Below are 115343 nucleotides of genomic sequence, written 5' to 3'. Positions count from 1 at the left end.
AAATTGCGTCGTTCCTCGCAAGGACAGAAGTGACCCCAATACCTTAAAATAATATTAAATTAACTCGTTGGGTGAAATTATTAAATTTTTAGAAATAGTAAAATTGAAACGCATAGAATCATAGAAAAAAGAGTTGGATAGCCCAGTTCTTGGGTTCACATAGCTATGATTTACTAAAATCAAGCGAAGCGTCTTAATAAAATTAATAAAAAACTATGATTCTATGTGTTTAAAAAAATTAAATTGAATTACACCCAACGGGTTAAATTATCATCGCCTTTTTCAATTCCCGATATAAAAAAAGTAATTTGGCTTTAGATTTATTACTTTTGACTACTTTTTACTTACAATTATGGACAAGATCAAAATACTTTGGGTCGATGACGAAATCGACTACTTGAAACCGCATATTTTATTTCTGGAAAAGAAAAATTACAGTGTCACCACCTGCAACAACGGTCGTGATGCGATTGATATATTTGAAAATGACAATTTTGATATTGTATTTCTGGACGAAAATATGCCCGGTATGAGCGGCTTGGAAACCCTAGCGGAAATGAAAGAAAAGAAATCTTCGATTCCGATGATTATGATTACCAAGAGCGAAGAAGAGTATATTATGGAGGAAGCCATTGGCTCCAAAATAGCCGATTATTTGATAAAACCCGTCAATCCGAACCAGATTTTGTTGAGTTTGAAGAAAAATTTGGATCATTCCCGATTGATTTCGCAAAAAACGACTTTGGATTATCAGAAAGAATTTCGCAAAATTTCGATGGAAATGGCGATGGTCAATTCCCACGAGGATTGGATAGAATTGTACAAGAAATTGTTGTTTTGGGAACTCGAACTCGAAAACATCGACGATCAAGCGATGATTGAAATTCTGGAATCGCAAAAAGCGGAGGCCAATTCACAATTCGGAAAATTCATCGAGCGCAATTACGAAGATTGGTTTGCTGCGCCTTCTCAGAAAGGATCAAGCAAAACTGCTGTCGATAAACCGACATTTTCGCATAATTTATTCCGGGAATTGGTGGTTCCTGAAATTGTCAAAAAAGACAAGCCCATTTTGTTTGTAGTGATTGACAATTTGCGTTACGACCAATGGAAGGTATTCGAAAACGTGGTTAGCAATCATTACAAATTAGAAAAAGAAGTGCCGTATTACGCTATTTTGCCCACGGCCACTCAGTATGCAAGAAATGCCATTTTCTCTGGTTTGACGCCACTCGAAATGGAAAAACAGTTTCCGCAATACTGGAAAAACGATCCCGAAGAAGGCGGTAAAAACTTGTACGAAGCCGAATTTTTGTCGGCGCAACTCAAACGTTTGGGATTGAATATTGTGCAAGATTATTTTAAAATCACCAATCTTGCAGGCGGAAAAAAACTCGTTGAAGGTTTCAAATCATTAAAAAACAATGACTTAGTTACCGTAGTGTACAATTTTGTAGATATGCTTTCACACGCCAAAACCGAGATGGACGTGGTCAAAGAACTCGCATCAGATGATAAGGCGTATCGGTCATTGACTTTGAGCTGGTTCAAGAATTCGCCTCTTTTAGAAATCATTCAGCAAGCCCAAAAATTGGGTTTCAAATTGATTTTGACCACCGACCACGGAACAATAAACGTGAAAAATCCATCAAAAGTGATTGGAGACAAGAATACGAGCTTGAATCTTCGCTACAAAACAGGTCGTAGTTTGTCCTACGAAAACAAGGATGTATATGCCGTGAAAGAACCTAAAAATATAGGATTACCTACTATAAATATGAGTAGTTCTTATATTTTTGCCAAAAATGATTTGTTTTTGGCTTATGTCAACAATTACAATCATTATGTGAGTTATTATAAAAATACTTATCAACACGGAGGAATTTCGTTGGAAGAAATGATTATTCCGTTTTTGATTTTCAACCCGAAATAATTCAGATCGCAGAAGGCAGATTGCAGAAGGCAGGTTGAAGAAGGCAGAATGCAGGTTGCTGATAGCAGATTTGATTTAAAATAAACTTTGAATAGAATGAATATTATTTTTTCATTAGACGAAATTAATGAAGTTGCGCAGCAAATTATAGCACAAAATCCGAATAAAGTGATCCTTTTTCACGGGGAAATGGGTGTTGGAAAAACCACTTTGATTAAATGTTTAGCTAAGAATCTCGGTGTGGATGGCGCGACAAGCAGTCCGACTTTTTCTTTAGTTAACGAATACCAAACTACTACAAATCAATTGGTTTACCATTTTGATTTTTACCGATTGAAAATTGAGACAGAAGCTTTAGATATGGGTGCTGACGAATATTTTTATTCGGGTCATTGGTGTTTTATCGAATGGGCTGAAAAAATTCCAAATCTTATTCCAGAATCACATTCGGTGATTAGAATCCAATTGTTGCCTGATGGAAAACGTTCTTTGAATTTGTTATAAATTCACACGGTATTGCTTCTAAAAAGTTTTAACCACGAATTTCACAAATTTGCACTAATTTTGAAAGAATGAAAAAAAAATCACACTAATTTCCTCTGTGTTTTTTTACTAAATTTGTTTAATTTAAGTATGATAAAATTCGTGTTTATTCGTGAAATTTGTGGCTTCTTTTTTTTGTTTTTTAAAAGAGAACGCCCTAATAAATTTATTAGGATAATTTTATTTCATTTTTTTTCTGTAAATTGTACCTCTAATTTATTCAAATAATGTCGACATCCCCATTTACAAAGCAGCAATTATTACCTCAAGAAGAAAAATTAGAAATAGCTAGGCATAAAAGCGAGCTCTTCATCGGAATTCCTAAGGAAACAAGCTATCAGGAACGTCGCATTTGCCTAACTCCTGATGCGGTAAATTCCTTGACGTATCAGGGACATCGGGTAATGATTGAAGCGGGTGCCGGAGAAAGTTCGAGTTATTCAGACAAAGAATATGCCCATGCTGGTGCAGAAATCACCAAAGATACCAAGAAAGTATTCGGTTGTCCAATGCTTTTGAAAGTCGAACCACCCAGTTTGGCAGAAATAGAAATGATCAACCCCAAAACGATCATCATTTCGGCCATTCAACTCAAAACCAGAAAGAAGACTTATTTCGAAGCATTAGCCAAGAAGAAAATCACCGCTTTCGCCTTGGAATACATCAAAGATGAAGATGGCTCCTACCCTGCCGTAAAATCCTTGAGTGAAATTGCCGGAACCGCTTCGGTTTTGATTGCTGCTGAATTGATGATTACCAATGAATTTGGCAAAGGATTGCTGTTTGGCAATATTACTGGGGTTCCTCCTACCGATGTAGTCATTTTAGGCGCCGGAACTGTGGGAGAATTTGCTGCAAAAACCGCTATTGGATTGGGAGCCAATGTCAAAGTGTTTGACAACTCCATTCGAAAACTACGTCGTTTGCAAAATAATTTGAACCAAAGAATATTTACGTCCACCATTCAACCCAAATCTTTATTGAAAGCCTTAAGAAGATGTGATGTGGCTATTGGTGCAATGCGAGGCAAAGAACGTTGCCCCGTTATAGTAACCGAAACTATGGTCGAACATATGAAAAAAGGCGCTGTGATTGTCGATGTAAGTATCGATACAGGAGGTTGTTTCGAAACTTCGGAAGTTACTTCGCACGAAAAACCGACTTTTATCAAAAATGATGTTTTGCATTATTGTGTGCCTAATATTCCTTCGCGATATTCTAAAACCGCATCCCTTTCTATTAGCAATATTATCACTCCTTACTTATTGCAAATTGCCGAAGATGGCGGAATTGAAAGCGCCATCCGATGCAATCATGGTCTGAAAAATGGCGTCTATCTCTACCACGGAATCCTGACCAACAATGCCATTAGCGAATGGTTTGACCTTCCTTATAGCGATATTAATTTAATCGTGTTTTAACTAAACTTTCTTTTATCTTTGCCGAAAATTTAATTTATGAAGTTTGCTCATCGTTTTGCTTACTATTTGCTAGGATTGATAATGGGATCCTTTGTGGTTGCAGCTATTTACAGCGGAAAAGATACGCGTTGCAATTATTTCCCCAATGCCCGAGTTTTGAATGATTTGAGAACCAAACCATTTTATTATTCTAATGCCGCTTCACAGGTACTTGCTGAGCAATGGATTGACACTATTGATATCAAAAACACCTTAAAATATGGCGATGTCGATTTTGATCAAAGCAATATTAAAGTAGGAACCGGAAAGCGATATGTAATTGAAGGACAAACCGTTCAAAAGCAAAAAATCAGACTTCAAGTGATTAATTATCCTGAAAAAGCTGTGTTGGATAAGATTGTAAAACAATAATATTTCCTTTTTAGTAAAGATATTGTTTTCTAACTACTATTTTTTATAATAATCTTAGTGTATTATTTATTTTCTAAAATTTGTCCTACAATATTTCCTCGGATTTATCCGGTGCAACTATGTCAGATGCTGTCGTGCTACTATTTTCTAATTTAGCCTCCTTACGCGAATCAAAGGACTGAACATACACCTCTTGTTGTGGAAATGGTATTTCGATACCATTCGTTTTGAATGCAACATCGATAGCTATAATCAAATCATTGCGAACATCATTGCCAAAATTAAAATGTGGCACCCAGTATTTGATCGTAAAATCAATAGCACTATCATTGAATTTAGTTACCCACACCATCGGAGTTGGGTTTTTTAAAACTAATTCGTGTTGATTTAGAACCTCTATTAATATTGATTTTACTTGGTTCAAGTCGGTTCCATATGCCACTCCAAGATCAATTTCATAGCGGCGACGGTTGCTACCCATGGTCCAGTTCACCAGATGTTGACTCAACAGATCACCATTAGGAATTATGACATCGGCTCCATCCCAGGTAGTAATAACGCTGCTACGAATACCTATAGATTTCATTTTACCCATATTTCCTCCAACCTCTACAATATCATCTAAATTTATAGGTTTTTCGAAGGCTATAATCAATCCACTGACCAGATTGTTGATCACGTTTTGCAAACCAAAACCGATACCCACACTCAAGGCGCTTATCATCAAAGCAATTTTATCCATCGGAATTCCAAATGATATGAAGGCGATTAAAACTCCTAAAGTTATTATCGCAATTCGTATTAATAAAAGCCAACTTCCCAAACCTGATTTTGGTGAACCACTACCTATCGTTTTACTTTCTGTTGTCAAAAAAGAAACAATTCGAGCGCTCAATCCCGACATAAATAAAATAAAGAAAAACAAGAAAATACTGTTAAAAGAAAAACTGAATTCGCCAAACTGTTGTTTTTCATAAAAGGCATCCGCAATAGGCTGCATAAAATTTTGAAAGCTATACGTATTTCTACTAAGGAGGACGTACCAACCCAAGCCAAATAATAGATAAATAAACGCAGAGACCTTGAACTCTTTTAATCCCTCCTGCGCATTTAGGATTTCTTCCTCAGATTGTGTAAGGTCTTTTGATAGATTTAAAACATCTAAGCTTAAGCCAAAAGCCCACATCAGTTGATAGGCAATAAATATTGTAAAATAACCATTGGTCATCAGTATCTTACCAAGATTATATGAATCTTTGAATATGCAAATTATAGCGATAAATTCCAAAACGATAAACACAACAATAGCTACAGCAAAACTTTTTTCCTTAATTTCTTTTCCTTCCTTTTTCCGGTTTTTGAGAATAAAAAATCCCAGTACTAGTCCGATAATACTCATCAAAAGTATGAATCGAGATTCACCAGGAGAATACAACAAAAATAAGTTGTCTTGAAAAGAGATGTTGTTCAAAATAAAGAAAGCTATCCAAACATAAAACCAATATTTAACAACAGATTTACGCAGAATAATTGTCAACGCAATGCCACTAATCATCCAAATAAAAGCGTTAAAAACGAAGGGGGGCGTTGGCAAGAAAAATTGAAAAATGGAAATCATTATCAGCAATGATGAGGCAATTGGATAATTTAAAACATGCCCTGGATATTTTAAATCCTCGTACATATTGGCTTTTTTGTATTTACTCCTGATCACTCTTAAGTAAATTACTAGTCCAATTATGAAAATGAACATTACAGTCAAAATCTGTGTTTGATTGGCTATATAAAATACAAACAACAAATAACCTTTAACGAATGAATGCTTGAAATTTTGACCAAGAGAAGAATAACCGTCTTTCGATTGTATTACATCCGACGCTATTGTACTCGTTTTGTCATTTAATGTTTTTCTAGCATTTTTTAAAAAAGCAATATCCGACTCTAAGTCGTATTTAAAAATATTTCCCTTAATTTCAAGTTTTTGAATGCTGTCAATCGCATTTTTAAGATTTGTATTGGCGAGGGCTAAATCTTTTGTAGTCAATGTCATGCGCTGGTAATAGTTCTTTTTAGCTGATTCTTGAACCGGAATTTTATAAAACAGCTCATCAATAGCCATAGAATCTATTTTGCGTTGAATGGAACTAAGAGATTTATTATTTGCAGATATTTTCTCTAGCTGTGATTTTGTTCGTTTTAATAATTCATTCAATAATACTGAGGTCGTGGTCAGATCCCTAACCGTTTGCATCTTGCTTTTATTTTTTATAATTCCAGTGACAGATTGTTCTTTCCATTTGACAAGCAAAGCCAATTCCGAAGTAAATCCCTTATAATCGATACCTTCTTTAAGGATGGTATTAGCCTTTTGAATTTGCTCATTAAGAGCGTTAAACTTACTATTCTGTGCACTCATCAACACATTAAAATCGTAATTCAACTTGTTCTCTTTTAAACTTTCCGAATTTAATAACTGCATCAAGCTATCGAGTTTTTTGCCTGTTGCTGGGTTAGGTTTTTGAACTATTGCATCATTAGTTTGCGAAAAAACTGCAATGGTGCCTAAAAAAAACAGGAAAAAATTAAGTTTTACTATAGATTTTATCATAGTCTCATAGAATTATTTAGTAAAAACAATTGTTTTTCGAAGATATAAAATTTAAATGTAAAACGCTACTTTTAAAAAAGTTGCAATCTGTTCCAATTCTAAGTAAAGTAATTATAGAAGATGAAATATTTCTGCATACCAATCCTAATGCTTGGTATTTTATAATAATTTGGATTTTTTATTTGTTTTTGCAGCACAATTTAATTAACGAAGAATATCGACACATAAAAAACATCCCAGGCAAACCGAATCAATGTGCCTACAACTACTACCAAAAAGAAGATTCGGATAAATTTATTGCCTCTGTTGATGTCAAACAACCTCCGCAGGTAGTACGTAAAGCCAAAATCACCAAAACGCAGCAAAGTGTTCAATTCATATTCACTTTTTTTTACAATTGAAAAGCAGTAACAGAGGTTTAATCTATAAATAGACCAAACAGCAACATTAGTTAGTAATATTAAGGCAACGGGAGTTGAATCACTCCGCCGCCGCGCATAATAAAATCAGTGAACCTTGTTGTCAAAGATTTAAAAAACGAAAAAAATATCTAATCGCTTTGGTTGCTGGTACTCAAATTAGATTCACCTACCTAAGCTATTAAAAAAATACCTAAAAAAAAATAATTAACACCCCTTTAAAAACGAAATGCGATCACGACAATAGTACTTTGATCCTATAGTCTATCTCTGCTCCAATCCTTTTAGTTTAGCTCGCCATTCGTGCAAACTGTTTATCATTAATAATAGTCTAAGAATTAACCCAAAGACCATCGAAATTACCATAATAATTAATGAAGTAGATTGATACGAAATTAATCCAAAGCCAATAAAGAAAAATAGCATACTAAATGAAACTACTACAACTGCTACTTTTTTATGAGTAAATCCAGCAGTTAACAACAAATGATGCAAATGCGATTTATCTGCCATAAATGGAGAGTTTCCACGCTTAATTCTACTCAAATACACTCGTAAAGAATCCAATACCGGAATAGAAAAAAAGGAAACTAGCAGTAAAAATCCGTAAGCATACTCGTTTTGCGCGCTTCCTTGTTCATCCATCAATTTTATGCCTAAGGTCACTAAGATAAAACCCAAAAATAGAGATCCTGCATCGCCCATAAATATCTTTTTTTGGGACAAATTAAACCTTAAAAATCCAATTATGGCACCCATAAAAATCACACTAATTTTGCCTAAAAAATAATCATTAAAATAGATTGAAGCCAACAAAAACATCGTAAATCCCAACAAGGATAATCCCCCAACTAAACCATCTACACCATCCATTAGATTAAAGGCGTTGACCACACCCGTGATTACTAGGATAGTCAATACATATTGTGCCCAAATAGCGATTTCATAAATGCCAAATAATCCAAAAAGAGAAGAAATTCGGATTCCAGAAGAAGCTATAATGAGAGACAACAGCAATTGAATGGCCAACTTATATTTGGCGCTAACATCGTGCTTATCGTCTATAACACCAACGATAAGTAAAACCAATCCTGATGTTATTATGGGTAAATATTCTATTAAAAAAGAGAGTCTATCGCCTGAAATTAGCAACAGCAGCATTACCGAAAAAGTTATCGAAATTCCACCAACTAGCGGCACAGGAGTGCTATGCAGTTTTCGATAATTTGGTTTGTCTACGAGTTTTACTTTCACCGCAATAATTTTTACTATCGGAATAAAAATAAGGGTTAATATCAATGCTAAAGCGCCAAAGGCAAAAAATTCTAAAGTTGTTTTCATATACTTGAAATTTTATTAATTATAACGAAATCAGTACTATCTGTTTTCGTGAAATAAGTTATTGTGTTGTAAATGGGATAACTGAAATTCTTCTAAAAATGAAGTGCTAAGACTTTTTGTTTCGGCAAAGACGCTGCTTTTATTTGCTGCCGAAAGGGCTTCTTTTATCAAAAATTCATACTGTTGGGAAATTGTACTCCAAGTATATCTTCGTAATGCAATAGCTTTCATTTCATTACGTAGATTACCTAAAGTATCTTCTGAAATCGTATTCAATATGTCAATTAATTCTTCGGATGTTGAGAAATAAATCGCCTTATTTTCGGTTGTAGTCCTATTATACGAAACTTTAAAAGCAATGATTGGAAGCCCTAAATACATGGCCTCTACCAAAGAAGGATTGGTTCCACCTGCGGAGTGTCCGTGAATGTTTAAAGACGCATTTCCTCTAATTAAATCTATTTCTCTTTGATTGTAAATGGGGTCAAGGAGGCACAAATTAGTTGCGTTGGCATACTGCTCTTTTAGTTCTTTTCCGTAGACACTATTATTCCAATTTCCCACTAAAACTAATGGCATTCTTGATGTTTTTTCAAAGGCATTCAAAACTAAATGTATATTATTTTCTGGTTCAATTCTGCACACTTTTACAGCATATTCTTGCTTCAAAAATGGATATTTTATAAAATCATTGGCTTCTGGCTTCACTTCCAAGGTGTGATCGGCCCCGTATTCAATCACTCTACTCAAAGTTTCATACCGAAGCGCCGTATAATCCTGAATAGATTCATTGTCGGAGATATCGATATGCGAATATTTGACCGCTAATTTTTCGGCCCACCATAAATAGAGTTTTGCAAGAAGTGGCCATTTGTCTCTTTTCCATTCGATACCGTCAATGGAGATAATAATTTTTTTATTCGTAAAAAACTTTACAAAAGGCAAAATCCAAGCACCTGCAACTCCTAAAACCAACAAGACATCATTTTTCCATAAAGCGTGAAGAATTGAAAGTGTATCATAAGGAATGCTTTGAACGCCGTTTGCATCCAGAGGAAGGTATTTTAACGAAGCCCCTTTGTAGGTTGCAATACGTTCTTCTTTTGTGTATTTATTTTTTGAGCAATAGACCGTGAAATCATATTTCTCGGCTAAATGAGTGAGTAAATGATCTGCCAATGTTTCAAATCCTCCGTATCTTGCTGGTAAACCTACTGTACCAATGATAGCTATTTTCTTCTTTTCCATTTTATTTGTTTATTTTTTATTGACTATGCCAAAAACAATGCTAAAAAGTCAATGTATTGTAAGTCAGTATTTTAATTTTAACTATTTGTTGGTAAATCTCCAAAATTTGGAATATTTTCAATTTTTGGAAAGAATTCTAAAAGATTCCTTTTCGAAATAATCCTCGCTAAAGAATTTACTTTTTTCGTATGCGTATGTACTCATTTGATTGTAAATGGTTTGATTCTGAAGCATTAATTGTAATTTTTCTGAAATAAGATTTATGTTTTTGCTGTCCATTAAAAAACCATTTTTCCTTTCTTCGACCAGTTCTACAACGCCACCTACTGGCGGAACAATCGTAGGTAAACCATAAGCCATCGCTTCAAGGACGGTCAATCCAAAAGTTTCGACCCAGAGGTTGGTATCTGATAAATTCAAAACAACACTCGCTTCCTGATAAAACGGATGCGTGTTGGTTTGGGTTGGATATAATATTAAATTTGTTGGTACAGTTTCATCTTTGAAATAGTTTTCAATTTCAGTTTGAGTAGCATTTGTCACCAGTTTGAAAGTGAACTCTGGATTCATTTGAGCTAATTTCAAAAATTCGTTTACCCCTTTATAAGCTTTCAAAGAACAAATCATCAGAACGATTTTTTCTTTTTTTTCCTTATTCAAATGCATACTAGCTCGTTCTACAAAACTTTCTTCGAGAACATTGTAAAGTACATTTTTTTTAAGGTTTAAAGGTTCTCGCTCCGCTAGAAAATTCGAAACATAAACAACTTCTGTCGCTGTCCATTTTACTACCCCAAAAAGAAAATGTTTCAATATTTTAGGCTTAATCGAAGTCTCGTGAATGTGGTAAATCACTTTGCATCCTTTTAATTTCGCGATAATTCCAGCCCCAAAAGGCAAAACAGTGTTGACATATACGACATCGGCTTTTTCTAAAATAAATAACAATTGAATTGCTAAAATAAACTGGCTTGCAAATAAAAACAGTAATCTCAAAAACTTGTTTTCTACAAAGCGATACCGATAAAAATGATAGTGAACTTTAGGAATATCAGACAAGAAACCTTCTCTTCCGCCGCAAGTATATAAATGGGTTTCTATATTATTTTTTGTCCATCCCTTAAGTAATTGCATCAAAACTTTCGGGCTACCGCTATAATCGTTCAATAAATGTATGGCTATAACTCTCATAATTACAGTTGGTTATAAATATTTTGTAAATGTTCACCGCGGCTATTCCAAGTAAACTTTTCTTCGTATTGCTGCCGGGCTCCAAGGCTCAATTGCTGCAAAAAATTGCTGTCAGCATATAGTTTTAGGAGCGCCTCACCCAATTGATTAATCGTGTATTTATAATCTGATTTGGGGATTTTAATACCACAATTGGAATTAATGTATTGTCCGGGACCTTCATTATCTAAACAAACTACTGGCAAACCAAAAGACAAGGCTTCGGCGACCACCATTCCTGCACCTTCGTGTGATGGAAATAAGAATACCGTGGATTTTTCGTAGATTTTCATCAAATCTTTACGGTCAATCCATTCTATAATTTCTACATACGATTCCACCTCATTATCATAAATTATTTGGTCATAGTATTCTTTTTCAGGACCGGAGCCTACTAGCGTAAGTTTGCAGTTTTTCCTTTGTGAACTGGGTACTGTTTTAATAAATTTTATAAAAGAAAGTAGTGTCAAATCAAATCCTTTTAGTGGAACAAAACGACCAACACTGATAACATTATAAATTATATTTTCAGTTTTGGGATTAACTGCAAAATCTTCAGTAGCAACAGATGGTAAAACAGAAAATGAGGTTTCTTTTAGTTTTAATTTTGAGGGAACTCCCGAATTCATGCACCAAATATGTGCTGCATTTTTTGCTGTATTTTTCAAGGAAAAGGAACAGTTCCAAAAATAATTTTTCACCATCCAAGTAGCCCGATCTTTAATCCAATATTTAGAAGAATACGGTTTAAGATACTGTTTTGGAATCAGCGGATGATGGCCTACAGGACCCCAAACCATTGGTTTATTTAACTTCCATAAAAAACTAGGAGTCCAATCGTTATGAAAATTCACGTTGTGAGTAATATCAAAATTCAAGTTTTGCTTTCGAACAAAATTCACGATTCCTCTTTGCCACATATAATAATACAACATCGCTCCCCGCCCGCCTTTTTTCCAAAAACGAATCCAATACGGCAAATCAAAATACAAAAACATAATGTTGTCATAAACTGAATCTGGATTTTCGAACATATATTTTTCGATGGCCGTTTTGTTATTTTCTCTGGTTACGGCAAAAACTTTGTTGAACCGTGCAATTTGATATACAAAATTCCAACCCATTGCATCTTCTGAACCTTTATAAGGGTTCACAGCATAACAAGTTGCTAAAATAGTTTTGTTAGTCATTGTTTCTATTTTTTAAAAGTTTAGCGGGAACACCCCCAATAATACTGTTCTCGGGAAATGATTTTGTAACCACGCTTCCTGCTGCGATGATGCATCCATTGCCAATTGTTACACCATCTAGGATAGTAACTTTGCTTCCAATCCAGCAATTTTTGCCAATGATGATTCCTTTTCTGGTGACACCTTGATGCCTGATGGCGATTTCAAAATTTTCATAGTTATGATTTTCAGGATGACAACTCAAATATTGGCCTGCGATGCATTCATCTCCAATTTCTAACCCTCCAGCTCCACCCAAATAAGCGAATTCGCCAATACCTACATTGTTTCCAATCACGATTTTATTACCAATATTGTTGATTGAGGTGGATACGATCACTCTGCTAAAGGCACCAATACTCACATTATTACCGAACTGAATTCCATTTTTGCTCAAAGCGGAAACATATACTTGATTGCCTAATCGGAGAAATTTTCCCCAATTGATTTTAGAAATATTAAAAAACGTAACACCTTTACCCAATATCATTCCTTTTGGTTTTCTAAAACAAAAAACAACCTTACATCCTCGAATCAAACCACAGATTTGAATAAAAACAAACTGAAATAAAGCAGCCAAATTCAGAGAGTCATCTAATTCAAAATGTGGATTTCGTAGTTGGATAATTTTTACAATTAGCTTCTTCATTATTTTAAAAGTAAAATGGTTTTCAAAACTTTATTTAGGGTTACTTCAAGTTGAATATTATTGATGGACTGATACACAGAAGAATTACTTTTGGATTGAAGCGACGCAAATAGACGATGATAATCCACTGTTAATTTTTCGATGGTGGCTTTGCTTAGTTCTTTTTTTCTTTTTAAAATGATGTTGGCATCGGCAAAAAGGAAGAAATTAAATTCAGGTTTCAAAAGGAATGTATAGAAAAAAGAAGTCAGTTTTTTAGGCAAAACAATGTTGCTTCTCTTGCTATCATTAATAAAATCAAAATAATAACGATCATAAATTACCACTTTTCCTCTCAAGATGTATTTGAAATACACCACAAATTGCCCAAATAAATAATCAAAGTAATAATACGTAAAGCGAATAAACGAGGACAAAGAACTTTTGTTTTTTCCTTGTCTAGGCAAACCTTCAATTACATCCTGATGTGCTTTTTCTTTGCCTTTGGACCACACACTCAATATGGGTAAAATAGAAGGTCTGTGCCGTAGCACCACCACGGGTTTCCGGAGTTGTTTTTCGATTTTTAAAGCGATATTCTCAATTACGGTCGATTTTCCCGCACCATCAACTCCGCTGAAAGTGATAATAAATCCTCTGTTGAAAATGCTATTTCTCATAATGTCTTTGTAATAATTTATAGTGTTTTTAAGGACTGAAATCCCTTTGTTTTTCGGGTTCTGATTTATGAAATTGAGTACGCTTTCCTTTTTATTTGTAGTGTTTCCAAAATGATTTTGAAGGATTAAATCCAAGGATTCTTGCGAGTTTTGAATGGCTAATTCATAAATCAAGTACTTACTAGGAATTGCGGAATTGTTTAGCGTATAAAACAGTGCGATAAATCGGGCAGTATTGATGGAAGAGGCATTTTTTACACCATATTTGTTTACAATATTGGAAGCAATGATCTGCTTTGCATCCAGAATTTCAAGGTTTTTAACCTTTAATTGCCAGATCAAATCCAATGATAATGAAGTTCCATCATTAAGAAATACTTGAATAGCATTCATAAATGATTTTTTGTTTTCCTTAATTTTAGAAACTAAGGCATGATTTTTTAGATAAGAAACCAGCAACTGGTTTGTTTTTTTATCGACAACCAAATCAATATCCGAATTAATGCTTAATTTTTCTGGAAATCCATGGTTGAATTTTAATGCGGCGTACTCTTGATTTTGCAACAAATCGAACAGATCCATTATAACCAATTCTCTCGCAGATTTCTCTTCCAACATAAATTCGTTCAAGGCTTCGTTCCAAACTTTCAAAAGCCAATCTACTTGTATGTGCCATTGCGGCTGCTCTGAATATAGTTTTAGATAATGAATGCAATTGGTAATTACATACCATTTTAGATAATTCTTTAATTCATTTAAATCATTGTTAAAGAGTTGTTCCAGGAAGTCGCCTTCAGATTCCACAATAATATCCTTGTAAATGGTTTTCCAAGATTTATGATGTACCAAAACGCCTTGTTGGATGATAAAATGGAAATAGTCGAATCCCTTTGGCTTTTCAAAACTCGCCAATTCCCAGTCGTACAAAGCGATTTTTCCATTTCTTATGTACATATTCCATTGGGTAAAATCGCCTTGTGACAGTGTAACATCCACTTTTTCATTTTCAGAAATATTCTCAATCAGGGTATTGATTTTTCGAAGCATATTAGAAGGAATTCGGCTATCATCAATGCTATTAAATTCATTTTTCAAATTTTTGAATAAGCTCCATTGGCCAAGTTTTACTGTTTTCGATTCAATTGAACGCATAGCAAGTAAGGCATTCAAATGACTTGAAGTGCTGGATTTGGATCTTGTTCCATTCTCTGAAACATCCGATAATTGAATAATTTCAGACGAAATTTTGAAAGATTTCGGACTAATAAATCCATCATAAAAACCGTTTATTCTTGCTAAGATCGCGTGTTCCCGGTTGATTAATTCTACCGCACTTGGAGTTGTTGCAATTTTGTAAAAAGAGAAATTTGTGTAAAGGATGGCTTTATTATTTGGACCAATGGTTCCTGTGAATAATGCCCAATCCGTATTGGAATCTAAAATAGTATGGTCATTTTTTGTGGCGTAAACTGATTTTTTACTGAAGACGATTTTTTGTAATCTGAAAATGAAGACCATTTTTATTGCTGTTGCAAACCACCAAGCTCTAGAACTTCCAATGTTATAGAATTTTAGAAACAAAGGAGTGTCACAATTGGCATTCCAAATCCATCTTGGCGAACCATCGGGATTTTTTATAAAAAGCATATCCAAAACAATATCTGTTGTATTATTTCGTGTTGAAGAAACCGAGTAGCCTAGTTTGGCGAATATATTTTCCATTGTAAAAGGTTTTATTTTCGTAACCTATTTACAGAATCGTGCCAAACTTTAAATTATACTGATTATCAAGTAGTTACATTTTTATTTGATTGAAATTATTTCCAAATTTTGGAATAATACTAAATTTTGGAACGGTTTTATACCAAGAGTTCTGGTCTTCTTTTCCTTAAATGTAGTTTTTGTACCGATGTTAAATGGGCATTATTCTTAAATGAAACCGAGAAAATAATCATTTGATAGAACAAAATTCCATAATTGCTTTCCCCAAAAATACCAAATTCAGTAAACGAGTTAATCAAAACTGGTATGAGGATTCCGATCAACATTAAGCGGGTTTCCTTGTTTTCTGAGAAAAAGGCGTGGAAAGTAAAAAACATTTGAAAAATAGCGGTACACAATCCGATAAAGCCCAAATTCATAAGCACTTGCATAAACGTATTGTGAGTCATTTTACCAGGATAGGTATGCACACTTTGAAAAAATTCTTTGTAATCTATTCGCATATATCCAAAACCTAGTAAGGGTTCTCGTGGCAATCCTTCGGTGATCAGGGCTTGCCAAAAAGGCAATCTTCCGGTCAAAGTCAATATTTCTTCCATTCGCTCTTTATCGCCACCTTTGAGAATGATTTGGTTTATAGCAAACGGAATGACCAACAAAACGCCACCGATAATAGCCATTTTCAAACCTTGTTTTTTGGTTTGGTTAATATGGAAAAAGATAATTATCAAAACACCAATCAAGGAAGATCGGGAACCCGTCATAAACAAGGCGTAAAAAATAACCAAGATTTTGATTACGGTCCAAATTTTGTTTTGCTTTCTGTATAAATCAAAAATTAGGCAAGCTACGCCCACTCCTGCAAGCATTCCGAGTTCATTGGGGTTCATCATCACGCCTCCCAAGCGGGCTTCTTCTCCCCCATTTGTCAGCCGGAAAAAAGTGTCGGGATCAATCCACATTCCAACGACAAATACCAATTGCAGCACAAAAACCGAATTGCCCAATAAATGATACAATCGGATGTGGTGACCTTCAAAAAAACTATCTAAAACTTTGATGCTTTTGATAAAAAAATAGGCAAAAACTAAACTTTGAAATGTCATAAACCATTGCAAAATACTGAATCCTGGATTCGTGCTCCAGGTAAATGAGATGAATCCCAAACCCATATAAGCCAAGTAAAACAAAGGCGAAAATATGTTTTTATAGCTCATGGTATTGGCGGCGCCATACCGAATAATTTTGAAATAAATACCAATCGAAGAAAGCATCAAGCCCAATCTGCCCACTACTTTGATGGCTCGTGTGATGTTGATATTTTCACTCCAAGTAAAAAAACAGGCCACCATCAATAGTAAAATAATAAACAGATAATTGTCTATTTTTTTTAAAAAAGCATCGTGATTAGTCGTCGTTGAATTCATTAGATAGTGTATAAATCGGTGTTAAACTGTGCAATCAATTTTTTCCAATTGTAATTTTGTTCTACCATTTGGATTGCATTTTCTTGCATTTTTTTGAATGCCGCTGGATTTTCCCAAATCGAATACATTTTTTGCATCGCGTCATCAAGTTGGGAACTACTCTGAGAATAAATCGTAATACCGGCCTTGCTATTGACTATTTGCGTACCAATATTAGTAGCATCGGTAACAATACAAGGTTTTCCGAAGCTAGCTGCTTCAATAACCGATAATGGTAGTCCTTCGTTTCTTGAGGGATGAACAAAGACATCTATTTTTTGAAGTATTTCTTCTTTTTCGGCAGCATATTTACTTCCCAAAAGTATAATGTTTTTCTCTAGTGATTTTGATTTAATTTGTTGTTCTAAAATGACTTTTTCCTTGCTGTCCCCTACGATCCAGAGCCGCGCTTCGGGTTGGATTTTTTTGAAACTTGCAAATGCTTTTAGCAATGTGTCAAGACCTTTGGTATAAATATCCAATCGCCCAATAAAGCCAAAAACGATACTTGGATTAGCCGTATTTTCGATGGTTATTGTTTTATCATTTTCATATCCATAAGGCAATAAAATTGCTTTTTTGTTATCGAAAATCTTCTTTAATCCATTCACTTCACTTTTGCCAATGCAATGAATTTTTGAAGTTCTACTGAGTAATTTTTTCTCAAAAAGCGAGAAATAGAATTTCTTAATCCAAGAGCTACGCTGCATTGCAATGGTGTTGTAAGCACCGTGAGGCGTTAAAACAAAACTAATTTGGTGTTGATGCATCAATTTTGACAAGGAATAAAAAACGGGAATCCAACCACCGTGTAGGTGAAAAACAGCTTTGTCTTTTTTATCGATAATAGCTAATTTTAGTTCTTCAGAAATAGCAAAAGGATTGCGCTGTTTCAAAAACAATTGGGTTTCAAAATTGCGTTCCCCATAATTATCTTCTTGATCGTTAGTTATGCCCCAAACGGCGGCTTTTTTGCCAAAATGAACCTGTTTCGTAACCAATTGAAAGACTACTTTATTTACGCCATTCATTCTTTCAGGATTGGCTTTTCCGAGAACTATATGAATTATTTCCATAATAAAAATTGATTTTTTTTAAGTTGACTTTGCCAATACAAAATCATGATTATTTGATTGATAATAAGTCCCGAAACTGCTCCGTAAAGGCCGGAATATTTCAACAGGAAGTGAAAAGAAAGGATAGAAAACGCAAATGAAAGTAGGTATCCAATAAAGAAAATTTTGTTTAGCACCATTACTCTTACCGCTATTCTTACAGGATAACTTAGAAATATAAAGAAGTACAAAATTGAAATTATCTTGACAACATAAGCGTAGTTTTGGTATTGCTCCCCTCCAGCCAGCACAATAATTTCTGTGGAAAAAAGGAACAAAATCGAAAGGAAAATTCCGAAAAAGGTTGCTCCATACACCGTTATTTCCATCAAATACTTTTTAGCCTTGGTAGCATTTTCATTAAATAGTAGCGCCACTTTTGGTAAAAAATAATTCTCTACAGTAGCCAAACAGATATTGATTACTCCAAAAAAAGATTGCACCAAACGAAGGGCTCCTAATGCCTCAATTCCCAAGTATATTCCGGAAACTAAAACAAAGAAATTGTTGGAGGACCATTGTAATACCGCAGTACTGATCAACCATTTTCCCTGAAGAATATGGCTTTGAGCAAAGCCTTTCCACGAAACTGGTTTTTGGTAATTTTTGACAATAAAAAACAAACCCGGAAGTGATGAGATTATATTTGAAATCCCAATGATCCATAATGTGTTTGTCAATGAGATATCATTTTTTATAAAATAAAAGAATAGTACAACTAACAGCAAAAACATAATATCAATGATGATTACCATAAGAATTTGACCAATTCCCAAGAGCAATTTTCTAAAAAAATCTTGCACAAGGTAACCCACTGTAAAATACAAGAATGCGTTGGTTAGTTGATTATAATCTATAGAAATGGGTATAAAAAATGCAATTAATTTGACCAATAGAATCAAAACAAACATCAGAGCCATTTGTCCTAAGAATAAAAACATGTAGTACTCTTTTTTTTGCAAAACTTTCCCAATCGAGACCTGAAAAGGTTGAATGATTAAAGCATTAGTAATACTCATACCTAAGTACGTAAAGAGAACAATACTAGAAAATATTCCAAAGCTTTTGATGTCTAGTTTTTGGGCCAAAAAAAGAGTTAGCAAAAAATTTGTTCCACTAAATAGCGCTTGGTCAAAAAAGACCAAAACAGAGGGTGAAAACAGTATTTTTTTAATAGAATTCATCATCTAACAACTTGATTTTTTAGTGTATTTATTCCATATTTTTTTGATTTCGACCAATACATTAGGGTTGTAACCTGCTCTATTGAGCACAAACCAAACATTAGGTAATTTAAATTCATCTTTCAACAATTCCATTTTGATTATTGTTTTTTCGGCCGTTTTTCGACTATCTAAAACAATTAAATTTTGGGTTGCCAAACTCATAAAAAGCAAAGCCAATTTGTCCTCTTTGATGGATTGATTGTGTAGGACACACAATTCATAATTCTCCATTTTCTGCTGAATTTCATTTTGAAATACAGATTGGGTATAACTCAAGTATTTTGGATTAGAAAAGTTAAGATAATCCTGAGCATCAAATCCGCCCTCTAATTGTCCTGTGGCATCAATAACCAAAACTTTTCTGCCTTGATTTATGAACCCTTCGACCAAATTTTTAGAATGAAATAAATGATCTTTGGCTTGGTCATAGGAACTAATTACTAGAATGCTTTGCTCTTGTAACATACCTTTCAATTCCATTTGAATCGCTTCTTTTAGAAAATTTTCTTTTATATTTTCATTTTGTTTGATAAACGGTGTCGATAAAGCTATAGGAATGGTGCTATTTTTCTCGATGGTAAACTCATCATTTACTTTTGCTTTACCAAAATGCACCAAATAAATAATAAGAATAGACCCGAACATTCCCAAAATGGCAGCCACAACAATTATTATGGAACGAATGGGTGAAACTGGTGTTTGTGACACATCGGCTGGGGTGATTATTTTATGAAAAGCAATTTTAGCTGATCGGGCTATTTCTGCGTCAATTCTTTTAGAGTTCAAAAAGTTATAATTCGTTTCATAGAGGCTAAATTCTCTGTTAAGAATCGTTAATTCTTTTTCTTTTTCGGGTAAACCTACAAATGCTTTTTCAGATTCTGCAATATCATTCGAAAGCCCATTGTATTTTATTTGCAAATTCTTTTCGGTGTTTTTAATACTTTCTACTTGGTAGTCGATTAAGTCTTTGAGCTTGGCATCGATGATTTTTACTTTTTCGTCTTCGGGTGTATAGGTAAGCAGCAAATCTTTTTTATCGGCTTGTAATTTCTTCATATTTTTAACCATTTCAGTCGAAAGCAAATCGGTAAATGCTTCGAAATTTGGAGCCAAATCCAAATAGTTTTTTTTACCCGAAGCGATGTATTTATTCAACTCTTTGATGGCTTCAAGATTCATTTTTATGTTGGTTTGCTCAATTTTGAGCTGAGAAATCTTGCGCAGATCGGTTTCGGTTTCTTGTCGGATGTTGACAATATTTTTCTTATCTCTAAAATTTTGAATATTATTTTCAGAGGCCGACAATTTTTTATTGGAAGAGTTTATCTCTTCTTTTAAAAAATCAACAGTGGTGTTTGCTGCTTTAAATTTGCTTTCGATATAATCCTTTATGTACATCTCGGCCAATTTGTTTACAAAAAGGGCTGCTTTTTCGGGTACATTACTTTTTAAATTGATTCGAATAACAGGAACATCTTTATCGACCGGAACAATATCAAGATCTTTATTGATTTTGCCTAGTAATTTTTGAGTACTTAGGAACTCAATTTCATAACTATCAATAATTTTAGCATCATTTTTGGATTGAATATAGGGTTCGTTTAAACTGACCAAAAGTGTTCCTCCTTCTATTTTTAAAGGTTTTCCGAATATGGCTTGAATTCCTTTTTTAGCATCTGGATAAAAAAATTGGTATTCCTTTTTCGAAATCACATTCAAACCATAGCGTTTGTCTAATGCTTTTTCGGTTTGAAAAGTGCCTTCAATAGTAATGGGAGAATTTCCGAATAATTCAACTGTACGAATATCCCCTTTTCTATAAATTTCTTTGTCGAAAGGCAATTCGGCAATGGTTTTTTCCATCAATTTGGAGGATTTTAAAACCTCTATTTCAGTCGCTATTTTATTGGCGGTTGCAAAAACATCTAGATCTTTGAACAGATTAGCGCTAGGAACACCTTCTTCGGTATCGGCCAATTTTAGTTTTGCTGTGCTTTCATACATTGGAGTCACATAACTCAGATATTTTTTTGCTGACAAAACCGCCAAAACCATTACTAGAATAATGATTGGAAATCCTCTAAAAAGGGGTTTGAGTATTCTAAGATTATCATTCATATCGTTACTTATTTAGAATAATCCAATTACAATCGAAGCAGCAGTAATAGCTGTTGTAAAAGGAATTATTACTGAAATTCTTTTATCAAATTCTTTGTTCTTTTTTGACGGTACAATTACTACATCGCCCGGATGAAGGATAACATTGGTGTTCAAAATATCAGCATCTGTAGTCAAGTCTAGATTGGTAACCCTAACATTTTCACCTTCTTGTCTTAAGATTTTAACGCATTTGAGATTGGCATAGGAATCAATACCACCCGCTTTGCTTATGATTTGCAAAAGAGTTACATTGTCAGTATCTACTTTAATAGCATTTGGCGACTTTACTTCTCCGAGAACAGTAATTTCTTTATTGAGTACTTTAATATCAAGAATTGGATTTACCAACCATTTTTTTAGATCCATTTTAATTTCCTCTTTTAGTTCAGGAACCGTCTTATTTAAGACATTTTTTGTACCTATTTTAGGAACTTCTATATTCCCATAAGCATCTACCATCAGCCATTTTCCATAGACCTCATTGGAATTGTAAATACCATAAGTCGAGCCTACACTCAAATTGTCTTCACCCCAAACTGAGATGGAAATTTTATCATCTTTTCTGATTTTATATTGATAACTGGCATCATACATAAAAGTAGATTGATCATTGGTTGCTGTTTTGCTCTCGTATATATTTTGTGTTTTGCACGAAGCAAAAAGAATCGAAATGAGCAGTAATTTCAAAATTATTTTCATTGTAGTATATTTTAGGGGCTATATAAAAATTAAAAAAAGAACAGCAAACGCTGGATAAAGTTGGGATTCGATTTTCTTAATTCTTGTTTAACCAAGATAATTTTATCAATGATAAGTACCATTTTATCACTTACTTTATTGTCTTTGACGATATAGTCGAAAGCACCGTATTTCAATGCATCAACTGCGGTTTTTATCGTTTCTTGACCGGAAACCATCACTACATAAATATTCGGATTATATCGTTTTATTTTTTTTAAAACTTCAAATCCAGTGATGTCTTCCATATTGTGATCTAAGAAAATGATGTCAGGATTCTGGTTTAGATTGCTTAAACAATCTGTTCCGTTACTGAAATAGGTAATGTCGTTGTACCCCATGTTTTTTAAATCATGTTGATACATGCTAGCGCAAAAAGTGTCGTCGTCAACGATAAAAAATTTGAACTGATTTTGATTTTCCATAATTAATATATTTTATAAAAATGGATATGCCAAAGTCAAGCCAAAAATTTAAAGTATTTATTATCAAGCAATTAAAAAAAATAGGATTGTATATTTTTCCAAAATTTGGAAAGTATTTCCAAAACAAAAAAATTCAATATTAAAATTTCTCGTCTTTAAGTTGAAGAACAGCCTTTTCCAATACCTCTTTGGTCCTACTAAAGAGAGCTGCAATTTGTTTTTTATTCTTTGCTTCTTTAGCTATTTTTTCAAGAAGTTTCATTTCTGAACTAATGGATAAAATACCCAAGCTCTCGACGCTAGGTTTAATTTTATGAATCAAACGGCTTACTTCGTGAAAATCATCTTGACTCATTGCTATTGTCGCCTTATCCACAGCACTTGTAGTTTGTTCTATAAAAATCGAAATCATTTTGGCTATGAACTCTTTGTTTCCCCTGCTCATGGTATGGAGTGAAGTTAAATTATAAAGTTTATCCGTTGAAAAAACTTCTGGTATTACTGCTTTTGGAATAGCTGCTTTCTTATTGATGGTATGTTTTGCAATGGTTTCAATTAAAATGTCTTCATCAAATGGTTTAGTCACGTAGTCATCCATGCCTGCCATTTTACATTTATCAATTTCGGTTTTGAATGCATTGGCAGTGAGTGCAACTATGGGGGTGGTGCGTTTGAGTTCTTTTCGAATAATTTCGGTGGCTTCAATACCTCCCATTTCGGGCATTTGAATATCCATTAGAATAATATCAAATTCTCTTTCTTTCAAAATGGCTATGGCTTCAAGCCCATTTTCGGCCTCTGTTACATTACAGTTAAAATATTGTAAAGAATTTTGCGCAACCATTCGGTTTAAATAATTGTCTTCGACCAATAGAATTGAAATATTATCTAATCGAGTTTGAGGTTTATCGCTATCTCGTTCTTCAACATTTAGGATGTCACCTTTGGGATATTTGAGGTAAATACGAATTGTTGTGCCGCTGTTTTTTTCGCTTTCAATTTCAATTTTCCCTCCCATTAAATTAACTAATTCCTTAGTGATCGACAATCCTAAGCCTGTTCCCCCATATTTTCGAGTGATGGCTTTATCTTCTTGAGAAAATTTATTGAAAACATTATCGATAAAGCTACTTTCCATTCCAATTCCGGTATCGGATATTGAAATTTTTATTTTTTGCGAAAGTGTTTTATCCTCAACCAGATCACAATGAATAGCAATACTTCCTTTACTGGTGAACTTAATTGAATTTCCTACAAGGTTAAATAAAATTTGTTGGAGTCTCAAAGCATCGCCAATTAATACCTTTTCTATTTTTTTTGATATTGAAATACTGAGATCAAGCCCTTTTTGCAACAACATGGGGTGCATTACCGTTGCAACATTGGTAATGGATTTTTCAAAAATAAAATTTTCGGATTCTAACGACATTTCTCCAGCTTCGATTTTTGAAATGTCCAAAATATTATTTATAATGGCCAATAAATGTTTCGATGCAATGGAGCTGTTATTGATGTATTTTTTTTGAATTTCGCTTAGTTCTTGTTTTTCTAACTCCCTTAAAAAACCAATAATTGCATTGAGAGGTGTTCGTATTTCGTGGCTCATATTGGCCAAAAATATTTCTTTAGCTTTGGATGACTCTAATGCCTTTGTTTTTTCTTTTTCAAGATCAATCTCCAATTGTTTTTGTTCGGTTATATCTAAATGAATTCCTATAGAACCGATCACATTTCCTTTATTATCATAGTTGGGCGCCCCGCTGATGGCCCACCATTTTAATTCTCCTCTTTTGTTTTTGATTGGGAGCTGATAAATATCTGAGGTGCCTTGTTTTCGGAGTTCTTTTTTATTTTTGATGGTGTCAAAATTATCACCAAAAACAAATAATTCGGATGGATTTTTACCGATAAGTTCGTTAATTTCGTAGCCCGAAATGGTTGCAAAGCTTTGATTTACATATTTAATAACTTCATTATTATCGACTTCAAGCAGGCCAAGGTTCATGTGTGCGATTACATTTTGGTATTTTTCTTCTTGAATTTTGCGAATATTTTCAGCTTCCATTTTTTCGGAAACATCTTGAATAAAGGCGCAGAAAAACACTTGATCGCTTTCATTAATGGGGATAATCGACATTTCGATTGGAAATTCTACACTATTTCTATTCAGTGCAGTAAGATTTAAAGGTTTGTTTAAAACAGGCCCATCTCCAGTTTCGAGATAATGTTTCATTCCTTTTCTATGCGCCTCGATGTGTTGGTGAGGAATTATGGTTTCGGACAAGTCTTTTCCTAAAACTTCTTCTGTTTTATATCCGAAAATAATTTCCGCCTGACGGTTCCAGAAAGTAATTATTCCGTTTATATCAATGGTAATTATGGCGTTAAGTGAAGCATTCATAATCAATTTGCTTCTGTTTTCACTTTGAAAAAGTTGGTTTTCGGCTTCTTTTCGCTTGGAAATATCTTGGAGAAACGCGCAGAAAAAGGTTTCATCATTTTGGGTTACTGGCGTTATTGTTATTTCTGCAAGGAATTCGTCGCCAGATTTTTTCACACCAAAAAGTTCAACTTGCTTATTCAAAAACTCATTGTCGCCTTCGCTTAAATATTGGTAAATAGAATTGTTCCAGAGTTCTTTGTTCCGTTCAGGAATCATAAATTCAGTAAATATTTTACCCAATACTTCCTCTTCCTTCCATCCAAAAACAATTTCGGCTTGATCGTTCCAAAAGGTAATTTCTCCTTTGAAATCGACTGTAATTATTGCATTTAGTGCCGAATTCATTATGATTTGGGTACGTTCTTCACTTTGCTCCAACAGCTTTTGATTTTGAATCCTTTGGGTAACATCGGTGTATTTCCACAGATGGCCTCTATACTCTTCATTTATAAATATAGGAACATAATCTCTGGCCAAAAATCTATTGTCTATCGTTTCGAGAAGTTCGTCGGTAACAGCTTTTTTTTGATTTAAAATTTGATTAATTCTTGGGCTAAACGATGCTGCATCTTTGAATAATTCTTTGGATTGTTCTGCTGAATTGGTGCAGTCAATCCCTATCATTTTCTCGGGAGGCACGGGAATAGAAAAAACATCGCAGAATAGCTGGTTGGTAAACAATATTTTTCGATGCTCGTCCTCTACTAAAACTCCCGATTGTAGGTTGGCTAATAATGTTTTTAATAATTCAACTGTTTGCAAAAGATTCTTTTCAGCCTGTTTTCTTTTAGAAATATCTTGAATAAAGGCACAAAAGAAGATTTCTCCATTTTGTTTTATAGGTATTATAGAAGCTTCTCCATAGAATTCATTTCCTGCTTTGTTAATTAAAATTAATTCTAGTTGTTTATTAAGATAAAAATCCCCTTTGTCTTTTTGATATTGGTCTATGATAGTGTTCCACATCGCTCGGTATTGCGAGGGAATTAATAAATCGACCATTTTTTTTCCTATTACTTCCTCTTTTTTCCAGCCGAATATTGCTTCGGCTTGTCGATTCCAAAATGTTATTTTTTTAGAAATATCAATGGTAACAATTGAATTCAAAGAAGAATTCATTATCAATCGATTGTGTTCTTCGCTTTGTTTGAGTAATTCTAGAGTTTGAATTTTTGTAGTGACATCAGTGTATTTCCAAAGATGACCTTTGTATTCATTGTCAATAAATATGGGTATATAATCGCGTTCTACAAAATGATGGTCTGCTGTTTCTAACAGTTCGCCTAAAATAAGTTTTCGGTCTTTTAGGGTTTTATTGGTCTTGTCAATAAAATGTTGTGGGCTTTTAAATATTAATTTAGACTCGTGTATTAAATCCGAGCAATCTATCCCGACCAATTCCTCGGGTGGGAGTTTTATATTGCGCATATCACAATACATTTGATTTGCAAAAATCATTTTGCGATTTTCGTCTTCTGCCATGATTCCCGATTGAAAATTAGACAGTAGTGTTTTTAGCAATTCATTGTTTTGATGGAGATGCTCCTCGGTTTGCTTTCTTTTGTTAATTTGCGCACGAAGATATTCTGAGACAAACAACAAATCGTCGTTGTGGTCGTACTTTATATCATAGTCTAAATCCTCCTTATTGATACTATTATATAAATTATTGGCCGCTAATTGTTTAAGTTCAATTTCTTTTATTAATTGGTTATTAATTTCGTGATATTCTTTTTCACTTTCTTTAAAAGTGTGATCCATTATCCCTTTGTCTCTTTCAAAAGCTAAATATGAATCATTAACCGACTGAATAAAAGCTTGAAAAGATGGGTTTTCAAGACAGTCAGCAGTTAAATACTTTTTTAATTGTTTTTGCAAAAGCTTATGAAAATCCATAATTAAATAATTTCATTAATGCCGGTTATGGTCATTGTTTGGTTTTGAAGTTCACAATTTGCCAATGGGTTTAAGGGAGAAATTTCGCCATAGGAATAAAAACCTGACAGCATTGTGCCAGTTCCAAATATTTCGGATATAGCTTCGATTTCCTCTTCGATCCTGTTGGGCATAATTAATTTTCTACCCACACAGCTGATCAAAATAGCCAATTTGGGTTTGCTTTTCTCCATTTCCAAACAGGAATTGGCTGCATCACTTGCAGCGTCTATTAATCGGTCAATATTGGCTTTCATAAACCTGATTTTACTTCCCTTGGGAATATCGCCAGCAAAAGTTATGGATTGATTTTCATTGTCAATAGATAGTATGGTTCGAACGATGGGTCTATTATCGTCATCTAACTTTACCGACAGCGGAAAAAGCAGTGCCGAACTAGGCAATTCATCGGCAAATTTACCTAAATACGTTTTGTATAAAGCCAGAGCATTTTTATTATCTATTTCAAATAGTATATTACTTTCTGCTTTGGTAACAGTTCTTTCTAATCCAAAAGATTCCCAACCACCAAAAGAGCCGTGCGAAACCAACAGATTTTCTCCGTAAAAACCTATTGCAATGATTTTGCCCGTTTGAGGTACTTGATTTACTCCTACAAAGGTTTTTTCGAAATTTGCTCCATCACCGGCTAGTCCTCCAGTGATAAGTACATTTTGACTTTTGGAAAAATTCATGCCTTTGACCAGTTCGCTGCCATTCACTTGGCCACCGTCTGAAAGAACGAAAACTAATTTTAAGTCTTTTTGAGGCAAATTATTAATCAAAATTTTGCCTGCTTCATAACTTGAATCGAAATCATCAATACTTATTTCCGAAGTTTTTATTTTGGTGGATTGGAACTGGATTGCTACCAATGAAATAGTATCGTCTATCACTTCGGTCTCATAAATCTCGCCAGCCGAGGAGCACAAAGCGATTTCGGCATTGGGAAATCTATTTTTTATATCTTGAAAGGATTTTTCTTGGGAAACCAAAGTACTCGAACCAAAGCCAAGGACCAACTGAACTTCATTAAAATTTATACTTTCTTCGTTCTTTTCCATAATGAACGAATTATCTTTATATAAGGTAGACGCTATTTTCATCAGATTTATTTGAGTTTCTCAGAAGACTGAATTAAATTATAAATGGTCGATTTGCCAATATCCAGTTTTTTAGCTGTTTTTAACACATCATTTCTATTTTTCTTTAGATAATGCAAAATGATTTCAGCCGTGTATTCTTTTAGTGTTTTTTCTTCAGATAGGAAAAAATCGGTGCTATTGATACTGTTAAAAGTCAAGTCATCTGACAAAATTTCACCATTCTCGCACATCACGCAAGCTAAATCAATTACCGATTTCAATTCGCGAATGTTTCCAGGGAAATGGTACTTTAACAATTTATCTTTAGCTTCTTTTGACAAAATAATGGATTTCATTTTATTGTCTTTTACAAATAGATCAATAAAATATTTAGCCAGTAATAAAGTGTCATTTCCTCGTTCTCGTAATGGAGGCAACTCTATGGGCAAACCAATAATTCTATAGTATAAATCTTCTCTGAAAGATCCTTTTTTTACTTCTTGAGCTAAATCTTTGTGGGTGGCTATTATCAAACGAGCATCAAATTTTATCTTGGTGTTTCCACCCAAGCGAACCACCTCACGTTCTTGCAAGACTCGTAGTAATTTGCTTTGAAGATTCAAATCCAATTCAGCAATTTCATCTAGGAATATAGTCCCTCCGTTGGCTTGTTCAAATTTTCCTATGCTTCGAGTGTTGGCACCAGTAAAGGCGCCTATTTCGTGTCCGAAAAAATCACTTTCCATCAAATCTTTTGGAATTGCCGCCATATTGATGGCTATAAAGGGTTTGTTTTTTCTTTCAGAATTATAATGAATAGCTTTGGCCACGACTTCTTTACCTGTTCCAGTTTCGCCGGTAATTGAAACATTGATATTGGTTTTGATGGATTTGTTTATTTTGTTGAAAACATTTTTTATGGCGTCACTTTGGCCAATAATTGTTTTTTCGAAACTAAACTTTTGTTCTAGTTGCTCCTTTAAATCTTCGACTTCACTAACAAGATCAAGATTCTCTCTAATTTTATTTATAGAATTCCAAAGAATGTCCTTGGTGTGTTCGTTTTTGATGATATAATCGGCAGCACCCGATTTCAAAAAATTGACCGCGACTTCAATTTCTTCTTGGCCGCTAATGATGATAATTGGGATTTTATCATTAGTTTCTTGAATCCTTTTCAACAATTTGTCCCCAGTTATATCAGGTAATCCAAAATCTAAACAGATAATATCGGGTTTTTGATACAAATTGCTAATGCACTCTTTTCCGGTTTTGAAAAGATGAATGTCAAAATCGGGATTAAGTTTCAAGTGATATTTTAAAGCTTCTCCGAAAAAGGGATCGTCTTCAATCAAAAAAATTTTCAAAGATTTCATAGGCAAATTTTATTAATTTGGGGGACATTAGAATACTAAATTACAAAAAAAATGTTAAGTACATATTTTTATTTCAAAGGAGGAATTTTAAAAACTGAGAAAATGGAATCAAAAAAAGCGCTATTCTCGATACAAGAATAGCGCAATTCACTTCAGTATATGGAAAACTAAAACCGATCTCGAATAATTATTTTTTTAGTATAGCTTTTATTTTCACTATCGGTGATTTTTAGCAAATAAAACCCACGCAAATCAATGGGTAAATCTATTCTGATTTCCTCTTGATTATCGAATTCTTGGCTTATAACCGTAATTCCCTGCAAAGAAATTATTTCAGCCTTAGTAATCAATTTGTTAGTAAATTCATCTCCCATTTTATGTGTTAAACTAATAGTAACCACGTCATTTACCGGGTTAGGGAACGTTTTTACTGCGACCATTTCGAGCTCTTGCGCTTTAGATTGGATTGTATTTACGACCAAATTTGTGGCTATCGGCAAATAGGTGTCAAACTGAATCGAAGCAGAGTTCACAATTTTTGTTTCTGCACTGATTCCTAGTACAGGAGCAACAGAAAAACTCACGTAACCTTGACTATCTTGTGCGTTTTCTTCCGATGGTGGCAAAAACATGTCGTCCCAAACAAATTTTAAAGTTCGTCCTTCGATTTCTGTTTTTACATTTTCGTGACTTGACGAAATGATTTTAAAGGTATTGATATCTAGTTCACCCGGCAGTAGGTCGGTTATAACCACTTTTTGAGCTGGAAAATTTCCCATATTTTCAAATCGAATAGTATATGTCAATGGTTGAGTTGGCAAAATATAACCTTCTGTTCCATATCCTTTTGGCGAAACCAAAATATCATTTGGGTCTATGGCTCCATATACCAAATAATTCTGTTCTACGGTATTGTCTGCAAGTGTACAATCTTGGTCTGTGGCAAGAATTTCTCCTTTAAAAGTAAAGGTATCCCCTATTTGTACCGAAGTATCATTGCCGTGTGAAAACGAAATCACCACATTTTCGAATGCGTTTAAAGCATTTATTGACCAAGTAAATTTGTTGAATTTCTTTCCGTTATCTTCAAAAGATTGCTGTTGCACAAAAGGAATCGAAGGATTTGAAATCGTTATTTGTGCTGGAACAACAAAATTAACTGTAAAATTGTTGACCATATTGCGTGTTTGATTCGTAGCAACAATCTTAAATTGGCCATTATTATACCCTTTTCTGATGGCGGTTCCGCCCATATCTAATTTCAAATCAGTTTCGTTGCAAGCTGGAATTGCAGGAATTTCAACAACATCTGAGGTTTTATAATTCGTTACATCCAATTTCAGTGGCGAATTACTAGCCATTAATCCATTTTCAGCCAAAACTTCCAATTGCAAACTGTTTTCTGAAGTATAAAAACTAAAATTGCCCTCTGCATTTGAAAATACTTTCGTGTTTGTTGGCGATACTTTTACAGCAGCTCTCGTTATAACCGATTCTTCTGCTTGTTTAACACCGTCATTATTGGCATCAAAGTACACCAAACCTGTTACTTTAATTTGTTGTGGTTCTTTAATTTCCAAAATCTGATTTATAGCTACATCCTTCAGAACTTGAACAATACCACTTGGCCATTTTACTTCTAAAGAATCTATTAAAGCTGCATTTTCCATCCCAAAATGTTGGGTAAAACTGCTTTGCCCTCCAAAACCACTTTGACTGTTTACTTCTCTAAATTGAAGTTTGTCTTTGGTGAAAGCCGTAATTTTAGCTCCAATTGCTGAACCGTTACTAACGGTCGCTTTCAAATTAATTTCCAACCATTTGTTGGCATTTCCGTTATTGGTAAAAATATGATTTTTTTGATTGGAATGGGTGGCGACAGCCAAATCTAAATCGCCATCGTGGTCAAAATCACTCCAAGCATGACCAAAAGACAATCCGAAATTGTAAGTGACCATTTCGTCTCTGTTTTCGGTAAAATTGCCCTGCCCATCGTTAAAATAAAGGAATTTTCTAATTCTGTCATTGGTCACAAAAAGATCTAAATCACCATCATTATCCATATCGGCAAAACTACAACCGTGTGAACTTCCGCCTTGATTTACAATCGAATTAGTAACTTTTTCAAAGTTTCCGTTGCCTAAATTTTTGTATAAAAAGTTTCGAGTAGAATTTGAATTAGTCACAAACAAATCTAAATCGCCATCATTGTCAATATCTCCCCAGCAACTTCCTACCGATTTTCCTCCTTCGGAATTGATCACATTATTCTCTTTGGAGAAAGTTCCATTTCCATCATTATGAAATAAAGAATTATTTTTCCCAATACCATTTGGCACAAATAAATCCATAAATCCGTCTTGGTCATAATCGGCCCAAGTTGGTCCTAATGAAGAATTTGCTTCTAATGGAATTGCAGTTGCCATTTCTTTAGAAAAACCATTTGATCCATTTTTGTGTAATTCATTGTATTTTGTCGGGAAATAATTACACATAAACAAATCAACTTTATTATCATTGTCATAGTCGGCAAATGCGCCGCCATGATAATAAGAAACCTCTTGAGTAAATGATTTCGATTTATCTAAAACTAAAGTACCTGCATCATTCCTATAAAAGCTATTTGGTGTTCTAGTATTGTTTAATACCAGTAAATCGGCATCACCGTCATTATCAACATCTGCCCAGGTGTTGCTCATAGAAATTCCAGCTTCGGGCAAAACTTGACCCGCAGTAAATCCACCTTTTTTATTGTTCATAAAGATAGAATTTGGTACCGTTAGTCCCATATCGGTTACAAACAAATCATCCCAACCGTCGGAGTTGATGTCAATCCAACTGATAGTCCAAGAATTGGTTGTATTAGGATTAAAAACTGCATCTTCAAAATGCGAGAAGATTAAATTTGAGGTATCTTTCGTATTGACTGAAACCGAATTGGCAATGGTCGATTGTTGAATTTCACCATTTATTTTTCCGGTTATAACAGTTTCGATGGTAGAGTTTAGTGTTTGTCCTATTATTTCTCCGTCGTTGGCACCGACTGTTGCAACAACGGTAGTTTCTACCCGATATTCTGAATTGGGCCGAAGCGTTGGCAAATCACCAAATACTACTTTGGTTTTATCTCCAAGTTCCTGAATTTGGCCTTGCGTCACTTTTTGGTCAGTATTTGTAATTTTTGATTCGACAACTTTCAATCCATCTTGAACGATTACCTCTATTGATGGTTCCATTACTTCAGAACTGGTTTTAATCGTAGAAGTAACTGTTGCATTTTCTAAAGGAATCAGCGAGTCATCATTAATTGTGCTCGTTTGTGTAAAGGAATGTCCGAGTGAACTTCCAGAATAACACATCCAATTGTCATTAAAATTACTGTTCATTACCGAAATATCGGTATCGCTAGTAACTATTAAATAGGGTTTGTCTGGACCAGCACCAGTTCCTGTTCCATTATAAATTGCCTTCCATTCCGCTAAACTAATAATACAATCTACATACCGTTCCGGCTGAATTATATACGTTTTATTGAACTTTAAGCCACCCGTATTAGCATCTTTAACATTTACAGTTGCTCCATTTTTTGAAAACAAATAGAGATGTGAAAATTGTCCGCCAAATTTTAAATTAGTCAAAGGATTAACCACATTAGTTTCATTTCCTGGTGGCGGAATATAGGTTAAAAAGCTTTTTCCTGCCGAAGTTCCATTTTCAGACGAAACCATTGTTGCCATATCCGAAGTTCCTGGGGCACCGGTTTCAAACCAATTCCCTTCAAAAACTGAAACTCTTTTGCCTGTACTACAACTGATTCTAAAAACAGTAGCAAAAGAAATATTTCCTTCATTCTTGCCTACCCAATCCCCAGCTTTTAATTTATTCAAGTTAAAGTTTTTAACCAAAATCCAATTTCCGTTTAGATATCTTTCTAACTTCACTGCATTGGCATCATCCCAACTCACAATTCTAATTTCTTGTTCGCCACCCGATTGATACGGTACACCAAAATACATTAGATCACCCGCTGAACTTCCGTTCGAAGTGGGGACATATCCACCACCATCTCTTTCGTTACCAAATAATGCCCCGTACTGAACTGTTATGGGTTTATTGGATGTAATGACATAGGTTTCTCCCGAAATCATAACATTCCTCCCCTCTGTTGAGCTGTAAAGTAAATCTTGACCAATATTAAGTGTTTTGTTAAAAATCAATATTGGATTTTCAGCATTTACATCTGTAAAACCGGTGTTCGTTTTAGCTTGAGTAGATATTTTATGAAATTGTACTACTGTATTATCTTGATAAGCAAACACATTAATATCACGATTTGAAGATGTAATCATAGGAGCATAAACGATAAATTTTTGTCCAATAGAACTTTTATCAACGCTGGGAACCCAATCGTGTTGCCAATCACTGTTCGTGCTTTGGGAGGCATAAACCAGTTTGTTAGATTTCACAATAAAATAATCTCCATCCCATTTTAGGATACCTCCGGAGGCATATCGCGCATCATCATTTGTACCATTGTCTTTAATGTAAAGAATATAGCTTTGACCGGCTTTCAAAGTACCTGTCTTGCTGTCGTCCGTATCTCCGTCGGCTCCATCATCAATAATTTCAAATTGAGTGTCATCATAAATGGCGGTCACGATCAAGCAAACATCTCTTTTGACAGCATCATTATTTGGCGATACGTAAATTTGAAAATACGTTGAGGGTTCGCCTGTGGCGTGGGCGTTTTTTACTCCTAAGATTAAAAGTAAGAAAACAAATAGTTTTTTTTTCATAAGTTTTGATTTTAATTTTACGAAAAACTCAAAACCAATTCACGTGCCAATGGATTAAAATATTTAAAATCAAAGATTTACAAATATTTAAATCATAAAATTTTTCCAAAAAATGGAAAATAGTCTAGTTTTTGGGTGGCTAGATATAAAATAAAAACTGAAATTGCTAAATGAAGTACCCTATTTAAATTTAAAAAAAACATCCCAGGCAAACCGAATCAATGTGCCGACAACTACTACCAAAAAGAAGATTCGGATGAATTTATTTCCTCTGTTTATGGCAAGTTTGGCACCCAACCAACCTCCGCAGGCATTACTGAAAGCCATAGGAATGGCGACTGCCCAAATGATTTTTCCCTTTAGCACAAACAAACAAATCGAACCAAAATTAGTTGCCAGATTCACCATTTTAGCATTGGCGGAAGCCTGCAAAAAATCGAATCCCATCAAGGCAATAAAGGCTACCACCAAAAAACTTCCGGTTCCGGGACCAATAAATCCATCATAAAAACCCACCACAAAACTGATCAATACTGCATAAAGAATTTGTGTTCTGGCAGAATGTGATTTTACGCTATGTTGACCGAAATTCTTTTGTGCATAGGTATACACCACCAAAAGTGATAGCACAACCAACAGTAAAGGTTTCATAAAATCATTGCTCACATAAGTAAGCAGAGTCGATCCCAAAAAAGCCGAAGGAAAAGCCAAAATCATCATAGTAGCAAGCAATTTCCAATTCATTTCCACTTTTTTGAGGTATTGATAGGCAGCAAAAGAAGTTCCGCTGAAGGCGGGAATTTTCAAGGTTCCTATAATGGACGAAACAGCGACATTGGGCAACAATATTAAAGCAACGGGAGTTTGAATCAATCCGCCACCTCCTACTATGGCATCAATGAAACCTGCGGTAAAAGATGCTAAACAAAGAAAAATAATGATATAGGTTTCCATTCCAAAAATTTTTTCAAATGTACTATTTAAGTTTATTGGTTTATTCGTTAATTTGTCATCGACAATTAAAAATTACTATTTTTTCAAATTTCAAATGGACAACACGCAAATTATCACATTAGTTAGTTATTCTCTACCCACCTTAATTATGGCTTTTGTAGCCTATAGTTTTTATGAACTTTACACCAAAAACGAAAGTGCCAAACGCCTCTATTTGTTGAAAAAAGAAACAAAACCCGAAAGTTTATCGATAAGATTGCAAGCCTACGAGCGAATGACCTTGTTTTTGGAACGCATCAATCCATCGCAATTATTGGTTCGGATTAGCCCGATTTCGGAAGATAAAACGGATTATCAAAATTTTGTAATCGCCCAAATCGAACAAGAATACGAACACAATTTGACCCAACAAATTTATGTGTCAGAAGAATGTTGGTCGACCATCACGAATGCCAAAAACGCCACTATTCAAATGATTCTTTTGGCGGCAAAAAACGAAAAAATTGCTGATGCCAATCAGTTGCGAGAATTGATTTTGAAAGATTTATTAGCAAAATCATCGCCGAGCGGCACAGCACTTTCTTTTCTAAAAAACGAAGTAGGACAGCTTTGGTAATAGACGAAAACCTTTTTTATTAATTTTTTTCAAAAGCAAGTCTAAATTATTTAATTTCTGGAAGCACGAAGTTGTCCAAAGCACTTTTTTCTTTCATTAATGCTTCTATTTCGTCAGACTTTCGTGGAGCTTCGGCTGATAAGTTGATGGGGCCTTTTTTGGTAACCAAAATATCATCTTCAATTCGTACTGCAATTCCCCACCATTTTTTATCACAATTGCTTCCCTTTGGAATATAAATGCCAGGTTCCACTGTGAGCACCATATTTTCTTCAAAATTTTCATATTTTCCAGGATCATGAACATCTAATCCGATGTGGTGTGAAGTACCGTGAGGAAAATACAGCCTTGAATCTGATGGATTACTTATGATTCCCAATTTCATTAACCCTTCTGTAATTATTTTCCGCCCTACTTGGTCGGGAACTTCAAAACTATTGCCAATAATAACGGCCTTAATTCCGGCTTCCTGAGCTTGATACACCAAATCATAGATTAATTTTTGCTCTGTCGAAAAGGTACCATTTGCGGGAATAGTTCGAGTTACATCAGCCGTATATCCGTGATATTCGGCACCCAAATCCATTAAAACTAAATCATTTTCAACTTTAGTTTTAGAATTTTCGATATAATGCAAAACACAGCCATTGTTTCCCGCACCAACAATAGAGGGGTATCCCTCGTACTCACTTCCGTATTTTTTATAAACATATTCGTGTATTCCTTGAATTTCAAATTCAGACATACCTACGTGCATCGCTTTCATAATTTCTCGTTGCCCCATAGCCGAAATACGAACTGCTTTAGTTAGCAATGCTAGTTCTTCTTTAGCTTTAATTTCCCTTAAACTTGCCATATAATCATCAAGAGTGGTGGCATCTAATTTGGCTTTTTTTACATTTATTTGTTTTACACCATCTATTTCTTTTTGCAAATTCGTTTCACTTTTTTCCATTCTTTTGGAATTATATCCAATTTGATCCTTGAATGAAGCTACCAGTTTAAATAATGAAGCTTCATCTCTTTTAGAATCTCTAATGTCATTTTGAAATTCAGTAAAAAATACCGTATCAAAGTTTTGAAAATTAATTCCAGACTTCAAGAAATCCTTACCGTTATAAGCATTTTCAAAACCTAGCTCACTTTTGGCTCCATCTACTCCCAGACGAATTCCTGTCCATTGCTCCGCTTTCGGATTTTTTTCTTGGACGTATAAAATTTCGTTTATCAATTTACCTTCAGTGTTTTTTTGCGCTTCAGAAAACACCACCAAAACACAATTTGGCTCTTTATAACCCGTCAAATAATAAAAATTTGGATCTTGATGATAAATAAAATCTACATCATTAGCTCTGTTTCTTTCAGGATTACCAAAGAACACTGCTACCGTGTTTTTGGGCATTTTTTTTCGCAAAGCCTCTCTTCTATCTTTGTGAAATTCAGAAGCAAGATAGTCCGTTGGTTTATCGGTTTGAGCCGAAGAAAAATGGATAAAAAAGGAAAATAGCAAACCCAAAAGCAACTTTCTCATAGTCAAAGAATTTAGTAGATTAGAAAAAAGAAAAGTAAATATATCACTTTTTTACAATTTTGGTTTCTTGTAGTAAGTATTAAAAGCAATTTAAACCGAATTTAGACATTATCTTTCCTCATAGAGCTGAAGCAATTGCGTTACGGTATTCCAATTCCGAATCGTTGCCGTAACATTCAATTTTTTTTCGATGTATTTCTGGTCAAATCTTGTTTTTCCTGCCCCAACAGCATATTTGATGTAGATTTTAGTACCATCAATACTGGCGTCATCGGGTTTTACCTGACTCATTTTCAAATCATTTATACTCTCGCTTTTCAAAGTCGTAGAAATGAATGCGACGTATAATTTTTTAATATCTAAATCCTTCTCTTTCAAAAAAGGATTGTTTTTGAAACACGCTTCTAAATCAGATTTTCCAATAACCACGATGGGAACTTCGTGACCAAAGGCCTTGAAGATTTCCTGCTTGATTTTGAAACCCACAGCAGCAGGATTTTCTTCTTCGGTATCGACAAAAACATTCCCCGATTGGATATATGTTTGCACGTTTTGAAAACCAACCGCTTCCAAAGTCGTTTTCAAAGCCTCCATTTTTATCATATTGTGACCGGAAACGTTGATGCCGCGAAGTAATGCGAGATGGGTTTTCATTTTATAGTTATTTAAGAATTCAAATATAGTTTTTCCTACTTCAATACCAAACAATTGTATTTCCATTTTTCCGAACAAAAAACTATCTTCGCTTTTGAAAGAAAATAGAAAATAGAACAAAGAGTAAAGACTCGAGAAATCTTTATTCTATTCTCTTTATTCTATTTTCTAAAAAAACATTATGCAGCAAAACCTCTTAGAAACCCAAATAGAATACCTCAAAGGCGTCGGTCCTAACCGCGGGACTTTGTTGCGCAAGGAATTGGGAGTTCATAAGTACGGTCATTTGCTGAATTTTTTCCCCAATCGGTACATCGATCGAACACGTTATTACAAGATTAACGAATTGCAGCCCCGAAGTCTCGGGACTATTGCCGAAGTACAAATTATCGGTAAAATCATCAATGTAAAAACGGTTGAATTTGGCAAAAACCAGAAACGATTGGTCGCCACGTTCGTGGATGATACAGGTCAGATGGAACTCGTTTGGTTTCAAGGGCACAAATGGATTCGGGAGAGTTTGAAAATCAATGAAATGTGTGTGGTTTTTGGAAAATGCACTTCTTTTGGAAACACATTCAATATGGCGCATCCCGAAATCGAGTTGATGAGCGAGCACGAACAAAGCCTGCGTTCGGCGATGCAACCGGTTTATCCATCGACAGAAACTTTGGCCAACAGAGGTATTTCGAATCGAGTAATCAATAAAATGATGCAGCAATTATTCTTGGAAACCCAAGCTAAATTCGAAGAAACTTTGCCGGATTATTTAATTACCGAATTGAAACTAATTCCTAAAAATGCGGCTTTGTTCAACATCCATTTCCCAAAAAGTAGCGACGCTTTGGCGAAAGCCCAATTCCGATTAAAATTTGAAGAATTGTTCTATATTCAAGTACAATTAATTACTCAAAATCTAATTCGGAAGCACAAAATCAAAGGGCATCCATTTACGAAAGTGGGCGAATATTTCAATGATTTCTATCAAAATCATTTGCCTTTTGAATTGACCAACGCTCAAAAAAGAGTGATAAAAGAAATCCGAATCGATATGGGAAGCCACGCCCAAATGAACCGATTGCTACAAGGCGATGTAGGTTCGGGCAAAACAATTGTGGCTTTGATGAGTATGTTGATTGCCTTGGATAATGGTTTTCAATCCTGCTTGATGGCACCCACAGAAATTTTGGCTAATCAACATTTTAATGGTCTTTCAGCATTAGCCAAAGATTTGAATATCAATATAAAATTACTTACTGGTTCAACCAAAACTGCAACTAGAAAAATCATCCACGAAGAGCTCGAAAACGGTAGTTTACACATTCTGATTGGCACGCATGCTTTACTGGAAGACAAAGTAAAATTTCATAATTTGGGCTTGGCTGTAATCGACGAGCAACATCGTTTTGGAGTAGAACAACGTTCGAAATTGTGGAAGAAAGGAAGCCTCCCTCAGTCCCTCGAAAGGAGGGAAGTAGAGCACATTGTACAAAAATACAAGACTGCGCGACCTTCAACTTATAGTCTTTTAAAAGATCTCAAAAACCAAAACAAAAAAAACAGTACAAAAGCTGAAGGTGTTTTATGGGAGGGTTTGAGAAATAATAACCTAACTTATAAATTCAGAAGACAACATATTATCGATATGTTTATTGTTGATTTTATATGTATTGAAAAAAAACTCGTTATAGAAGTTGATGGCGGCTATCATAACACTATTGAACAGCAAGAAGCCGATGAAATGCGAACTCAAATCCTCAATGAACTCGGTTTCAAAGTGATTCGTTTTAGTAATGAGGAAATAATGGGAAATACTGACGAAATACTAAAAAAAATAACCTCAATCCTAGAAAGCCTCCCTTCTGGGGAGGTTGGTGGGGCTATTCCACCACACGTTTTGGTGATGACTGCCACTCCTATTCCTCGAACATTAGCGATGAGCTTGTATGGTGATTTGGATATTTCTGTGATTGACGAATTGCCGCCTGGACGAAAACCCATTCAAACCGTGCATCGTTTTGACAGTAATCGGTTGAAAGTTTGGAAATTCATTCGAGACGAAATTGCTTTGGGACGCCAGATTTACATCGTCTATCCGTTGATTGAGGAATCCAAAACGATGGATTACAAAGATTTGATGGATGGCTACGAAAGTATTTCGAGAGATTTTCCCTTACCGCAATACGCTATTTCGATACTTCACGGAAAAATGAAACCCGCGGATAAGGATGCCGAGATGAAACGCTTTGCCGAAGGAAAAACCAATATTATGGTTGCTACCACTGTGATTGAAGTTGGAGTGAATATCCCCAATGCCAGCGTAATGATTATCGAAAGTGCGGAACGTTTTGGATTGTCGCAACTCCATCAGCTACGGGGCCGCGTGGGTCGTGGTGCCGAGCAAAGTTATTGCATCCTGATGACGAGCCACAAATTGAGCGCCGACAGCAAAACCCGAATGGAAACGATGGTGGGCACCAATGACGGTTTCGAAATTGCGGAAGTTGATCTGAAATTGAGAGGTCCAGGCGATCTGATGGGAACCCAACAAAGTGGTGTTTTGAATCTTCAAATAGCTGATATTGTCAAAGATAAAGACATTTTGCAACTGGCTCGAAATTATGCTCTTAAAATACTGAAAGAGGATCCCTCGATGCAAAAACCGGAAAATGCTATTTTGAGAGCTTCTTATATTGAATTGACCAAGAAGAAAAATATTTGGAATTACATCAGCTAAACCAAATTCATGGAATTCAGCTAATCCAGATTTAACCGTTTTAACTTTAATAGCCTCAACATAAATGGAATGGTTTTTTTGAGCATTTTTCTTTTTTTGATAATAAATATCTATTTAAAAATTACTAAATAGTTAACAAAAACCTCCCTTATCCACTCACAATATTCTAAATTTGTCCTTTCCTTACATTAGGGGATTTTTAATCGATTTTTATTTAGAATATGACACTCAAACGCATCATTTTTATCGCACTAATTTTAGTATTTGGAGCCTTTATAACCTATAGAATTGTTTCTAACAAAAATAAAAACAACGAATCCAAAGGAAAAGAAGGAAAAAACAAAGTAATGACCCTCAGCGGAATTGTTGTCAAAACCCAAATTTTCGATAACAACTTATCACTTTCGGGCTCGATTGAAGCCGATGAGCAAGTCGAAATTCGTTCCGAAGTTTCTGGAATTGTGGAAAGTATCAATTTTAAAGAAGGCAGCTATGTTAGCAAGGGGCAACTCCTTTTCAAAGTAAACGACGTCGAACTAAGAGCACAATTAGCTCAAGCCAAAACCAAAGAAGGATTGGCCGCCGAAAATGAAAGAAGAGCAAAATTATTGCTCGAAAAAGAAGCCATCAGTCAAGAAGAGTATGATGTTGCCAAAGCAGATTTTAAATTGGCAAAAGCCCAAACTCAATTAATTCAAGCACAAATCGCCAAAACTGCGGTCAAAGCTCCATTTTCAGGAAAAATTGGTTTGCGCTCCATCTCACCGGGAACCTACATCACCCCTAGCCTTTTGGTCGCCAAATTGATCAACAACAATCAATTGAAAATCTCTTTTTCTATTCCGGAGAAATATGCCAATCAAGTAAAATCTAATACCAAATTGAGTTTTACAGTTGCTGGTTCTACCGAAAAATTTACGGCTAGCATTTACGCCATTGAACCTGAGGTTGAAATTGCAACAAGAACATTACAAGTTCGTGCTATTACCGAAAACAGGGATGGAAAATTATTGCCCGGTACTTTTGCAAATGTCGAATTACCTTTAGATATTATCAAAGATGCTGTAGTTATTCCATCAGAAGCGATAATTCCCGTGCAAAATGGGAAAAAAGTTTTTATTTCCAATATGGGTAAAGCCAAAGAAGTTATGGTCGAAACCGCTACAAGAACAGACGCTTCAGTTTTGGTTTTGTCAGGTTTAAAAGCTGGTGACACGCTAATCACGAGCGGCGTAATGTCTTTGAAAGAAGAGGATGCGGTGAAAGTGAAGATTTGATATACGAGGTACGAGGTACGAAATACGAAATTGGATATACGAAGTTGGATATATGCACCATTGAAAAATTGATTTACGATTATTGATTTATTTTTAAACAAAATTTTATTGAGATGAAAGAAATTATGCTTAAAAGAACAAAGAAGTTCACAATTGATTGTGCAGTACTTTGCAGCAAATTACCAAAAACTAGAGAGTATAATGCGTATGTCAATCAACTCATAAGATGTTCCAGTTCAGTTGGTGCCAATTATAGATCCTCGCAAAGAGCCAAATCAGGAGCAGATTTTATTAATAAATTGAAAATTGTTGAGGAGGAGGCAGACGAAAGCAACTTCTTTCTTGAAATTATACTTGAAATCACGAAGATGGAAAAATTGAACTTAAATAAAGAGATTGAGGAACTTATAAAAGAATCAAATGAATTAGTGGCTATTATCGTTTCATCTATTAAAACGGCCAGAATCAATAATACCAAATAATATTTGATGGATAAATGTTAGTTACAAAAAATCCCTATAGCACAAATCAGTCCATCAAATATAATAAGTTGTAAATCAAATATTACAAATAAAATATCGTAAATCGTATTTCGTAAATCGTATATCTCCATGAGTTTATCCACCATAAGTATAAAAAGACCAGTATTAACCATTGTCCTCAACTTGACGATTATCTTGTTTGGAATTATTGGTTACACTTTTTTGGGAGTTCGAGAATTTCCCTCTATCGATCCCGCACAAATTTCTATTCGAACCAATTATACTGGCGCCAATGCCGATATCATCGAATCACAAATCACGGAACCGCTCGAAAAAGCGATCAATTCTATCGATGGTATCCGAAATATCACCTCGTCAAGTAGTCAAGGAAGCAGCAATATTACGGTTGAGTTTAATTTAGACAAAAACCTCGAAGAAGCAGCCAATGATGTCCGGGATAAAGTATCGAGAACCATTCGAGATTTGCCAGAAGATATCGACTCGCAACCCATTGTTTCTAAGGCAGATGCTAATAGTGAATCCATTATATCGATGACCATCCAAAGTGATTCACGAAGCCAATTGGAATTAACCGATTATGCTGACAATGTCATTGGCCAACGTTTGGAAACGATACCCGGTGTGAGCGGTGTTCAAATCTGGGGCGAAAAGCGCTACGCCATGCGATTGTGGATTGATCCCAAAAAAATAGCGGCCTATGGCATTACAGTAGCCGAAGTCCGAACAGCCTTAAACAAGCAAAATGTAGAATTGCCTTCTGGGAAGATAACTGGCAGCAACACCGAATTGACGGTCAAAACCATCGGGAATTTGACTTCAGCAGCCGATTTCAACAATATTATTATTCGAACTGATGGAGATAAAATCGTTAGACTCAATGATATTGGTCGCGCCACTTTGGATACAGAAAACATCGAAAGCAATATGAGTCAATCGGGAAAACCGATGGTGGCCGTTGCAATTGTGCCACTGCCCGGTGCAAATTATATCGATATTTCGAATGCTTTTTATAAGGAGTTTGACAAATTCAAAAAAGATTTACCTAAGGATATCAAACTGAATATTGTCATAGATAATACCGTTTTCGTGCGGAAGTCCATTATTGAAGTAGCAGAAACTTTAGGAATTTCAATTCTGCTCGTTATTCTAATTATCTTTTTGTTTTTCAGAGATTGGGCAATTGCCTTTCGCCCTTTGATTGATATTCCAGTGTCATTGATTGCAACGTTTTTTATCATGTGGCTATTCGGGTTTTCCATAAATGTTTTGACCTTATTGGCTATTGTGCTCGCCACGGGCTTAGTAGTCGATGATGGAATTGTAGTCACTGAAAACATTTTCAAAAAAGTAGAAGAAGGAATGACTCCCATCGAAGCCGCCATCAAAGGGTCGAATGAAATATTTTTTGCTGTAATTTCTATTTCCATCACTCTGGCAGCAGTATTTCTACCTGTGATTTTCCTCGAAGGATTTGTTGGCAGACTGTTTCGAGAATTTGGCGTCGTCATCGGCGCTGCAGTTTTGATATCTGCCTTTGTATCCTTGACTTTAACTCCAATGTTGAATGCGTATTTAATGAAAAGTGGGGAGCAAACTAAAACGAAATTTTACATTAAAACCGAACCTTTCTTTCAAGAATTAAATACTACCTATGCTTTTTATTTAGAAAAGTTTATGGCTCGAAAATGGTGGAGTTTCCCCATCATTTTGGTTTGTTTTGGCTTTATTTATTTGTTTTTTAATATCATCCAAAAGGAAACAGCACCATTGGACGACCGCAGCGGTTTAGTGATGAGAATGGCAACGCCAGAAGGGTCTAGCTACGAGTATACCAATCGTTTTATGCAAGAAATGTCGCAATTAGTAGACGATTCAATACCCGAAAAGCAAGTGAGCCTTGTGTACACTTCACCAGGTTTTAGTGGCTCTGGTTCTGTTAACAGTGGTTTTATCCGACTATCACTAAAAGAACCTGGCGAAAGAGAGCGATCGCAAATGGAAATTGCCGATCAAATGTCTAAAATAGTAAAGAAATACCCGAATGCTAAAACTGCCGTCACACAACAACCTACAATTGCCGTCAGTCGCCGTGGTGGATTGCCTGTTCAATATATCATACAATCTGAAAATTTCGAAAAACTACAAGAGAAGATTCCATTGTTTATGGAACAAGCAGAAAACAACGAAGCTTTTTCGACCACAGATGTAAATCTAAAATTCAACAAACCCGAAATTAATGTTACTATCGATCGTGCGAAAGCCGAAAGTTTAGGAATTTCGGTTCTTGATATCGCACAAACATTGCAGCTCTCTTTGAGCGGCCAGCGATTTGGTTATTTTATGAAAAACGGAAGACAATACCAAGTTATAGGACAATTTGAACAACAAGACCGCTCCAAACCCTTGGACCTTACGTCGATGTTTGTAAAAAATAACAAAGGAGATTTGATTCAAATGGACAATGTTGTCAACATTGATGAGAAAAGTAATCCACCGCAATTGTACCATAATAATAGGTATATGTCTGCCACAGTATCGGCTGGTTTAGCCCCAGGAAAAAGTATCGAAAACGGAATCGATGCGATGAATGAAATCAAAGCCAAGGTTTTGGATGACAGTTTTACTACTGATTTAGGAGGAGAATCCCGAGACTTCGTCGAAAGTAGCTCGAATACTTCTTTTGCATTTGGTTTAGCCTTATTATTAATTTTCCTGATTTTGGCAGCCCAATTCGAAAGTTTTATCGATCCATTTATTATAATTTTGACCGTTCCAATGGCGGTTGCGGGCGCTTTATTTTCGCTTTGGCTATTTGATCAAACCTGGAATATTTTCAGTCAAATTGGAACCATAATGCTCATTGGTTTAGTGACCAAAAACGGAATTCTAATTGTGGAATTTGCCAATCAATTGCGTGAGCAAGGGAAATCAAAATTGGATGCCATTCTACAAGCTTCAGAGGCAAGACTTCGCCCGATATTGATGACTAGTTTAACCATTGCCTTGGGCGCTTTGCCTATTGCACTGTCGATTGGAGCAGCCTCCAAAAGTAGAATTGGCATGGGAGTAGTTATTGTTGGCGGAACCATTTTTTCATTAATCTTGACGCTATTTGTCATTCCAGCTTTGTATTTAATGTGGTCAAAAGCTCGAAAACATTATCCAGAATTTGATCATATTGAAGAATACGAGAAGGAAATTAAATAGAAATTTTTAACCACATAGAAAAAAATATAAATTAAATTAAAAAAGGATTCATAGGCATTTTATTTTCACATACTATGGAAACTATGAAAAGTAAAACGCCTTGATTTAAAATATAAAATCTAAAAAATCTATGTGGTTAAAAAAAAAGACAGCATAAACATTATGAAAAAAAATAATCTATATACCATTTTAGTATTGTTTTTAATTGGTTTTCAATTACAAGCTCAAGAAGTTTTGACTATAGAAAACGCCTTAAAAATAGCATTGGAAAATAATTTTGACATTAAAATTGCCTCCAACAATTTAGACATTGACAAAACGAATGTATCGACAGGAAATGCAGGAATGTTGCCCAAGTTGACTGCAAATGTAGTCGATTCGAACAGCATTCAAAACAGTACACAAACGCGGCAAGACGGTACCGTTACCGCTCTTGACAATGCCAAAAATAACTCCTTGAATTACGGAGTTGGATTGGATTGGACCGTTTTTGACGGTTTCAAAATGTTCGCAAAACTCGATCAATTAAAAGAATTACAAAAATTTGGCGAAGCACAATTGAAACGCACGATTTTATTGAAAATCACCGAAGTCCATGCCGTATATTTTGATTTGGTCCAACAGCAGCAACAGTTAACCGCCTTAGATACTACCATTATGATTTCGACCAAGCGATTAGAATTGGCTCAAAATCGATTCAAAATAGGAAAAGCATCCAAGTTAGAAGTGCTCAATGCTCAGGTCGATTTGAATACTGACAAAGTTACACTGCTGCGGCAAAAAGAATCCTACGCCAACCGAAAAACGGTTCTGAATCAAGTTTTAGCCCGAGAAGCTGGAATCGATTTTAAGGTAGTTGACCAAGTTTCCGTGGATGATAATTTAGTTTTGGCCGATTTAATTGCCTTAGCGGAAAAACAAAATCCACAATTGGAAGCCGAAATCATCAACAAAAGGATCGCTGAATTGCAATTGAAACAAATAAAAGGCGAACGATATCCATTAATTTCGGTGAATTCAGGCTATAACTTTGTCGACAATCAGTCGAGTTTAGGCTTCACCTCACAGTTTGCGTCCAAAGGGTTCAATTATGGATTTAGAGCCTCTCTGAATTTGTTTGATGGAATGGCACAAAATCGAAATGAAAAAATCGCGAAGATTCAATTGGAAAACTCAAAAATCGCGATCGAACAGCAGAGCCTCGTACTGAAAACAGAGTTAACCACGGCCTTCAAAACCTATATGACTAACCTGGAATTAATTGATTTGGAAGCGACTAACGAGGCTATAGCCAAACAAAACCTAAGCATTACCGTGGATAAATTCAAAATTGGAACCATCACTACAATCGAATTTAGAGCGGCACAATTGAATTATATCAACGCCAAAGTGCGCTACAGCAATGCCCAATTTCAGGCGAAATTATCTGAAATCGCTTTGCGAGAATTGGCAGGAAATATGAGTTTTTAGATGCTTACTTTGAGTTAAAATAAATAACAAAAGTCTACTAAGTTTGTTAGTTTCTGACTTTGAACCTCGGGAAACATTGATTATATTTGCGTCTTTGAAAATTTACTTTACACAATATGAAAATATCATACAACTGGTTAAAACAATTCATCAAAATAGATTGGAAATCTGAAGAAACCGCCGCTTTACTCACAGATTTGGGTCTGGAAGTGGAAATGGTTGAAAAGTACCAATCCGTAAAAGGAGGATTAGAGGGAATCATCGTAGGCAAGGTGCTTACTTGTGTTCAACATCCCGACGCCGACCGATTGAAAGTGACCACGGTAGATTTAGGCGATGGCGTTCCGTTACAAATCGTTTGCGGAGCACCCAATGTGGCGGAAGGTCAAAAAGTATTAGTGGCCACCATTGGCACTACTTTATACGATAAAGAGGGCGAGGCTTTTCAAATAAAAAAAGGGAAAATTAGAGGACAGGAAAGCCACGGTATGATCTGCGCCGAAGACGAATTGGGACTCGGAAGCAGCCATGAAGGCATCATGGTTTTAGACAGTTCAGTCAATGCGGGAATAAAAGCCGCTGGTCTTTTTAATGTAGAAAACGACGAAGTTTTCGAAATTGGATTAACTCCAAATCGTGCCGATGCGATGAGTCATCTTGGAACCGCTCGTGATTTGAGAGCAGGTTTAATGCAAACTGGTATTAATGTTGAATTTATTACACCTTCGGTAAGTAACTTTAGAGTGGATAAACGAACGCTGAAAATAGATGTGATTGTCAAAGATGGTAAATTAGCGCCAAGATACTGCGGCGTCACCATTTCAGATGTGAAAGTGAAAGAATCCCCAAGATGGCTTAAAGACCGATTGAAAGCTATTGGAATCAATCCAAAAAATAATATAGTCGACGTAACGAATTATGTTTTACACGAATTAGGGCAGCCACTTCATGCTTTTGATGCGTCAAAAATCAACGGAAAGATAAATGTAAAAACGCTTCCTACTGGAACGAAGTTTACTACTTTAGACGATATCGAAAGAAGCTTGCACGAAGAAGATTTAATGATTTGTGATGGTGACGAACCTCTATGTATTGCGGGAGTTTTTGGAGGTAAAGGTTCTGGTGTTACCGAAAACACTTCTTCAATATTCCTAGAAAGTGCTTATTTCAATCCGGTTAGCATTCGAAAAACGGCGAAAAGACACCAACTAAATACCGACGCTTCGTTCCGTTTCGAAAGAGGAATTGACCCAAGTATCACCGAATATGCGTTGAAACGTGCGGCTTTATTGATTCAAGAAGTTGCTGGTGGCGAAATCACCTCGGATATTGTTGATATTTATCCCAAGAAAATTGCTGATTTTCCAGTAGTTCTGAACTTCAATAATGTGAAGAGGATTATTGGACAAGAATTATCCAAAGAAATCATTAAGAATATTTTGGCTTCGCTAGAAATCAAAGTAAACAGCGTTTCGGATGCTGGTTTGGGGCTTGTAATCCCCTCTTATCGTGTGGATGTGCAAAGAGAAATTGATGTCATCGAGGAAATTCTGCGTGTCTATGGCTACAACAATATCAAATTTTCGGATAAATTGAATGCTACGGTTTCCAACGCTCCTAGAACTGAAGATTATAAAGTGCAAAATGTGGTGGCATCGCAATTGAACTCACAAGGGTTTAATGAAATGATGGCCAATTCCTTGACTACTTCTTCCTATGTGCAATTGTCAAAAATGCTGAAAGAGGAACACAATGTGATTATGTTGAATCCATTAAGTAATGATTTGGCAGCAATGCGTCAATCTTTATTATTCTCTGGACTCGAAGCTTTATCATACAATATCAATCGTAGAAATTCAGATTTGAAATTCTTCGAATTCGGAAAAACCTATCATAAATTCGAATCCGGTTACGAAGAACACAAACATTTGACGATGTTCATCACCGGAAATCGCAATCAAGAAAGTTGGACGAACCCACAAAAACCAAGCGATTTCTTTTTATTCAAAGGCTATGTGAATGCTGTTTTGGAACGATTGGGAATCAAAAAAACACAAAACCTACCTATGACTTCGGATGTTTTTTCAGAAGGAATTGCCATTGGTTTAGGCAATGATATTTTGGTAGAATATGGTGTGGTGAAGAAATCAATCCTAAAACATTTCGACATTAAGCAAGAAGTCTTGTTCGCCGATTTCAATTGGGCGTTGATTTTGAAACTGCTTTCGAATAAAATCAAGTATACCGAAATACCTAAATATCCTGAAGTGCGCAGAGATTTGTCTTTGTTGTTAGACGACAATGTTTCTTTTGACGCTATTTACAATTTAGCCAGACAAACCGAGAAATCCTTGTTAAAAGACATCAATTTATTCGATGTGTACCAAGGCAAAAATCTTCCGGAAGGCAAGAAATCTTATGCGGTAAGTTTCACCATTCAGGACAACACCAAAACCCTGACCGACGTCCAAATTGACAAAATTATGAGCAAGTTGCAGAAGAATCTGGAAACTGAGTTGGGTGCTAGTTTAAGGTAAATTTATTAACCATATAAGTCATTTAAGTCAGACTTTAAAATCGCTGTAAAATGTAAAATGCCAATCCTGAATTTAGGATTGGCATTATGATTTAATAAAGAAAATTATTGACATTGTATACAGATTAGGAATTGAATTCCTAATCTGTAATTTTATTTAAAATGAGGCAAACTAAAGATGGAACTTATTTTATAATTAGTTCTATCTTGATTTTCAGCGCCACCATATATTAAATGAAGATTTGCGTCCATTCTTAATTTTTTGAAATAATCCAAACCTTTAAAAAAGTTTTGATTTATGGTTTTTCCAGATTTAATTTCAACAGCGTCTATTTTTAAGCCCGATTCAATAATTACATCAACTTCATTCTGTAAACTATCTCTCCAAAAATAAAATTTAGATTTTGTACCATTATTTATGGCATTTTTATTCAACTCGGAAATCACTAAATTTTCAAAAATATTCCCTTTAGCAAAATGCAATTCTAAATCTTCCATATTATGAATTCCTAACAAATAACACAACAATCCAGTATCGTGAAAATAAATTTTTGGTGTTTTTATAATTCGTTTATTAAAATTAGAATGATACGGTTGCAGTTTGAAAGTTAAAAAAGAAGTTTCTAAAAGCGTAAACCAAGAATTGATCGTTTTATTATCTAAATCCAACTCATTTCCCAAACTACTTTGATTGAAAAGTTGCCCTACTCTTCCCGCCAATAATTTTATGAATTTTTGGAACAAATCGAGATCAGAAATGTTTTTCAACAATCGAACATCTCTTTCAACATAGGTTTTAATATAGTTTTCATAGTAATCAGAGGCGTCAATATTCTGAATTATTTTCCTCGGGTAAGAACCCGAAAGAGCGTAATCTTCCCATGAAGTTGACTTATATGCTGTGTTTTCTATTTCTTGAATTGACATTGGTAAAAGTGTGAACAACGCCACTCTACCTGCAAGTGATTGCGAAATTTGTTCCATCATCAAGAAATTTTGTGAACCTGTAATGATGTATTCACCATTGATATTTCGTTCATCAGTTACTGCCTGTAAATAGGAAAACAAACTGGGTACATTCTGAATTTCATCAATGATAACACCATTTTGGTAGGTTTGCAGAAAACCCATTGGATCAGTTTTAGCAAATTCCCGATCTGATAAATTTTCTAAATTAACATATTTATAATTGGGTTTTACAATTTTAGACAAGGTAGTTTTTCCAGATTGTCGCGGCCCAGTTATGGCGACAATTGGGAATTTTTCTAATAATTCTAATACTTTCGGAGTAATCGTTCTTGCTATCATTATGCTAAATTAGGAATTCAATTCCTAATCTACAAGAAAAGCGTCCAAAAATACTCTTATTAAGAAAACTACTCCTTCACAAATCGTGCATTCGAACTTCCTTTATCTGAATTGATCTTGATAAAATAATTTCCACTTATCAAACTCGAAACATCAATTTTTGACACTTTCTCTGCATTAGGAATTACCAAAACTAATTGTCCTAAAGCATTGTAAACACTAATAGATTGCACTTCAATAGTTTCTTTCGGACTAATATTCAAAACCGCTTTTGCAGGATTTGGATATACCGTAAAATAATTCGAAAACTCAAAATCCTGTGTTCCTAAAGTTTTAAAAGTGGAACTGGCCAATTTTGTCACAATTGGAAAATTATAGTCAAAATAAATACTGGCGTCATTGGTAAAAGTATCACCCACTTTAAGCGTTGGCAAGGTTTTAATTTTGAAAGCAATATACCCATCGTTATTCGCATCATCAAAAGGAAGATTAATGTTCTCGAAGATAAATTCTACTTTATTACCAGCAGTAATATTAGTTACAAAAGAATGACTTGCAGTTGTTGGAACTAAAGTTGAAATATCAAATTTGGATAAATCAATCATATCTGATACAACAATATTCTTGGCGTTTGCTGTTCCATTATTTTCAAAACGAATCATATAATGCACATATTGACCAATCAAAGATGGGGATATAGTTGTTCCCTCTAAACATGTTTTATCATTTGGGTCGTATGAATTTACAACCGTTTGATTAAAAGAAAAAGTGTTGTCAATTGGCGTTTCGTCAGTTGTGGGACTTGATATTGTTGCTATATAAGACAAAACTGAACCACTATTTATTGGCGGAGTTTCCATAGGAGAATTTACATTTAGAGTAAAAATAATTTCACGAGTTTCAAAGGGTTTTAAATCGGTAAAATTCCAAGATAAATTATTTGTTGTTTGAGTTGTAGTTGCGGGATTTGAAACAACAAGAGCTAAAACGGCATCATCAAAACTTAAATTTACAGAACCTGATTGTGTTTGATTTCCTTTGTTTTTATAGACTATTTTATATTTCGCATCAAAACCTGGTACTGCAGGTCTTAAGGGTAATATAGAAACTTCTAAATCAGGACGAACTCCATTTGCTGTAATGCAAAAATCTTGAACAAAAGGGCTTATTTGAGTTGGAAACGTTACGTTGACAGTTGTTGGCGAAACTATAAAATAGCTTGGGTTTTCAAATTTCGGAGTTACAGTGTGTGTTTCTGCACGAACAGGAATCGAATAATTACCTGTAGCACCTGAGATAAAACTTCCAGTTGTAACTCCATCAGTGATTAAAAATTTTAGATTTGGAACAACAGCATCAAGAGCATCACAACCATTGGCGTTACTATCAAATTTTTGACTGCCTTGTATGGTATAAAATGTTCCTCCAGGAACAAAAGAACAATAGGAGTTTACAGCACAATTTGTATAACCATAAGTGCTAACTTTGTTTTGAATATCTACAAGAACGGATTCATTGGCACAAATATATTTTAGATTAGGATTACCAATAAAATCAAAAACTGTTTCAAAACCACCCTTATAGCCAGAACCTTTAATAAAAATAGATTTTAGATCATTATTACTACAATACAATTGAATCAAATTAGTAAGATTACTTACGTCTAAAGTTGATAACATATTACTATTACAATAAACTTGAAAAAGTTTAGGGTTTTTTAAAATCAAACTTGTCAGTAAATTATTTTTACAATCTAACGCTACTAATTTAGTTAATGCAGAAAGATCAAGATTAGTTAATTTATTATTATTACAAATAAGAGAAGTAATATTCTTAAAATATTCTATCCCTGAAAGATCAGAAATTAAAGAACCACCTATTCTTAAAATATTAACTTGTAAAGCTTCATCAACTGAGATTTCACCATCATTATTACTATCAATATTGATATTATAGGTAAAAGATGTTCCTACTCCTGCTACATTGTTAGTGGCTTTTGCTGATAACAACTTCGCCTTAAAAATAGGATCAGGAAAATTAATAATCTGTGCTTTTGTACTCGAAAAAAAGCATAAAGCAATCCATAAAAAGTAGATTTTTTTCATTTGGGGAAATTTAGACTCAAATATACTAATTAATATATTTTTAGCATAGATTTTCTTACGGATATTTTTTCCGATTTTGTAAAAATATTTAAACAAAAAAAGTCCCGATTGTGTAAAACCTCCAAAAAGTTAGACACTATTTGGGGCATTACACAATCGGGACTTAATATATCAAAATCAATATTTTTTCTTATCTCAATTCAAAACATCCAATTTCTTCATAAAATCCTCATTCAAAATAGCAATTTCAAGATTTTGCAAATAGTATTTGTAACGACGTTCTGATTTTTCTTGTTGCCATTGCGGAATATCATCTTCTGGATTTGAAGGCAAAATGATGACTTCTACTCTTTTTGCAGTAAAATCTTTTGGAAGCACAACGCTAAACGTATGATTTTCAACATCAATAATTTGTTTTATAGCTTTCATATTATCTGATTTTAAACAAAAGTACAAAAATAAGTACTATCAATAACAAAAATGGTTCTACAGCTTTTCTGTTGAAGTAAGAGTTAAAATTTTAAACCACATAGAAAAAATGATAGTTTTTAAAGAAATCATAGACGTTTCACTTTTGCATAGCTACAACCCAAAACTGAAGAAAAAACAATCAAAGCAAAATCCGTGACCCGAGCGAAGCGAAACGAAGAAGCAATCAATGTTAAAAAAAGTCCCGATTGCTCGCAAATACTGGATTCAAAATCAATTATTTTTCCTATGTACTAGTGAAATCCGTTTGACAAAGAATGAGTTAAACGGACTACAAATTTAGATTGTAAGATAAATTAGGAATGCAATTCCTAATCTGCTATAAATTAACCCTAATAAAAATATTACCATTCAATCACCTTTGTCTCACCATCGATTTCCACCTCAACAGCTTTTCCAGAGGGTTTAATTTTTCCAATGGGTATTAATTCTTTATTTGCAAACCTTTTTCCTGACTGTTTCCAAAGCATCAAGGTTGCATACACATTAGATTCGTTGGTAGTAATAGAAGATAAATCCGCTACATTAATGCCTTTACTACTGTTGCTTTCTGGATGGAGTCCAGTACTTGAAATGACCTCGGAACTATCCCACCCTAATAGAGGAATCATGGCCAATTGATACTTTCCATTATCGATAATGGTAGCTATATGCCCTTTTATTTTTCTACTTTCGGTAGTAATTTCTTTATCCAATTGTGGTAAGGCATAATGCCCCAAACGCATCGATACTTCTTTTGTACTTATGTTTCTATCGATTCGTAAAATACCGTTTGCCAGTGGAATATCGGCAAGATTCATTTTAATACTTTCATCTGTTTCAAGAATGGCATCACGATAATAAATACCGTTTTCGAATTTTTTAAATTGGTACAAACGTAAAGGCTCCCATTCTTGATTTTTATTTTTAAAAACATAATTCATTGCCACTTCCCCATTTTTGCCATCGGCTTGCCACGGAAAAGCACTATTATAAGCTAAGCGATTGTAATTTTCTGAAGATCTAAATCCTTGCCAATCGTTTTTTGCTTTTTCACTACACCATGCTCTAATCTCTGAGGCTCCAATTTCGGGATAATCTGTTATACAAATTTTAGACTCTTCCTGAAAATTGTTGTAAACCTTGTCTTTTTTGAATTTTGTTTCCCAATCACCTTCATTTTCTTTGGCTGTCCAAAACGGATTATCATCAGGGAGGAGTAATCCTAAAAAGGCTTTTCCCATCCAATAAACACTGCCACGACAGCTATAAATTTGCACGGTGGGTTCAAATGGTCCATAAAAACCAAGCGTGGGGACATTATCCCTTAAAAAATCTGGATGCTGTAAAAATTGCTTTAAAACGCCCGATGAAATTCTTCGTAACCATCCATAATTTATTCTTGCATCTTGTTCTAATCCCATAAAGGGAAAGGCAGAAATCGACGCAATGCGATAACTATTACTACGACCATACATGATCATTTTTCCGTCACGACTGAACAGTAAAGGATAATTCAAATTCAAATCTTTGAAATTACTTCTAAATTTTGCTGCATATTCTGGGTAGTACTTATTCCCAAAATATTCTGACCACAAAGCACCATACAATTGATAACCCCACATGCTGTAATAGTCATAGGCAGGATTATCATTATACCAACCCTCACCTCTGTAATCAGCTAAGCATTTTTGCAAATAGTCAACCAATAAGTTTTCGTTTACTTGATAACCTTGATCTTTAAAAAAGCTCAGCACAAATATGTTAAAAAACTTCCAGTTGGATGCTACAGTTGGCCCATCACCATAACTCAGCATTGATTTGGCCAAGGCATCTTTTTTGTCTTGTGGCAAAGGATCCCAAAGTAATTTGGGATTCGTCATCAAGGACATGCAAATTGCACCATACTCCACTAATATCTGGTTTGGTCCACTATTTTTAGTTCTGGGGACTATAAAAGTTGCACTTGAAGAGTCTACTAGTTTACAAATTTGATGGCGATAATAATCGCCTACATTAATATTATTCACCACCAAACCCGGATTTTCATTCAATAGTACGGAAGCAATAAAAAGAGTTCTACTTAAGCCTTCTAATTTTTCAATAGGAACTTTTTTTTCATCTTGCGGATAACTTTTCCCGGGTTGTTTGGGAAACTTCATCGTATCATCTAAAGTGTGAATATAACTAAAAGCCCCTTCCAATAAATAAAGCGCGGCATCACGCCAATGCTGCTTGGTCATTCCTGTATAAGGACTCAAACTAGTATCTGGATTTTTAATTTGAAAAACACTAGCTTCTTTCGAAGAGTTTTGATTTTTTTGCTGAGCAAATAGCACAGTACCACTACAAAAAACAGCTATCGCTAAAAATATTTTTTTCATGTTTTATTTTTAAATTAAAGGGAGATTACTCTGTTTTTCTTTCGTTTACATTTTTTTAAGATCCAAATAACGGTACATTTCTGAAGCCGCCAATAAAAAAGCACCCACGCCAAAATCAGCAGTAGAATTGGCATTTACAATCTGCCCTGGAATAGCTTTTTCGCCTATGGGTTGTACATATCCAACTCTTCCATCATCTTGAAGCGCGACCTTAGTTAGGTATTTCCAACTTTTTCCAACTACCGGCAAGTAGGTCTTTTTATCTAATATGCCATTGTTAATTCCCCATAAATAACCATAGGTAAAAAAAGCAGTCCCACTTGTCTCTGGTCCTGGCGCATGATCAACGTCTAGAATAGATCTTGTCCAATATCCTTCGGGTTGTTGCGATTTCATTAAAGAATTTGCCAATGCTTTAAAACGATTGATATATTCATCGCGATGGAGCGCATCTTTTGGTAAATCTTGAATAACTTTTGCTAAGCCCGCAAAAATCCATCCGTTTCCTCGTGCCCAAAAGTCTTTTCTACCGTTTGCGCTTTGATGTTTGGGGTACACATACTTAGCGTCGCGAAAGTACAACTGCGAAGCATCGTCATACAAGATACTATTGGAATAGCTCAAGTATTCGTGTAATTTTTTTAAATATAATTCGTTACCGGTTACTTTATAAAGCTTCGTCATAACGGGCATTACCATATAAAGACCGTCTACCCACCACCAATAATCGACGGCATTAGTACCCATTTGATATTCCATCACTTCAAGCGCGCGCTTGATCTTCTCGGGATCTTTTTTTCCTTCTAAAGTATAAATATCAATATAAGTTTGAAAAGCAATTTGCCAATCTCCAAAAAGGACATAATCATCCGTTTCACCGTAAGTATATTTCCAATCCGATTTATTTTTAGATTTAGCCCCTTTGTATTGGTTTTTTTCCGCCCAAGCTTTTGAATACACTAAATAGTCCATATTTCCTGTAACTTTGTAAGCTTCAATATTACCTGTATGATAAGCTGCAGGATTCCAAAAAGCACGATCTGGCACTGGATGTGTGATTTGCCAATGATTGTTGACCTTTTTAATAATGGATAAAACTGCCTCTTTATTCTCGAGAATGGCATCATTTGGCATCTTATTCGAATTGGAGCGGTTGTCTACCTTAGAACTCGAACCACAAGAGCTTAAAATTGATATTGCTAGGCATAGCATTAAAAATGGAGTACAACGGTTTAATTTCATACAATACTATTTATCTATTTTACTTTTTTTAAATTATCAAGCGGAAGATATTAATTTAATTTGAATTCCGAATAGTTTTTGCAGCTTCAATTGCGATAAACCACAAAAAAATCCAGACATTGCTTCGAAGGATTTCTATATTCAAACGATTAAAAGAATATTTCTTTTTCTAGTTTTTTTCCATTTTGGCTTTCAAACCAGCAATAATACCATTACTATCTCAAAAAACAATATACCATAACTATCAAAATAAAATCCGTAACCCGAGCGAAGCGAATAGGCGATGTAAAATCCGCGTAATTTTTGTAATTTGTGTAATTTGTGGTAAAAAAAAATCCCACGCTTTAGCGTGGGACTCTCTATATTCAAAACAATTAAAAGATTATTTCTTTTTCTCGTTTTTTTCCATTTTGGCTTTCAAACCAGCAAGAATATCATTGGCATCACCAAGAGTTGAAGCTGGAGCATTTGTATTTGCTGCAACTGCTTCGGCAACCGCTTTCACTGCTTTTTCTTCTTCCTCACGGAAAATAGCGGTGTGAGAGGCTACTACTCTTTTGAATTCTTTGTTGAATTCGATTACTTTGAATTCAGCAGTTTCGCCTTTTTTCAATTTCTTACCGTCTTCTTTTTCAAGGTGACGAGTAGGAATGAAAGCAACGATATCATCACCAAATTCTACAGTAGCTCCTTTGTCAACAATTTCAGAGATTTCACCTGAGTGGATTGTTCCCACTGCGAATGAATCTTCGTATTGATCCCAAGGATTAGCAGTAGTTTGTTTGTGACCTAAAGATAATTTACGTCCATCAACATCCAATTCTAATACAACTACGTCCAATTTTTCACCAACATTTACAAATTCAGATGGGTGTTTGATTTTCTTAGTCCAAGAAAGGTCAGAGATGTAAATCAATCCGTCGATACCTTCTTCCAATTCTACGAAAATTCCAAAGTTTGTAAAGTTTCTTACGATACCTACATGTTTAGAACCTACTGGATATTTAGAAGTAATATCAGTCCAAGGATCTTGAGTCAATTGTTTGATACCCAATGACATTTTACGGTCATCTCTGTCAAGAGTTAAGATAACAGCTTCAACAACATCACCTACTTTTACGAAATCTTGAGCAGAACGCAAATGAGTTGACCATGACATTTCAGAAACGTGGATCAAACCTTCAACACCTTCAGCCACTTCGATAAATGCACCGTAATCAGCGATAACTACTACTTTACCTTTTACTTTGTCACCAATAGTTAAATTAGCATCAAGAGCATCCCAAGGGTGAGCGTTCAATTGTTTCAATCCTAATTGGATTCTTGTTTTCTCATCATCAAAATCAAGGATAACCACATTAAGAACTTGATCTAACTCAAGAACTTCAGATGGATGGTTGATTCTTGACCAAGAAAGGTCAGTGATGTGGATCAATCCATCAACACCACCAAGGTCAATAAACACACCGTAAGAAGTAATGTTTTTAACAACACCTTCTAATACTTGGCCTTTTTGTAATTTTCCAATGATTTCTTTTTTCTGTACTTCAATATCCGCTTCGATAAGCGCTTTGTGAGATACAACAACATTTTTGAATTCGTGGTTGATTTTTACCACTTTGAATTCCATGTTTTTATTTACATATACATCGTAGTCTCTAATTGGTTTCACATCAATTTGAGAACCTGGAAGGAAAGCTTCAATTCCGAAAACGTCCACGATCATACCACCTTTAGTTCTGCATTTCACAAAACCAGTAACGATTTCTCCTGTTTCGTTAGCCGAAATAACTCTATCCCATGATTTGATAGTACGTGCTTTTCTGTGAGACAATACTAACTGACCTGTTTTATCCTCACGGATGTCAATCAATACTTCTACTTTGTCACCTACTTTAAGTGCTGGATTGTAACGGAATTCGTTCAATGAAATAACACCTTCCGATTTTGCGTTGATATCAACGATAACGTCTCTATCAGTAATTCTAACAACGATACCTTCTACTACTTCTTCTTGATCTGTCGCGATAAAAGTTTTTGAAACTAGGTCTTCGAATTCTTGTAAGTTTTTCTCATCTACGGCATCAATACCTTCTTCGAAGTTGTGCCAGTTAAAATTTGCTAAAAACTCTTCTTGTGATTTTAATTGTTCAGACATGCTGATTAAAAATTTGTATTCTGCATTTTCTCGAGTTTCATAACGTGCTAGAAAACAACAGAAGTTGTTTGTATAATTAGTTTTTACCTAAAGGAAACTCTTATTCACCAAAAGGACTGCAAAAGTAATTCTTTTATTTTGAACTGCAAAATAATTCTCCAGAGATAATGGATTGATTTTTAGGAGCAAGACTTTTTGGGGTTTTTACGGGCTCTGCTCCCGCTATCCGCTACAATCTTTGCGGCCGAACACCGGCCACAAAGGATTTCCACTACTATCGGGGCTAATTATAACTTTTAGAATTTCAAAACTAAAAATCATAATAATCAAACGATTAATGGAAAATAAAAAATAAATATTTTTAATTTTTGTAAGAAAAAATAAATATATTTGAATTTTAAAGGAATATAAATAATATATATACTTAACCAAAAAGAGTATTTAGTTATGATGTATTAGAATTAACTGTAACTTAAAACCAATACGCCAAAACAAACTGGCTAAATAAACAGATATATGCTTAAAATAAACAACGTAAAGATTATTGGAATTGGACCAATTAAAAACTTGGAACTATCATTTGATAATCAATTTAATATTATTTGTGGACAGAATGGTATCGGTAAAACAACTATATTAGACTGCTTAGCTCAATCCTTTGGGATAAATAATACTTCCGTAAAAAGAACAGCAGGATTGGAAAAAGGGAATTGGGATATTAATGTTTCAATTAATGATGTAAATCAATCCAAATCATTCGAAGTAACTTCTTTTCACCCAAACGAACATACATATAAAAATACACAAGGATTTTATAATAATTCGAATGATATTATAGTGTTTAAAACCCATAGAGATATTCCATATAGACAATTGGATTCAATAAGCAAAGACCCACAAAAAAACTATAATAGTTTTGCAAGTGAAACAATTACTGGCTCACTACCTAATGACCTTAAAAATTGGTTTGTTAATAGACATTTGTGGTCAGCTCATAAAGGTCATCTAGACGATAATCAAATTAAAAACATTACGCTTGCAAAAGAATGCTTTAATATTTTAAATCCACAAATTTCATTTAGCAAGGTAAGTCCTAATTCTAATGATATTATATTAGACACACAAAATGGGGAAATTTATTTTGAGTATTTATCATCTGGCTACAAGTCTTGTATGGCTGTTTTAATCGGTTTAATAAAAGAAGTAGAATTCAGATATAATAATCCGAGCAAATTCACTAAAGATTTTGATGGAATAGTATTTATCGACGAAATTGATTTGCATTTACATCCTGAATGGCAAGCAAAAATATATGAAGCATTAAAAATAATCTTACCAAATGCACAGGTATTTACATCAACTCACAGTCCTCATATTATTCAAGTTGCAAATCCTAAAGAGATAATTCCTTTAACACTTGATGACAATAATGAAGTTAAAATAAACCCTATTATAAATCAAGAATATGGTTGCCAAGGATGGACAGTGGAAGAAATATTAGCTGATGTTATGGGTATGACTGAAACAAGAACATCAACATATTTGGATGCAGTTTTAAATTTTAATATAGCGATTGATAATGAAGATTTTGAAAGTGCAACAACACAGTTTACAATTCTTGATACAATGCTGCATCCAGAAAACTCACTTAAAAAAATATTAAAAATTCAATTAACAGGTATTTCAACAAATGATTAAGTTAGACAGAACACCAAAACCAGTTGAACTTACTACTGAATTGCAAGTTAAATTAACAGATGAATTTAAATTATCAGGAAAATCTGTTTGGAATATTGATTTTCTTAAAAAAGGTTTATTGGGATTTTCTAATGACAAATGTTGCTATTGTGAAGCTAACATAAAAGAAGAAAGTAAATATTTAGAAGTCTAGCATTTCCATCATAAAGACCTTTATAAAGAAGAAGTGTTAGAGTGGGAAAATCTACTACCATCTTGCAAAAAGTGCAATGGCACTAAAAATGACCATGACACAATGAAAGAACCAATTATTGACCCAAGTAGTATTGACCCAAAAAATCATTTAAAATATTGGAGATATAGAATAAAGGGTTCTGATGATATTGGCAAATTAACAGTTTCAGTATTAAACTTAAATGACCAAGACAGATTAGTTAAAAAAAGATTTGAGATTGGCAATGCTATCCAAGTCAAATTGGAGCAATTAAATGAATTGACAGAAGATTATATCAATGGTGTTCAGACAAGCACTCGAAGAAAAAACAGAATAATTAATGGAATAAAAGATCTTATGAAAGAAGGACTTCCTAATTCTATTTATTCTGCAACATCCGCTACAGTGATTTTAACCGACACAGAATATGATGCATTAAAAATTAAATTGACTTTATTAAATTTTTGGGACGCAGAATTATCTCAACTTGAAATCGACTTGAATAAAACGGCATTAAACCTTGAAAAATAGAAGCCACCAAGCCCCCAGATTGCGCGAGCGTCACGCTCGTGAACAATCAAAAGCAACTACATTCAAAATTGTATCATTTCCTGAAATAGGTTGACTAAAAAATTAAAATATTTATTAATAACAATATGGTAAAGCCTTATTTCACAAATATTAGAAATGCAATACTTAAGACATTAGAAGAAGCAGAAGAAGAAATTTTTGTAGCTATGTATTGGTTTACTAACCACGACCTCTATGATTTATTATGTGATAAATTAAAAAATGGTAAAAAGGTTTCTCTAATTATTCATAATGACTACACTAATAATCGTGATGCAGGGCTTGATTTTCAATCTTTCATTGACCTTGGCGGAAAATTTTATTTTTCAGCCAATGAATACCCTATGCACAACAAATTTTGTGTTATTGATAACAAAACGCTAATTAACGGATCTTATAATTGGACATATTATGCAGAAGACAAGAATAGCGAGAATATTCTAATTATAAGAGATGAGCATGAAACTGTTTCTGCTTTTCGTGAAGAGTTTATCCATTTGTCAGCACAACTTCAAGAAGTTCAAAAAATTCAACGATTAACAACATTTGAAATTGAAGAGTTCAACGATTTAAGCTCTCGAGAATATTTAGCCAACGATATTATTTATGAAGCCAAAGCAACCAACCGACCTGAAATAGTTGAATCAGCTTTTAAATTATCTCCACATAATATCAAAGTCCAAGAGTCCGCAGTTAGATTAAACTTAACGAATAAAAGAAAATTATTAAGTTCAGTTGGTGCAGAAGTTAAAGGTAATAATTATTTAATCGGAGTCGAAAAGGGAACAATTTTACCAATCAAGATTAGCAGAACTCTTATTACGAGTGAAGATAATCAAACAACTTGTTCAAGTACATTGTACTATGGAGAAAATAAAATTGCCAACTTAAATAAAAAATTACCTAAACAAAGTACTAATAAAAAAGTCGGTGGTGTTTTTCTCCGTGGTTTACCCGCAAAGCCACAAGGCGAAGCAAAAATGAAAATGATATTTACGATTGATATTTACGGGCAACTTCGAGTGAGGTTTTACTCTTTGGACAATGGGCGAAGTGATTTTTATTCGGTTGATATAAATCCATTATTAACTGATGTTTAAGTTAAGAAGCTAAAATAAAAAAATGTTCAAACAAAACTTAAAACTATGAAATTGAACTCGATAGCGCGGATTTGCAATCCGTGCCAACAAACGAGAGCAAACAAAAACCCGACTTCATACATACAAAATACACAACAAAACAAAACAAAATGAATGAATTTAAAGAATTTGACAACGAAAATTATAAACTGAAAAAGTCTGACAGTTTAAGAAAAAATGGTGCAGGGCTTATTGATGCTATTTTGGTAATTATTTTTCAAACTGCTTTATTTCATTATTTCCCAAAAATAGCCAATGCAATAGATTTTCCAAATGTGCAAAGTTTTATACTTTTTTATGTCTTACTAATATTCATTGTTTATAGACTTATAACCATTCTTTTTTTAGGAAAAACACTTGGAATGGCAGTTTTGAATATGAAATTTGCCAAACCAAATCAAACTGAACTTAGTTTCAAAGAGAAATTCCTTGCAGTACTAATGATTTATACCAATACTGTCGATTGCTATCACCTTGAATAAACAAAAAACCCAATACCGCGGATTTGTAATCCGTGCCCACAATTTCAAATAAAAATTAGAAACAAAAAACCAAATGCTATCAAATCAAAACCTGTACCTTATGAAAAAAATTATTTTTATTGCCCTGATTGCCCTTACTTCCACAATGTCTTTTGGTCAAAATTTTAGCGAATTGGCCAATGTTGAATTAAAATCAAAAGAAAGCTGTAAATCGGCCGAAAGTCAAGTTTTAACTTGTGCTAATTATCTGTTCAGCACCCCAGCAGAACAAGCAGAACTGAACCGATTAAATGCTATCAAATACATCATGAAATGGATGGAAGCAACTCCCGATTACACCTTTGATATTGGCGAAAAAGTAATGAAATTGACCAATGGAGAAACAGATTTATTGAGTCTTTATATGGCAGCTATGTCAAAAGCCGTAATCGAAAATACAGGCGGAAAATTGAGCAGTGATGAAATGTACAATCAATCCGAAAAAATACTAGTAAACTATATTGCGGTCGCCGACAATAAAATCAAACCTTCTAAAAAAATCAAACAGTTAATCAAAGAAATGAAGTAACTCCCCGTCGGTTGGAAACCGAAAATCACGACCTCAAAGTCGGAGACTTTGCGGAGCCTGGAACGACACGCTCGTGAAAACAACAAAATGCAACAACAACCTATATAATTACAAGAACCTTAATTCAAAAATTATTACCAAGAATTATTAAACAATATTTAAAATATGAAAAACATCTTATTCCTTTTTGCAATCCTTTACAGTTTTAATACATCAGCCCAAACATGGGAGAAAATCAAACTGGCTGAAAATGAAATTCCAGCAGAATACAAATTAACTAATGAGTCACAATGTATTTCAATCCAAGCGTGTACATTTTATAAGCGTCCAGATATGTATGAATCCTTCATTGGAAAACTCAAATCAAAGGATATTCAAAATTTTGAAAATAAAAAAGATAGCGGAAGTATTATGTATTTTGAGTTTGAGGAGAAGTTCGAAATGGAAAGCTTTTTAAAAGGCTTACTTTGGGGCGGAAATAAAGCTACTAGAGAGCATCCTGAACAAATTTATGTCAAAGATAAAATTTTAATAATTTATAGTTTTCCATTAAAAAGTAGCCTTGTTGAAGTTTCGAAAAAAAAGCTTGAAACGGAATTGAAATAAAATCCAAGCTAAAGAAAGCCTCTCCACCGCTATAGTAACTAAAAATTGGACAAAATCTTAACTCCAAAAAAAACCAAACCCCAGAAAATGAAAAAATTAACATTATTGTTTTTAATTATTATCTCAGTGAAAACGTATTCGCAAACGAAAAACTTCATTGATTTACCTTATATCGAAACTTCCGCAATTGCCGATACATTGGTAGTACCCAATAGAATTCATCTGAACATTATAATTTCTGAAAAAGATACAAAAGACAAATATTCTGTTGAAGAATTAGAAAATTTAATGGAGCAGAAATTAAAAGGTTTGGGAATTAATACCAACCAAAATTTAAGTTTGAATGATTTGGCTAGTAATTTCAAAAAATACTTCATCAAAGAATCAGATGTTATTAAATCAAAATCATATAATTTAGTTGTTGAAAATGCAAAAATGGCTGGAAGCATAATTGCTGAACTTGAAACCATTGAAATTTCAAATATCCGTGTAGTCAAAACTGAAAATAGTGAATATGAAAAAATAAAACTCATACTGAAGTCAAATGCAATTGCAAAAGCAAAAATTCAAGCAGAATTTATGACTAAACCTTTGAAACAAAAAGTAGGCAATGCCATATTTATTTCTGACTTGACAAACGTAAAAAATTTTGACGACGGTGGAAGTTTACAGGAAGTTGTAGTTACCGGATATAGCAGAAAAACGAAACAAGAGTATAAACCTATTGATGTTGAATTTCAAAAAATTAAAATTGAAAGTATTGTTAACGTGAAATTTAAACTTGAATAAAAAAATGACTACAATCGCCAGCTTTACAAAGCCTCCCAACTTCCCACCCACTACAACGCACAAACGCTATTAGAAATAGCAAACCTAACCCCAAAACCTTAAATCTTATTTTCCAAAAACAAACCTATGAATATTGAAGTTTCGAATAATTTTAAAAAAGTAACCACAAAAGCGATTATCTCCATTGCTTTATTTTTGATAGTTTACATTTTACTTTTGGCTGTAGCCATAGCATTAACCATTTTTAGCGTACTAGGAGGATTTTATATTATTGCTGCAAAACCTATGGCCATTACTATTGGTTTAGGTGTTGGTTTAGCCAGCTTAGGATTTTTTATACTTGCTTTTCTGTTTAAATTCATTTTCAAAAAACATAAGATTGATAGAAGTCAACTGACTGAAATTACAGCACAAACGGAACCTAAATTGTTTGCGTTTATCAATGCTATTGTTGAAGAAGTGCATACCGATTTTCCCAAAAAAGTATATTTATCAACTGAAGTAAATGCCAGTGTTTTTTATGATTCCAGTTTTTGGAGTATGTTTTTCCCCGTTAAGAAAAACTTACAAATAGGATTAGGATTGGTAAACACCATAACAGAGCAAGAACTCAAAGCGATTTTGGCTCATGAATTCGGGCATTTTTCCCAAAAAAGTATGAAAGTGGGAAGCTACGTTTACAATGTGAATCAGGTAATTTTCAATATGCTTTATGATAATGAGTCGTTTGATAAAATGATCAGCAAATGGGCTAATGTAAGTGGTTATTTTTCGATTTTTGTTGCTATTGCTTTCAAAATAATTCAAGGAATTCAATGGATACTAAAAAAAATGTATGATTACATCAATATTAATTATTTGGCTCTTTCAAGAGAAATGGAATTTCATGCTGATAAGGTAGCGGCTAATGTAGCAGGGTTTGTTCCTCTAAAGGAATCCTTGTTAAGAATGGATTTGGCCGATCATTCATATAATGCGGTAATTAATTTTTATGAAAATAAAATATCTGAAAACATAAAAAGTGCTAATATTTATGCGGAACAAAATTTTGTTCTACACTTTTTAGCCAAAGAGAGTGAATTAGCTTTTAAGAACAATTTGCCCGTAGTTTCGGCTTTAGATTTAAGTAAATACAATAAATCAAAGCTCATCATAAAAGACCAATGGGCTTCCCACCCTAGCACTGAAGATAGAATTGCTAATTTAGAGAGACTCAATATTATCAAAGAAGATCCAATCCAACAGTCAGCAAACTCATTATTCGTTGATGCAGAAACACTTCAAAAAAACTTGACTTCTAAATTGTTTTCATTTGTTGAAAATTCAGATCAATTGCAGTCTTTAAAAATCGAGGATTTCAAAAATGAATACGTAGATATTTACGAAAAAAGTACTTTTAATAAATTGTACAATGGTTATTATGACAATAAAAATCCCAATCATTTTGAGCTAAATGAGATCGAAAATTCAAATCCAAATCTAGATTTAGAGTCGCTCTTCGATAAAGAAAAAATTGATATGGTTTATGATTTTATTGCTATTGAAAATGACAAAAACACCTTATCCAATATTGAAAACAAACTGATTTCTATAAAAACATTTGATTATGATGGTCAAAAGTTTAAAGCAAAAGAAGCGGGTTTACTAATTCCAAAAATCGAAAAAGAAAACGAAGATTTAAAGGCTAAAATCACTAATAATGATAGTACTATTTATGCCTACTTTTATCATCAAGCCAAAGGAAAAGGATTAGAAACAGCCTTAAAATCAAAGTATATTAATTTTTTTAATTGCGACAAAGAGTATGATAAAAAATTGGAATTGTATTATAGTCTTATCAATGAATCCGATTTTATACGCAATATTACCCCTATTGAACAGATTAAATCCAATTTAAGTAAGCTACATAAGCTCGAAATAGACTTGAAAAAAGAAATACAAATTCTGCTCGAAAGTGAAATTTGTAAACCGGAAATTACCCAGCCTATCAAAGAAAGTTTCGATATGTATCTAAAAGAAGATTGGGTGTACTTTAGCAAGGATAAATATATTGACTCTGAATTAGAGATTCTTTTCAAAGCACTACATAATTTCGGATACTTAATTTCGCGAGAGTATTTTTTGATTAAAAGAAATCTCTTAGAGTACCAATGTGAATTACTATAAAAAACAAATTAAGGAGAAGTCTCGCTAAACTTACCCACAATAATAGTCAACACACCCCAAATAAACACCAAAAAATAAAATAAAAAAATGCAAGATTTAAAACCAAACGAACAGCGATCTCAAAATGCAATTCTCCTAATTTGGATAGCTTTGGCAATGAATTGCATATCCTTAATTTCCAGTTATTTTCAATACGACTTACTGCAAACAGCCACAAATGGAGGCGAAATTTCGGCAGAAGCTATAACTTCAAATGACAATCGAGAACAAGCCATTGGTATCATTCAAATTATTATTTTTGTGGTGTCCGCCATTACTTTCATTCAATGGTTCCGTCGGGCTTATTTTAATCTTCATTTGATAGTGAATCACTTATCGCATTCCGAAGGTTGGGCTGCAGGTTGTTGGTTTGCGCCCATTGTAAACCTCTTTAGACCGTATCAAATAATGAAAGAATTGTTTCAGGAAACCCAATTATTTTTAAAAAGAAATGAAGCGCATACAAGTGAGCACCTTTCAATGCCTTCCTTGGGTTTATGGTGGGCATTTTGGATTATTAATTGGTTTGTTGGACGATTTGTTTTTAAATATTCCGTGAAAGCAGAAACAATTGATGAATTGACCAGGAGTACTATTGGTCAAATAATCTCCAATGGAATTGGAATACTATTGGCAATAATTACGATAAATATCATTACTGAATATAGCAAACTGGAACTAGTAATGCACAAAGTAAAAATAGCAGAATGAGATTCAGTCACAGCTCCGCAAAGTCTCCGACTTTGAGGATGCGTTAATCAGTCTGTGACTGACCTAAATTAAGCCAAAAATAAAGTCGGTTGGAAACCGAAAATCACTGCCTCAAAGTCGGAGACTTTGCGGAGCATCAGCGCGACAAATCGTAGCGTTTGCAACTAGGTTTCATCAAAAAACAAACTTTTTTAAAACTGTAATTACTATTTCTAAACTTGTATAATAAAATCTTCACTATGAAAAATTTACTATGGTTATTTTGCTTTTCATTAATTCTAATCAGTTGCGAAAAGAATGAGGATGATACCAAAGATATTTGTACCAATAACTGCACAACTATTCAAGGAAAATTTGTTACAGCCAATAATGTCCCTTTAGCCAATATTATGGTGAGTTTTACTTATCGAATTAGCGGAGGAGAATTGGGTGGAGGCTACACCAGAAGAATCGTAAAAACGAAATCCGATAAAAACGGTGAATTTTTCAAGGATTTTTATTTGCAAGATAAAGAATTGGGCAGACTAGCACCTGGCTATTTTACTATAAATATTGACGATTCAAAATTAAGTTCAAATAATTATATTAAATTAGGAAACAATCAATCCTTAGGCTACGCCATTTATAGCATCGGACGAAGAGATACCATAATAGAAGAATCTTTTTATATTCCCAAAAAAGCCTATATAAAAGTAAATCTTAACAATTACATTCCACAAAAAGAAGGTGACCGTTTTGAAGTGCAAACCCTATTTCCCTGTGGTCCAAAAGTAGGACAGAATACCTTCTTAAATTCGGAATATGCCACAGGTTTTAGTGGTTATGACAATTACAAAGCGGTAAATTTGAACAACAAACTCAATGTATTAGTGGCCGAAAGCGAAAAAAATATGGTGCGAGTAATTAGTGTCAAAAACGGAATTGCATCCAATATAGATTATGAAATCAACGTTCCGTCCAATAATACCATCGAATTAACCTATAATTATTAAAATCTAAAGCCGCTCCGCAAAGTCTCCGACTTTGAGGATGCGTTCATCAGTCTGAGACTGACCTAAATTAAGTACAAAATAAAGTCGGTTGGAAACCGAAAATCACTACCTCAAAGTCTGCAATAGCAATCGAAATAGCGGAGCAAAAATAAAAAAACCAATTATGAATAAACTATTTTTACTACTGCTTACATTTTCATTTTTCGGCATTCCTTGTATTGGACAGAAAGCATCTCAACCCAAAATCGAGCAAGTTTTTCTGGATGAAAAAGACATGACAAAAAACTGTTACACCATACTGTATCCAACGAAACTTCCTTATACAGGATATCTTTTTCTACTACCAGGTTTTGGTGAAACAGCAGCAGCAGTTTTAGAGCAAACAGACTTACCTAACAAATTAGCACTAAATGGTATTTTGACCATTATTCCCACATTGCAAGACGGCGTTTTGTCTCTAGGTTCAGATCGTTTGAGTCAACAAACTTTAGATAAAATCGTTAAAGATGTACGATCGAAACACCAACTTATTGACCAAAAGTTTTATGTTGGTGGATTTTCAATTGGCGGAAGTTGCGCCATTAAATATGCCGAAAACGCAGTAATTAAACCAACCGCAGTTTTTGCGATTGACCCACCACTCGACTTTGAACGGTTTTATAATTCGGCAAAGCGAGATATTCGACTATCAAAAGAAGGGGAAGCCAATCCGGAAAACATATATATGATTGAAAGATTAGAAAAAGAAACAGGCGGAAATCCATCGACTCATTTAGCGGAATATTATAAAATTTCAGCTTATTCATTTTCTGACACGACACAAACCGAAATTAAAAAATTGTCCAATAGCCCTTTACGAATTTACACAGAACCCGATATCAATTGGTGGTTACAAGAACGTGGGGCCGACTTTACGAGTATCAATGCAAGCACCTGTTCCGCAATGATTAATGAGCTCAATAGACTCGGAAATCAAAATGCAACATTGCAAATCACCGAAAATAAAGGCTATAGGAAACCGGACAATAGAAGACATCCGCATTCTTGGAGTATCGTGGATAATGACGAATTAATTCAATGGCTGCTCCAACAGAAATAAAGCAAAGCTTACAGCCTTTAGAAGGTTGGAAGCTTTAAAGACAAAATACAAACCAGTGGGTTTGTTGTATTAAATAAATCCCTAATGACTCACTTTCGCCACTTCCTCAGGATTGTGTTTGTGTTTGAATAGCACTGAAAACGCAACAGCAATTACCAAAGCATAAGACGCAAAAGCTAACCAGATGTTGTGCCAGTCTCTCACACCATTTTGAGTAAAAAAAGTATCAATCACTTGCCCACTGATGATGCCGCCAAAGAAAGCGCCAAAACCATTGGACATCATCATAAATAAGCCTTGCGCACTGGAACGAATAGAAGAATCGGTAGTCGTTTCGATAAATAAGGAACCTGAAATATTGAAGAAATCGAAGGCCATTCCATAAACGATACACGACATAATAATCAGAAAAGTACCTCCAAACGAAGGATCGCCGTAAGCAAAGAATCCGAAACGCAACACCCAAGCCAACATTGAAATCAACATTACTTGTTTGATTCCAAATCGTTTTAAGAAAAACGGAATCGCCAAAATAAAGGCCGTTTCCGAGAATTGGGAAATCGACATTATTAAAGTTGATTTTTGTACCACAAAGCTTTCAGCGTATTCTGGCATTTTTCCAAATTCAGACAAATACACATCACCATACATATTGGTCAATTGCAAGGCAGCTCCCAAAAACATTGAGAAAATAAAAAATACAGCCATTTTATAGGTTCCAAATAATTTAAAAGCATCTAAGCCTAATTTTTTGGCAAAGGAAGCATTCTTATCTATCAATTTTTGTGGTGGACATTGAGGCAATGTAAAAGAGTAAATACCTAAGACTACTGCTACGAAGGCCGAAATGTAAAACATATTGGCCGAGGCTTTATTTCCTGACAAATTAGTCAACCACATCGCGGCAATAAATCCCACGGTTCCCCAAACACGGATGGGCGGAAAAACTTTGACCACATCGTAATTATTGTTTTTCAAAATCGTATACGCTACTGAATTCGATAAGGAAATAGTAGGCATATAACACAACATTGCCACAAAAATAACCCAATAAAATGTGGTAGGATTGTCTACTTGTGGAATATAGCAAAGTGCTAATCCGCCTAAAATATGTAATATTCCGTACAGTTTTTCGGCATTGACCCAACGGTCAGCTATGATGCCCGTCAATGCAGGCATAATAATCGAAGAAAGCCCTAAAGTGGAGAATATAGCGCCAAATTCGGCACCACTCCATTGTTTGGTTGCGAACCAATAATTACCGACAGTGATTAGCCAAGCTCCCCAAACAAAAAATTGAAGAAAACTCATCAATGTTAGCCTATTTTTAATATTCATAATAACTAAAGTTGAATTAAAAAAACATCTATTCTATTGGGTAAATCTAAGAATATTTTAAGATATCTGAATACTAAACGTAAATTCTTTTAAATAAAAAAACAGCCTTTGGGGAAAAGCTGTTTTTCTAACTAATTAACAACAAAAACTCAATTATGATTTGGTATCAGTAGGTTAAGGTTTAAAATAGATTGTGGGGCAAACTTTTTAAGTAGGTCTTAACTGAGTATTACTGTTTTTATTTCTTGGTGTAAATATAGATGCTTTATCGATTAAAAAACAAATAAAATCGATGAAATACACAAATTAAATAAAATATGAAATATATACTTACAAATAATAAAGTATTTGAATTAAAAACTAGGGCGAAAGTCGGTCGATTTTCCAAACATAATCCTCTTGCAACTGGTATCGAATTCTATCGTGAAGTCGATTAGGTCTTCCTTGCCAAAACTCAACCGCAACAGGTCGAATTAAATACCCTCCCCAAAAAGCGGGTCTTGGAATTTCTTTGCCTTCAAAATGGATTTCCAATTGTTTTAAAGAGTCCTCCAAAACGTTTCGGGAAGCAATAATCTCACTCTGATTCGAAACAATCGCTCCTAATTTACTGCCGGTCGGCCTAGATTCAAAATAACCATCCGAAAGATTTTCCGAAATTTTCTCGGCTAGTCCTTTAATAATAACTTGGCGTTCGAGTGACGGCCAGAAAAAAGACAAACATACATTTGGATTTTCCGCAATTGCCCTACCCTTCTCAGAATTGTAATTGGTGTAAAAAATAAATCCTTCATAAGTGAATTGTTTCAAAAGCACCACTCTAGACTTCGGAAAACCATCTAAACCCAAAGTTGAAACGGTCATGGCATTCACTTCATCAACGCCCCCAAAATCTTCTACTTCGTGAAACCATTTATTGAATAAGTTGATAGGATCTTCGGGAATATTGGTTTCCAAAAGTTCGCTTTTTTCGTATGATTTTCTGTAATTGCTTAAGTCTTCCATTTCTTGGGATTTAATTTTATAAATGCAAAATTACTGTGTTTTTCAATACCAAAACAAATTTCAGCCACAAAGTCACAAAGCCACAAAGTTCAATTATAGAAGGCAAATACAGCGGCTTAATTTCCTAAAAAAGGACAGCACTTATCCAAAGTTAAAAGTTGAAATTACCATTTATTAACTTTTCTTTGCGACTTAGTGCCTTCGTGGCTACTAAATCAAAACTCAAATGATTTTCCATCATCTGCCAACAACACATTTGGGAAAATGGTTTCTGCTTGTTCTTTGAAAAGTCCAATGTTTTCATATCGAGTGGAATAATGCCCTAAAATCAATTGTTTAACATTGGCTTTCAAAGCAATTCTAGCTGCTTCTTTGGCGGTAGAATGCATCGTTTTTCCCGCCAATCCTTCTTCCGAATCTAAGAAGGTAGATTCGTGGTACAATACATCAACTTCTTGAATCAAGGGAATAATGCTTTCGTTATAAGCAGTGTCAGAGCAAAAAGCATAACTCAAAGGCGGCGCGGGATCAAAAGTCAATTTTTCATTGGCAATTTCTCGTCCATCGTCTAAAGTGATGTCTTTTCCGTTCTTGATATTTTGATAATAACAAGTATCAATTTTATAGTTCTGAACGGCTTCAAGGTTTAATTTTCGTTCCTTAATTTTCTCTTGGAACAGAAAACCATTGGTGTACACCCGATGATTCAATGGAATGGTTTTCACAATCACTTTATCGTCTTCAAAAACCACTTCACTTTGTTTGGATTCTAATTCGTGAAAGTATAATCCATATTTTGTCCAAGAATTAGACAAGCGCAATTGCAAATTGATAATTTCCTTGATTCCTTTTGGTCCATAAATATGCAAATCGGTGGTTCTATTGAGCAAGGCAAAAGTTGAAATCAGACCAATAAGTCCAAAAAAATGATCGCCATGCAAATGCGAAATAAAAACCTGATTGATTTTTGAAAACTTGATTTTGTTTTTGCGTAATTGCACCTGAGTGCCTTCGCCACAATCAATTAAAAACAGTCTATTTCTAATTTCTAAAACCTGAGAAGTTGGATTGGTGATCGTCCTTGGAGTTGCCGCATAACAGCCGAGTATGGTTAAATTCATTTAGTGTTCAGTTTTCTGTACTTAGGTTTATGTTTTTGGAATCAATCCCCCAATAGCCTCAAAACGCGCTTGAAATCTTCAGTGGGTAATCCTGCTTTTTGAAAGGTGTCGAAATCTTGTTGTACTTTTTGTGTCCAACTCAAACTGGTGGTTACATTCTGGAATTGGTATTTTTTATGAATGGCTTTTGCCATTTTGAAGTTATCATTCAACAGATAAGAATGCGCCAAATTCATTTGTAGCAACAAGTCCGACTCGTCCATCCTCTCGCCATCCTTGAGCGATTTGATGGCTTTAGAATATTGTTTGGTCATCAGATACGAATAGCCCAGCAGATTAAAATCAGACGCCTTGGCTTTGCCGTAGAGCACAATTACTCCTATTTTGTCGATTGCTTCTCCGTATTTGCTCTGTTGTACCAATTGGCTCGCTTGGGTACGCAAATCGGAATAAATCTTGTCGGAGGCGCTAATTCCGGTCAAACAAGCATTACCTAAATCGTTGTACACTTTCGATTTTTCGATGGGCAATAGTTTTTGGAATTCTTGAAAGGTGTATTCTTTTTGCAATTTATCCAAGACACAAACGCAAAAATCATCAGCGGGGATAATCTTCTTGGCCAAATCCGTTGTTTTGCATTGATTGAGCATCAGTTTGCGGTTTTCGAGATTCCAACCGCTAGCCAATCTCGTGTTGACCCAAGGCACCACTTCGAGTACTATTTTCTGATTCATAATCCAATTCTTGCTTTCGAAACCAAACCACATCGCATTGGCATTCGGCAAAATACACAGCGATCGATCGGCTGAAAGTCCTTTGGCGTCTTTGCTAATAGGGATATTTTGATCGTAGCAGGCTTTGAGTGTGGTTCCCGATTTTTTGTATTCGGCAGCTAAGGCTTCGTTTGAAAATATAGCATACTTGCATTTGTCCTCGCCGGAAATTTTCGATAACAGAAATACTGCTCCAGCTGAACCTTGGCTGATTCCTGTTGGGTCGGGAATCGATTTTAATACCGATACCAAACTATTGGCCATTTGCTGATTCTCATCCAAAAACGTGATACGATACACCACTTCGGTAGTGCCTACGGGTAGCTCTTCGGTTTTTATGACGATTCTATCGCGGGCCGCAACCACTATTTCACGTTTAGTGGCGCGTTCTTTATCCCAATATCCCTCTTTTTGAGCAACAATAGTTTGAAATGAAATGCTAACGATTAGCACTGCAATTATCTTTTTAATATTCATTCCGATATAATTAAAAGCTTCCAGCCTTCAAAAGGCTGGAAGCTATCAAGGTTAAAAAAATTACAATTCAATACTCTCTCCAATGTCGAGGAGCATTAAATCTTTGCCTTTGTTGAAAAACTTGCGGATGGCGGTTTCGTGATCAATTTCGATGTAGCCAAAAGTATCGTAGTGCACCCCCAAGATCTTATCGCATTCGACGAAATCCGAAGCGATGATGGCATCCTCGACATCCATAGTAAAATTGCTGCCTATTGGGAGAATGGCTAAATCCAGTTTGATTCGCATTGGGATGAGTTTCATATCCATCGAAAGGGCTGTATCGCCGGCAATGTAGATGTTTTTATGTTCGCCTTCGATGACAAAGCCTCCCGGGTTGCCGCCGTAACTTCCGTCGGGGAACGAACTGGAATGAACTGCATTGACATATTTTAGCTTGCCAAAGTCGAAAGTCCAACTGCCGCCGTGATTCATGGGGTGGTTCTTGAACCCTTTTTCCCCGTAATGCGTTGCTATTTCGTAATTCGAAACGATAACGGCATTGGTTCTGCCGGCGATATATTCCACATCGAGCACGTGATCGCCGTGGGCGTGGGTCAGCAGAATATAATCGGCTTGGAGCTCATTGATATTAATGTGAGACGCATTGGGATTGGCCGAAATAAAAGGATCCACCAAAATCTGTTTGCCTCCTACTTCAATTCCTAAGGAAGCATGTCCGTAAAATGTTATTTTCATCTCTATCTGTTTTATAAATAATTTATTTTATTTTCAATAGATTATAATCCGGTGCTATTCGCATCCAACGAATTAAAATCCGTTGCAATTCGTGTTTTTAATGAATTAAAAACCGGTGCAATTCGCATTTTCCAACGGATTAAAATCTCCCGAAGCTTCGGGACTACAAAATGAACCGTTCCTACGGAACTGCCGCATTAGGTATAAGAGCCGTCGGCTCGGACCATTTTGTAAAGCTGGACTTTAGTCCAGTCTATACTAAAATCACGGCCAAAAGAGCCGTTGGCTCGGTGCATTTTTGAGTTAGACCAATACCAATGCAAGAACGAATTTTTAAATGCTATAAACCCAAACTTTAAATCTTCGACCTTTAAACTCTAAACCAAGTCCTCTAATTGTATATCATACCTAGTATATCATACCTAGTATATCATACCTAGTATATCATACCTAGTATATCATACCTAGTATATCGTACCTTGTATATCGCACCTCGTACTTCCCTCTTCTAACTTTCAGCTTCCCTCTTCCCACTTCAGACTTCCTTCTTCTAACTTCCAGCTTCCCACTTCCTATCTTCCCCCAAAAAAGAGATTGACAATGATATCCTGTATCAACGAAATCATACAAATGGAAAACAGTACCGAAAGCGCAAAAGTGCTCAAGGCTAGTTTTTTCAATTCGGGGTCTAAGGCTTTAGGCTCTTGGTTTTTATAAACGGTACTTAAATGTTTCGTCAAAGGAATATAGGCCAAGACAAACAAGTATTGATCCAAAGTAAAACTGTTGATAATGGCAAACAGCACGACCAAAACCATAGCCGAAACGATCAAAAAATAGTGGTATTGCTTCGCCTTTGCGCCGCCAATTTTAACCACAATCGTGTTTTTACTCGACTTCCTGTCTGAAACTTCATCCCGCATATTGTTCAAATTCAAGACTCCTACACTTAGAAATCCGATGGCGGTAGCGGGCAGAAAAAGGTCGAAATTCAATTCTTTAGTATACAGAAAGTTGACGCCAATAGTACTCACTAAACCGAAGAACAGGAACACAAATAAGTCCCCAAAACCTCGGTAGCCATAAGCGGTATTGCCCACAGTATAGCGAATCGCCGAGGCAATCGCTAAAATCCCAAGGACCAAATAAAACAAAGAATAACTTAAATTCGTGTATTGAAAAGCGTAGTAAATCAACAACATAGCCGATAGCAGTGTTAGAATCGAAGTCAGAATAATGGCGCGCTTCATTGCTTGAGGCGAAATCACCCCAGATTGAATGGCGCGTTTGGGACCGATACGATCTTCGTTGTCCGTGCCTTTGATGCCATCGCCATAATCATTGGCAAAATTAGAGAGGATTTGCAAGCCCAAGGTTGTTAGTATTGCATAGCCAAATATGCGCCAATTGAAGACTTCAGTGGGAGTCATCACGCTATCCGTGGGATAAGCCAAGGCATACATACTCCCCACTATTATTCCGGAAACGGATAAGGGTAAGGTTCTTAATCGAGCGGCTTGAATCCAGTGTTTCATTTGTTGTTGGTTAATGTGTTTGTGGTTTGTGGTTTATGGTTTGTGGTTTGTGGTTAATCGGTTATTTGGTTAATCGGTTAGTTGTTTATGGGTTATCGGTTATCAGTTATGGGTTATCAGTTATCGGTTATCAGTTATCGGTTATCGGTTATCGGTAATTGATTTGCAATTGCTTACTGATCACTTATCACTGAATACTGGCAACTTCGTACTTTGTACCTCGTACTTCGTACCTCTTACCTCGTACTTCGTACTTCGTACCTCATCCATCATCCCTCGTACCTTCCACTTCCTTTACGGTAGCCATTTCTTTTCAAAGTTCGGTTTTCTTTTTTCGAGGAAGGCGTTGCGGCCTTCTTTGGCTTCCTCAGTCATATAGGCGAGTCTGGTGGCTTCGCCAGCAAAGACCTGTTGGCCTACCATACCATCATCGGTGAGGTTCATGGCGAATTTTAGCATTTTGATGGAGGTGGGTGATTTTTCCATGATTTCCTGTGCCCATTGGTAGGCGGTATCTTCGAGTTCAGCGTGGGGGATTACGGCATTGACCATACCCATCTCCATCGCTTCCTGAGCCGAATAATTGCGTCCGAGGAAGAAGATTTCACGCGCTTTCTTTTGTCCCACCATTTTGGCCAAATAAGCCGAACCATAACCCGCATCAAAACTGGTGACATCGGCATCGGTTTGTTTGAAGATGGCGTGTTCTTTGCTCGCTAATGTCAGATCGCAAACAACGTGCAAACTGTGCCCGCCACCCACAGCCCAACCGGGAACTACGGCAATCACTACTTTGGGCATAAAACGGATTAAACGCTGCACTTCGAGAATATTCAAACGGTGTTGCCCATCGTCGCCTACATAGCCTTGATGACCGCGAGCATTTTGGTCTCCACCCGAACAGAAAGAGTACACCCCATCTTTGGTCGAAGGGCCTTCGGCTGAGAGCAGCACCACGCCTATGGAAGTATCTTCCTGAGCATCATAAAAAGCCTGGTACAATTCTGAGGTCGTTTTGGGTCTAAAAGCATTGCGCACATTGGGGCGGTTGAAGGCGATTCGAGCCACTCCGTTGCACTTTTTATAGGTGATGTCTTCGTATTCTTTGACGGTAATCCAATCCATTATTGTTCTTTTATATTAGGAATGTAAAATTAGCGCATTTTTTAGATTTTACTACTAATTCTGAAATTAAATATACTAGCACCTGACTGTCGCGCTAAAGCTATTGAAAAGTCAGATACAGTCTCATCTGCCCACAGGCAGTTCTTAACAACCCTCAGAAAATTTACCTCGTGAAGCATTGAGTTACTTTGATTGCCTTTTTGGAATAGCCTTTGTTTAACCAAGTTGCATTAAAAACCACCGAGAGCATATTAATCGGACCTACTGATTTATCTACTAATAGTCCATTTTATTAACCATTAAACCAATTAAGCTAATGATTGCCACCCGAGCTGACTGTGCTTGTATAAAACATTTCTTTATACCCAACTCTTCTGCAGCCTCGGCATAATAATGAGTGTAATTCGTAGTGGCTTTTTTATAAAAAGGAACACCCTGGCGGTGGTTTTAAAAAAATACTGATACAAGTATTTTTACCTATATTTGCACGCATTTCAAACCAAAGGAATACCAACTGTCGAGTTTTTGCTTTGGGAGCATTGCAACTTAATCGTTACTAATCAGCTATTTACAACACTACAAAGTGTTTTTTTTTCACTATCATTTACCGCCTACTATGACGTTCCTTAAGCAAACTATATTTACCTTATTGTTCCTTAGTCTTTGTGCTTTTAGTTATGCACAACAGCAAGATCATAGCGATTTAGATACCCTCGTCAGCGATGCTACTACCGACAGCACAGCGGTTTGCGTGGATGCTATAACGCCTGTGCTGCAGGACAGCCTTGCGCTCCAACTGGATACTATTGCTCCTATTCCCATGAAAGATTCGCTGGTATATCCGCCGCCTTATCACGATTGGAGACGATTGGGCTACGACAGTGGTATGTATGTGGGTGCTGCCCTAATAGGTTTTGGTGTGCTATGGATGATGCCGGAAAGTGTCACCAATTGGAACAAAGAGGAGATGAAAGAAAAGGGCATCTTATGGAAATGGAAACAAAATGTCAAAGCTGGTTCGGTTTGGGATCATGATGATTGGGTGCTCAACTGGATTACCCATCCTTATTGCGGAGGTATTTACTATATGACGGCACGTAGTAGCGGCTTTACTGTTTTGGAATCCTTTGGGTATTCGGCTATTATGTCTACTTTCTTCTGGGAGTACGGGATAGAGGCTTTTGCCGAAGTACCTTCGAAACAAGACCTTATTATTACTCCGGTGGTGGGCTCTATGGTGGGTGAAGGTTTCTTTTATGCCAAAAAGTCGATTATCAAACACGATAAGAAAGTATTGAAATCGAGATTTTTAGGTATCACTACTTTGTTTTTAATGGATCCTTTTAATACGATCTTAGACGGATGTGGATACAAAGACCGAGTAAAAACCCAAATGAATATCGCTCCTGTGGGTGTGAATCAATTCACCAAAGCGCCCGTTTGGGGGGTTCAGTTTTCGGCGAGGTTTTGAGGGGTTAATTGGTTAACTGTTTATGATTAAGGTTGTTTAAAATTGTTTAAGGTTTTGAATGACGAGAACTAATAAAACACAGGACTAGCACCAACCTCACCGGCTCCACTGTCATTAGGTTAATAAATAATCGACTTTAAGTCACCACCTCGCCCGCCCTTCGGGTAGCTTTACAAAAGAGGGGAAGTTTTGTCACAAAATCTTTAATTTATATTGCTCTTTTTTTAGCATAATAATAATGATAGCTATCATTGATGTTTTTATTTACAACACTAAATAACAAAAACTTTAAAACACCCCCTAGCCCTCTCAAACTCTACAGATTATTTAATTTTGGAATCGTTGAATCTTCGATTTCAAGGGCGGAACATAAAACGCAAACATTAAGAAAACGTGATTTTGCACTGCTTTTATTAAAATAAAAATAGTATCAAGAAGCCTTTTGATAACTAGGGTTTTGGATACCATTATGAAAGCATAATTTTTAAGTTGTATACTCACGTTTTATCTGGCTTTAAAAATCGAACTGACGACTGTGATAATTACAACCAAGGTGTAAAAAGACTTTTATAGCAAATACTTGTGGTATTTTAAACTTTAATCCACTTTTTTGAAAACTAGCTTTTCGCCGGAGGGATTAGATAGTGTCAGTTTCAGGTTTTCGACCTGATAAGTGGTAGCACTTTGCAAGGCTTTTAGAAATTCCGCTTCTTTATTATTACCTGGACAAGCCATTCGAGTGGTGATGATATTGGTAAACCGAAGTAGCTCTCTTTCGAAGAAAATGGTACCATTCATTCTATTACAACCGGCGAATCCAATAAAATTATTGGTAGAACTGTTGATTTCGAGCATAGGTAACTCTTTCTTAAAATCGGAAACGCTGACGGTTTTCGTGTTTAGTTTTTCTAAAACCCAAATGTCGTGCAAACGAGGGTCGGTAACATAATTGCCACAGCCTTCGAAAGTTGCTGTTGTATTATTCTTTGTAATTTCTAGTTTTACTTTATACCGAAATTTCTCCCCAGACATTGCGTTGGTGCATTCTTGCTGCATTATTTGAATGCTCATCCTTCCCGATTCTGTTTCGACTCGATACATTTTTACATTGGCATCCATCGCGCGAACAGGTTCGACGTGTGGACTCTTGAAAGACTCAAAGCCGGGTTTCAACGAAGTAAATTCGATAGTTTCCGGGGCTATTTTCAAACTCCATTCGGGTTCGTTTCCGACTCCTCTAAAATAGATGGCTTGCTCTAAATTTTCCATTTGTTGCTTGTAGGCTTGCGATGGTTCCGTTTTGGGAACTTCTTGCTGAGCTGTTGCACTACTTTTACAATTTACAAACAGTAAAATAATGACTACTGATGGAATCCACTTTTTCATATGTTGCTATTTAAAATTATTTAAAAACCCGTTGGGTGTAGCATTATCATTACTAACGGTTCTCGATACATTTTTTGTTCCGTTACTCTCCACAAAAAACACTCGAACTGACGGCTGTGCTAATCACACCCAACAGCTTATTCAAACTTTCCATCCACATAAAACCAACTTCCGTTTTCTTTTATAAAATTAGAAAATTCGTGATGAATTTGGTTTTGTTTGTTTGCATCCAAAAAATAGGCTTTAAACTCCACGGTATTCTCCGTAAAAGAAATAATTTCTAATTTTTGCCATTCATTGGCTGTAGCCCAATTCAAAATATCGGCTTTGGCATAATATTTCCGTTGCGAAGGATGCGTAGTTTGCACTAAATAATCCGCTTGATGTGTCGCATACGCTGAATATCTCGATTTCATTAAAGCTAATGCTGTTGGCGCATTTTGAGTTCCATCGATATACTTTCCGCAACAAGCCTGAAAAGTCATTGCCGAACCACAATAACAAATAGCGGAATTATTCACCTTCTTCTTCAGGGTTTATTTTTTGAAACAGTTGATTAATCAAAACTTGGTACTTGCTGATTTCGATTAAATCGTCGTCTTCGTCGGTATGATCTAAAAATTCATCCAGTTTTTCGCTCACTTCCAATAGTTTATTATTGGCCGCTTTAGTGTCTTTGGCCACCATTAAATCAATAATTTCCTGAACGCCATTTTTTAATTCTTCGAATTGACTTTTTTCCATATTCTACTTATTTTCCGAAGATTTATCCTCGTTGAATTTTTTGACAATTAATTTCAATTTTTCTTTACGCAAGGCTTTGGCCGCTTTGACTTTGTCTTGCTCTTTGTGCAACTTATCGTTGTGAATTTTGATATTTCTTTCGTTATTTCTTCCCATTACAGTTCTCTTTTGATTTCGTCTAAGGTTTTAGTTGTGCATATAAGTTGCTCTATAATCTGTTTTCGTAAGGCATCAATATCCTCGTACTCATAATGTTTCGCCCAAGAAGTCAAATTTAATAAATTCCTGATTTGTTTGATCTTTTTAGTGGTCTCAAAACTCGTTCGAAGTATGGCTTTAGCATCGTAATTCGGATTATTTTTGTGTTGGTAATTGACCGTTTTCTTAGTATAATTCGCTTCCAAATAATACAATTCTTCCGCGGCATTGTCAGGATAGAATTCGGACCAAGCGGCAAAACCCAGTTTCGTTTTGGATTCAGTTTCAGGTTCCATCGGCTCCAATCGCCATTTGCTGTTGGCCAATCTTCCCCAATGATTCGACCATCGATACATTCCTTCTTTGGTGTAAAAATATTTACTACCCGATTTACTGTCGTACTGCACTTGCAATCCACTGATTTTCTCTGGAAATACTTCTTGAAACACACAAAAGGTGTTTTTGAAGGCTTTTGGGCTGGGTCTAAACGTATTTTCCATTGGACAAATATAATCAGAAAGACGGCAACTAGCCAAATCAATGAATAATTGCTTAACTTTGCCAGCACTAATTATCTCAATCCAAAAGATTATGACAAAGTCTTCACAAGAAAAAATGCTTCAAAAAGGAGTTTATACTGGAATAATAGAACAAGACGAAAACAACAACTTTTTTTGTGGAGCCTATTTATTGGATTACAAAATGGTGTTATCCAAACACAAACTTGGCGATTGGATCACCATCAAGTCCACCATCGAAAATCCCAGCGACATCAGCTACAATACCTATCCTAAAAAGTCTAAAAACTTTGATAAAGCCAATAATAAACCGGAATGATTTTATGATTTTTGAGGTTTATTTTCCAATGCATTTTCAAGCCTTCATTTGCTGTTTTTTCGTTTTTTTAATATTCGAAAATTGAAAAGTTAAAAAAAAGTGTACCTTTGCAAAAAATTGTCAATTTTGAACCATTACAGAACTGGTTTTACATTAAAAGACAAGTAGTTACATTTTTATGAAAAAAATAGTTGAATACAGAAAGCTACTCAATGTAGAGAAAACAGTAGAATTAAAAGATTTGAAAACCATTTATCGCAACGCGATGAAAGATGCCCATCCTGATAAATTTCAGGGAGATGAAGCAGGTTTAAAAGCGGCGGAAGAAAACAGCAAAAAAATTATAGAAGCCTATCATTTTTTAGTGAGCATCAACCCCGAAACTATAAAAGCGAACCTTCCAGAATACACTGAAACCATTTCTACCGCTACCATTACAGATTACAAATTTGTAGAAGGGCGTTTGATTATCAATTTTTCGAACGGAAGTGTTTACGAATACATCAGTGTTCCGAAAGCTACTTATGTAAAAATGGTCAACGCCGATTCGCCAGGTCGATTTGCAAAAAGACATATTCTTAACGCTTTTACTTGGAGAAAAACAATCAATCAAGACTAAGTTTTTCTGAATTATAGCACAAAAACACTCCTTTTAGGGGTGTTTTTTTGTTTTCTGTCGAAAAATTAACATTAGAATTGTGTACAATATTAATTTTAAGTAAGTTAGCCGAATCTATTTAAGTTGACACAGAATTATGGAAGATCCTTGCACTTTATACAAATCGCAATGCGAAAAAGCTAAAGAAGTCCTTGAACTACTTGAAAAACACAGAGAAGAAATATATCAAAAACTCAAATTTGACGAGTCGAATGCCGTCCTGCATAAAGAATTAAGAACGGTGAACTTGGACATCAAAATTACTTTGAACGAAATAGAACACGCTGAATTCCGAATTCAGGAATGTGAATCGGACAACAATTCAATTTTAAACTAAAACGTTCGAAATACCGCCGTAGTAGGAGAGATTATTTTTGGAATACGCCAAAAATAATCTCTTTTTTTACTATTACTTCTCTTATAATTACTAAATGTTAATTATAACAAAAATTTAAGTGATAAAATTATTGATATTTTAATAATTTAGATACTTTTGCACACTTAAATCATTTAACTTAATCCTAATGAAAAAAATAATTTTATTACTATCCGCTACAGTATTTTTAGTTTCTTGTAGCAAAACCAAGTACACTATTTCTGGAACAGCCAAAGGAATTGCCGACGGAAAAACCATCATAATGGAAACCGCAGATGCTTCAGGAATGGGTTTAATGCCTGTTGATACGGTAAAAGTTGCCAATGGAAAATTTGAAATCACTGGAAAAGCAACTGAGCCATCTTTCCATATGTTGCAAGTAGAAGGTATTGAAGGGAAATTTCCATTCATTTTAGAAAATGGCGATATTACTATCGAAATCAATAAAGATACGATCTCTAAATCGAAAGTTGCAGGAACCTATAACAATGATGAATTTGTACAATTCAACGAAGATTTGATGAAAATTCAAAAAGATGTTATGGATTATCAAAAGAAAAATACTCCTGCGATGACCCAAGCACAACAAAAAAATGATACTGCAACCATCAATAAATTGATGAAAGAATACGGTAAACTTCAGGAGGTTAGCAATGCTGCTTCTAAAAAAGCCTATACCACTTATTCTGAAACTCACCCAAAATCATTCATTACCGTACTTATAATTCAGGGGATGCTTAATGATCCTTCATTGGATTTCAAAAAAACCGAAAAATTGTTTGAAGGTCTTGACGAATCATTGAAAAATTCAAAACCTGGTAAAGCCATTCTTGCAAAAATCAAAGAAACTAAGACTCCTTCGGTAAGTGCGGGTGCCGCTCCAGCAGCACAAGCTCCAGTAGGAAGCAGCAAATGAAGATCTGATTTTTCGGCGCCAAATCCAGAAGGGAAAATGGTTAGCCTTAAAGGATCTTTAGGCAAAGTGACTATTGTCGACTTTTGGGCCTCATGGTGTGGTCCGTGTAGAGCCGAAAATCCGAATATGGTTGCGTTGTATAAAGAATTCCATTCCAAAGGATTGAATATCATAGGGGTTTCTTTAGATAAAGATGCTAAAAAATGGAAAGAAGCAATTGCAAAGGATCAATTGACTTGGACTCAGGTTTCGAATCTTAAATATTGGGATGAGCCTATCGCAAAACAATATCAGGTCGAATCTATTCCCGCTCCTTTTGTACTTGATGCCTCAGGCAAAGTAGTGGCAAAGAATTTAGTTGGTGCGGAATTGAGAGCAAAAATAGCAGAGTTATTGGCGCAATAAGCTGAAAATGGAATAAAATAAAAAAATCTCCCTTGCGGAGATTTTTTTATTTTATTCAATGCCAACCTATTAAAAACTTATATAAAATTAAGTGTCAATTTAATTTGCAAACCTGAAAACTGTTGCTATATTTGCAACCGCTTAACACAATAAAGCGCTTTTGGGGAGATACTCAAGCGGCCAACGAGGGCAGACTGTAAATCTGCTGTGTGAACTTCGCAGGTTCGAATCCTGCTCTCCCCACGAAATAAATAAAGCAATAAAAAACGCCAATTGTGCGTTTTTTTTGTTTTAAATCGCAACTCCTTCAAAATAGTGCTATCTCTTTTTTCTGTTTCTCTTGTACAACTACATTAAGCATTTCTAGAGAAAACCAATCGCCTACCCTAACTCCAGCTTTACATTGTACAAATTGGAATTCATAATCGATTCTATTGACCCAAAATCGGCGGTGTTCTTTTGGGAATCTCTCTCTTTTTTCAAAGCAATTTGTTTCAAACAATTTTGAAAACGTCTCACCTCTTCAAAATTGGACAAAATTAAACCTGGAACCAAAGCATTCTTGCCCTCTTTATCTTTGGCCACCATCGTAAAATAAGAAGAATTACAATGATTGATTTCGCCCGTTTGAATGTTTTCGGCTTCTACGCGAATGCCTATAATCATTGAACTTTTACCCACATAATTGACGCTGGCTTTCATCAATACCAATTCGCCTACTTCTATAGGCCTCAAGAAATTGACCGTATCCACTGAGGCGGTGACGCAATAATTCCCCGAAAACTTGGAGGCACAAGCAAATGCAATTTGATCGAGCAATGACAAAATAAAACCACCGTGAATTTTACCGCTGAAATTAGTGTGCGATGGCAACATCAGTTGCGAAATACTTACATCAGAGGACCTGACAGTCTTAAAAATAGTGTTCATAGTTGGGTTTTAAAATTCAATTACTTTGAAATTATAAGTTGATTAAATGTTTTTTTGAAACTTTTAACCACATAGATTTTATTATAGAAACATAGTTTTTTGTTTTTATAAAGCTTCGCTTTTTCATAGTTTACATAGACTATGTGTAAAAATGAATTTTTCTATGTAACCTTTTAATCGCTATTTTTCTATGTTCAGTAAAATTAAAACTTTGTGGTTTAAAATTTTACTTACTCTTTCACAAAAAAAACGTAAAACTATAAAATTAGACTTTTTCCAGATAATTAATAAAATTACTTTTTGGCGATTCGCAGAGCGAACAACAATATTCTTCCGGTAAATCTTTGAACAAAACGCCTTTTTCGATACCCTGAATACCATCGCCATATTCTGAATTGTAGAGCGTCAAGCAATCCAAACATTGATGGATATCGGTTTCTTGTTGTTCTTTTTTGGCTTTGGGCACATCTACTTCAAGAACGGTATTTCCCAAATCTTCAAAATATTTTTTACTCAATTCAATCAAAATCGTTGGTAATTCCTGCTTGTCAACATCCTGAGCCAGAACGATATATTCTTTGGTATTTGGATCAAAATTTTTGGCATACAAAACATTATAAGTATCGCGTATTTTAATTGATTCTAAAGCTTTTGGCAATTCATTTTTTTCGATGACAATCGAAGTGAAATAATGACCATCCCGATTGTATTCGGATATACCGAAAGTAAGCCCATAGGTACTCATATCGAATTGATCCAAGGTGCGAACCAGAAACGTTTTGAGGTTCAAAGCCCATTCTGTGGCTACTGGCAAATGCCAATTGAGCTCCAATAAAGAATGGCGCACATTGATTCCTTTTTTGCCCAAGAATTTTTCCCAATCCAATTTCCGGTCTTTTGGAATCCCTTTTACGATGAAAGATTTCCAAGGCGTGATGCATATTTTACCTATTTTACAATCAAAACACAAATCACACATCTCCTTCAAAAAGTCTAAATCGTATAAATTATTTCGCCAATACAATCCGAGCCAATATTGGTCAATACCTAATTTATTCATCCCTTCATAATAAGGAAAAGGATAAAACGGCAATTGCAAAGGTTCGTCGATAGTCCGATTATTGGTATCCAAAGAATCGTTGACCAATTGAAAAATCATTTCTGCTGTGTCGGGTTCTTCGATTTGTATTTTTTCGATGGCATAATATACTTCGGCGATATTCCAACTGTAAATCAGGACAGGATACATTTCCATTTTGTCCCATTTGGGCAAACGAATGTACAAAAACCAATAATCCTCGTGATGCGAGGCAATAAAGTTGATATGCCCCGTAAACAAAGGAACAAGCTGCTGTTTTGGGTCGTTGATATTTACTTTTAATTTGGGCTGTTCTTTGAATTGTTCCAGAATGTACAGAAATTTATTTCCAGTAAGCCAAGGCGTATTCGCAAAAATATCGGTCGAAACATAAGATGAGACGATATTATTGCCACTTTTTTCATCAGGATAAACAAAATGATGCTTGTCTATTTTTCCTTTATCTAAAGTCAAAAAATCTGCGGGAAAAATAATATCTTGTCGGGAACCAAAAGAAATGGATTTGAGTCCCTGCTCTAAACTCATATTGACAATTTCTCGCAACTCACCGGGCGAAATCACCCCTCCTTTTACTATTAATCGTGTGTTTTTCATTTTTTACAGTTTATAGTTTATGGTTTGTTGTTTGCGGTTACAGCTGTAAACCATAAACAACAAACTACAAACCTATTTGCATTTTGCTAATATATCTTTCACTTCAGTTTTACAACTACCACAGCCTAATCCAGCACCTGAAGTTTTGCATAATTCGGTGAAATTGGTTACACCACTTTTGATCGCTTCTTCCAGATTACCGGCGCCTACTTGACTACAAGAGCAAACCAATTTTCCTAACACTGGCTTGGCATTAGAACTTCCTCTAAGCAAGGAATTTCGTTTGTCGGCAAGTTCAATTTTGCTTTCGATTAGGGTTTTGAATTCGGCAAATTCATTCTTGTCGCCCATTAAAATCGCGCCGACCAGCAAATCATTTTTTACGATACATTTTTTGTAATACCGTTGTCTCAGATCTGCAAAAACGATTTCCTCATAGGAGTCATCATTTTCGGGAATTTCAACCTGACCAATACTACATAAATTGATGTCTTCTAATTTTAAGATGTTCATCAAAACCGAACCTTTGTAAAAACTACTGATATCGCCCGCCATAAAATTGGCCAAAATATCAGCTTGTTCTTCGGCAGCCGATGTGATTCCAAACAGTTGATTGTTGAATTCCGCTATTTCGCCAATGGCAAAAATACTAGGATTCGAAGATTGCAAATACTGATTGACCTTGACCCCACGACCACAAGCCAATCCAGATTCTTTGGCAATTTCGATATTTGGAATCGTTCCAATGGTGTACACAATGGCATTAGCGTGAATAATTCGTCCACTTTTCAGAGCAATTTCTAATACATTTGGCATATCCGACTCGAAAACGGTACTGACTTCGTTATCAAAATAAATTTGAATATCAAGTTGTTGAACTTCCTCTGCTAATAATTTTGAAGATATTCGATCCAACTGTCGTTCCATCAAACGAGGAGCACGCTGAATGATTGTAATTTTTACGTTTTTATGTTTTAGGGCGGCAGCCAATTCTAAACCTAAAAGACCACCACCAACGATTACAACGTGTTGCTCCTCGGCGGGTAACTGAGTGTTATCTAAATACGATTTTAGCCTGTCGGCATCGTTTTTACGTCTCATAATAAACCGACCCGGCAAATGCAATTGCGCATTTTCAGGTACAAAAGGACGGCTTCCGGTAGCTAAAATTAAGGAGTCAAAGGTGTGTAGATGCCCCTGACTATCCAAAATTGTTTTTTCCTGAGTGTTGACTGCATCGATGGCTACATTCGATTTCATCGTGATATTCAATTTGTTCAAAGCTTCTTCTTTGATCTTCTGCAGCTGTTCCCAACTGAATTCACCAGTCATATATTCCGGCAGCAAAACCCTATTATAAAAAGGATTTTCCTCGTTAGAAAACACAATGATTTCATCGCTGGTATTGATTTCACGATAATTTTGTATGAATCGAAAAGCGGCTGCTCCTGCTCCAACGACTGCAATCTTCTCGAATGGTTTTACATATTTAGCGATAGCGACTGTCGTGAACTTAAAATCAGGTTCTTTTGAAATCGGATCCACAACCGTATTGGTCAAATTATTGGTTCTATTCAAGTCGTTTTCCAGTTGTTTTCCCCAATGCATTGGCAAGAAAACGACGCCTTCTTTGATGCTGTCGGTAACTTTTGCTTTGACTCGAACCGTTCCATTTTTGCTCGTTACCACAACAATATCTCCCGAATTTATTGACGATTTGTAAGCATCAATCGGATTAATTTCGAGCATCGGACTTGGAATATGTGTCATCAATCGCGACACTTTTCCCGTTTTGGTCATCGTATGCCATTGATCTCGAATTCTGCCGGTGGTTAGAATAAACGGAAACTGTGCATTAGGTGCCTCAGAAGTATTTTCGATAGCCGTTGGAATATTGAAAATCGCTTTTTGCGAAGGCGTATAGAATTTTTTGTCGGTAAACAATCTCGGTGTTCCGGGATGCCCATAATCGGGAACCGGCCATTGAAAAGTACCTTCGTTTTTGAGGCGATTGTAATTCAAGAAGGAAATATCCATTTTGGTGCCTTTGGTCATCAAACAATATTCCTTGTACACCTCTTCGGTGGTATTGAAATTGAACCCATTGAATTTCATTTTTTGAGCAAAACGGATCAAAATTTCGACATCCGACAGGGCTTCACCCGGAGCGCTGATGCCTTTAGGAAGATACGAAATACGCCTTTCGGAATTGGTCATTGTTCCGTCTTTTTCTAACCAACCCGCTGCGGGCAACAATAAATCGGCAAATTTAGAAGTATCCGAATTATGTGAGATGTCCTGCACTACGACAAATTTGGCATTTTGCAAGGCTTTTTCCACTCTTCGGGAATCGGGTAAGCTCACCATTGGATTGGTGCAAATAATCCAAATCGCTTTCATTTTTCCGGATTCCAGTGCATCGAACATTTCGGTGGCAGTTAAGCCCGGTTTTTCAGAAATATCAGTCACACCCCAAAAATCGGCTACTTCTTGGCGATGCGTCGGATTGTTTAATTCTTTGTGTACCGCTAACAAATTGGCCAATCCACCCACTTCTCGACCTCCCATAGCATTGGGCTGACCTGTCAAAGAAAAAGGCCCTGAACCCGGTTTTCCCACTTGTCCAGTCACTAATGACAGGTTGAGCAAAGCGGTATTTTTATCGACTCCAATGGCGCTTTGGTTGAGTCCCATTGCCCAAAGCGAAATAAATCCTTTGGCTTTGCCGATGATGTCTGCAGCTAATTTGATGTCTTTGACAGTAACTCCGCAAAGTTTTGACGCTTTTTCGAACGAACTGGATACAACTAAGTCTTTATATAATTTGAAATTTTCGGTATTGTTTTTAATAAAATCGTTGTCGATATATCCTTTTTCGATCAATCGTTTTCCGATGGCGTGATAGAGAATAATATCGGTTCCGGGAATAATTTGCAAATGCAAATCGGCTAAGGCCGCCGAATCAGTGCGTCTGGGATCGATAACAATGATTTTGACCTTTGGATTTTTCTCTTTGTGTTGTTCCAATCTTCTGAAAAGAATCGGATGACACCAAGCTGGATTGGCGCCGGTAATTAAAAAAGTGTCGGCCAATTCGATATCATCATACGCAATGGGGACGCTGTCCTCACCAAAGGTTTTTTTGTACCCCACCACTGCCGAACTCATACACAATCTGGAGTTGGTATCGATATTATTCGTTTTCAAAAAACCTTTTACCAGTTTGTTTACCAAATAATATTCCTCAGTTAGGCATTGACCACTGACATAAAACCCCACACTGTCGGGACCGTGCTTTTTGATAATGGAAGAAAAAACAGCTGCAGCTCTGTCTAAAGCGGTATCCCAACTCACTCTTTCTTTTGGATGGGATTTGCTCCAGCGCATTTCCGGATACAAAATTCGATCGGAAGTGTCATTGACCACATAATGCAAATTCATTCCTTTAGAACAAAGCATCCCTCGATTTACAGGATGATTGACATCGCCCTTTACTTCTACTCCATTTTTAGCATCTTGTGTTACAATAATTCCGCATCCCACTCCACAATAGGAACACGCCGTTTTAATTTCTGAATTTTGCATCATTGAATTTCTTTATGTCCTCACCCCAACCCTCTCCACACGAGCGACAGCGAACTGGCGAAGCAAAGGAAAGGGAGCAAAGATTGGAGTATTTCTATTTTTAAAAATGTAAAAATAAGTATTTTTACGTATAAATACGTATAAATTGAAAAATATTTTATACGTTTGACAAAATAAATAAATTGATTTCCGAATAAGATTGCTATTTCTTTTAAACCACATAGACTTATCCGCGAAAATATAGGAAAATAGTCTAAATTTTAAAAGACCGTCATAGGCATTTAATTTACACATAGCTATAAAATCTATGATAAGCGAAGCGCATTTCTATTTAAATCAATTATTTTTCTATGTGGTTAATTTTTTTTTAGGAGTTTATTAGTAGAAAAAACGAAGCAATGTGGACAAATCATTTTATCGCCCTTAATTCCATTTTAGTATGAAGAAAGAAACACCAATTTGCGACAGCTGTCTGAATGAAAATTGCTTTATCAAAAAGCATCTTCATTTAGAAAAAATGCGAACTTATATCGAAAAAAAGAATAGTTTTATTTGTAAAAAATCGCAGCAATTCATCATTGAAGGAGCGCCAACTCAGGGCTTGTACTTTGTCTATAGAGGAAAAGTAAAAACGGTCAAAACCGGTATTTACGGCAGAGAACAGATTGTTAGACTCACTACAAATGGTGATGTTGTGGGGTTTAGAGGATTTGCCACCAGCAAACGTTGCCTCATTGGTGCTTCGGCTCTTGAAGACACTGTTTTATGCAATTTCAGTAATGAGGATATGTTGGATATTCTAAAAAACGTCCCTGAATTCACTTTCGATTTAATGCTTTTCTATGCGGAAGAATTGAATAAAAGCGAAAATAATATTCGCAAAATTGCTCAAATGAATGTTCGCGAACGAGTCATTGATACCTTATTATATATCCATCGAAAATTCGGTCAATCGAAAGGCGTAATTGAAGTAGATTTATCCCGACGTGACATTGCCGATTTTGCCGGAACCACGGAAGAACAGGTAATTCGGGTCATTTCCAGTTTAAAAAAAGAACTACTACTCAAAACAGTTGGCAAAAAAATAGGCCTTTTGAATGTTGAAAAAATGCGATCAGAAATCATTGAACATAAATAAATTGCAAAAAACACGATTGCAGATTACTAAAATTGTGATTATTTACTATTCTAGTTGCTCCCCTTTTTCGTTTGCTAAGTATTCTACTTAGGTTCAAAACTATTGTCATCATTGACCTCCTTGCTATTTACTGCCAAAAAACATAAAATTACCTGATTTTAGCTCCTTATTTTCTGTAGTAAAAAATGGTTTTAGTCTGTATTATTTCATAAAGCTACGTATTAATACTTACGTATATTTGCAATGTACTAATTAAAAACAAAACTATTATGCGAACTATTAAGAACAAATTACTAGCTATTCAAGGATTCAAAAAAGAAACCATTTTACAAACTTGCCTCTCCAAAACGTTCCTTTTGGGAGTTGCTGTGACCGCATTAAGTGTTCAAGAATCTAAAGCACAATTTACGCTTACCGGACAATTGAGACCTCGAACAGAACTAAGAGACGGACAAGGAACTTTACAAAAAAAAGGGGACGACGCAGCCTTGTTCACTTCGCAAAGAGCCAGACTGAATGCAGGATTTGCTGGCTACCGTTTTAAAGCATATTTATCATTGCAAGATGTTCGCGTTTGGGGTCAAGACCAGTCCTCTATCAATAAAACGACCGTAGATGCCAACGATGGATTGATGCTTCACGAAGCTTGGGGAGAAATTTTCCTAAATGATACGGTCAGTAAAATCAAAAATCTTTCCCTAAAAATTGGTCGTCAAGAAATTGCTTATGATGATCAAAAAGTAATAGGCAGTTTAGATTGGTTGCAACAAGCCAGAAGACACGATGCAGTGGTCTTAAAGTTTGCCAACAAAGGATGGATCGCCGATATTGGAGCCGCCTTCAATCAAAATTCAGAAAAAAATGTAGGTACACTTTACAACGGAATCCCTACAGCGGGAACTTATCCGGCAGGAACGAATGCCATTGGCACGATGTACAAATCGTTTCAATATGCGTATGTAGGTAAAAAATTCTACTTTGGCGATTTATCCTTTTTGTTTTTCAAAGATGATTTCAATAAATACACTACTATCGCCGCTGTAAAAACTCCTGTTCAAGGTGTTTGGAGTCGAACTACGACAGGTATATTCTATAATGTAAATCCAACCAGAAAAATCAACCTAACCGGAAGTTACTACTATCAAGGAGGCCGCAACAAAGACGGTCGCGTTTTGAGCGCCAACTTAGCTTCCATTACTTCCACTGTTCAGGTAAGTCGCAAGCTTTTTGTGGGACCGGGGATCGATTATTTATCGGGAACTGACGGAACAAAAGCGGTAACAGCCGATTCCAGAAGTAACGAGTTTGACCCATTGTATGGAACACCTCATAAATTTTGGGGATATATGGATTATTTCTACGTAGCAAGCGGTTTTGGAAAACAAGGTTTGCTGAACTATTTCTTCAAAGCCAAATACAATGCCTCTGACAAATTAACATTATTCGCAGATTTGCACGGATTTGAAGCGGCAAACAAAGTATCAAACGGCGCTAGTGGCACAAGAACTTCGTATTTAGGTACCGAATTGGATTTGAAAATGTCATACAACTTTACCAAATTAATCAACATCGAAGCGGGTTATTCTTATATGAAAGCCACCAATACGATGGCGTCGGCTCAGGTTAAGAATGTTTCCAACGCTAGTCTTTCGCCTCAATGGGCTTATGTTGCTCTAAATATCAAACCCGATTTTTTAGCTAAAAAATAATTCAAGTACAACCAATTAAATCTATCTATATGAGAACATTAAATTCAAAAAAAATCACAATAACAAAATCTATTTCTGTTTTGTTATTTGCCATCAGCGCTGTTTTTTCAACTGCAAGCGCTCAATCTGAACCTGTCAAATTAGGATTCATTCCCCTAACCGATTGCTCGCCAATTGTAATGGCGAAAGAACTTGGATTATTCAAAAAATATGGGGTCGAAGTAATTGTCACCAAAGAATCATCTTGGGCCAATATCCGTGACAAAGTATTAACTGGGGAATTGGACGGAGCACATTGCTTGTATTCGATGCCGTTTTCAGTATACACCGGAGTGGGCGGAAAAGCCGGTTCCGAAATGAAAATTGCGATGATGTTGAACGTAAATGGGCAAGCCATCACCTTATCGAATGATTTTTGTGGCAAAGTTGGTTTCAAGCAAATGAACAAAGTGACTCCGGTGGTCGCTGCCAAACTAAAAGCCGAAAAAGAGGTAACATTCGCTATGACTTTCCCTGGAGGAACACACGATTTATGGTTGAGAAACTGGATGTCGATTGCCGGATTGAATCAAAAAGCCGTAAAAATTATCACTATTCCTCCTCCACAAATGGTGGCTAATATGAAAGTGGGCAATATGGACGGATATTGCGTTGGAGAGCCTTGGGGTGGCGTTGCTGTAAAACAAGGCATCGGATTTACTCAAGTGGCATCTCAAGATATTTGGAAAGATCACCCCGAAAAAGCATTGGTAGTCAATAAAGATTTTAGCGCCAAACGCAAAGCTGATTTGGTAAAAGTAATGAAAGCCGTTATGGAAGCCTGCAAATGGCTAGACGTTCCTGCCAATCGTAAAAAAGCGGCTGCCATCATCGGAAAAGCTCCTTATGTAAATGCTCCTGCAGAAGTAATCGAAAACCGATTGATGGGCAATTACGATTTGGGTTGCAACCAAGGAACCGAAATTTATGACAATGATTATATGTTATTCCACAAGGGCGGAATGGTTAATTTCCCTCGCAAATCTTATGCGATTTGGGCAATGGCACAGTTCGTAAGATTCGGTTATTTGAAAGAAGCTCCTAATTATGCTGCTATTGCCGATAAATTAATTCTTCAGGATTTATACGAAGAAGTGGCCAAGAGTATGAACGTAAAAATTCCAAACGATGATATGAAACCGTTTTCACTCACGATGGACAAAACTGTTTTTGACCCTGCAAATCCGGCAGCGTATTTGAAAGTAGTGAAAAAATAACAAATCAAAAGCATTCTTATCCCCAATTTTCAGGGATAAGAATGATTTATTTCAAATTAAAGATTAAATAATTAACTTAAAATAAAATACCATGTCTGATAAAAACACATTAACAATCGAGCCGATCGAAACTGAAATCGATGTTGCCCACGAAATTAAAAAAAGTTTTCTTGAAGAAAATTTAAAACTAAAAGTAGCCCTTAGTACTTTCGTCTTAAAATCAAAATCCATCTTATTGGCTTGCGTTGGATTATTTCTCTTTGGAGGATTTTGGACCCTTTTAAGCATGTACACAGAACAAGCTTTACCTGGCCCAGTAGCTACTCTGACCGTTTTGAAAGAAATGCTGAGCGACCCATTTTACGATTACGGCCCGAATGACAAAGGAATTGGTTTACAATTATTCAATTCCATAAAAACGGTACTTTTTGGATTTTTATTAGGTTCATTAATCGCAATTCCAATCGGGATTTTGATGGGAGCCAGTACCGTTTGCAAGCAAATTTTTTATCCCATTGTGCAATTATTAAAACCTGTTTCGCCTTTGGCTTGGTTTCCTATTGGTTTGGTTGTTTTTAAAGATACTGGAATGGCAACAATATTTATTGTTTTCATTACCTCTTTGTGGTCGACACTAATCAACACTTCTTTTGGAGTAGCCTCGATTCCGCAGGATCATAAAAACGTTGCCAAAGCGTTTGGATTTTCAAAGTGGAGATATTTAACTAAAATATTGATTCCGTATAGTTTACCACATATTATTACAGGTTTACGTTTAAGTATAAGTGTAGCTTGGTTAGTAATTGTTGCTGGTGAAATGTTATCCGGTGGCGCAGGAATTGGATTCTTTGTTTGGGACAGTTGGAACGCTTTAAGTTTAGAAAAAGTAATTTCTGCCATCCTTATCATCGGAATCGTCGGTTTACTTTTCGACAGAATATTCACTTATATTGAGAGCAAAGTAGCCTATTAAAAAAGTGGGAAGTCAGAAGTGGGAAGTTAGAAGTGGGAAGTGGGAAGAATTAAAGAATTGCTTGTAAGTAGCTTCTTACTTCCATCTCCCATCAATTAAAAAATTAAAACAAAAAAACATATGAGCTATCTAGAAATCAAAGACTTGGAAATCTCTTTTCCAACTCCAAAAGGAAAATATACAGCGGTAAAAAACATCAATTTATCCATCAAAAAAGGAGAAATCATCTCCATCATTGGACATTCGGGTTGCGGGAAATCGACCATTTTGAATGCGATTGCCGGCATGCTATCGCCAACAGGCGGAACAGTTCAATTAGGAGGCAAAACGATCAAAGGACCGGGACCTGACCGAGGAATTGTATTCCAAAACTACTCGCTTTTGCCTTGGCTATCGGTTCACGAAAACATATTTCAAGCGGTAGATTCGGTGATGGATTGTTCTACTCAAGAAAAACACGATATCGTGGATTACAACCTCAAAATGGTTAATTTATTATCGCACCGAGATAAATTACCAGGACAATTATCGGGTGGAATGAAGCAGCGAGTTGCTATTGCTAGGGCTTTCGCTATCAATCCGGGAGTGCTTTTGCTAGACGAACCTTTTGGCGCTTTAGATGCTTTTACCAAAAGTTCGATGCAGCTAGAAGTATTGAAATTATGGAATCTCAATAACCGCGACAAAACCATTATTATGATCACTCACGACATCGAAGAAGCCTTGTTTTTATCGGACCGAATTGTGGTTTTGAATGATGGACCTGCATCGACTATTCGAGAAATCGTCGACGTTCATTTGGCTCGCCCTCGAAACAAAATTGAAATTGTAAAAACTTCGGAATATATTGAGCTAAGGGATAAATTACTACACCTACTTACCGAGGAATTTTCCATTGAAGATATGGGCGTAGTCTATAAAAGTTAGTTTTAAGTTAGTTTGGTTGAAAAGAATCCTTGTATTGCTCAGACACTTTACAGGGATTTTTTTTTATTTTTTTATCAATTTCGATACTTTTTTGGCACCATCATTTTTTATCAATTCGGCCAAATATATTCCTGAACTTAATTCAGATAGATCAATAGAGTTCGAACTGATTTTTTTTGAAAGTATTAGTTTTCCATTTGAATCGTAAATTCGAAGGTCTTCATAATTATCTTTTGCGCTTTCGAAAAGTATCAAATTATCTTGCACAGGATTTTGAAAAAAAATAGCATCTTGAGCATTTAAATTAAAATCAACCGATGATAAGGTTCCCTCTGCGATACTAAAATCTGAAAAACGAATACTGTCATCTCTCAAACTTGCGGCGTCTAATAAACTCCTATAAATCCCCCATTTGGGCCTTATAAAACTATTCGCAACTTGAGGCGAACCGGGGTCAGTAGCCGCCGTTCTGATGGTTTGAATATTGTTATTAGTATATGCTAACACTTCTGTACCATCACTCACTTTTTTGATGGAAATCGAATAGCTGCCCGAACTTCCTGTCCCAACTTCTATAATTTCGATTACTTCGACCCAAATCCCTTCAAATAATGACAAATTAACTTCTCTTTTATAGTCATTACTCCCATTAGCATCGACTACATAAATGAGTTGCAATTTATTCGGGGATCCTTTTCTCGCAGTAAGGGTAAAAATTGGACTGTCGTCATCACCATCGACAGGTTTTATCTGATGAATATGGGTAAAATTGGCCGAAGGTTTAAACCCAACTGGCACTTTAAATCGCCATTTGTAAGTAACTGTTTCTCCGATTACACCCTTCAAATTATTGGGTGAACTGGCATAGGTTTTTATTTCGACTCGCTGACGATCTGTTTTTAAGGTTGAAATATCATTATCCAGAATTCCGGTGGAACCTGTGCTTACATGGGAGTAAAATTCGAAAACGTATTTATTCAATTCTGGATCGAAAACTTCGGCAATATGGCGTCCAAATGTGGGATGCGAACCGTCTGGTGTTTGATCAGGTGACTCGATTACATTACCACTTGGAGCCAGCACGCTGTTGATTAATTCATAAGTATTTCCGGGACCATCGGCATTCAGAGTTACTTGGGAATTAGCTACAAAAGGCAAAGAAAAAAAGACAATTGCCAAGGTACAAATTATACGATTCACTTTATTCATTTGATCTATTTGTATTAATAGTATTGAAATAATTCTTGATTGATGCATTGATACTCTATTCGGATTTCAATTTATCACAATTTGTATCCACCGTATTTTCGAAGAAAAGGCGTACTTAATTTAAAAAAATAGCGACTCATTCCATAAAAAAGGTCGCTATTTTTGATTATTACAATTGTACAGTTTGTAATTATTGCTGCAAATTTTACAGAAGTTTGACCATTTTATTCAAACCCCTTACTAAATTCCTAATGCCTGACCTCCGCCAATTTGGATTGTTTCGGCGGTAATAAACGAAGCGCTATCACTTACTAAGAAAGATACCACAGAAGCTACTTCTTCAGCTTCACCTAATCTACCCAGCAAAATTGTATTTTTCCAGGAAGCGAATAGTTCCGGTTTGGTGGCTTTAATTTGAGCGTGGAACGGAGTATCGATAGTTCCCGGAGAAACTGCATTTACTCTAATTCCGTACTCGGCCAAATCTTTGGCTAAAGCTCTTGTGATGGATTGCACTCCACCTTTTGCCGTGGCATAGATTCCAGCACCAGGTCCCGCACCATTCCAAGCGGCATTAGAAGTATAGTTGATAATAGAAGCTTTCTCCCCTTTTTTTAGAAATGGTATGGCTGCTCTAGAAGCAAAAAATACGGAATCAAGATTCAACCCCATAACAAATTTATATTCTGCTGTGGTCATTTCTTCGAATCTAGCTCTAATACCGATACCACCTGCATTATTGACCAGAACATCAATTTTTCCATATTTTTCGCCAATTTTAGTTATATTTTCTGTTACCTCTTCGTCTTTGGTAACGTCAAAACTATAATATTCCGCAGTGATTCCTTCAGCCGTGAGTTCTGAAACTCTTTTTGCACCATCTTCATCCTCAATACCATTCAAAATAACAGTGTACCCGTCTTTGCCTAATCTTTTTGCAACTGCAAAACCTATTCCTCCAGTTGCGCCTGTTATAATAGCTACTTTACTTTCTAACTTACCCATTTTTATTCAATTTATATATTAACCCGTTGGGTGTAATTCAATTTAATTTTTTTTAAACACATAGAATCATAGTTTTTTATTAATTTTATTAAGACGCTTCGCTTGATTTTAGTAAATCATAGCTATGTGAACCCAAGAACTGGGCTATCCAACTCTTTTTTCTATGATTCTATGCGTTTCAATTTTACTATTTCTAAAAATTTAATAATTTCACCCAACGAGTTATATTACTATTTTATAATCTTATGTTATTTGTTCAATTTTACCTACTGTCATAAAAACGGAAAGTAAGGAAAGGGGAACCAAAGCGGCTAATAATCCAAACAATAGTGTCCAACTTGCGATTTGACCCGCAAATAATATTGCCAAAATGGTACCCAAAACGGCTGCAGCACCACCCAATCCTGCCAATGACCCAACCGATTTACCACAATGCAAATCACTAGGTAAAGTTTGAATATTGACAATGGTAAACTGAAAACCTCCAAGAACAAAAGCCATTAAAATTACTGCCAAAGCAGCATTGGCAGCCATCACAGAGGCAATAATAGAAGGAACAATAATGCTTCCACCAACGATAATTGCCGTTTTTCTTGCCTTATCAACTGTAAATCCTTTACGAATTAAATATCCCGAAAACCATCCGCCAGAGATACTACCAATCATTGCACCCAAATAAGGAACCCAAGCTGAAAAAGCCAATTCTTTGATGTTCAAATTAAATTCTTCTACTAAATACATTGGTAGGAAAGTGACGAACATCCACCAAATAGGATCAAGAAAAAAGCGGCCTAGAATGACAGAATAATTTTTTCTGTTGGCCAATAATTGCCCCCAAGATTTAGCCACTTCATTGGTAACTTTAGATTCGGGCTGATTGCTTAAAATGTATTCTCGTTCCTTATCTGAAATCCATTTGTGTTCTTTTGGTCCTTTTTTATTGATGACAAGCCAAGGAATAATCCATAAAATTCCGAGTGAACCTACTACGACGAAGGTATATTTCCAACCAATAGAAATATACAATGATAAAATAACGATTGGAGCAATAATAGAACCTATCGAAGCGGCGGCGCCAAAAAGTCCTTGAGCAAAAGCCCGTTCTCTTTGAGGAAACCATTCCGCATTGCTTTTTGTGGTTCCAGGCCAGGGCCCCGCCTCACCCAGACCAAGCATCATCCGAAATCCGGTCAATCCCACTTTTCCCTGAGCCAATGAGGTAAGGGCATCGGCAAATCCCCAAACTAAAACCGAAGTTGCAAATCCCCGACGAGTACCAATTTTATCATACAATTTCCCCGAAAAAAGTTGGCTGAATCCATAGGCAATCATAAAAAATATAGTAATTGTACCCAATTCATCTTTAGCTTGTTTTGAAGCCACTTCAGGTGAAGCATTTTTATCGACAATGCCCAATTCGTAAGCTATACCTTGTCGATTGACAATAATTTGGTTGTCATTTTTAAAGCTAACCAATTCTGCTTTCTGAATGACTTTTTCTCCACCTTTCGAGAGAAGTACGTACGTATTATTAGCCACCAAAAACTGGGCTTGATTTTCTTTTATTTTAGGATTAATTTGGTCGACTTTTTTGTACTCGATATTGGCCACCCACATATAGTTTAATGTTCCTCTATCGAGGTAATTGATTACTGTAATCAGCATTATGAGCCCAATAATCCACCATCTTAATCCTTTTATTTTCATTTTTTAATATGCTACTAAACGTTATAACAATAATTATATAAAGCTTTAAAATGAGCTTTCATTTTTTGTTTTGCCAACTGCGGATTTTGAGCTTTGATCGCCTCAAAAACATCGTTATGCTCCTCTATTCCAGCCAAGGATTGACTCTCATCACAAACATGCAATTTGGCAAAATAAGTAATGATTTCGGGGGTGATCATCAACATCAAATTATTGATGGTGCTGTTACCGCTTGCTTTTGCGATAGCCAAATGAAATAATAAATCCTCTTGAACGGCATCTTCGCCATTTAAAACCTTTTTTGAATAGGCATCTAATGCATCGCCTATTTGGACCAAATCTTCTTTTGTTCTGCGCAAAGCCGCTAATCGAACGGTTTTCAATTCCAATAATATTCGAGTTTCAACCAAAGATTTAAAATCTGATTCTCCGAGTCTCAAAATATCATCGATAATCCCATTCATCGCTATGACACCGATATTGGCTACAAAAGTTCCACTCTGCGGAATGGATTTCAAAATACCGTAAAACTCCAATTTTTGAATGGCTTCGCGGACACTGCTGCGGCTCACCTCAAATTTTTCGGATAACATTCGCTCTGAAGGCAATTTGTCATCTGGTTCTAAATTTTTATAATTGATATAATCCCGAATTTTGGCAATTATACTATTCAATACCTCTTGATTGTCTTTCTTTGTAAGCACTTCTAATTTCATATCTAATTATTTTTAAATTAAACTCTGGTTAACCAGATTGGTTTAAACAAAAATATAAAAAAAATGACATAACTACACTTTTAATTCTAAATATTCTGATTAAAGTAGTTTTAATGTGAAACTGTTAAAGCATAAATCTTGACCTTTGCGTAGGTTCCGGGCTCTTTGGATTGAAAATAATTTCCGGCTTTGAAATAGTTTTCAAAAATTCCCCACTTTTTGATATTGATATCATTGTAAACCAATGTTTCCGTTCCATTGAGAATTACTTCCATTCGTCCGTTAGAAATCTTTACTTCTATGGTAAACTTGTCGAAATCTACTTTTTCTTTAAAACTTATCCCTTCATCATCTGTCCAAGCAGATACAGGCAGCATTTCAATGTCGCTCGCCTTCGGGTTTTTAAGGACTTTTGTTTTGACCCTAATTTTCCCGTCATCCCAATAAATCTTTAGCATTGGAGCGGCATTATTATCTTTTTGTCCAATTAATTCCCGCTGCGCATTGGTCAATCGCCCGTGAATTTGAGCAATAATAACCTTATTATATTTACCGTCTTTTCCCCTTGATATCGCATCCATTGCATAAGTTGCCTTAAATGTTCCTCCCTGAGCAAAAGTCCAATTGACATTGTTATTATTAGGGTCGATCGTTTCTCTTAGCTCCGATCTCGAATAATGACTATTGGCCGTAGTAGTTCCCGAGGGATAAGCATAAAATACGATTGATTTGTCTTTTTCGTCATTATACATCCATTTTTTTAAAACAGGATTCGTAGCATAATCCATAATTTCTGGATATCCAATTTCAATTGGACTTCCCGCCTCTTTAGGATCTTCTTCCGGAATTGTAATTTTCCAATGTGTCAAATCAATCGAAGCTGCTTTTTTATCTTTTTTTGCTTGTTGCCCGTATATGGTACAACCCAAAACTAGCAAAGCGAAGCACATAATTTTTGAAAATTGCATTTTCATTTTAGTATCATTTTTTTATTATCCTTTGGCTTTCTCAAAAAAACTATCTGAGCATTATTGTAATGAATTTGCAAATCACATTGGATAACCAATTTGGATAACCAAATATACTTCTTTTTTTCGATAAAAAAATTTATATTATTATTTTTTATCAAAAAAAATCTCATTCAGAAAAAATACCCGAATTTGGCACGTAGATTTCGATATAAATGAGCAACTCTACGACACAATATATTCTAATCGGGCAAGATATATCAAATACTAACCACGACAGCATGGTCAAATACAACGTCCCATCAGTTTACCTCTTTAAACAAGAAATACCACAAATAGTTCTATATTACCTACTCAAAGTAGCTCTATTCTTTATCTCCGAAATACGACACCGCACCACCACTCAAGAAATCTTCTCTTACGGGACTAAAGGTATCAATCAATATTCCCTCTTCTAAACAAACAGCACTATGCAGTAAATTGGGCTGAATATAAACCCCGTCACCAGCAGATACAATTTGTTTTAGTCCATCAATTTCAAATTCAAATTTACCGGAAACACAGTAGGTCGCTTGGGTGTGAAAATGTTGATGTGGAGCACCTAATGCACCTTTTTCAAATTTCACTTGGACCATCATGATTTGATTATCATACCCTAAGAATTTTCTAGACACTCCGCCGCCTAGTTTTTCCCATTCCATCTCTTTTGTAATAATGTATTTTTGACTAAATCTTTCCATTTTTTTAAATTTTATTTATAATAAGGCCCTGTCCACTCATAGGTTTTGCTATCGATTATTAAATGATGTTTTTGATTGCTTTTATTATTTTCTGTCGATAAAATAAAAACAGTTTCTACTCCAGAAATACTTTTAATTTGGATACCAATATAATTAGCGTCTTCGTAAATAATTTTGAGATTTGCAATGCAACTATAGGAATTTAAGGCTACTTCACTAACGGGACTATAATTGCCGTGGGTTTCGAGAACAGATACAAATGTGGCCTTTTGAACATTCTTTTTTCTAAAAATAAATCCTGGATCATTTCGCAAATTAAAATTAGGATCATTAGCACCAATGCGCACAAAAAAGAATTCGTCATTCGGCTGTGTAATCGAAGTTAGGGTATAAAAACTACCTTCGTTCAACCAAGAAACCTTTGCATTATCTACCGTTAATATGGCGGTTCCCGCCTTCCATAAATGTTGATATCCATTAGCCTTGCCCAAGGTTTCCAAATTATTTGGAGTTTCATAAGCAAAATTAGTAGACATTAATTGACCTAAATAATAGAAAGGTAAATCAAACTGATTGACTGTTTTGGAGTCCAATTGAATGATATCTAACAAAAATGGTTTCTCAAATCCGTCTTGCGCTATCAATGCCATTGTTCTTTGAATAGTTGTGCCAGGATAGGCATTGTTTTCGTTGGCACTAATAATTTGAACTTTAGGATTGGAAACATCATACAGGTATTTCTCTGAAGCAAATTTACTTCCTGTCTCAAAATTACCGCCAAAATGCGATGTTTCATTTTGTACTACAGTATTATGAGCGATAGTTTGTTTGGCCCAAGATGCGTTCTCCTTCAAGTAATTGCCTCCACCCTTTTGCTCGATATTCACAAAACGAGACAATCCATAATCTTGCAAAACATCAGTACTATTGTTATAAAAGGAAAACGAAAGTTTATCGTAATGACCGTGACTCAGCCCTTGCGAAGCATATTTCAAAACCAAAGTCAATTCGTCTTCCTTCATTTTACTTCGAATAATAGCGACACCACCCTGTTTTCCATCGGAGCCATCAGACAGATCAATCGATTTTTTTACGAAGGGTTTTTCTAAATTATTTTTTATACCCAATGCAACTGCCATACCGGAATTGTTCAACTGTACCCGTCCCTGTTGTTTTGCAATGGTTAACAATGAAGGATCTTTTCCAGCGTATAAATAAGCAATATCTACTGCCGAAACTAATTCATTCGAATAATATGACATCCCTTTTTGGGCGTCATTCAAGGGGAAAAACTCACCATTAGTTTTGGTCAAATTCAATAAAGCATAAACCGATTTTAATAATACTTTGTTTTTATAGTCGAAAATCTTTAAATCAGGCTTGTTATTTTGTAAAGCTTGGGCAAAAGTCAAAAAAGGATACATCGCATACCGCTGATAATAAGCTCCTTCGGTATAATAGCCGTCAGGGGAAAAAGGCTCATCCAAGTTGGCTAAAAAACCCGCTTTTTGTCCTTCTTTTTTCACAAATCCACCATCGTTATCTTTCATTCCTGCAGCTAAACCATCCTCTTTCAAACCATATAAAGCGCGATCTATTAATTGATTGTCTCTTAATACAATACCAATCATTCCTACGGCCACATTTCCCCAAGTACTGTGATTATGCACCCTATTGAAAAATTGTGGAGAACCGACCGAAATGAAATCGGCAAAGGGTCGAAACAAATCTTTCTCGATTATAGAGCGGTTGGCAGGGCTAATAAAATCATAAACACAATCATACGCTTGACTTGCATAAACCAACCAATTGGCATCGTTTAAAGCTTGCCAAAAAAGTTTTCCTCTTGCATACGAAATTTTTTCTGGGTGTAATGGCAAAGTTGGATACATTTTGGCATAACCCAATAACATATCACGAACATAGATGCCATATTTTTCATCTCCTAATAGTTGATATAAGACTCCCGCTTTTTCTAGAACTTGATAGTTGTTTTTGTGTCGCTCGTGCGCAGATCCACCTGAGAATCCCTTTGGTAAAGGAATAATAATCCCCAAAGCAATTTCGGCGTCAACTTCGGCTTTTGTTTCCACCAAAGAAGCATCGAAAAGAGGTACTTTTCCTAATTGAGATCGAATTTCTTTAACGCCTTGCTTAGTCAAAATTAAGCTTGGATGCTCTTGAGCATGTAGACTTGACATCAGTAGTAGCAAAAGTGCTGCTTGTAGTGTTTTAATATATTTTACTTTTTTTATTTTCATCTATTTTATTTTTGTATCAATCCAATATTTGAACCGTCAGTACCTTTATTTATTAAGGGTGAATCAGCACTCAACTGATAATTTTCCTTCAATTTAGGGTCGAAGTTGGTGGAGTTTTTTTCTATAAATTTTTCATCTCCATTAACCAAAATTGGGTCGGTTTTGAAGAAATTATTATTGAATATATTTACAATTGGTTCCCCAACGACCAAATGCATTTTGATCCCTTTGCTATTGTTGAAAATATTATTTTCGATATGATTTACCTGCACTCCGTACAGTGACAAACTGGCATTGTACCGATTTCTAGTGTTTTTGCCCACATTGTCAAAAACACAATGCGAAACCGTCAAAATTGGCCCATTGGTACTCTCATCCGTTCCGCCGCGATACAGTTGCAATACCGCCCCACCAATATCCGAAAAACTATTGTTTTCTAAAATTACATTTTCGGCATTGTAAATGCCTACATCGTCGGTTTCCTTATCCAAGGCTATTATATTTCCGGATATTTTTTTGAAAGTAGCATTCTCAATTTGAATGAGATCGGCAAAGGTATTTTTGTAAACCGTAATCACATCAAATGAATGATTCACATCTAAATTTATAAAATCGCATCGATTAATTTTTAGCTCATAATTTTTTATCATCGAATATTTACTGGTGCTTATCACCGAATTCCCAGCATAATCAGGAGCTTCTTTTCCATCGAATTGCAAACCTTCTAATGCTAAACTTCCTCCGTTTTCGATTTCAAACAAAGTTTTTTTCTCAAAAATCAACTTGGGTTTTGTTTCCTGATTTGATCTAAAAGTTAACGGATGTTTTACAGCAATCATCTTGGTGTTGTAGTAGGTTTCAGAAGAGGTCAATTCAATAATATCCCCAGGTGCAGATGCTAAAGCGGCATCATACAATGCATCTAAGCCAGGTTCCACTCGGATGATTTTTCCACTAGAAAGAGCGGTGTTTTTTTCAGCTTTTGAATACCAAGAAACCCCCGAATTAGATTTGGTGGCAATTTCAGGATGTATCAATACTTTAACTTTTAAGGCTTTTGATTCAGGAAGTTCGAATCCGTTTTTATCTTTCACTAATTTGAAATTAACCTTCAGGAAACCTTTTGAAAATTCAGTATTGATATTGGGACTCGTATAATTTCCCGCAAAGCTGATTCCGCTAATATCATCATAAACGGTAAATAATTCGGATTTATTCTGGTGGAAAAATATATTATCCGAAATATTTGAATTTATGGGAGTGGCGCTGCGCTCTTTGTCACTTCCGGCACAAAGTTGCACATGATCACAATTGACGAAGGTGTTATTTTTGATGACTGCATTTTTTACTTGGTGATAGCGGTTTGGTGTCGAATTCGGAACCCCATTCATTATTACCAAAGCTCCCCTAAATCGATACCCTGTAAGACCAACACAATAATTATTGATTACGGTTTGGTCACCATTGATAACGCGAATTCCCCCTATAAATGGTTTGTTATTGCCAATAAAAACATTGCCATCAACCAACGTTCCGCTGCCGTGGCGCAAGGTTAAACTACCGGCACATTCAAAAAAAGTATTGAATCTATAGGTGTTTCTGCAAGATTTATTCGAAACAATTTCACCCTCTCCGTCGCAACGATCAAAATAATTGAATTCTACTACAGTTCTCGAATTGGTCAACGAATAATGACTGGTTCCAATTCGAATGGTTTCGCCACCATTCGAACCTAAATTAGGTCTCGGCCCAAAATAATTATGGTCAATTTGATGATTGTTTTCTTGGCTTTCTTCGGTTTCTAATCGTACAGCCATCGTCACACCGAGATTTTGCTTCCCTTCGATATGATTGTGGTCAATTCGATTATTTTTGCCATAAATAGAAATCCAGTAATCCGATTCGAAACGCTCTGGATTGCTAAAGTGGTCAATCACACATTGGGTCAATCGGCAATGATTGGCTAATTTTTTGGAATCTTTTCGAAACGAAATAAGCTCTGTGGTGGGTGTAAATCCATTCTTAAAAACAAGTCCTTCAACCACAAGATATTCTCCCGCAATTCGAAGATTGGAGGCGCCAGACAAAATAACTTTCCCTTTTTCTTCTGCGGTTAGGGTAATCGGATTAGTTGAAGTGCCCATTCCTTCAAACAAAAGTTCTGCATTTTTCCAAATACCATTTGACAATACAATAAAATGGCCGGCTTTTGCTTGGGCTACAGCTATATTGAACTCTTTGACGTTATGTACAAGTACACGCACTTCAGGACGTACGATGCTGTATGATAATGATTTAGAAAAAAGAAGGACTACAAGCGATATAATTTTTATATTTTTCATACCTATTTATTGGTTTACCAATTTGGTTACCCAAAAATATTATTAAATATTGAATAAAAAAAATATTATTGAGTTTATTTTATTGAAGAAAGTTAGCATAAAAAAGCCAAGAAAACAGCAAAATAGAAGTAAAAATTGTCAAAACATCTCATAATCTCCATTAATTGGCATGACGATGCACTTCGATTTTCCGTCTCTATTTAAACCAAATACTACCCAAGCCTTTCTTTAAGTCGTTTTATCCAATATAAATACTTGTATTGGATTAGCCAATTTGTCTGCGGTATCCTGTAAATAAGTATCAAATCCTATTTTACTCGAAAATCTAGGATCCGTTTTCTCCCAACAAGCAAAAAAACGAATAGTTTGAATGTCGTTTTCTGTAGCATCGAGTGCCACAAAATTAGATCGGATAAATTCATTGGCAGTATTTACTTTCCCCTTAGCAACGAAATTTTTTGTTGGAAACATGATCGCTAATCCCAATAAACTTGATGTTCCCTGCGCTTGCTTATCAAAAGTAGCTATAGAACTAAATTTCGAATTATGCACTTTAACATACAATGAATCGGAAGTAAAGTTGGGCATTCCACAAATCAATTTTTGATCCTTTTCCAATCGGACTTTTATTTTTTCAGTATAGAAAAAATCACCTTTATAAATCGAAACGAGCTCATAGCCGTCTTTTTTCAACCTTCCACAATCCCAATTCTTAAATTGAATGCTATACGTTGCTTTTAAGGCTCCTTCTTCAATATGATTAAAAATGGAATTATCGGCATCGGCTAATGAATAAATAGTATTGTTTTCTATTATCCCAAAACCACCAGCACCAATACTTCCGCCGGTTTGCAGTATGTCCATTCCCCAATCCTGTAGGTTATGCCACGAACCCTTCAACCCTACTTTTTCCAGTACCATTTCGTTAGTTAATTTACCGAATACATCTTTGCTATTTCTTTTGTCAAAAAAATGACGAAAGGCAACTTTATCATTTTCAATTCCTGGGCCTTCCAACTGAAACGAAGGGTTAGTACTATTCTGGGTAAATCCTCGAAGTCGCGATACATTATCTATTTCGGCGTTGGGTTCAGTCGATTTACTTTTGTAACTAAATCTTATATTTGTCGATTGTTGGGGACTAATAACGCGCTCTTTTTTTATCCAATTGAGCTGTAAAGTATCGGTTTTACTGGCTTTTAGATTGACTTCGACTAAAAGTTCATCCCAAATACCATCTTTATTTCCGTCTGAGAGTTGACTGTTTAAAACAGTAGATTTACACTTAATTTGGGGTACTAAATCTTTAGCGGCATTTTTATATTTCTCACAAGCAATCGCTATAATCTCATTATTTCTGTCAATAGACAATGGATTTCTAATAATAATATCTTGATTTTTATTAACAATAATTTTTTGGGGAATTTCAGGTACTAATTGGAATGAACCTCCTTTACTTTCAAAATATAAAGTTCCTGAACCGTCCTGAACTTGAGACCTAAATGAACCAGAAGGTGATTTAACTTTCCAAGTACCTGCCTGAAGATCTGTGATCAGAACTTTATATTTTTTTGTTTTTTTACCTATTTCAAAATGTATTGAATCATTATATTTATCCAAAGCTAAATGTTGTACAACAATGCAATCGGCTACTTCGACAGCAATATGATCCCCTTTTGTGGCTCTTTTTTTTGTAACTACATGTGGAGTTATTTTGGATGTAGCGTCCATAACCTGAATTACATTCAAAAAATTATCCGATTTAGAGGCATTCTTTGGGGACAACTCGATTCTCCATCGACCGGCATCTTCCTGAGTTGCTTTGCCATAGTTTTTCCCATCCACCCAATATTCTTTGCCGGCACCTCCTATTTTTTCAATTTCTTGATTTTCAGGTTCTGGAAGTAAAATATCATTGTGTAATTTACCATTTCTTCCTTGATTAGTATTTTCAAATTCAACAGCACTTTGCAATATTCTTGGTTCGTTTTGCGAATGCAGCAACCACGATTTTTTAAACGATGCATTGGTAGATACTACTTTATCAAAAACCATTAAAACTCCAGGGATTTTATTGGATTTGAGATTTAAAAAGACAAAACTTCTTCGTACCGTATCTGCTTTTGCGGGATAAATCTCCACATTAGGCGGACAATTGTACGCTCTAGTCATATCGCCTTTTAGATAGGAATAAGTAGGTTTAGGACCTTTCGCAATATCAACGGCTAAAATTTCGGCAGACTTGCCGGCATCAAACATTTCTTTACTCGTATTCCAAGCACGATTATTTAATGAAAATTGTCCGCCATCCCTGGAAACGGCTCGTTTGTCTGAACCTTCAAATGGGTAAGGTTCATTTGGGTCGTAAATCAGTATTGAATTGTGCGCAACGGTTCGGGTGTAATAATTGACATAATTCAATTTGCCCCATTCATTTTCAAATTCACCTCCTTGATAAATTCCGGAATCCAAAGCCAAATGTCCTTTGTAATAAATGGAAAAATGCCCTAGGTCTAGATGCTGATGATTCTTTGCGCTGTATTCTCTCATGTTCATTAGCACGACCATTGCATTCGATTTGTAATCTTTGCGGTTGAAATCCCAGTTCGTACGAGCAAACATTAAGCCGGATGGTGATGAAAAAAAACGTGATAATGGCAGCTTGTCTATAGGTTTTGCATCTATTTTTGGATTATGAAAAATAAATGCCCTAGCACTATAATTTTCAGATTGACTAAGATACAATTTCGAATAGCTTTGTAGATACGGATCTTCGGAGAGTTGTGCAGCCAAATTAGCATACGGAAAATAGCCCATCCCAAGTTTGTTATGACAATCGCCTTCCGCCATTCCGTCCATATCATTGGTTTGGGGTATGGTTTGATAAATACCTCTGTAGGCAAGAGTGGAAATCTTTTTAGAATACGGATTCAATCCTAATTTTTCAAGCATAAAAGCCTGTAGAATTTCACTATAATAGCGAACAGCAATATACTGAGAACCTTGATGATGTGTACCGGATTCGAACATTGGATTTCTTGATTTTGCAAAATAATTAACTTGTTCAGCGTATTCAAAATCAAAATATTCCTTATCCTCATCATAGGTGGCAATTCCTTGCGCTAAAAATACATTGGCACCTACCTCTCCATAATGTCCAGAAAGATACTGTTTTGGTGTGCCTCTTTCTAAGCAATATTCGCCCAAACAGCTAACACGTTTCATTTGAGAAATTAAAACTTTTTTATCTTCGGAATCTAACAATTTATAGCACCAATCATAGACCATTGCTGCTCCAAAAACGGCTTCGTAACAATGCAAATTCTCGTGATATCCTTTGACCTTTTGAATGGATGGCAAGTATTTTTCCACGAGCTGGATGGCCTTAATACCCGATGATTTATTCTGGGTAGAATCGATAAGATACATCAAAGCCAGTGCCTCTATTTTTTGTCTAATTTTTTCATCAGGAACACCATCAGTTGATTGTCCGTCGGTAGGATAGGCCAATTGCTTATCAAAAACTATTTTGATATTCTTAAAATCGGGATGTTTTACCCTTTCTTTTAGATGAAGTACATCATTTGAATTCAATAGCAACCTTGGATGAGGTGGCATCTTGATTGTGTCGTTAGCAAATACTGAAAAGGCAGAACAAACAAGAGTTAAAAGTGCGAAAAAACAAGTTTTCATATACTAGTTTATTGAGAGTGAACAATTACACTATTTTTTTTACAAATTTCTATATCGAATTAGAGATTCCAGAAAATAATAATCTGCAAAAATACAAGGCACATCAGTATTCTGCGTTTTATGAAAATACTGAGTAGAGTGATATAACAAACTATTGGTTCCTTTTCCTTCTGTAAAATAAGGAAGTTGACAAAGCGAGGCGAGAATTGATTTTGCCTGATTCAAATACTGTTTTTGCAATTTACTCGAAGTAATATAGCCTTGCAACTCAAAAAGTGCAGAACAGACAATAGCCGAAGCTGAAGCATCGCGATGCTCAAGTTTCGATTGAAAATCCCAGTTTGCGATTTTATCTTCGGGTAAATGAGCTATAAAATAATCGGCCAATAGCATCGCATTTTTAAGGAATTCAGGATTTTTTGTTTTGCGATACATTACAGTGTAGCCGTATACCATCCAAGCGTGTCCTCGCGACCAAGTGCTTTCATCTACATCGCCCTGCAGTTGGCCTTTGTTTAAAATTATTCCGTTGTCTTTGTTATAGCGCACAATATGATAAGTTCCACCATCGGCTCGCACAAAATCACGAAAAACATTTTTAGCATGGGCAATACAACGATCTTTTATGGCTGGATCACCACCGTTTTCTGATGCCCAAAGCAAAAGTTCCAAATTCATCATAACGTCCACCAAGCCTCCTACAGAATTTTCAATGGTTTTCGCTTTTTCATCCCAATCAGAAGGATACTGCTGTATAACAGTAGAGTAACGACTGTCTGCCGTAGCAGCAGCAGTCAATAATATTTCTTTATAACGCTGACTGTCTGGGTCATTGGGAGCTAACCGAAATCCATTTCCGAAAGCGCAATTAAACCGGAAACCCAAATCGTGGGTTTTATTGTTGAACTTTTGCTGTTCAATCCCCGAAGTCCATTTTTTGGCCCAATTTTTATATTTTTCGTCATTGCTCAGTTCATAGGCATACCATAAGCATCCAGGATAAAATCCGCTTGTCCAATCGCCTGATGTCTGCAATTGCCATTTAAAGTCCTTTGTACCCTGATTGGGATATTTCAACGAATCCTTAATTTCCAAAGTCGAATTTGCCAAGGCTTCTAACGATTTTGATACTGCATTCTCCGCGAGACTTTTGAGTTGTGCGTCCGAAACCTTGGTTTGGCTAAAAAGACTAAGGCTTAGAAATAAACTTAAAAACAGTGCTAACAGATTAAAAATGGGCTTTTTCATTTATATAATTATTATTATTTTGAACATTAATTTGGCTTCCAAATTAAAACCGTGCTGGTATTTTCTGTTTGTTTTTCTTATAGCTTCGGCTCTGCTAAATACCGCAGGTTACAAATAATGACATTTCATTTCGTCATTGGAATAAAGGAACTTCGTAAAAAGCTATTTTAAATTGGTTTACCAATTTGGTTGTCCAAAAATAATATTAATATTTGAAGATTCAAAATCTAAAACCGACTTTTATCAGCTTGAATAACTCAAAACTTCTCAAATCAAGTAATAGTAAACCAAATGTGATTCCTGATGCGAGGATTTCAAGCTATCAAAGAAAAATGTGAACAATCGATTATTACCTCATCCTCAGAATAAGTGTTAGAAAAAGAAGAAATAGAATTCATTTGACATTCGAAAATTCGATTTCTGACACGATGCAAAAATTGAATATGTTCTTGTTTTGTATTCAAATAAAATTGCTTCGTGTATACAATTCCACCTTTGTGTTCCAAATGCATTTCATACCATTTGAACAAATTTAATTTAATAATAGCAGGAAAGAATAGCGTAGAACTAAGAAACGCCAACTCATCTGAAAAATAAACACTTTCGAAACAAAGCATCCCTACAAATGAAGCAATACAAGCCGCTTTCAGCAACCAGCCCACTTTATGTTTCAATATATAAATCTTGTGTACTTCAGAAAATAAGATAAATTGTTCCTCCCTCTTTTTATTTTTTACAATAAGTCCTTTTTCGACAATCGATTGTGTCTTAAACCTAATTATTTCAGTCGCATATTGTTTAGGATTATCCATAATTAAATAGGTATTAAATGGCTGAATTGAAATCATAGTTAAACAAAAAAAGGGGTGAAAAAACCCTGCCCAATCAAGGAACAGGGTTTTTTAGAAGAATGATAATGTGAAAATTCTATTTATTCAATAGTGTTTTCAGATACATGGTTGGCTCTGACTTTGATCAGCACATAAGACAAACCGACCAAGGCCAAAATCCCTACATAATCATCGATGGGCGCTGGAGCGTCTGGCGATTCTAAACCACCTCCCGTATCATCAGTTCCCGGCTGAGCAAATAAAATAGAAGTGGAACAAAAACAGAATACGGCGATATAATATTTTAATAATTTATTTTTCATTTTTGTTGTATTTTAAGGTTCTTAATTCAATACTTTTTTGGTTATTTCGCTGTTGTCTTCCCCTATTACTTTTACGATCAAAACTTGATTTTTTTCTTTCAAATTACTGATATTCGTAGTATTGGCTTTTACATTGTTGCGCTCTACAATAAGTCTTCCTTGCACATCATACACTCTCACGCTGTTGATGGCTTTCGAAGTAGAATTGACATACAAGATTCCTTTGTTTTTATACAGCATTACATTGGCATCATTCCACGCAGCTGCATCAACTTTCAATGTTTTTTGGAATTTCAAAGTGAATCTAGCATTATCGACTCCTGCTGCCGCTGTAAAGGTGTAAGCTCCTTCTTTCAAGTTGGTTTCTGTTGCTGTTTGGCTGTCAACCAAATAAACCTCCTGTCCAGTTGCAAAAACACCTTCAGCATGATCAATTGCAATGGTATAATCTCCTGCTGTCGCGGTTTTGAAGCTTAAAGCCACTACATCGCTGGCAATGAAAGTAGGACGACCTTGAATAGTGTATTCTCCGTTATTAATTTTAGAAGTCAAGGCAAAAGCACTATCGTTGATGTATTTACCA

General features: G+C 35.4%; 89 protein-coding genes, 1 tRNA gene and 1 pseudogene (1 of these 91 only partly in view). 37 read left to right on the top strand and 54 right to left on the bottom strand.

The window, feature by feature from the left end:
- Nucleotides 1–352 precede the first annotated feature (352 nt).
- The 4 genes from porX (at nt 353) to E1750_RS01535 (ending at nt 4308) form a co-directional block, all read left to right on the top strand.
- Nucleotides 353–1933: a T9SS response regulator signal transducer PorX gene (porX, locus tag E1750_RS01550; RefSeq protein WP_133275066.1), complete on the top strand. Its 1581-nt coding sequence runs from the start codon at nt 353–355 to the stop codon at nt 1931–1933.
- Nucleotides 1934–2029: 96 nt separating this feature from the next.
- On the top strand, nt 2030–2437 hold the full coding sequence (gene tsaE / locus E1750_RS01545) for a tRNA (adenosine(37)-N6)-threonylcarbamoyltransferase complex ATPase subunit type 1 TsaE (RefSeq protein WP_133275065.1): 408 nt from the start codon (nt 2030–2032) through the stop codon (nt 2435–2437).
- A gap of 266 nt (nt 2438–2703) precedes the next feature.
- The gene (locus E1750_RS01540) at nt 2704–3897 is read left to right on the top strand and encodes an alanine dehydrogenase (protein ID WP_133275064.1); all 1194 of its coding nucleotides are present in this window, start codon (nt 2704–2706) and stop codon (nt 3895–3897) included.
- Nucleotides 3898–3933: 36 nt separating this feature from the next.
- Complete coding sequence (locus E1750_RS01535; protein ID WP_133275063.1) at nt 3934–4308, top strand: DUF4258 domain-containing protein; 375 nt, start codon at nt 3934–3936, stop codon at nt 4306–4308.
- Between the two features lie 85 nt (nt 4309–4393).
- On the opposite strand, the gene E1750_RS01530 is transcribed toward E1750_RS01535, so the two are convergent.
- A complete protein-coding gene (locus E1750_RS01530) occupies nt 4394–6916 on the bottom strand; it encodes a mechanosensitive ion channel family protein (protein WP_133275062.1) in 2523 nt (840 codons plus the stop codon).
- A gap of 80 nt (nt 6917–6996) precedes the next feature.
- Here E1750_RS01530 and E1750_RS17685 point away from each other — a divergent pair, with 80 nt between their 5' ends.
- Nucleotides 6997–7317, top strand: a complete 321-nt coding sequence (locus tag E1750_RS17685) for a hypothetical protein (RefSeq protein WP_165697991.1) — start codon at nt 6997–6999, stop codon at nt 7315–7317.
- 282 nt (nt 7318–7599) lie between these two features.
- Here the strand turns inward: E1750_RS17685 and E1750_RS01525 are convergent, their stop codons facing one another.
- The 17 genes from E1750_RS01525 to E1750_RS01445 form a co-directional block, all read right to left on the bottom strand.
- Nucleotides 7600–8676 (bottom strand): glycosyltransferase family 4 protein, encoded by a 1077-nt coding sequence (locus E1750_RS01525; RefSeq protein ID WP_133275061.1) that lies wholly within the window; start codon nt 8674–8676, stop codon nt 7600–7602.
- Between the two features lie 36 nt (nt 8677–8712).
- Nucleotides 8713–9924, bottom strand: coding sequence for a DUF1972 domain-containing protein (locus E1750_RS01520; protein ID WP_133275060.1), 1212 nt, complete (start codon nt 9922–9924; stop codon nt 8713–8715).
- Nucleotides 9925–10041: 117 nt separating this feature from the next.
- Nucleotides 10042–11115 (bottom strand): glycosyltransferase family 4 protein, encoded by a 1074-nt coding sequence (locus tag E1750_RS01515; protein ID WP_133275059.1) that lies wholly within the window; start codon nt 11113–11115, stop codon nt 10042–10044.
- A 2-nt stretch (nt 11116–11117) separates the two neighbouring features.
- Entirely contained in the window at nt 11118–12344 is a 1227-nt protein-coding gene (locus tag E1750_RS01510; protein WP_133275058.1) for a glycosyltransferase family 4 protein, read from the bottom strand.
- Entirely contained in the window at nt 12337–13032 is a 696-nt protein-coding gene (locus E1750_RS17975) for an acyltransferase (protein ID WP_133275057.1), read from the bottom strand. Before E1750_RS17975 ends, E1750_RS01510 begins: the two co-directional genes overlap by 8 nt.
- Nucleotides 13032–15413, bottom strand: a complete 2382-nt coding sequence (locus E1750_RS01500) for a nucleoside/nucleotide kinase family protein (protein WP_133275056.1) — start codon at nt 15411–15413, stop codon at nt 13032–13034. The genes E1750_RS17975 and E1750_RS01500 overlap by 1 nt, the downstream gene beginning before the upstream one ends.
- Nucleotides 15414–15550: 137 nt before the next feature.
- Nucleotides 15551–16840, bottom strand: coding sequence for an O-antigen ligase family protein (locus tag E1750_RS01495; protein WP_133275055.1), 1290 nt, complete (start codon nt 16838–16840; stop codon nt 15551–15553).
- Complete coding sequence (locus E1750_RS01490; RefSeq protein ID WP_133275054.1) at nt 16840–17955, bottom strand: glycosyltransferase family 4 protein; 1116 nt, start codon at nt 17953–17955, stop codon at nt 16840–16842. The genes E1750_RS01495 and E1750_RS01490 overlap by 1 nt, the downstream gene beginning before the upstream one ends.
- Nucleotides 17946–19181 (bottom strand): lipopolysaccharide biosynthesis protein, encoded by a 1236-nt coding sequence (locus E1750_RS01485; RefSeq protein WP_133275053.1) that lies wholly within the window; start codon nt 19179–19181, stop codon nt 17946–17948. The genes E1750_RS01490 and E1750_RS01485 overlap by 10 nt, the downstream gene beginning before the upstream one ends.
- Entirely contained in the window at nt 19182–21341 is a 2160-nt protein-coding gene (locus E1750_RS01480) for a GumC family protein (protein ID WP_133275052.1), read from the bottom strand. It abuts the gene before it with no gap.
- 12 nt (nt 21342–21353) lie between these two features.
- A complete protein-coding gene (locus E1750_RS01475) occupies nt 21354–22082 on the bottom strand; it encodes a polysaccharide biosynthesis/export family protein (RefSeq protein WP_133275051.1) in 729 nt (242 codons plus the stop codon).
- A 29-nt stretch (nt 22083–22111) separates the two neighbouring features.
- Nucleotides 22112–22546, bottom strand: coding sequence for a response regulator (locus E1750_RS01470; protein ID WP_133275050.1), 435 nt, complete (start codon nt 22544–22546; stop codon nt 22112–22114).
- 139 nt (nt 22547–22685) lie between these two features.
- Nucleotides 22686–26885 carry a PAS domain S-box protein gene (locus E1750_RS01465; protein ID WP_133275049.1) on the bottom strand — a complete coding sequence of 1400 codons (4200 nt, stop codon included), beginning with the start codon at nt 26883–26885 and terminating at the stop codon, nt 22686–22688.
- Nucleotides 26886–26887: 2 nt separating this feature from the next.
- Complete coding sequence (locus E1750_RS01460; protein WP_133275048.1) at nt 26888–28030, bottom strand: FIST signal transduction protein; 1143 nt, start codon at nt 28028–28030, stop codon at nt 26888–26890.
- A gap of 5 nt (nt 28031–28035) precedes the next feature.
- A complete protein-coding gene (locus tag E1750_RS01455) occupies nt 28036–29385 on the bottom strand; it encodes a sigma-54-dependent transcriptional regulator (protein ID WP_133275047.1) in 1350 nt (449 codons plus the stop codon).
- A 167-nt stretch (nt 29386–29552) separates the two neighbouring features.
- Complete coding sequence (locus E1750_RS01450; RefSeq protein WP_133275046.1) at nt 29553–34181, bottom strand: FG-GAP-like repeat-containing protein; 4629 nt, start codon at nt 34179–34181, stop codon at nt 29553–29555.
- A gap of 180 nt (nt 34182–34361) precedes the next feature.
- Nucleotides 34362–35135, bottom strand: coding sequence for a sulfite exporter TauE/SafE family protein (locus E1750_RS01445; RefSeq protein ID WP_133275045.1), 774 nt, complete (start codon nt 35133–35135; stop codon nt 34362–34364).
- Between the two features lie 94 nt (nt 35136–35229).
- Here E1750_RS01445 and E1750_RS01440 point away from each other — a divergent pair, with 94 nt between their 5' ends.
- A complete protein-coding gene (locus E1750_RS01440; RefSeq protein WP_133275044.1) occupies nt 35230–35751 on the top strand; it encodes a DUF7935 family protein in 522 nt (173 codons plus the stop codon).
- Nucleotides 35752–35797: 46 nt separating this feature from the next.
- Here E1750_RS01440 and E1750_RS01435 read toward each other — a convergent pair whose 3' ends face one another.
- A complete protein-coding gene (locus E1750_RS01435) occupies nt 35798–37282 on the bottom strand; it encodes an aminopeptidase P N-terminal domain-containing protein (RefSeq protein ID WP_133275043.1) in 1485 nt (494 codons plus the stop codon).
- A gap of 108 nt (nt 37283–37390) precedes the next feature.
- Nucleotides 37391–37936: a DUF1697 domain-containing protein gene (locus E1750_RS01430; RefSeq protein WP_133275042.1), complete on the bottom strand. Its 546-nt coding sequence runs from the start codon at nt 37934–37936 to the stop codon at nt 37391–37393.
- Nucleotides 37937–38117: 181 nt separating this feature from the next.
- Between E1750_RS01430 and E1750_RS01425 the strand changes: the two genes are divergently transcribed.
- From E1750_RS01425 to pheT, 6 genes are all read left to right on the top strand, one after another.
- Nucleotides 38118–40673 (top strand): DUF559 domain-containing protein, encoded by a 2556-nt coding sequence (locus tag E1750_RS01425; RefSeq protein ID WP_133275041.1) that lies wholly within the window; start codon nt 38118–38120, stop codon nt 40671–40673.
- Between the two features lie 221 nt (nt 40674–40894).
- Complete coding sequence (locus E1750_RS01420) at nt 40895–41950, top strand: efflux RND transporter periplasmic adaptor subunit (protein WP_133275040.1); 1056 nt, start codon at nt 40895–40897, stop codon at nt 41948–41950.
- A gap of 113 nt (nt 41951–42063) precedes the next feature.
- Complete coding sequence (locus E1750_RS01415; RefSeq protein ID WP_133275039.1) at nt 42064–42432, top strand: four helix bundle protein; 369 nt, start codon at nt 42064–42066, stop codon at nt 42430–42432.
- 129 nt (nt 42433–42561) lie between these two features.
- Nucleotides 42562–45660 (top strand): efflux RND transporter permease subunit, encoded by a 3099-nt coding sequence (locus E1750_RS01410; protein WP_133275038.1) that lies wholly within the window; start codon nt 42562–42564, stop codon nt 45658–45660.
- A gap of 162 nt (nt 45661–45822) precedes the next feature.
- Nucleotides 45823–47130 (top strand): TolC family protein, encoded by a 1308-nt coding sequence (locus E1750_RS01405; protein WP_133275037.1) that lies wholly within the window; start codon nt 45823–45825, stop codon nt 47128–47130.
- A 116-nt stretch (nt 47131–47246) separates the two neighbouring features.
- On the top strand, nt 47247–49667 hold the full coding sequence (pheT, locus tag E1750_RS01400; protein WP_133275036.1) for a phenylalanine--tRNA ligase subunit beta: 2421 nt from the start codon (nt 47247–47249) through the stop codon (nt 49665–49667).
- A gap of 152 nt (nt 49668–49819) precedes the next feature.
- Here pheT and E1750_RS01395 read toward each other — a convergent pair whose 3' ends face one another.
- The 6 genes from E1750_RS01395 to rpsA form a co-directional block, all read right to left on the bottom strand.
- Nucleotides 49820–50974, bottom strand: coding sequence for an ATP-binding protein (locus tag E1750_RS01395; RefSeq protein ID WP_133275035.1), 1155 nt, complete (start codon nt 50972–50974; stop codon nt 49820–49822).
- Between the two features lie 68 nt (nt 50975–51042).
- Nucleotides 51043–53079, bottom strand: a complete 2037-nt coding sequence (locus E1750_RS01390; protein ID WP_133275034.1) for a DUF7619 domain-containing protein — start codon at nt 53077–53079, stop codon at nt 51043–51045.
- A 195-nt stretch (nt 53080–53274) separates the two neighbouring features.
- Nucleotides 53275–53508, bottom strand: a complete 234-nt coding sequence (locus tag E1750_RS01385; protein WP_133275033.1) for a hypothetical protein — start codon at nt 53506–53508, stop codon at nt 53275–53277.
- Nucleotides 53509–53912: 404 nt separating this feature from the next.
- The gene (locus E1750_RS01380) at nt 53913–55931 is read right to left on the bottom strand and encodes a DUF2264 domain-containing protein (protein ID WP_133275032.1); all 2019 of its coding nucleotides are present in this window, start codon (nt 55929–55931) and stop codon (nt 53913–53915) included.
- Nucleotides 55932–55976: 45 nt separating this feature from the next.
- Nucleotides 55977–57173 (bottom strand): glycoside hydrolase family 88/105 protein, encoded by a 1197-nt coding sequence (locus E1750_RS01375; RefSeq protein ID WP_227873937.1) that lies wholly within the window; start codon nt 57171–57173, stop codon nt 55977–55979.
- 382 nt (nt 57174–57555) lie between these two features.
- Nucleotides 57556–59331 carry a 30S ribosomal protein S1 gene (gene rpsA, locus E1750_RS01370; protein WP_133275031.1) on the bottom strand — a complete coding sequence of 592 codons (1776 nt, stop codon included), beginning with the start codon at nt 59329–59331 and terminating at the stop codon, nt 57556–57558.
- 516 nt (nt 59332–59847) lie between these two features.
- Between rpsA and E1750_RS01365 the strand changes: the two genes are divergently transcribed.
- From E1750_RS01365 to E1750_RS01310, 12 genes are all read left to right on the top strand, one after another.
- Entirely contained in the window at nt 59848–61029 is a 1182-nt protein-coding gene (locus E1750_RS01365) for an AAA family ATPase (RefSeq protein ID WP_133275030.1), read from the top strand.
- The gene (locus E1750_RS01360) at nt 61022–61222 is read left to right on the top strand and encodes a hypothetical protein (protein ID WP_133275029.1); all 201 of its coding nucleotides are present in this window, start codon (nt 61022–61024) and stop codon (nt 61220–61222) included. The genes E1750_RS01365 and E1750_RS01360 overlap by 8 nt, the downstream gene beginning before the upstream one ends.
- A 102-nt stretch (nt 61223–61324) precedes the next feature.
- Nucleotides 61325–61774, top strand: a complete 450-nt coding sequence (locus tag E1750_RS01355) for a hypothetical protein (RefSeq protein ID WP_133275028.1) — start codon at nt 61325–61327, stop codon at nt 61772–61774.
- Between the two features lie 125 nt (nt 61775–61899).
- A complete protein-coding gene (locus E1750_RS01350; protein WP_133275027.1) occupies nt 61900–62913 on the top strand; it encodes a phospholipase D-like domain-containing protein in 1014 nt (337 codons plus the stop codon).
- Between the two features lie 149 nt (nt 62914–63062).
- Nucleotides 63063–63434 (top strand): RDD family protein, encoded by a 372-nt coding sequence (locus E1750_RS01345; protein WP_133275026.1) that lies wholly within the window; start codon nt 63063–63065, stop codon nt 63432–63434.
- Between the two features lie 100 nt (nt 63435–63534).
- Complete coding sequence (locus tag E1750_RS01340; RefSeq protein WP_133275025.1) at nt 63535–64002, top strand: hypothetical protein; 468 nt, start codon at nt 63535–63537, stop codon at nt 64000–64002.
- Between the two features lie 165 nt (nt 64003–64167).
- The gene (locus tag E1750_RS01335; RefSeq protein WP_133275024.1) at nt 64168–64608 is read left to right on the top strand and encodes a hypothetical protein; all 441 of its coding nucleotides are present in this window, start codon (nt 64168–64170) and stop codon (nt 64606–64608) included.
- Nucleotides 64609–64695: 87 nt separating this feature from the next.
- Complete coding sequence (locus tag E1750_RS01330) at nt 64696–65397, top strand: SIMPL domain-containing protein (protein ID WP_227873936.1); 702 nt, start codon at nt 64696–64698, stop codon at nt 65395–65397.
- Nucleotides 65398–65523: 126 nt separating this feature from the next.
- Nucleotides 65524–67563, top strand: a complete 2040-nt coding sequence (locus E1750_RS01325; RefSeq protein WP_133275023.1) for a M48 family metalloprotease — start codon at nt 65524–65526, stop codon at nt 67561–67563.
- A gap of 87 nt (nt 67564–67650) precedes the next feature.
- Nucleotides 67651–68313, top strand: coding sequence for a DUF4328 domain-containing protein (locus tag E1750_RS01320; protein WP_133275022.1), 663 nt, complete (start codon nt 67651–67653; stop codon nt 68311–68313).
- 239 nt (nt 68314–68552) lie between these two features.
- Nucleotides 68553–69305: a hypothetical protein gene (locus E1750_RS01315; protein ID WP_133275021.1), complete on the top strand. Its 753-nt coding sequence runs from the start codon at nt 68553–68555 to the stop codon at nt 69303–69305.
- 163 nt (nt 69306–69468) lie between these two features.
- Entirely contained in the window at nt 69469–70404 is a 936-nt protein-coding gene (locus E1750_RS01310; RefSeq protein ID WP_227873935.1) for an alpha/beta hydrolase, read from the top strand.
- Between the two features lie 81 nt (nt 70405–70485).
- Here E1750_RS01310 and E1750_RS01305 read toward each other — a convergent pair whose 3' ends face one another.
- From E1750_RS01305 to E1750_RS01285, 5 genes are all read right to left on the bottom strand, one after another.
- Nucleotides 70486–71742 (bottom strand): nucleoside permease, encoded by a 1257-nt coding sequence (locus E1750_RS01305; protein ID WP_133275020.1) that lies wholly within the window; start codon nt 71740–71742, stop codon nt 70486–70488.
- Nucleotides 71743–72102: 360 nt separating this feature from the next.
- Complete coding sequence (gene pdxH, locus E1750_RS01300) at nt 72103–72747, bottom strand: pyridoxamine 5'-phosphate oxidase (RefSeq protein ID WP_133275019.1); 645 nt, start codon at nt 72745–72747, stop codon at nt 72103–72105.
- A gap of 215 nt (nt 72748–72962) precedes the next feature.
- The gene (locus E1750_RS01295; protein ID WP_133275018.1) at nt 72963–73868 is read right to left on the bottom strand and encodes a ribonuclease Z; all 906 of its coding nucleotides are present in this window, start codon (nt 73866–73868) and stop codon (nt 72963–72965) included.
- 41 nt (nt 73869–73909) lie between these two features.
- Complete coding sequence (locus tag E1750_RS01290) at nt 73910–75118, bottom strand: tetratricopeptide repeat protein (RefSeq protein ID WP_133275017.1); 1209 nt, start codon at nt 75116–75118, stop codon at nt 73910–73912.
- A 60-nt stretch (nt 75119–75178) separates the two neighbouring features.
- Nucleotides 75179–75856 (bottom strand): metal-dependent hydrolase, encoded by a 678-nt coding sequence (locus E1750_RS01285; RefSeq protein WP_133275016.1) that lies wholly within the window; start codon nt 75854–75856, stop codon nt 75179–75181.
- Between the two features lie 170 nt (nt 75857–76026).
- Here E1750_RS01285 and E1750_RS17965 point away from each other — a divergent pair, with 170 nt between their 5' ends.
- The gene (locus E1750_RS17965) at nt 76027–76158 is read left to right on the top strand and encodes a hypothetical protein (RefSeq protein ID WP_262709727.1); all 132 of its coding nucleotides are present in this window, start codon (nt 76027–76029) and stop codon (nt 76156–76158) included.
- Between the two features lie 270 nt (nt 76159–76428).
- Here E1750_RS17965 and menA read toward each other — a convergent pair whose 3' ends face one another.
- Together menA and E1750_RS01275 are read right to left on the bottom strand one after the other, a co-directional pair.
- Nucleotides 76429–77391, bottom strand: coding sequence for a 1,4-dihydroxy-2-naphthoate octaprenyltransferase (menA, locus tag E1750_RS01280; RefSeq protein ID WP_133275015.1), 963 nt, complete (start codon nt 77389–77391; stop codon nt 76429–76431).
- 294 nt (nt 77392–77685) lie between these two features.
- Nucleotides 77686–78516 (bottom strand): 1,4-dihydroxy-2-naphthoyl-CoA synthase, encoded by an 831-nt coding sequence (locus tag E1750_RS01275; RefSeq protein WP_133275014.1) that lies wholly within the window; start codon nt 78514–78516, stop codon nt 77686–77688.
- 616 nt (nt 78517–79132) lie between these two features.
- Between E1750_RS01275 and E1750_RS01270 the strand changes: the two genes are divergently transcribed.
- Nucleotides 79133–79987: a DUF3943 domain-containing protein gene (locus tag E1750_RS01270; protein WP_133275013.1), complete on the top strand. Its 855-nt coding sequence runs from the start codon at nt 79133–79135 to the stop codon at nt 79985–79987.
- A gap of 597 nt (nt 79988–80584) precedes the next feature.
- Here E1750_RS01270 and E1750_RS01265 read toward each other — a convergent pair.
- From E1750_RS01265 to E1750_RS01250, 5 genes are all read right to left on the bottom strand, one after another.
- A complete protein-coding gene (locus E1750_RS01265) occupies nt 80585–81373 on the bottom strand; it encodes an META domain-containing protein (protein ID WP_133275012.1) in 789 nt (262 codons plus the stop codon).
- A gap of 137 nt (nt 81374–81510) precedes the next feature.
- Nucleotides 81511–81858 (bottom strand): YchJ family protein, encoded by a 348-nt coding sequence (locus tag E1750_RS01260; protein WP_133278050.1) that lies wholly within the window; start codon nt 81856–81858, stop codon nt 81511–81513.
- Nucleotides 81859–81886: 28 nt separating this feature from the next.
- Nucleotides 81887–82117 carry a hypothetical protein gene (locus E1750_RS01255; protein ID WP_133275011.1) on the bottom strand — a complete coding sequence of 77 codons (231 nt, stop codon included), beginning with the start codon at nt 82115–82117 and terminating at the stop codon, nt 81887–81889.
- A 3-nt stretch (nt 82118–82120) separates the two neighbouring features.
- Complete coding sequence (locus tag E1750_RS17680; protein ID WP_165697990.1) at nt 82121–82273, bottom strand: hypothetical protein; 153 nt, start codon at nt 82271–82273, stop codon at nt 82121–82123.
- The gene (locus tag E1750_RS01250; protein ID WP_133275010.1) at nt 82273–82815 is read right to left on the bottom strand and encodes a hypothetical protein; all 543 of its coding nucleotides are present in this window, start codon (nt 82813–82815) and stop codon (nt 82273–82275) included. The genes E1750_RS17680 and E1750_RS01250 overlap by 1 nt, the downstream gene beginning before the upstream one ends.
- Nucleotides 82816–82906: 91 nt before the next feature.
- On the opposite strand from E1750_RS01250, the gene E1750_RS01245 reads away from it, so the two are divergent.
- From E1750_RS01245 to E1750_RS01220, 6 genes and pseudogenes are all read left to right on the top strand, one after another.
- Nucleotides 82907–83152 carry a hypothetical protein gene (locus E1750_RS01245; RefSeq protein WP_133275009.1) on the top strand — a complete coding sequence of 82 codons (246 nt, stop codon included), beginning with the start codon at nt 82907–82909 and terminating at the stop codon, nt 83150–83152.
- A 178-nt stretch (nt 83153–83330) separates the two neighbouring features.
- Nucleotides 83331–83771: a KTSC domain-containing protein gene (locus E1750_RS01240; RefSeq protein WP_133275008.1), complete on the top strand. Its 441-nt coding sequence runs from the start codon at nt 83331–83333 to the stop codon at nt 83769–83771.
- Between the two features lie 136 nt (nt 83772–83907).
- Complete coding sequence (locus E1750_RS01235; RefSeq protein WP_133275007.1) at nt 83908–84147, top strand: hypothetical protein; 240 nt, start codon at nt 83908–83910, stop codon at nt 84145–84147.
- Nucleotides 84148–84334: 187 nt separating this feature from the next.
- The gene (locus E1750_RS01230) at nt 84335–85102 is read left to right on the top strand and encodes a DUF4369 domain-containing protein (RefSeq protein WP_133275006.1); all 768 of its coding nucleotides are present in this window, start codon (nt 84335–84337) and stop codon (nt 85100–85102) included.
- A gap of 18 nt (nt 85103–85120) precedes the next feature.
- Nucleotides 85121–85507, top strand: a pseudogene (locus tag E1750_RS01225) (peroxiredoxin family protein); the annotation flags it as partial.
- 162 nt (nt 85508–85669) lie between these two features.
- Nucleotides 85670–85750 (top strand) — tRNA-Tyr (locus E1750_RS01220).
- A 138-nt stretch (nt 85751–85888) separates the two neighbouring features.
- Here E1750_RS01220 and E1750_RS01215 read toward each other — a convergent pair.
- From E1750_RS01215 to E1750_RS01205, 3 genes are all read right to left on the bottom strand, one after another.
- Nucleotides 85889–86437 (bottom strand): acyl-CoA thioesterase, encoded by a 549-nt coding sequence (locus E1750_RS01215; RefSeq protein ID WP_133275004.1) that lies wholly within the window; start codon nt 86435–86437, stop codon nt 85889–85891.
- 265 nt (nt 86438–86702) lie between these two features.
- On the bottom strand, nt 86703–88130 hold the full coding sequence (locus E1750_RS01210) for a rubredoxin (RefSeq protein ID WP_133275003.1): 1428 nt from the start codon (nt 88128–88130) through the stop codon (nt 86703–86705).
- Between the two features lie 72 nt (nt 88131–88202).
- A complete protein-coding gene (locus tag E1750_RS01205; RefSeq protein ID WP_133278049.1) occupies nt 88203–91715 on the bottom strand; it encodes a nitrate reductase in 3513 nt (1170 codons plus the stop codon).
- 439 nt (nt 91716–92154) lie between these two features.
- Between E1750_RS01205 and E1750_RS01200 the strand changes: the two genes are divergently transcribed.
- From E1750_RS01200 to E1750_RS01180, 5 genes are all read left to right on the top strand, one after another.
- Complete coding sequence (locus E1750_RS01200) at nt 92155–92853, top strand: Crp/Fnr family transcriptional regulator (protein ID WP_133275002.1); 699 nt, start codon at nt 92155–92157, stop codon at nt 92851–92853.
- Between the two features lie 269 nt (nt 92854–93122).
- Nucleotides 93123–94562: an alginate export family protein gene (locus E1750_RS01195; RefSeq protein ID WP_133275001.1), complete on the top strand. Its 1440-nt coding sequence runs from the start codon at nt 93123–93125 to the stop codon at nt 94560–94562.
- A 29-nt stretch (nt 94563–94591) separates the two neighbouring features.
- A complete protein-coding gene (locus E1750_RS01190) occupies nt 94592–95818 on the top strand; it encodes a CmpA/NrtA family ABC transporter substrate-binding protein (RefSeq protein ID WP_133275000.1) in 1227 nt (408 codons plus the stop codon).
- A gap of 91 nt (nt 95819–95909) precedes the next feature.
- The gene (ntrB, locus tag E1750_RS01185; protein WP_133274999.1) at nt 95910–96791 is read left to right on the top strand and encodes a nitrate ABC transporter permease; all 882 of its coding nucleotides are present in this window, start codon (nt 95910–95912) and stop codon (nt 96789–96791) included.
- 120 nt (nt 96792–96911) lie between these two features.
- Nucleotides 96912–97718: an ABC transporter ATP-binding protein gene (locus E1750_RS01180; RefSeq protein WP_133274998.1), complete on the top strand. Its 807-nt coding sequence runs from the start codon at nt 96912–96914 to the stop codon at nt 97716–97718.
- A gap of 63 nt (nt 97719–97781) precedes the next feature.
- Here the strand turns inward: E1750_RS01180 and E1750_RS01175 are convergent, their stop codons facing one another.
- The 13 genes from E1750_RS01175 to E1750_RS01115 all read right to left on the bottom strand — a co-directional run.
- Nucleotides 97782–98927 carry a T9SS type A sorting domain-containing protein gene (locus tag E1750_RS01175; RefSeq protein WP_165697989.1) on the bottom strand — a complete coding sequence of 382 codons (1146 nt, stop codon included), beginning with the start codon at nt 98925–98927 and terminating at the stop codon, nt 97782–97784.
- 240 nt (nt 98928–99167) lie between these two features.
- Nucleotides 99168–99932, bottom strand: coding sequence for an SDR family NAD(P)-dependent oxidoreductase (locus E1750_RS01170; RefSeq protein ID WP_133274996.1), 765 nt, complete (start codon nt 99930–99932; stop codon nt 99168–99170).
- A 243-nt stretch (nt 99933–100175) separates the two neighbouring features.
- Nucleotides 100176–101639 (bottom strand): MFS transporter, encoded by a 1464-nt coding sequence (locus tag E1750_RS01165; protein ID WP_133274995.1) that lies wholly within the window; start codon nt 101637–101639, stop codon nt 100176–100178.
- Between the two features lie 14 nt (nt 101640–101653).
- Entirely contained in the window at nt 101654–102355 is a 702-nt protein-coding gene (locus E1750_RS01160) for a FadR/GntR family transcriptional regulator (RefSeq protein ID WP_133274994.1), read from the bottom strand.
- A gap of 110 nt (nt 102356–102465) precedes the next feature.
- Nucleotides 102466–103329, bottom strand: a complete 864-nt coding sequence (locus E1750_RS01155; protein ID WP_133274993.1) for a polysaccharide lyase family 7 protein — start codon at nt 103327–103329, stop codon at nt 102466–102468.
- Nucleotides 103330–103688: 359 nt separating this feature from the next.
- Nucleotides 103689–104063, bottom strand: a complete 375-nt coding sequence (locus tag E1750_RS01150) for a cupin domain-containing protein (RefSeq protein WP_133274992.1) — start codon at nt 104061–104063, stop codon at nt 103689–103691.
- 11 nt (nt 104064–104074) lie between these two features.
- A complete protein-coding gene (locus E1750_RS01145) occupies nt 104075–106324 on the bottom strand; it encodes an alginate lyase family protein (protein ID WP_133274991.1) in 2250 nt (749 codons plus the stop codon).
- 5 nt (nt 106325–106329) lie between these two features.
- Complete coding sequence (locus E1750_RS01140; protein WP_133274990.1) at nt 106330–108666, bottom strand: chondroitinase-B domain-containing protein; 2337 nt, start codon at nt 108664–108666, stop codon at nt 106330–106332.
- Between the two features lie 228 nt (nt 108667–108894).
- Nucleotides 108895–112359 (bottom strand): DUF4861 family protein, encoded by a 3465-nt coding sequence (locus E1750_RS01135; protein WP_133274989.1) that lies wholly within the window; start codon nt 112357–112359, stop codon nt 108895–108897.
- 39 nt (nt 112360–112398) lie between these two features.
- Nucleotides 112399–113607, bottom strand: a complete 1209-nt coding sequence (locus E1750_RS01130) for a glycoside hydrolase family protein (protein WP_133274988.1) — start codon at nt 113605–113607, stop codon at nt 112399–112401.
- Nucleotides 113608–113921: 314 nt separating this feature from the next.
- Nucleotides 113922–114455 (bottom strand): hypothetical protein, encoded by a 534-nt coding sequence (locus E1750_RS01125; RefSeq protein WP_133274987.1) that lies wholly within the window; start codon nt 114453–114455, stop codon nt 113922–113924.
- A gap of 83 nt (nt 114456–114538) precedes the next feature.
- Nucleotides 114539–114760: a hypothetical protein gene (locus tag E1750_RS01120; RefSeq protein ID WP_133274986.1), complete on the bottom strand. Its 222-nt coding sequence runs from the start codon at nt 114758–114760 to the stop codon at nt 114539–114541.
- A gap of 21 nt (nt 114761–114781) precedes the next feature.
- On the bottom strand, nt 114782–115343 hold the 3' portion of the coding sequence (locus tag E1750_RS01115; protein ID WP_133274985.1) for a T9SS sorting signal type C domain-containing protein. The gene runs 3359 nt beyond the window's last position; 562 of the gene's 3921 nt are visible here — the last part of the coding sequence; the start codon falls outside the window, past its right edge; its stop codon occupies nt 114782–114784.

This window comes from Flavobacterium nackdongense (assembly GCF_004355225.1).
GTDB lineage: Bacteria > Bacteroidota > Bacteroidia > Flavobacteriales > Flavobacteriaceae > Flavobacterium > Flavobacterium nackdongense.
This window is presented reverse-complemented; position numbering and strand designations above follow the sequence as displayed.

Excerpts from the sequence above, each read along its gene's own strand:
- E1750_RS01535 (WP_133275063.1), top strand. The coding sequence starts at position 3,934 with ATGAAGTTTGCTCATCGTTTTGCTTACTATTTGCTAGGATTGATAATG.
- E1750_RS17965 (WP_262709727.1), top strand. The coding sequence starts at position 76,027 with ATGAACCGTTCCTACGGAACTGCCGCATTAGGTATAAGAGCCGTCGGC.
- E1750_RS01515 (WP_133275059.1), bottom strand. The coding sequence starts at position 11,115 with ATGAGAGTTATAGCCATACATTTATTGAACGATTATAGCGGTAGCCCG.
- E1750_RS01470 (WP_133275050.1), bottom strand. The coding sequence starts at position 22,546 with ATGGAAAATCAAAATCAGTTCAAATTTTTTATCGTTGACGACGACACT.
- E1750_RS01440 (WP_133275044.1), top strand. The coding sequence starts at position 35,230 with ATGGACAACACGCAAATTATCACATTAGTTAGTTATTCTCTACCCACC.
- pheT (WP_133275036.1), top strand. The coding sequence starts at position 47,247 with ATGAAAATATCATACAACTGGTTAAAACAATTCATCAAAATAGATTGG.
- E1750_RS01500 (WP_133275056.1), bottom strand. The coding sequence starts at position 15,413 with ATGGAAAATATATTCGCCAAACTAGGCTACTCGGTTTCTTCAACACGA.
- E1750_RS01335 (WP_133275024.1), top strand. The coding sequence starts at position 64,168 with ATGAAAAACATCTTATTCCTTTTTGCAATCCTTTACAGTTTTAATACA.
- E1750_RS01275 (WP_133275014.1), bottom strand. The coding sequence starts at position 78,516 with ATGGATTGGATTACCGTCAAAGAATACGAAGACATCACCTATAAAAAG.
- E1750_RS01320 (WP_133275022.1), top strand. The coding sequence starts at position 67,651 with ATGCAAGATTTAAAACCAAACGAACAGCGATCTCAAAATGCAATTCTC.
- E1750_RS01150 (WP_133274992.1), bottom strand. The coding sequence starts at position 104,063 with ATGGAAAGATTTAGTCAAAAATACATTATTACAAAAGAGATGGAATGG.
- E1750_RS01405 (WP_133275037.1), top strand. The coding sequence starts at position 45,823 with ATGAAAAAAAATAATCTATATACCATTTTAGTATTGTTTTTAATTGGT.
- E1750_RS01165 (WP_133274995.1), bottom strand. The coding sequence starts at position 101,639 with ATGAAAATAAAAGGATTAAGATGGTGGATTATTGGGCTCATAATGCTG.
- E1750_RS01525 (WP_133275061.1), bottom strand. The coding sequence starts at position 8,676 with ATGAAAACAACTTTAGAATTTTTTGCCTTTGGCGCTTTAGCATTGATA.
- E1750_RS01360 (WP_133275029.1), top strand. The coding sequence starts at position 61,022 with ATGATTAAGTTAGACAGAACACCAAAACCAGTTGAACTTACTACTGAA.
- E1750_RS01340 (WP_133275025.1), top strand. The coding sequence starts at position 63,535 with ATGAAAAAAATTATTTTTATTGCCCTGATTGCCCTTACTTCCACAATG.
- E1750_RS01135 (WP_133274989.1), bottom strand. The coding sequence starts at position 112,359 with ATGAAAACTTGTTTTTTCGCACTTTTAACTCTTGTTTGTTCTGCCTTT.
- E1750_RS01260 (WP_133278050.1), bottom strand. The coding sequence starts at position 81,858 with ATGACTTTTCAGGCTTGTTGCGGAAAGTATATCGATGGAACTCAAAAT.
- E1750_RS01425 (WP_133275041.1), top strand. The coding sequence starts at position 38,118 with ATGCAGCAAAACCTCTTAGAAACCCAAATAGAATACCTCAAAGGCGTC.
- E1750_RS17975 (WP_133275057.1), bottom strand. The coding sequence starts at position 13,032 with ATGAAGAAGCTAATTGTAAAAATTATCCAACTACGAAATCCACATTTT.
- E1750_RS01155 (WP_133274993.1), bottom strand. The coding sequence starts at position 103,329 with ATGAAAATGCAATTTTCAAAAATTATGTGCTTCGCTTTGCTAGTTTTG.
- E1750_RS01160 (WP_133274994.1), bottom strand. The coding sequence starts at position 102,355 with ATGAAATTAGAAGTGCTTACAAAGAAAGACAATCAAGAGGTATTGAAT.
- E1750_RS01375 (WP_227873937.1), bottom strand. The coding sequence starts at position 57,173 with ATGAAATTAAACCGTTGTACTCCATTTTTAATGCTATGCCTAGCAATA.
- E1750_RS17680 (WP_165697990.1), bottom strand. The coding sequence starts at position 82,273 with ATGGGAAGAAATAACGAAAGAAATATCAAAATTCACAACGATAAGTTG.
- E1750_RS01200 (WP_133275002.1), top strand. The coding sequence starts at position 92,155 with ATGAAGAAAGAAACACCAATTTGCGACAGCTGTCTGAATGAAAATTGC.
- E1750_RS01520 (WP_133275060.1), bottom strand. The coding sequence starts at position 9,924 with ATGGAAAAGAAGAAAATAGCTATCATTGGTACAGTAGGTTTACCAGCA.
- E1750_RS01175 (WP_165697989.1), bottom strand. The coding sequence starts at position 98,927 with ATGAATAAAGTGAATCGTATAATTTGTACCTTGGCAATTGTCTTTTTT.
- menA (WP_133275015.1), bottom strand. The coding sequence starts at position 77,391 with ATGAAACACTGGATTCAAGCCGCTCGATTAAGAACCTTACCCTTATCC.
- E1750_RS01490 (WP_133275054.1), bottom strand. The coding sequence starts at position 17,955 with ATGGAAATAATTCATATAGTTCTCGGAAAAGCCAATCCTGAAAGAATG.
- E1750_RS01460 (WP_133275048.1), bottom strand. The coding sequence starts at position 28,030 with ATGAAAATAGCGTCTACCTTATATAAAGATAATTCGTTCATTATGGAA.
- E1750_RS01410 (WP_133275038.1), top strand. The coding sequence starts at position 42,562 with ATGAGTTTATCCACCATAAGTATAAAAAGACCAGTATTAACCATTGTC.
- E1750_RS01190 (WP_133275000.1), top strand. The coding sequence starts at position 94,592 with ATGAGAACATTAAATTCAAAAAAAATCACAATAACAAAATCTATTTCT.
- E1750_RS01215 (WP_133275004.1), bottom strand. The coding sequence starts at position 86,437 with ATGAACACTATTTTTAAGACTGTCAGGTCCTCTGATGTAAGTATTTCG.
- E1750_RS01245 (WP_133275009.1), top strand. The coding sequence starts at position 82,907 with ATGACAAAGTCTTCACAAGAAAAAATGCTTCAAAAAGGAGTTTATACT.
- E1750_RS01240 (WP_133275008.1), top strand. The coding sequence starts at position 83,331 with ATGAAAAAAATAGTTGAATACAGAAAGCTACTCAATGTAGAGAAAACA.
- E1750_RS01350 (WP_133275027.1), top strand. The coding sequence starts at position 61,900 with ATGGTAAAGCCTTATTTCACAAATATTAGAAATGCAATACTTAAGACA.
- E1750_RS01380 (WP_133275032.1), bottom strand. The coding sequence starts at position 55,931 with ATGAAAAAAATATTTTTAGCGATAGCTGTTTTTTGTAGTGGTACTGTG.
- E1750_RS01385 (WP_133275033.1), bottom strand. The coding sequence starts at position 53,508 with ATGAAAGCTATAAAACAAATTATTGATGTTGAAAATCATACGTTTAGC.
- E1750_RS01140 (WP_133274990.1), bottom strand. The coding sequence starts at position 108,666 with ATGAAAAATATAAAAATTATATCGCTTGTAGTCCTTCTTTTTTCTAAA.
- E1750_RS01265 (WP_133275012.1), bottom strand. The coding sequence starts at position 81,373 with ATGAAAAAGTGGATTCCATCAGTAGTCATTATTTTACTGTTTGTAAAT.
- E1750_RS01180 (WP_133274998.1), top strand. The coding sequence starts at position 96,912 with ATGAGCTATCTAGAAATCAAAGACTTGGAAATCTCTTTTCCAACTCCA.
- E1750_RS01540 (WP_133275064.1), top strand. The coding sequence starts at position 2,704 with ATGTCGACATCCCCATTTACAAAGCAGCAATTATTACCTCAAGAAGAA.
- E1750_RS01430 (WP_133275042.1), bottom strand. The coding sequence starts at position 37,936 with ATGAAAACCCATCTCGCATTACTTCGCGGCATCAACGTTTCCGGTCAC.
- E1750_RS01270 (WP_133275013.1), top strand. The coding sequence starts at position 79,133 with ATGACGTTCCTTAAGCAAACTATATTTACCTTATTGTTCCTTAGTCTT.
- E1750_RS01210 (WP_133275003.1), bottom strand. The coding sequence starts at position 88,130 with ATGAAAAACACACGATTAATAGTAAAAGGAGGGGTGATTTCGCCCGGT.
- E1750_RS01230 (WP_133275006.1), top strand. The coding sequence starts at position 84,335 with ATGAAAAAAATAATTTTATTACTATCCGCTACAGTATTTTTAGTTTCT.
- E1750_RS01465 (WP_133275049.1), bottom strand. The coding sequence starts at position 26,885 with ATGGATTTTCATAAGCTTTTGCAAAAACAATTAAAAAAGTATTTAACT.
- E1750_RS01120 (WP_133274986.1), bottom strand. The coding sequence starts at position 114,760 with ATGAAAAATAAATTATTAAAATATTATATCGCCGTATTCTGTTTTTGT.
- E1750_RS01125 (WP_133274987.1), bottom strand. The coding sequence starts at position 114,455 with ATGATTTCAATTCAGCCATTTAATACCTATTTAATTATGGATAATCCT.
- E1750_RS01205 (WP_133278049.1), bottom strand. The coding sequence starts at position 91,715 with ATGCAAAATTCAGAAATTAAAACGGCGTGTTCCTATTGTGGAGTGGGA.
- E1750_RS01415 (WP_133275039.1), top strand. The coding sequence starts at position 42,064 with ATGAAAGAAATTATGCTTAAAAGAACAAAGAAGTTCACAATTGATTGT.
- E1750_RS01455 (WP_133275047.1), bottom strand. The coding sequence starts at position 29,385 with ATGAAATCTTTGAAAATTTTTTTGATTGAAGACGATCCCTTTTTCGGA.
- E1750_RS01195 (WP_133275001.1), top strand. The coding sequence starts at position 93,123 with ATGCGAACTATTAAGAACAAATTACTAGCTATTCAAGGATTCAAAAAA.
- E1750_RS01445 (WP_133275045.1), bottom strand. The coding sequence starts at position 35,135 with ATGGAAACCTATATCATTATTTTTCTTTGTTTAGCATCTTTTACCGCA.
- E1750_RS01395 (WP_133275035.1), bottom strand. The coding sequence starts at position 50,974 with ATGATAGCAAGAACGATTACTCCGAAAGTATTAGAATTATTAGAAAAA.
- E1750_RS01420 (WP_133275040.1), top strand. The coding sequence starts at position 40,895 with ATGACACTCAAACGCATCATTTTTATCGCACTAATTTTAGTATTTGGA.
- E1750_RS01480 (WP_133275052.1), bottom strand. The coding sequence starts at position 21,341 with ATGAATGATAATCTTAGAATACTCAAACCCCTTTTTAGAGGATTTCCA.
- E1750_RS01295 (WP_133275018.1), bottom strand. The coding sequence starts at position 73,868 with ATGAATTTAACCATACTCGGCTGTTATGCGGCAACTCCAAGGACGATC.
- E1750_RS01365 (WP_133275030.1), top strand. The coding sequence starts at position 59,848 with ATGCTTAAAATAAACAACGTAAAGATTATTGGAATTGGACCAATTAAA.
- E1750_RS01290 (WP_133275017.1), bottom strand. The coding sequence starts at position 75,118 with ATGAATATTAAAAAGATAATTGCAGTGCTAATCGTTAGCATTTCATTT.
- E1750_RS01495 (WP_133275055.1), bottom strand. The coding sequence starts at position 16,840 with ATGAATTCAACGACGACTAATCACGATGCTTTTTTAAAAAAAATAGAC.
- ntrB (WP_133274999.1), top strand. The coding sequence starts at position 95,910 with ATGTCTGATAAAAACACATTAACAATCGAGCCGATCGAAACTGAAATC.
- E1750_RS01510 (WP_133275058.1), bottom strand. The coding sequence starts at position 12,344 with ATGACTAACAAAACTATTTTAGCAACTTGTTATGCTGTGAACCCTTAT.
- E1750_RS01310 (WP_227873935.1), top strand. The coding sequence starts at position 69,469 with ATGAATAAACTATTTTTACTACTGCTTACATTTTCATTTTTCGGCATT.
- E1750_RS01315 (WP_133275021.1), top strand. The coding sequence starts at position 68,553 with ATGAAAAATTTACTATGGTTATTTTGCTTTTCATTAATTCTAATCAGT.
- E1750_RS01345 (WP_133275026.1), top strand. The coding sequence starts at position 63,063 with ATGAATGAATTTAAAGAATTTGACAACGAAAATTATAAACTGAAAAAG.
- E1750_RS01325 (WP_133275023.1), top strand. The coding sequence starts at position 65,524 with ATGAATATTGAAGTTTCGAATAATTTTAAAAAAGTAACCACAAAAGCG.
- E1750_RS01255 (WP_133275011.1), bottom strand. The coding sequence starts at position 82,117 with ATGGAAAAAAGTCAATTCGAAGAATTAAAAAATGGCGTTCAGGAAATT.
- E1750_RS01485 (WP_133275053.1), bottom strand. The coding sequence starts at position 19,181 with ATGATGAATTCTATTAAAAAAATACTGTTTTCACCCTCTGTTTTGGTC.
- tsaE (WP_133275065.1), top strand. The coding sequence starts at position 2,030 with ATGAATATTATTTTTTCATTAGACGAAATTAATGAAGTTGCGCAGCAA.
- E1750_RS01390 (WP_133275034.1), bottom strand. The coding sequence starts at position 53,079 with ATGAAAAAAATCTACTTTTTATGGATTGCTTTATGCTTTTTTTCGAGT.
- rpsA (WP_133275031.1), bottom strand. The coding sequence starts at position 59,331 with ATGTCTGAACAATTAAAATCACAAGAAGAGTTTTTAGCAAATTTTAAC.
- E1750_RS01130 (WP_133274988.1), bottom strand. The coding sequence starts at position 113,607 with ATGAAAAAGCCCATTTTTAATCTGTTAGCACTGTTTTTAAGTTTATTT.
- E1750_RS01330 (WP_227873936.1), top strand. The coding sequence starts at position 64,696 with ATGAAAAAATTAACATTATTGTTTTTAATTATTATCTCAGTGAAAACG.
- E1750_RS01145 (WP_133274991.1), bottom strand. The coding sequence starts at position 106,324 with ATGAAAATAAAAAAAGTAAAATATATTAAAACACTACAAGCAGCACTT.
- E1750_RS01285 (WP_133275016.1), bottom strand. The coding sequence starts at position 75,856 with ATGAAAATAACATTTTACGGACATGCTTCCTTAGGAATTGAAGTAGGA.
- E1750_RS01250 (WP_133275010.1), bottom strand. The coding sequence starts at position 82,815 with ATGGAAAATACGTTTAGACCCAGCCCAAAAGCCTTCAAAAACACCTTT.
- E1750_RS01475 (WP_133275051.1), bottom strand. The coding sequence starts at position 22,082 with ATGAAAATAATTTTGAAATTACTGCTCATTTCGATTCTTTTTGCTTCG.
- E1750_RS01355 (WP_133275028.1), top strand. The coding sequence starts at position 61,325 with ATGAAAGAACCAATTATTGACCCAAGTAGTATTGACCCAAAAAATCAT.
- E1750_RS01305 (WP_133275020.1), bottom strand. The coding sequence starts at position 71,742 with ATGAATATTAAAAATAGGCTAACATTGATGAGTTTTCTTCAATTTTTT.
- E1750_RS01530 (WP_133275062.1), bottom strand. The coding sequence starts at position 6,916 with ATGATAAAATCTATAGTAAAACTTAATTTTTTCCTGTTTTTTTTAGGC.
- E1750_RS01170 (WP_133274996.1), bottom strand. The coding sequence starts at position 99,932 with ATGGGTAAGTTAGAAAGTAAAGTAGCTATTATAACAGGCGCAACTGGA.
- porX (WP_133275066.1), top strand. The coding sequence starts at position 353 with ATGGACAAGATCAAAATACTTTGGGTCGATGACGAAATCGACTACTTG.
- pdxH (WP_133275019.1), bottom strand. The coding sequence starts at position 72,747 with ATGGAAGACTTAAGCAATTACAGAAAATCATACGAAAAAAGCGAACTT.
- E1750_RS01235 (WP_133275007.1), top strand. The coding sequence starts at position 83,908 with ATGGAAGATCCTTGCACTTTATACAAATCGCAATGCGAAAAAGCTAAA.
- E1750_RS01450 (WP_133275046.1), bottom strand. The coding sequence starts at position 34,181 with ATGAAAAAAAAACTATTTGTTTTCTTACTTTTAATCTTAGGAGTAAAA.
- E1750_RS01435 (WP_133275043.1), bottom strand. The coding sequence starts at position 37,282 with ATGAGAAAGTTGCTTTTGGGTTTGCTATTTTCCTTTTTTATCCATTTT.